The sequence below is a fragment of the Rhodococcus sp. 2H158 genome, assembly GCF_053764755.1.
Window position 1 is genome coordinate 57672 of the sequence record NZ_JBSNCE010000006.1, and the last position, 111105, is coordinate 168776.

At 68.9% G+C, this 111105-nt stretch carries 109 protein-coding genes and 4 pseudogenes (2 of these 113 running past the window's edge); 42 read left to right on the forward strand and 71 right to left on the reverse strand.

Annotation, left to right across the window (positions count from 1 at the left end; translation table 11 throughout):
- Nucleotides 1–129, reverse strand: partial view of a lysophospholipid acyltransferase family protein gene (locus ACWPOB_RS07255; protein ID WP_455400365.1) — the 5' portion only. The gene continues 633 nt to the left of window position 1, outside the view; only the first 129 of its 762 coding nucleotides appear in the window; it begins with the start codon at nt 127–129; the stop codon falls past the left edge of the window.
- A 173-nt stretch (nt 130–302) separates the two neighbouring features.
- On the opposite strand from ACWPOB_RS07255, the gene ACWPOB_RS07260 reads away from it, so the two are divergent.
- Nucleotides 303–1853, forward strand: a complete 1551-nt coding sequence (locus tag ACWPOB_RS07260) for an MBL fold metallo-hydrolase (RefSeq protein WP_100058307.1) — start codon at nt 303–305, stop codon at nt 1851–1853.
- A 38-nt stretch (nt 1854–1891) separates the two neighbouring features.
- On the opposite strand, the gene ACWPOB_RS07265 is transcribed toward ACWPOB_RS07260, so the two are convergent.
- The gene (locus tag ACWPOB_RS07265) at nt 1892–2902 is read right to left on the reverse strand and encodes a hypothetical protein (protein WP_455400366.1); all 1011 of its coding nucleotides are present in this window, start codon (nt 2900–2902) and stop codon (nt 1892–1894) included.
- An 11-nt stretch (nt 2903–2913) separates the two neighbouring features.
- Nucleotides 2914–4092, reverse strand: a complete 1179-nt coding sequence (locus ACWPOB_RS07270; RefSeq protein ID WP_455400367.1) for an MFS transporter — start codon at nt 4090–4092, stop codon at nt 2914–2916.
- A gap of 168 nt (nt 4093–4260) precedes the next feature.
- Here ACWPOB_RS07270 and ACWPOB_RS07275 point away from each other — a divergent pair, with 168 nt between their 5' ends.
- Together ACWPOB_RS07275 and ACWPOB_RS07280 are read left to right on the forward strand one after the other, a co-directional pair.
- Entirely contained in the window at nt 4261–4680 is a 420-nt protein-coding gene (locus ACWPOB_RS07275; protein WP_202917463.1) for a PaaI family thioesterase, read from the forward strand.
- Nucleotides 4681–4711: 31 nt separating this feature from the next.
- Nucleotides 4712–5104, forward strand: coding sequence for a hypothetical protein (locus tag ACWPOB_RS07280; RefSeq protein WP_072633955.1), 393 nt, complete (start codon nt 4712–4714; stop codon nt 5102–5104).
- 99 nt (nt 5105–5203) lie between these two features.
- On the opposite strand, the gene serS is transcribed toward ACWPOB_RS07280, so the two are convergent.
- Nucleotides 5204–6466, reverse strand: coding sequence for a serine--tRNA ligase (serS, locus tag ACWPOB_RS07285; protein WP_455400368.1), 1263 nt, complete (start codon nt 6464–6466; stop codon nt 5204–5206).
- A gap of 42 nt (nt 6467–6508) precedes the next feature.
- Nucleotides 6509–6898: an ankyrin repeat domain-containing protein gene (locus tag ACWPOB_RS07290; protein ID WP_455400369.1), complete on the reverse strand. Its 390-nt coding sequence runs from the start codon at nt 6896–6898 to the stop codon at nt 6509–6511.
- Nucleotides 6899–6946: 48 nt separating this feature from the next.
- Between ACWPOB_RS07290 and ACWPOB_RS07295 the strand changes: the two genes are divergently transcribed.
- Complete coding sequence (locus ACWPOB_RS07295) at nt 6947–8023, forward strand: septum formation family protein (protein WP_455400370.1); 1077 nt, start codon at nt 6947–6949, stop codon at nt 8021–8023.
- A 13-nt stretch (nt 8024–8036) separates the two neighbouring features.
- A complete protein-coding gene (locus ACWPOB_RS07300) occupies nt 8037–8375 on the forward strand; it encodes a metallopeptidase family protein (RefSeq protein ID WP_006944538.1) in 339 nt (112 codons plus the stop codon).
- Nucleotides 8376–8640: 265 nt separating this feature from the next.
- Here the strand turns inward: ACWPOB_RS07300 and ACWPOB_RS07305 are convergent, their stop codons facing one another.
- The 4 genes from ACWPOB_RS07305 to ACWPOB_RS07320 all read right to left on the reverse strand — a co-directional run bounded on the left by ACWPOB_RS07305 (nt 8641) and on the right by ACWPOB_RS07320 (nt 15035).
- Complete coding sequence (locus ACWPOB_RS07305; protein WP_006944540.1) at nt 8641–9978, reverse strand: MFS transporter; 1338 nt, start codon at nt 9976–9978, stop codon at nt 8641–8643.
- A gap of 26 nt (nt 9979–10004) precedes the next feature.
- The gene (locus tag ACWPOB_RS07310) at nt 10005–12326 is read right to left on the reverse strand and encodes a cytochrome P450 (RefSeq protein ID WP_455400371.1); all 2322 of its coding nucleotides are present in this window, start codon (nt 12324–12326) and stop codon (nt 10005–10007) included.
- 248 nt (nt 12327–12574) lie between these two features.
- Complete coding sequence (gene rox, locus ACWPOB_RS07315; protein WP_455400372.1) at nt 12575–14002, reverse strand: rifampin monooxygenase; 1428 nt, start codon at nt 14000–14002, stop codon at nt 12575–12577.
- A 361-nt stretch (nt 14003–14363) separates the two neighbouring features.
- Entirely contained in the window at nt 14364–15035 is a 672-nt protein-coding gene (locus ACWPOB_RS07320) for an IclR family transcriptional regulator (RefSeq protein WP_455400373.1), read from the reverse strand.
- Between the two features lie 139 nt (nt 15036–15174).
- Between ACWPOB_RS07320 and ACWPOB_RS07325 the strand changes: the two genes are divergently transcribed.
- Both ACWPOB_RS07325 and ACWPOB_RS07330 read left to right on the forward strand, forming a co-directional pair.
- Entirely contained in the window at nt 15175–15954 is a 780-nt protein-coding gene (locus ACWPOB_RS07325; RefSeq protein ID WP_100055099.1) for an acetoin reductase, read from the forward strand.
- Nucleotides 15955–15985: 31 nt separating this feature from the next.
- Nucleotides 15986–16111, forward strand: a complete 126-nt coding sequence (locus tag ACWPOB_RS07330) for a hypothetical protein (RefSeq protein WP_455400374.1) — start codon at nt 15986–15988, stop codon at nt 16109–16111.
- A gap of 171 nt (nt 16112–16282) precedes the next feature.
- On the opposite strand, the gene ACWPOB_RS07335 is transcribed toward ACWPOB_RS07330, so the two are convergent.
- From ACWPOB_RS07335 to ACWPOB_RS07360, 6 genes are read right to left on the reverse strand one after another with little or no spacing between them, the layout of a single operon-like run.
- Nucleotides 16283–16792, reverse strand: coding sequence for an SRPBCC family protein (locus ACWPOB_RS07335; RefSeq protein WP_100055100.1), 510 nt, complete (start codon nt 16790–16792; stop codon nt 16283–16285).
- Entirely contained in the window at nt 16789–17739 is a 951-nt protein-coding gene (locus ACWPOB_RS07340) for an alpha/beta hydrolase fold domain-containing protein (RefSeq protein ID WP_455400375.1), read from the reverse strand. The genes ACWPOB_RS07335 and ACWPOB_RS07340 overlap by 4 nt, the downstream gene beginning before the upstream one ends.
- Nucleotides 17736–18590, reverse strand: a complete 855-nt coding sequence (locus ACWPOB_RS07345; RefSeq protein ID WP_100055102.1) for a short-chain dehydrogenase/reductase — start codon at nt 18588–18590, stop codon at nt 17736–17738. Before ACWPOB_RS07345 ends, ACWPOB_RS07340 begins: the two co-directional genes overlap by 4 nt.
- Nucleotides 18587–20101, reverse strand: coding sequence for a flavin-containing monooxygenase (locus ACWPOB_RS07350; protein ID WP_455400376.1), 1515 nt, complete (start codon nt 20099–20101; stop codon nt 18587–18589). Before ACWPOB_RS07350 ends, ACWPOB_RS07345 begins: the two co-directional genes overlap by 4 nt.
- A 12-nt stretch (nt 20102–20113) precedes the next feature.
- Nucleotides 20114–21178, reverse strand: a complete 1065-nt coding sequence (locus ACWPOB_RS07355) for a PDR/VanB family oxidoreductase (RefSeq protein WP_455400377.1) — start codon at nt 21176–21178, stop codon at nt 20114–20116.
- On the reverse strand, nt 21175–22065 hold the full coding sequence (locus ACWPOB_RS07360) for a metal-dependent hydrolase (protein ID WP_455400378.1): 891 nt from the start codon (nt 22063–22065) through the stop codon (nt 21175–21177). The genes ACWPOB_RS07355 and ACWPOB_RS07360 overlap by 4 nt, the downstream gene beginning before the upstream one ends.
- Nucleotides 22066–22172: 107 nt before the next feature.
- Between ACWPOB_RS07360 and ACWPOB_RS07365 the strand changes: the two genes are divergently transcribed.
- Nucleotides 22173–22808: a TetR/AcrR family transcriptional regulator gene (locus ACWPOB_RS07365; protein WP_455400379.1), complete on the forward strand. Its 636-nt coding sequence runs from the start codon at nt 22173–22175 to the stop codon at nt 22806–22808.
- On the opposite strand, the gene ACWPOB_RS07370 is transcribed toward ACWPOB_RS07365, so the two are convergent.
- The 3 genes from ACWPOB_RS07370 to ACWPOB_RS07380 form a co-directional block, all read right to left on the reverse strand.
- Nucleotides 22796–24289, reverse strand: a complete 1494-nt coding sequence (locus ACWPOB_RS07370; RefSeq protein WP_455400380.1) for an aldehyde dehydrogenase family protein — start codon at nt 24287–24289, stop codon at nt 22796–22798. The genes ACWPOB_RS07365 and ACWPOB_RS07370 overlap by 13 nt on opposite strands.
- Nucleotides 24286–25818, reverse strand: a complete 1533-nt coding sequence (locus ACWPOB_RS07375; protein WP_455400381.1) for an acyl-CoA synthetase — start codon at nt 25816–25818, stop codon at nt 24286–24288. Before ACWPOB_RS07375 ends, ACWPOB_RS07370 begins: the two co-directional genes overlap by 4 nt.
- A gap of 179 nt (nt 25819–25997) precedes the next feature.
- Nucleotides 25998–27188, reverse strand: a complete 1191-nt coding sequence (locus ACWPOB_RS07380; RefSeq protein ID WP_455400382.1) for an acyl-CoA dehydrogenase family protein — start codon at nt 27186–27188, stop codon at nt 25998–26000.
- A 163-nt stretch (nt 27189–27351) separates the two neighbouring features.
- Between ACWPOB_RS07380 and ACWPOB_RS07385 the strand changes: the two genes are divergently transcribed.
- From ACWPOB_RS07385 to ACWPOB_RS07395, 3 genes are all read left to right on the forward strand, one after another.
- Nucleotides 27352–28044: a TetR/AcrR family transcriptional regulator gene (locus ACWPOB_RS07385; protein ID WP_455400383.1), complete on the forward strand. Its 693-nt coding sequence runs from the start codon at nt 27352–27354 to the stop codon at nt 28042–28044.
- 629 nt (nt 28045–28673) lie between these two features.
- Nucleotides 28674–30020 (forward strand): MFS transporter, encoded by a 1347-nt coding sequence (locus ACWPOB_RS07390; protein ID WP_455400384.1) that lies wholly within the window; start codon nt 28674–28676, stop codon nt 30018–30020.
- 82 nt (nt 30021–30102) lie between these two features.
- A complete protein-coding gene (locus ACWPOB_RS07395) occupies nt 30103–31644 on the forward strand; it encodes an acyl-CoA synthetase (RefSeq protein ID WP_455400385.1) in 1542 nt (513 codons plus the stop codon).
- A 369-nt stretch (nt 31645–32013) separates the two neighbouring features.
- On the opposite strand, the gene ACWPOB_RS07400 is transcribed toward ACWPOB_RS07395, so the two are convergent.
- Complete coding sequence (locus ACWPOB_RS07400) at nt 32014–32391, reverse strand: MerR family transcriptional regulator (protein ID WP_100055140.1); 378 nt, start codon at nt 32389–32391, stop codon at nt 32014–32016.
- A gap of 204 nt (nt 32392–32595) precedes the next feature.
- Between ACWPOB_RS07400 and ACWPOB_RS07405 the strand changes: the two genes are divergently transcribed.
- A complete protein-coding gene (locus tag ACWPOB_RS07405) occupies nt 32596–34137 on the forward strand; it encodes a SulP family inorganic anion transporter (protein ID WP_455400386.1) in 1542 nt (513 codons plus the stop codon).
- A gap of 223 nt (nt 34138–34360) precedes the next feature.
- Here the strand turns inward: ACWPOB_RS07405 and ACWPOB_RS07410 are convergent, their stop codons facing one another.
- The 3 genes from ACWPOB_RS07410 to ACWPOB_RS07420 all read right to left on the reverse strand — a co-directional run bounded on the left by ACWPOB_RS07410 (nt 34361) and on the right by ACWPOB_RS07420 (nt 37486).
- Entirely contained in the window at nt 34361–35590 is a 1230-nt protein-coding gene (locus ACWPOB_RS07410) for an acyl-CoA dehydrogenase family protein (RefSeq protein WP_455400387.1), read from the reverse strand.
- Between the two features lie 29 nt (nt 35591–35619).
- Nucleotides 35620–36681 carry a phosphotransferase family protein gene (locus ACWPOB_RS07415; protein WP_455400388.1) on the reverse strand — a complete coding sequence of 354 codons (1062 nt, stop codon included), beginning with the start codon at nt 36679–36681 and terminating at the stop codon, nt 35620–35622.
- Nucleotides 36682–36856: 175 nt separating this feature from the next.
- Nucleotides 36857–37486 carry a TetR/AcrR family transcriptional regulator gene (locus ACWPOB_RS07420; RefSeq protein ID WP_455400389.1) on the reverse strand — a complete coding sequence of 210 codons (630 nt, stop codon included), beginning with the start codon at nt 37484–37486 and terminating at the stop codon, nt 36857–36859.
- A 202-nt stretch (nt 37487–37688) separates the two neighbouring features.
- On the opposite strand from ACWPOB_RS07420, the gene mihF reads away from it, so the two are divergent.
- Both mihF and ACWPOB_RS07430 read left to right on the forward strand, forming a co-directional pair.
- A complete protein-coding gene (gene mihF, locus ACWPOB_RS07425) occupies nt 37689–38006 on the forward strand; it encodes an integration host factor, actinobacterial type (protein ID WP_006944561.1) in 318 nt (105 codons plus the stop codon).
- Between the two features lie 120 nt (nt 38007–38126).
- Complete coding sequence (locus tag ACWPOB_RS07430) at nt 38127–39044, forward strand: cation diffusion facilitator family transporter (protein ID WP_455400390.1); 918 nt, start codon at nt 38127–38129, stop codon at nt 39042–39044.
- Nucleotides 39045–39161: 117 nt separating this feature from the next.
- On the opposite strand, the gene ACWPOB_RS07435 is transcribed toward ACWPOB_RS07430, so the two are convergent.
- From ACWPOB_RS07435 to ACWPOB_RS07460, 6 genes are all read right to left on the reverse strand, one after another.
- Nucleotides 39162–39731, reverse strand: a complete 570-nt coding sequence (locus tag ACWPOB_RS07435; protein WP_455400391.1) for an RES domain-containing protein — start codon at nt 39729–39731, stop codon at nt 39162–39164.
- A complete protein-coding gene (locus ACWPOB_RS07440; RefSeq protein ID WP_455400392.1) occupies nt 39721–40149 on the reverse strand; it encodes an antitoxin Xre/MbcA/ParS toxin-binding domain-containing protein in 429 nt (142 codons plus the stop codon). The genes ACWPOB_RS07435 and ACWPOB_RS07440 overlap by 11 nt, the downstream gene beginning before the upstream one ends.
- A 79-nt stretch (nt 40150–40228) precedes the next feature.
- Nucleotides 40229–40711: an iron chaperone gene (locus ACWPOB_RS07445; protein ID WP_100055111.1), complete on the reverse strand. Its 483-nt coding sequence runs from the start codon at nt 40709–40711 to the stop codon at nt 40229–40231.
- A gap of 34 nt (nt 40712–40745) precedes the next feature.
- A complete protein-coding gene (locus ACWPOB_RS07450) occupies nt 40746–41414 on the reverse strand; it encodes a glyoxalase (protein WP_455400393.1) in 669 nt (222 codons plus the stop codon).
- A 5-nt stretch (nt 41415–41419) separates the two neighbouring features.
- Complete coding sequence (locus ACWPOB_RS07455; protein ID WP_455400394.1) at nt 41420–41941, reverse strand: helix-turn-helix transcriptional regulator; 522 nt, start codon at nt 41939–41941, stop codon at nt 41420–41422.
- 208 nt (nt 41942–42149) lie between these two features.
- The gene (locus tag ACWPOB_RS07460; RefSeq protein WP_100055113.1) at nt 42150–42560 is read right to left on the reverse strand and encodes a VOC family protein; all 411 of its coding nucleotides are present in this window, start codon (nt 42558–42560) and stop codon (nt 42150–42152) included.
- 157 nt (nt 42561–42717) lie between these two features.
- Here ACWPOB_RS07460 and ACWPOB_RS07465 point away from each other — a divergent pair, with 157 nt between their 5' ends.
- Both ACWPOB_RS07465 and ACWPOB_RS07470 read left to right on the forward strand, forming a co-directional pair.
- A complete protein-coding gene (locus tag ACWPOB_RS07465) occupies nt 42718–43167 on the forward strand; it encodes a helix-turn-helix transcriptional regulator (protein ID WP_455400395.1) in 450 nt (149 codons plus the stop codon).
- Nucleotides 43168–43229: 62 nt separating this feature from the next.
- Nucleotides 43230–45617 (forward strand): ATP-binding cassette domain-containing protein, encoded by a 2388-nt coding sequence (locus ACWPOB_RS07470; protein ID WP_455400491.1) that lies wholly within the window; start codon nt 43230–43232, stop codon nt 45615–45617.
- 36 nt (nt 45618–45653) lie between these two features.
- Here the strand turns inward: ACWPOB_RS07470 and ACWPOB_RS07475 are convergent.
- The 9 genes and pseudogenes from ACWPOB_RS07475 to ACWPOB_RS07515 form a co-directional block, all read right to left on the reverse strand.
- Nucleotides 45654–45938 (reverse strand): annotated as a pseudogene (locus ACWPOB_RS07475) (thioesterase family protein); the annotation flags it as partial.
- Between the two features lie 12 nt (nt 45939–45950).
- Nucleotides 45951–47033, reverse strand: coding sequence for a flavin-containing monooxygenase (locus tag ACWPOB_RS07480; RefSeq protein WP_455400396.1), 1083 nt, complete (start codon nt 47031–47033; stop codon nt 45951–45953).
- Between the two features lie 145 nt (nt 47034–47178).
- Nucleotides 47179–48003, reverse strand: coding sequence for an SDR family NAD(P)-dependent oxidoreductase (locus ACWPOB_RS07485; RefSeq protein WP_455400397.1), 825 nt, complete (start codon nt 48001–48003; stop codon nt 47179–47181).
- A gap of 47 nt (nt 48004–48050) precedes the next feature.
- Nucleotides 48051–49607: a long-chain-fatty-acid--CoA ligase gene (locus ACWPOB_RS07490; protein WP_455400398.1), complete on the reverse strand. Its 1557-nt coding sequence runs from the start codon at nt 49605–49607 to the stop codon at nt 48051–48053.
- A 115-nt stretch (nt 49608–49722) separates the two neighbouring features.
- Nucleotides 49723–50316: an RBBP9/YdeN family alpha/beta hydrolase gene (locus ACWPOB_RS07495; RefSeq protein ID WP_455400399.1), complete on the reverse strand. Its 594-nt coding sequence runs from the start codon at nt 50314–50316 to the stop codon at nt 49723–49725.
- Between the two features lie 26 nt (nt 50317–50342).
- Nucleotides 50343–51668 (reverse strand): MFS transporter, encoded by a 1326-nt coding sequence (locus tag ACWPOB_RS07500; protein WP_455400400.1) that lies wholly within the window; start codon nt 51666–51668, stop codon nt 50343–50345.
- Nucleotides 51669–51792: 124 nt separating this feature from the next.
- On the reverse strand, nt 51793–52842 hold the full coding sequence (locus ACWPOB_RS07505) for a 3-keto-5-aminohexanoate cleavage protein (protein ID WP_455400401.1): 1050 nt from the start codon (nt 52840–52842) through the stop codon (nt 51793–51795).
- Between the two features lie 40 nt (nt 52843–52882).
- The gene (locus ACWPOB_RS07510; RefSeq protein ID WP_455400492.1) at nt 52883–53230 is read right to left on the reverse strand and encodes a carboxymuconolactone decarboxylase family protein; all 348 of its coding nucleotides are present in this window, start codon (nt 53228–53230) and stop codon (nt 52883–52885) included.
- Nucleotides 53231–53586: 356 nt separating this feature from the next.
- Nucleotides 53587–54639, reverse strand: a complete 1053-nt coding sequence (locus tag ACWPOB_RS07515; protein WP_455400493.1) for an AraC family transcriptional regulator — start codon at nt 54637–54639, stop codon at nt 53587–53589.
- Between the two features lie 295 nt (nt 54640–54934).
- Here ACWPOB_RS07515 and ACWPOB_RS07520 point away from each other — a divergent pair, with 295 nt between their 5' ends.
- The 4 genes and pseudogenes from ACWPOB_RS07520 to ACWPOB_RS07535 all read left to right on the forward strand — a co-directional run.
- Nucleotides 54935–55909, forward strand: a complete 975-nt coding sequence (locus tag ACWPOB_RS07520; RefSeq protein ID WP_165037597.1) for an NADPH:quinone reductase — start codon at nt 54935–54937, stop codon at nt 55907–55909.
- Nucleotides 55910–55995: 86 nt separating this feature from the next.
- Nucleotides 55996–56907 carry a TauD/TfdA dioxygenase family protein gene (locus ACWPOB_RS07525; RefSeq protein WP_455400402.1) on the forward strand — a complete coding sequence of 304 codons (912 nt, stop codon included), beginning with the start codon at nt 55996–55998 and terminating at the stop codon, nt 56905–56907.
- Between the two features lie 225 nt (nt 56908–57132).
- Nucleotides 57133–57726 (forward strand): rhodanese-like domain-containing protein, encoded by a 594-nt coding sequence (locus tag ACWPOB_RS07530; RefSeq protein WP_455400403.1) that lies wholly within the window; start codon nt 57133–57135, stop codon nt 57724–57726.
- Nucleotides 57727–57778: 52 nt separating this feature from the next.
- Nucleotides 57779–58198 (forward strand): annotated as a pseudogene (locus ACWPOB_RS07535) (IS3-like element ISPfr13 family transposase); the annotation flags it as partial.
- Between the two features lie 161 nt (nt 58199–58359).
- On the opposite strand, the gene ACWPOB_RS07540 reads toward ACWPOB_RS07535, so the two are convergent.
- Entirely contained in the window at nt 58360–59739 is a 1380-nt protein-coding gene (locus ACWPOB_RS07540) for an MBL fold metallo-hydrolase (protein ID WP_455400404.1), read from the reverse strand.
- A 128-nt stretch (nt 59740–59867) separates the two neighbouring features.
- On the opposite strand from ACWPOB_RS07540, the gene ACWPOB_RS07545 reads away from it, so the two are divergent.
- Entirely contained in the window at nt 59868–60170 is a 303-nt protein-coding gene (locus tag ACWPOB_RS07545; RefSeq protein ID WP_455400405.1) for a metal-sensitive transcriptional regulator, read from the forward strand.
- 42 nt (nt 60171–60212) lie between these two features.
- Here the strand turns inward: ACWPOB_RS07545 and ACWPOB_RS07550 are convergent, their stop codons facing one another.
- Both ACWPOB_RS07550 and ACWPOB_RS07555 read right to left on the reverse strand, forming a co-directional pair.
- A complete protein-coding gene (locus ACWPOB_RS07550) occupies nt 60213–60845 on the reverse strand; it encodes a class I SAM-dependent methyltransferase (protein WP_455400406.1) in 633 nt (210 codons plus the stop codon).
- Between the two features lie 39 nt (nt 60846–60884).
- Nucleotides 60885–61229 (reverse strand): glutaredoxin domain-containing protein, encoded by a 345-nt coding sequence (locus tag ACWPOB_RS07555; protein ID WP_100055119.1) that lies wholly within the window; start codon nt 61227–61229, stop codon nt 60885–60887.
- Between the two features lie 252 nt (nt 61230–61481).
- Between ACWPOB_RS07555 and ACWPOB_RS07560 the strand changes: the two genes are divergently transcribed.
- The 3 genes from ACWPOB_RS07560 to ACWPOB_RS07570 all read left to right on the forward strand — a co-directional run bounded on the left by ACWPOB_RS07560 (nt 61482) and on the right by ACWPOB_RS07570 (nt 65013).
- A complete protein-coding gene (locus tag ACWPOB_RS07560; RefSeq protein ID WP_455400494.1) occupies nt 61482–62315 on the forward strand; it encodes a slipin family protein in 834 nt (277 codons plus the stop codon).
- Nucleotides 62316–62515: 200 nt separating this feature from the next.
- Nucleotides 62516–63337 (forward strand): class II glutamine amidotransferase, encoded by an 822-nt coding sequence (locus ACWPOB_RS07565; protein WP_100055120.1) that lies wholly within the window; start codon nt 62516–62518, stop codon nt 63335–63337.
- Nucleotides 63338–63354: 17 nt separating this feature from the next.
- Nucleotides 63355–65013 carry an MFS transporter gene (locus tag ACWPOB_RS07570; protein ID WP_100055121.1) on the forward strand — a complete coding sequence of 553 codons (1659 nt, stop codon included), beginning with the start codon at nt 63355–63357 and terminating at the stop codon, nt 65011–65013.
- Here the strand turns inward: ACWPOB_RS07570 and ACWPOB_RS07575 are convergent.
- The 10 genes from ACWPOB_RS07575 to ACWPOB_RS07620 all read right to left on the reverse strand — a co-directional run bounded on the left by ACWPOB_RS07575 (nt 64977) and on the right by ACWPOB_RS07620 (nt 76731).
- Nucleotides 64977–66323 carry a diacylglycerol/lipid kinase family protein gene (locus ACWPOB_RS07575; RefSeq protein ID WP_455400495.1) on the reverse strand — a complete coding sequence of 449 codons (1347 nt, stop codon included), beginning with the start codon at nt 66321–66323 and terminating at the stop codon, nt 64977–64979. The genes ACWPOB_RS07570 and ACWPOB_RS07575 overlap by 37 nt on opposite strands.
- 5 nt (nt 66324–66328) lie before the next feature.
- The gene (locus ACWPOB_RS07580) at nt 66329–67888 is read right to left on the reverse strand and encodes a hypothetical protein (protein WP_455400407.1); all 1560 of its coding nucleotides are present in this window, start codon (nt 67886–67888) and stop codon (nt 66329–66331) included.
- 140 nt (nt 67889–68028) lie between these two features.
- Complete coding sequence (locus tag ACWPOB_RS07585) at nt 68029–68496, reverse strand: DUF7144 family membrane protein (protein ID WP_100055124.1); 468 nt, start codon at nt 68494–68496, stop codon at nt 68029–68031.
- Nucleotides 68497–68568: 72 nt separating this feature from the next.
- Nucleotides 68569–68796, reverse strand: coding sequence for a hypothetical protein (locus tag ACWPOB_RS07590; RefSeq protein ID WP_455400408.1), 228 nt, complete (start codon nt 68794–68796; stop codon nt 68569–68571).
- 124 nt (nt 68797–68920) lie between these two features.
- Nucleotides 68921–69538, reverse strand: coding sequence for an Rv1733c family protein (locus ACWPOB_RS07595; RefSeq protein ID WP_455400409.1), 618 nt, complete (start codon nt 69536–69538; stop codon nt 68921–68923).
- An 87-nt stretch (nt 69539–69625) separates the two neighbouring features.
- Nucleotides 69626–71017, reverse strand: coding sequence for a glucose-6-phosphate dehydrogenase (locus ACWPOB_RS07600; protein WP_455400410.1), 1392 nt, complete (start codon nt 71015–71017; stop codon nt 69626–69628).
- Between the two features lie 36 nt (nt 71018–71053).
- Nucleotides 71054–71944, reverse strand: coding sequence for an SMP-30/gluconolactonase/LRE family protein (locus ACWPOB_RS07605; protein ID WP_455400411.1), 891 nt, complete (start codon nt 71942–71944; stop codon nt 71054–71056).
- Between the two features lie 38 nt (nt 71945–71982).
- Nucleotides 71983–73716, reverse strand: coding sequence for an FAD-dependent oxidoreductase (locus ACWPOB_RS07610; RefSeq protein WP_455400412.1), 1734 nt, complete (start codon nt 73714–73716; stop codon nt 71983–71985).
- A complete protein-coding gene (locus ACWPOB_RS07615) occupies nt 73713–75551 on the reverse strand; it encodes a glycoside hydrolase family 15 protein (RefSeq protein ID WP_455400413.1) in 1839 nt (612 codons plus the stop codon). Before ACWPOB_RS07615 ends, ACWPOB_RS07610 begins: the two co-directional genes overlap by 4 nt.
- A gap of 358 nt (nt 75552–75909) precedes the next feature.
- Complete coding sequence (locus tag ACWPOB_RS07620; RefSeq protein ID WP_455400496.1) at nt 75910–76731, reverse strand: class II glutamine amidotransferase; 822 nt, start codon at nt 76729–76731, stop codon at nt 75910–75912.
- Between the two features lie 262 nt (nt 76732–76993).
- Between ACWPOB_RS07620 and ACWPOB_RS07625 the strand changes: the two genes are divergently transcribed.
- Complete coding sequence (locus ACWPOB_RS07625) at nt 76994–77407, forward strand: SHOCT domain-containing protein (RefSeq protein ID WP_455400414.1); 414 nt, start codon at nt 76994–76996, stop codon at nt 77405–77407.
- Between the two features lie 64 nt (nt 77408–77471).
- Nucleotides 77472–78422 carry a formylglycine-generating enzyme family protein gene (locus ACWPOB_RS07630; protein WP_455400415.1) on the forward strand — a complete coding sequence of 317 codons (951 nt, stop codon included), beginning with the start codon at nt 77472–77474 and terminating at the stop codon, nt 78420–78422.
- Nucleotides 78423–78432: 10 nt separating this feature from the next.
- Here the strand turns inward: ACWPOB_RS07630 and ACWPOB_RS07635 are convergent, their stop codons facing one another.
- The gene (locus tag ACWPOB_RS07635; protein ID WP_455400416.1) at nt 78433–80787 is read right to left on the reverse strand and encodes an arylsulfatase; all 2355 of its coding nucleotides are present in this window, start codon (nt 80785–80787) and stop codon (nt 78433–78435) included.
- A gap of 202 nt (nt 80788–80989) precedes the next feature.
- Between ACWPOB_RS07635 and ACWPOB_RS07640 the strand changes: the two genes are divergently transcribed.
- From ACWPOB_RS07640 to ACWPOB_RS07655, 4 genes are all read left to right on the forward strand, one after another.
- On the forward strand, nt 80990–81469 hold the full coding sequence (locus ACWPOB_RS07640; protein ID WP_455400417.1) for a hypothetical protein: 480 nt from the start codon (nt 80990–80992) through the stop codon (nt 81467–81469).
- The gene (locus ACWPOB_RS07645; RefSeq protein ID WP_455400418.1) at nt 81466–82785 is read left to right on the forward strand and encodes a cation:proton antiporter; all 1320 of its coding nucleotides are present in this window, start codon (nt 81466–81468) and stop codon (nt 82783–82785) included. The genes ACWPOB_RS07640 and ACWPOB_RS07645 overlap by 4 nt, the downstream gene beginning before the upstream one ends.
- Nucleotides 82786–82948: 163 nt before the next feature.
- The gene (locus tag ACWPOB_RS07650) at nt 82949–83416 is read left to right on the forward strand and encodes a DUF6325 family protein (protein WP_100055131.1); all 468 of its coding nucleotides are present in this window, start codon (nt 82949–82951) and stop codon (nt 83414–83416) included.
- Between the two features lie 350 nt (nt 83417–83766).
- Nucleotides 83767–84039: a hypothetical protein gene (locus ACWPOB_RS07655; protein ID WP_100055132.1), complete on the forward strand. Its 273-nt coding sequence runs from the start codon at nt 83767–83769 to the stop codon at nt 84037–84039.
- Between the two features lie 75 nt (nt 84040–84114).
- Here ACWPOB_RS07655 and ACWPOB_RS07660 read toward each other — a convergent pair whose 3' ends face one another.
- The 3 genes from ACWPOB_RS07660 to ACWPOB_RS07670 are packed head-to-tail and all read right to left on the reverse strand — an operon-like array spanning nt 84115 to nt 86521.
- Nucleotides 84115–85533 (reverse strand): DUF2252 domain-containing protein, encoded by a 1419-nt coding sequence (locus ACWPOB_RS07660; RefSeq protein WP_455400419.1) that lies wholly within the window; start codon nt 85531–85533, stop codon nt 84115–84117.
- 13 nt (nt 85534–85546) lie between these two features.
- Nucleotides 85547–86086, reverse strand: coding sequence for a potassium channel family protein (locus ACWPOB_RS07665; RefSeq protein ID WP_100055134.1), 540 nt, complete (start codon nt 86084–86086; stop codon nt 85547–85549).
- A gap of 30 nt (nt 86087–86116) precedes the next feature.
- On the reverse strand, nt 86117–86521 hold the full coding sequence (locus tag ACWPOB_RS07670; protein ID WP_100055135.1) for a DUF7144 family membrane protein: 405 nt from the start codon (nt 86519–86521) through the stop codon (nt 86117–86119).
- Between the two features lie 288 nt (nt 86522–86809).
- Between ACWPOB_RS07670 and ACWPOB_RS07675 the strand changes: the two genes are divergently transcribed.
- Together ACWPOB_RS07675 and ACWPOB_RS07680 are read left to right on the forward strand one after the other, a co-directional pair.
- Nucleotides 86810–87259 (forward strand): DUF6325 family protein, encoded by a 450-nt coding sequence (locus tag ACWPOB_RS07675; protein WP_455400420.1) that lies wholly within the window; start codon nt 86810–86812, stop codon nt 87257–87259.
- A 60-nt stretch (nt 87260–87319) separates the two neighbouring features.
- Nucleotides 87320–87607 (forward strand): SHOCT domain-containing protein, encoded by a 288-nt coding sequence (locus ACWPOB_RS07680; RefSeq protein WP_100055136.1) that lies wholly within the window; start codon nt 87320–87322, stop codon nt 87605–87607.
- 15 nt (nt 87608–87622) lie between these two features.
- On the opposite strand, the gene ACWPOB_RS07685 is transcribed toward ACWPOB_RS07680, so the two are convergent.
- Nucleotides 87623–88384 (reverse strand): crotonase/enoyl-CoA hydratase family protein, encoded by a 762-nt coding sequence (locus tag ACWPOB_RS07685; RefSeq protein WP_100055137.1) that lies wholly within the window; start codon nt 88382–88384, stop codon nt 87623–87625.
- Nucleotides 88385–88940: 556 nt separating this feature from the next.
- Between ACWPOB_RS07685 and ACWPOB_RS07690 the strand changes: the two genes are divergently transcribed.
- The 4 genes from ACWPOB_RS07690 (at nt 88941) to ACWPOB_RS07705 (ending at nt 91689) form a co-directional block, all read left to right on the forward strand.
- A complete protein-coding gene (locus ACWPOB_RS07690) occupies nt 88941–89189 on the forward strand; it encodes a WhiB family transcriptional regulator (protein WP_006940478.1) in 249 nt (82 codons plus the stop codon).
- Between the two features lie 115 nt (nt 89190–89304).
- Nucleotides 89305–90219, forward strand: coding sequence for a crotonase/enoyl-CoA hydratase family protein (locus ACWPOB_RS07695; protein WP_455400421.1), 915 nt, complete (start codon nt 89305–89307; stop codon nt 90217–90219).
- Between the two features lie 68 nt (nt 90220–90287).
- On the forward strand, nt 90288–90686 hold the full coding sequence (locus ACWPOB_RS07700) for a nuclear transport factor 2 family protein (RefSeq protein WP_455400422.1): 399 nt from the start codon (nt 90288–90290) through the stop codon (nt 90684–90686).
- 25 nt (nt 90687–90711) lie between these two features.
- On the forward strand, nt 90712–91689 hold the full coding sequence (locus ACWPOB_RS07705) for an NAD(P)H-dependent flavin oxidoreductase (RefSeq protein WP_455400423.1): 978 nt from the start codon (nt 90712–90714) through the stop codon (nt 91687–91689).
- A 45-nt stretch (nt 91690–91734) separates the two neighbouring features.
- Here ACWPOB_RS07705 and ACWPOB_RS07710 read toward each other — a convergent pair.
- The 11 genes and pseudogenes from ACWPOB_RS07710 to ACWPOB_RS07760 all read right to left on the reverse strand — a co-directional run.
- Nucleotides 91735–92883, reverse strand: a pseudogene (locus tag ACWPOB_RS07710) (MFS transporter); the annotation flags it as partial.
- Between the two features lie 6 nt (nt 92884–92889).
- Nucleotides 92890–93963, reverse strand: coding sequence for a SagB/ThcOx family dehydrogenase (locus ACWPOB_RS07715; RefSeq protein ID WP_455400424.1), 1074 nt, complete (start codon nt 93961–93963; stop codon nt 92890–92892).
- Nucleotides 93960–95021: an ATP-grasp domain-containing protein gene (locus ACWPOB_RS07720; RefSeq protein ID WP_455400425.1), complete on the reverse strand. Its 1062-nt coding sequence runs from the start codon at nt 95019–95021 to the stop codon at nt 93960–93962. Before ACWPOB_RS07720 ends, ACWPOB_RS07715 begins: the two co-directional genes overlap by 4 nt.
- Nucleotides 95022–95099: 78 nt before the next feature.
- Entirely contained in the window at nt 95100–95264 is a 165-nt protein-coding gene (locus tag ACWPOB_RS07725; protein ID WP_006944596.1) for a hypothetical protein, read from the reverse strand.
- Between the two features lie 133 nt (nt 95265–95397).
- Complete coding sequence (locus ACWPOB_RS07730) at nt 95398–95685, reverse strand: putative quinol monooxygenase (protein ID WP_029546949.1); 288 nt, start codon at nt 95683–95685, stop codon at nt 95398–95400.
- A 46-nt stretch (nt 95686–95731) separates the two neighbouring features.
- On the reverse strand, nt 95732–96490 hold the full coding sequence (locus ACWPOB_RS07735) for an SDR family NAD(P)-dependent oxidoreductase (protein WP_455400426.1): 759 nt from the start codon (nt 96488–96490) through the stop codon (nt 95732–95734).
- Between the two features lie 28 nt (nt 96491–96518).
- On the reverse strand, nt 96519–97676 hold the full coding sequence (locus ACWPOB_RS07740) for an acyl-CoA dehydrogenase family protein (protein WP_455400427.1): 1158 nt from the start codon (nt 97674–97676) through the stop codon (nt 96519–96521).
- A gap of 52 nt (nt 97677–97728) precedes the next feature.
- Entirely contained in the window at nt 97729–98391 is a 663-nt protein-coding gene (locus ACWPOB_RS07745; protein ID WP_455400428.1) for a TetR/AcrR family transcriptional regulator, read from the reverse strand.
- Nucleotides 98392–98431: 40 nt separating this feature from the next.
- Nucleotides 98432–99193: a 3-hydroxyacyl-CoA dehydrogenase gene (locus tag ACWPOB_RS07750; protein WP_455400429.1), complete on the reverse strand. Its 762-nt coding sequence runs from the start codon at nt 99191–99193 to the stop codon at nt 98432–98434.
- Between the two features lie 27 nt (nt 99194–99220).
- On the reverse strand, nt 99221–100414 hold the full coding sequence (locus tag ACWPOB_RS07755) for a thiolase family protein (RefSeq protein WP_455400430.1): 1194 nt from the start codon (nt 100412–100414) through the stop codon (nt 99221–99223).
- Between the two features lie 78 nt (nt 100415–100492).
- Entirely contained in the window at nt 100493–101293 is an 801-nt protein-coding gene (locus tag ACWPOB_RS07760) for a crotonase/enoyl-CoA hydratase family protein (RefSeq protein WP_100057528.1), read from the reverse strand.
- Between the two features lie 208 nt (nt 101294–101501).
- Between ACWPOB_RS07760 and ACWPOB_RS07765 the strand changes: the two genes are divergently transcribed.
- Together ACWPOB_RS07765 and ACWPOB_RS07770 are read left to right on the forward strand one after the other, a co-directional pair.
- Entirely contained in the window at nt 101502–102470 is a 969-nt protein-coding gene (locus ACWPOB_RS07765) for an NADPH:quinone oxidoreductase family protein (RefSeq protein ID WP_455400431.1), read from the forward strand.
- A 67-nt stretch (nt 102471–102537) separates the two neighbouring features.
- Entirely contained in the window at nt 102538–103320 is a 783-nt protein-coding gene (locus ACWPOB_RS07770) for an enoyl-CoA hydratase (RefSeq protein WP_455400432.1), read from the forward strand.
- Between the two features lie 9 nt (nt 103321–103329).
- Here ACWPOB_RS07770 and ACWPOB_RS07775 read toward each other — a convergent pair whose 3' ends face one another.
- The 4 genes from ACWPOB_RS07775 to ACWPOB_RS07790 all read right to left on the reverse strand — a co-directional run bounded on the left by ACWPOB_RS07775 (nt 103330) and on the right by ACWPOB_RS07790 (nt 106424).
- Nucleotides 103330–103977: a TetR/AcrR family transcriptional regulator gene (locus tag ACWPOB_RS07775; RefSeq protein WP_072633913.1), complete on the reverse strand. Its 648-nt coding sequence runs from the start codon at nt 103975–103977 to the stop codon at nt 103330–103332.
- Between the two features lie 97 nt (nt 103978–104074).
- Nucleotides 104075–104737: a histidine phosphatase family protein gene (locus ACWPOB_RS07780; protein WP_006944632.1), complete on the reverse strand. Its 663-nt coding sequence runs from the start codon at nt 104735–104737 to the stop codon at nt 104075–104077.
- Nucleotides 104734–105648 (reverse strand): prephenate dehydratase, encoded by a 915-nt coding sequence (pheA, locus tag ACWPOB_RS07785; RefSeq protein WP_455400433.1) that lies wholly within the window; start codon nt 105646–105648, stop codon nt 104734–104736. The genes ACWPOB_RS07780 and pheA overlap by 4 nt, the downstream gene beginning before the upstream one ends.
- Before the next feature lie 71 nt (nt 105649–105719).
- Nucleotides 105720–106424, reverse strand: coding sequence for a hypothetical protein (locus ACWPOB_RS07790; RefSeq protein WP_455400434.1), 705 nt, complete (start codon nt 106422–106424; stop codon nt 105720–105722).
- Between the two features lie 82 nt (nt 106425–106506).
- Between ACWPOB_RS07790 and ACWPOB_RS07795 the strand changes: the two genes are divergently transcribed.
- Both ACWPOB_RS07795 and ACWPOB_RS07800 read left to right on the forward strand, forming a co-directional pair.
- Nucleotides 106507–107313, forward strand: a complete 807-nt coding sequence (locus ACWPOB_RS07795) for a DUF2470 domain-containing protein (protein ID WP_455400435.1) — start codon at nt 106507–106509, stop codon at nt 107311–107313.
- 72 nt (nt 107314–107385) lie between these two features.
- Nucleotides 107386–109458 (forward strand): annotated as a pseudogene (locus ACWPOB_RS07800) (protein kinase domain-containing protein); the annotation flags it as partial.
- Between the two features lie 204 nt (nt 109459–109662).
- On the opposite strand, the gene ACWPOB_RS07805 reads toward ACWPOB_RS07800, so the two are convergent.
- Complete coding sequence (locus ACWPOB_RS07805) at nt 109663–109932, reverse strand: hypothetical protein (protein ID WP_006944638.1); 270 nt, start codon at nt 109930–109932, stop codon at nt 109663–109665.
- Nucleotides 109933–110515: 583 nt separating this feature from the next.
- Here ACWPOB_RS07805 and ACWPOB_RS07810 point away from each other — a divergent pair.
- Together ACWPOB_RS07810 and ACWPOB_RS07815 are read left to right on the forward strand one after the other, a co-directional pair.
- Entirely contained in the window at nt 110516–110623 is a 108-nt protein-coding gene (locus ACWPOB_RS07810) for a helix-turn-helix transcriptional regulator (protein WP_455400436.1), read from the forward strand.
- 38 nt (nt 110624–110661) lie between these two features.
- On the forward strand, nt 110662–111105 hold the 5' portion of the coding sequence (locus tag ACWPOB_RS07815) for a CPBP family intramembrane glutamic endopeptidase (RefSeq protein WP_455400497.1). Its footprint extends 354 nt past the window's final position; 444 of the gene's 798 nt are visible here — the first part of the coding sequence; the start codon lies at nt 110662–110664; its stop codon lies beyond the right edge, outside the window.

Consider the following 111105-nt stretch of genomic DNA (forward strand, 5'->3'; position numbering starts at 1 on the left):
GTGGTTCATGGCGATCACCGCGCCACCGACGGCGGGGATGTTCTCGGCGCCGGTGACGGTGAACTTCAGTCCCTGCGCGGCGAAGACGGTCCGGGCGAGGCCGATAACGGTCCGGTAGAAGGGTTCCACAGTCGGTCAGAGTAGCCGGATCGGCGGCTGCGGGCTCCGCCCGATGTCCGCCGCCCGCCCGATTCGGGATCAAAGGCCCGTATCCGGCCCGGGTTCACCGCCTGGATGCGGCGCCGCGCCGGCGTCCCCCTACGCTGGGTGGTACGTCGGTCAGCACGTCAGGAGGCAACGAAGTGCAGATCACCAGCGTCGGACACGCCGGGTTCCACATTCAGACCGCAGCGGGGTCGATCCTGTGCGATCCGTGGGTCAACCCCGCGTACTTCGCGTCGTGGTTCCCCTTCCCGGACAACACGCAGTTGGACTGGGACAAGCTCGGCGACGTCGACTACCTGTACGTCTCGCACCTGCACAAGGACCACTTCGACCCGGAGAACCTGAGCAAGCACGTCAACAAGGACGCGACGGTGCTGCTGCCCGACTTCCCGGTCCCGGACCTGCGCCGCGACCTCGAGCAGCTCGGGTTCACGAAGTTCCTCGAGACGAGCGATTCCGTCAAGCACACCGTCAGCGGCCCCAAGGGCGACCTCGACGTCATGATCATCGCCCTGCGCGCGCCCGCGGACGGGCCGATCGGCGACTCCGGTCTCGTCGTCTCGGACGGCGAGACCACGGTGTTCAACATGAACGACGCCCGTCCGGTCGAGATGGACTCGATGCTCGAGGCGTTCGGTCGGATCGACGTCCACCTGCTGCAGTACTCGGGCGCGATCTGGTACCCGATGGTCTACGACATCCCCAAGCGGACCAAGGCGAACTTCGGCAAGCAGAAGCGCCAGCGCGGCATGGACCGCTGCCGAAGCTACATCGACCAGGTCGGCGCGACGTGGGTGGTCCCGTCGGCCGGGCCGCCGGTGTTCCTCGATCCGGCGCTGCGCCACCTCAACGACGACCACGGCGACGAGGGCAACATCTTCCCCGACCAGATGGTCTTCCTCGAGCAGATGCGCCTCCACGGCAACGACGGCGGCGTGCTGATGATCCCGGGCTCGGTGCTCGAGGTGCACGGCAGCACGTCGATGACGCTGACCCACCCGATCCCGGACGCCGACGTCGAGCGGATCTTCACCGACAAGGCCGCGTACATCGAGGAGATGGCGCAGCGCCTGGCCCCAGTGCTCGAGGCCGAGAAGGCGACGTGGGCCCCCGCCGAGGGCGAGCCGCTGCTCGGCCCGCTCAAGGCGAAGTTCGAGCCGATCATGGCGCAGTCCGATCTGATCTGCGACGGCATCGGCTACCCCGTCGGCCTCGTGATGGGCGAGGAGACGGTCGTGCTGGACTTCCCCAAGCGGGTCGTCCGCGAACCCATCGAGGGAGAAGGCAAGTACCGCTACGGTTTCCGCATCCCGCCGGAGCTGGTGCGCACGGTCCTGCGCGACGACGAGCCGGACTGGGTGAACACCATCTTCCTGTCCACCCGCTTCGAGGCGTGGCGTGTGGGCGGCTACAACGAGTTCCTCTACACGTTCTTCAAGTGCCTCACCGACGAGCGGATCGCCTACGCGGACGGCTGGTTCGCCGAGGCCCACGACGATTCCGCGTCGATCGAGCTGGGCGGGTTCGAGATCCAGCGCCGCTGCCCGCACCTGAAGGCCGACCTGTCGAAGTTCGGTGTCGTCGAGGGCACCAGCCTCACCTGCAACCTGCACGGCTGGCAGTGGGACCTCGTGACCGGCCGCTGCAAGACCTCCCGCGGTCACGAGCTGCGCTCCCGCAAGCTCTGACCCCTCGTCGCGTGGGTGTGGCCGAATGTCACATGGGTTCAGTTCGATCGAACGCGTGTGACATTCGGCCACAGCACGTTCGGCCACAGCACGTTCGGCCACAGCACGTTCGGCAACAGTGCCGGCACGGCGAGCACCAGCGCCCCCAGCGCGACGAGCGCATACGGCCACCACTGCCGCTCCGCGGTCGTCTCCGCCGCCGTCGCCGCGACGTCGCCCGACGAGGCCGGGGCCGGCGACTTCGGCAGGGCCGCCGTCGCTTCCCGCACGTTGTCCGAGACTCCCTCGATCACCCCGGTGACCGGGCCGACGCCGTCCACGAGCTGCCCGGTGCCGTCGACGAGTTGCCGGCCGCCGTCGTCGAGGAGCATCAGCCCGTCGCGTAGCTGCCGCGAGCCGTCGGCGGCCTGCACCATGCCGGCGACGAACTGCGCGTCCGGGTCGCTCAATTCGTAGGCGAGCTGCCGCGCGCCGCCGCGCAACTGCTCGAGCTGCGCGAGTGTCTCCGGGCCGAGCCCCTCGGTGTCCAGCCGGCCGACGAGCCCGTCGAGCCGGGCGGCGGCCTCCTGGGACACCGGGTCGGGCGACTGCCGCAGGGTGCCGGCGACGACGGTCAGCTGCTCGGTGACGCCCGCCTGCATCTCCCCGAAGCCGGTGAGCCGGTCGACGACCCGGTCGACGCCACCGCTGACCTGGGTCGCACCGTCGCCGAGCAGGTCCACCCCGCCCTGGAGCTGACCGAGCCCGTCGGCGAGCTGCTGCCCACCCGCGCTGGCCTGCGCGAGCCCGTCGGCGAGCTGGTGGGCGCCGTCGTCGAGCTGGTGGCTGCCGTCGGTGAGCTGCCCGATCCCGCCGCCGAGAAGCGCGAGCGGCAGCCCGGCCTGCTGCAGGTTGTTGCGGGTGTCGGAGAGCGGGTCGCCGGTCGCGGCGGGCGGTGCGACGGCCGTCGTCGCGACGGTGGGCGCGTCGGCGTAGGCGAATGCGGAGCCGGTGCCGATCAGGCCGAGACCGGCGGCGACGAACAGGGCGGGGACGAGACGGGCACGCATGGCGGAGGACGTTAGTCCGGCGAATTAAGAGGCGACTGAGACGGCGGCAGCCACCGCACCGCCGCGACGGCCAGGCCGAGCAGCGGCACCGCCCACGCGGCGAGCACCGCCGCCAGCGGCAGCCAGACCGTTCCGAGCGCGAAGCCGGCGTAGACCGCCACCGACGCGACCTCGCCGACGAGGCCCGACACCGACGTCACGGTCGCGCGGGCGGTCCCGCTCATCGCGTCCTGCATCCGCGCCTCGGCGACGATCATCGCGTTGTGCAGGGCGCCGTAGCCGATCCCGATCGCCACGAATCCCGCCACTCCGCCGAGCGCGGCACCCGCCGCCAGCAGCACACCCCCGGCGGCGATCACCGCCCCCATGGCGCGACCGGTCGTCGCGGCGGTGCGTCCGGCCGTCGCGGCGCCGAGCACCTGTCCCGCAACGGTGATCGCCACCAGCACCGGCGCCGCGGACGTGCTCGCGCCGCCCTCGCGCGCCAGCAACGCGAAGTACTCCTCGAACGCGAGGCACGCCGACAGCAGCGCCGCGAGCAGCACCGCGCGGCGCACCACGGCGCTGCGTCGTGCCTCGCTCGTCCCGGCGTGCAGCACCGCCAGATAGCGAGTCACGAAAGCGCCTGGAACGGCGCCTGTCTCGTCCGCCGAGGCGTGACGAGGGGCGGCCGGCAGGGTGAGGACGAGCAACCCGTTGCCGACGGTGATCGCCACCGACAACCACCCCACCGTCGCGTAGCCGCCCACCGCGAACAGCGGCGCGGCCGACAGCGTCGCGACGAGGACGCACAGCGTCTCGCCGGCGTTCGCGTAGCCCAGTACCGCCGGATACCGGTGCGCCGCCCCGCGTGCGGACAGTTCGTCGTACACCAGGGCCTCGAACGTCCCGGACTTCAGCGACTCGCTGATCCCCCACGCCACGAAGCCCGCCGCGAACCCCCAGTAGCCCGGGAACAGCAGCCACAGGGCGAAGCCCGCGGTGAACAGGACGGCGCTGAGCAGCAACAGACCCCGGCGGGACACCGTGTCGGCCCACGCGCCCGACGGCACCTCCGCGACGAACGCCACGACGGACCACAGCACGAAGAGCGACGAGATCTCGCCCGCACCGAGGCCGTGGTCCTCGAACAGCAGGGCGTACAGACCGTAGAGCGGCACGAGTTCGCGGGTGGCCGCGTACGCCACCACACGAACGGTCAGGGAAGAGGCGGATCCGGATCAACATCGGTGTCGCATGGCTCCAGGGTGGCACGCGCGGACGGGATTGTCACCGCGCGATACGGTCGGCTGGTGACCGAACGCCAGCGCACCTACACGTGGGACGACCCCGCCCCGACGTCCGCCGCGAACCGCGACATGCAGGGCCTCGACTTCCTGCGCGGCCTGATCGACGGCTCCATCCCGCACCATCCGACGTCGCGCACCCTCGGCTTCCGGGTGACCGACGCACGCGAGGGCTGGGTGGAGGTGAGCATGGAACCGCAGGAGTTCCACGCCAACGCGGTGGGCAGCGTGCACGGCGGCGTGATCGCGACGATGTTCGACACCGCGATGGGGTTCAGCGTGTCGAGCACGCTCGAGGCCGGTGTCGGGTACACGACCCTGGACCTGCAGGTGCGGTATCTGCGGCCGGTCCAGGCCGGCAACGGCGTCGTCCGCGTGCACGGCATCTGCGAGTACAGCGGCCGTCGCACCGCCACCGCCCGCGGCGAGGCCCGCGACGAGAACGACCGGTTGCTCGCGACCGCGTCGACCACCTGCCTGATTCTGCGCTGACAACCGTCGCCGGACCCGCACACTGAAATGCATGAGCGTGGAACGCATCGCACTGGACCGCTTCTTCACCCTGTACGGAGAGGCGCTCGCCGGGTTCGACGCCGAGGCCTCGGCCGCGCTGTGGGGTGAACCGGGCACGATCCTGACGGATTCGTTCGCCGGATCGCTGGCGAGCCGGAAGGAGATCACCGAGGCGCTCACGCAGAGCAACGAGACCTACCGGAAGCACGGCCTCGCCGGTGTGGGGCACGAGTTGCTCGACCTCTCCCCGGTCACCGACAAGATCGTGCGGGCCCGGGTGCGCTGGTCGTTCCGCGACGCGAACGACGCCGTGATGGGCACCAGCGACTACGAGTATCTGCTGCGCGACGACCCCGACGGCCTGCACGCGTACGTGGCCGTCGGCTGCGACCCGGGCAGCTGACGGCGTCGGCCCTCCCGGGCGGGGTGACCGAATGTCACATGCGTTCGATCCGAGCGAACCCATGTGACATTCGGCCGCCATCCCACGCGGCGGAACGTCTCAGGCCGGCGGTTCGAGCACCTCACGCCCGACGAACGGCACGAGCGCCGACGGAACGCGCACGGACCCGTCGGCCTGCTGGTGGTTCTCGAGGATCGCGACGAGCCAGCGGGTGGTGGCGAGCGTGCCGTTGAGGGTGGCAGCGATCTGCGGCTTGCCGTTCTCGTCGCGGTAGCGCACGCCGAGGCGACGAGCCTGGAAGGTGGTGCAGTTCGACGTGGAGGTCAGTTCCCGGTAGCGCTCCTGCGTGGGCACCCACGCCTCGCAGTCGAACTTGCGGGCCGCCGACGAGCCGAGGTCACCGCCCGCGACGTCGATGACCCGGTACGGCACCTCGATCGCGGCGAGCATGTCGCGCTCCCACGCGAGCAACCGCTGGTGTTCGGCGGTGGCGTCCTCGGGCTTGCAGTAGACGAACATCTCCACCTTGTCGAACTGGTGGACCCGGATGATGCCGCGGGTGTCCTTGCCGTAGCTGCCGGCCTCGCGGCGGAAGCACGACGACCAGCCCGCGTACCGCTTCGGACCGCCCGACAGGTCGAGGATCTCGCCGGAGTGGTAGCCGGCGAGCGGCACCTCCGACGTGCCGACGAGGTACAGGTCGTCGTCGGCGAGGTGGTAGATCTCGTCGGCGTGGGCGCCGAGAAAGCCGGTGCCCTGCATGATCTCCGGCCGCACGAGCACCGGGGGGATCATCATCTGGAAGCCGTTGGCGACGGCCCGCTGGGCGGCGAGCTGCAGCATGCCGAGCTGCAGCAGCGCGCCGTAGCCGGTGAGGAAGTAGAACCGGGCGCCGGAGACCTTCGCGCCGCGCTCCATGTCGATCAGTCCGAGCGATTCGCCGAGGGTCAGATGGTCCTTCGGCTCGAAGTCGAAGGTGGGCAGCTCGCCGACGGTCTCGAGGGTGACGAAGTCGTCCTCCCCGCCGGCGGGGGCACCCTCCTGCACGATGTTGGAGATCGCCAGGTGCGCGCGCCCGAGCGCCTCCTCGGCGGCCTGCTGCTCGGCCTCGAGCTTCTTGACCTTCGCGGCGAGTTCCTTCGCACCGTCGAGCAGCGCGGGCCGTTCCTCCGGGGACGCCTGCCCGACCTTCTTGCCCAGCGCCTTCTGCTCGGCGCGGATGTTGTCGCCGGCCAGCACCGCGGCACGACGGGCCGCGTCGGCCTCGAGCAGCGCGTCGACGAGGCCGGGGTCCTCGCCTCGGATGCGCTGCGAGGCACGGACGGCGTCGGGGTTCTCGCGGAGGAACTTGAGGTCGATCACGAGGTCACAGCCTACTCGGCGCCGTCTGCGGCCGATTCCGACCTACTGTGCCCACAGTTGCAGGCAGTCCTCGCGTTGGAACATCCTCGCCGAGTCCACGGCGTTCGGATGCCCGGCGTACGGGTCGGCTCCGGCGTCGGTGAGCACCCGCACGACGTCGATCGCCCCTTTGAACACGGCGCCGGCGATCGGCGACTGCCCGCGGTCGTTGAGCCGGTCGACGTCGGCGCCCCGTTCGATCAGGGTCCGCACCGCGTCGGCGTGACCGTGGTAGGACGCCAGCATCAGCAGGGTGTCGCCCTTCTCGTTGCACAGGTTCACAGGCACCCCGGCGTCGACATAGGCGGCGAGCGTCTCGACGTGCCCGGCGCGGGCGGCATCGAACAGGCGCTGCGCGATCTCCTGCACTCCGGGATCGATGGGCTCCGTCATGCGCACCGAAGTTACCCGGGGCGGCGCGCACAGGCATGATGGACGGTGATGGCCGAGGAGAGTGAGCAGCAGTCCGATCGGACGACACCGTCCGCCTCGCGGGTCCGGGGTGCCCCGTCCGCGAAGCTGACCCGTCGCGCCTTGATGCTGGTTGCGGCGGGCGCGGTACTCGCGGCGCTCGTCACCGCGGTGGTGGCGGGATTCGGCGGGTCCGACGACGAGCCCGGCGGTTCGACGAGTGCCGTGGTGACCACCGGCGCCGTGGCCGGCGAGGCATTCGGCACAGCCGTCGCAGGCGACTGCCTGACCTGGACGGAGATCGATGCGAGCGACCTGGCGAAGGTGGACTGCGCCGAGTCGCATCTGTTCGAGGTGGTCAAGGACATCGACCTGAGCGTGTACCCGGGCGCCGAGTGGGGTCCCGGGTCGCGCTTCCCGTCGGTGCTGCGGTTCACCGAACTGCGCGACGAGCTGTGCGCGCCGGCCGCGATGGACTACCTCGACGGCCGGTTCGACCCGCACGGCAAGTTCAGCGTGGGCCTGATCAACCCCGGTGAGGCGGGCTGGGCGGCCGGTGAGCGGACGCTGCGCTGCGGCCTGCAGTTCTCCTCCACCACTGGCAACCTGCTGCCGATCAAGGGCAAGGTCGCCGACCAGGACCAGTCCAAGGTCTGGGACGTGGGCACGTGCATCGGCATCAACAACGGGGTGCCGGCGGACCCGGTGGACTGCGCCCAGCCGCACGCCTTCGAGGTGATCTCCGTGGTGGACCTGTCCGGGCAGTTCCCCGGTGGTCTGCCGAGTGTCGAGGACCAGGACAAATACCTCGAGGGGACGTGCACCGAGAACGCCAACACCTACCTGGGCAGCCCCGACGCGCTGCGCAACAAGACCCTCACGCTGTTCTGGGACAACCTGGACTTCGACAGTTGGCTGGCGGGCAGCCGCAAGGTCAACTGTTCGGTGGGCAAGCAGGTCGAGGGCGGCGGATTCGCGCCGGTCACCGGCACGGCCGCGGGCGACATCCTCATCGACGGCCAGCCGCCGGTGCCGCCGCCCGCCGCGCCCGAGGGCCGCTCGCTGCCGACCCCGTTGCCGGGGGCGGCGCCCGTTCCGGGCGCCTGAGGTGGCCGCACGGATGGGCGACGAGCGGTTCGACGAGCTCGTCGGAGAGGCTCTGGATCTGATCCCACCGGAACTCGCGCGGGCCATCGACAACGTGGTGGTGCTGGTAGAGCCCAGAAACGAGGAGGAGCCCGATCTGCTCGGGCTCTACCACGGGATCGCGCTCACCGAGCGCGACAGCCACTATGCGGGTGCGCTACCGGACACCGTGACCATCTATCGCGACGCCATCCTCGACATCTGCGACTCCGACGACGACGTGGTGCACGAGGTCGCGGTGACGGTCATTCACGAGATCGCTCACTACTTCGGAATCGAGGATGCTCGGCTGCACGAGCTGGGCTGGGGCTAGTGGCCCCGTATCGGGGTCCGGTCGCGCCGTACTTCGGCTTGCGCTGCAGAAAGTGCGGACTGATCGTCGAAATGATCAGCAGGGCGAGCGTACCGATGATCACCTCTGCGACGACGATGTAGACGAAAGCAATACCGACGATCTTCGCGATCTCTTCCATGTCGATCACCTCCGGTCCGACCGTACCGCGGGACGGCCGTCCGGACGGGGTAACCGGGACGGCCGTTGCCGGGCGGCGTCACGGCCGCCCGGCAACGGTGTCCGGTCACTCGATGCGGTCGAGATCGATGCCCTTGGTCTCGCGGCTGCTCAGCACCGCGACAACGGTGATCATCATGGTCACCACCAGGTACGCGATGACGGTCCCGACGCCGAACCGGTCGATGAGCCAGACGGCGATGAAGGGCGCGGGCGCGCCGGCGATGATGGACGACCCCTGGAACACGAGCGACGAGCCGGCGTACCGGTAGCGGGTCGGGAACAGTTCGGTGATCCAGGCCGCCTCCGGGCCGGCGAGAGCACCGTGGAAGAAGGCACCGACGCAGACACCCACCCACAGCAGCGGCACGCTCTGCATCTGCACGAGCCAGAAGAAGACGGGCGCCCACACCACGAGCACCACGGCAGGCACCAGCATCGCGATGCGGCGGCCGACCCGGTCGGACCACCGGCCGCCACCGATCATGCCGACGAACTGGAACACCGACGCGAAGGTCACGGCCAGTATCACCTCGCCCCGCGCGAAGCCGTGGTAGGTGGTGGCGTACGCGATGACGAAGACGGTGTAGACGTAGAAGGCGATGTTCTCGCCGAGGCGCATGCCGATACCGAGCAGCACCGGGCGCGGACGGGACAGCGCTTCGACGATGCTCGACCGGGACTCGGTGCGGCCGGCCGCGGAAGCCTGCGCCGCCCGGAACACCGGGGACTCCTCGACGCCGTGCCGGATCCAGAAGCCGATGATCAGGAGCGGAATCGCGAACAGGAACGCGATCCGCCAGCCCCATGCGTCGAACGAGTCGGCCGGGAGCAGGAACACCAGGGCCGAGACGACCACGGCGGCAAGCACGGTGCCCGACGGTGCGCCCGCCTGCGGCCAGGACGCCCAGAAGCCGCGGCGCTTCGGCTCGCCGTATTCGCTCACCAGCAGCACGGCCGCGCCGAATTCACCGCCGAGCGCGAAGCCCTGGATCATGCGCAGCGCGACGAGCAGGACGGTGGCCCAGATGCCGATCTGCTCGTAGGTCGGCAGCAGCCCGATCGACGCGGTGGCGGTGCCCAGCATCACGAAGGTGATCACGAGCATCGGCTTGCGGCCGAACCGGTCGCCGAGATGGCCGAAGACGATGCCGCCGAGCGGCCGGGCGATGAAGCCGAGGCCCTGGGTGGCAAGGGCGAGAAGCAACTTGGTGATGCCGTCGGATCCGGGGAAGAACAGCGGGCCGAGGACGGTGGCGGCGAGAATGCCGTAGATCGCGAAGTCGTACCACTCGAGCACGGCACCGGCCATGCTTCCGGTGAGGACCCGTTTGAAGCTGCTGCGTGGCACGTCCGGCGCGGTAGGCGCGGTGCGCACGGCGATCGGGTCGAGCGTAGATCCCATGACGGATCCTTTCGAAGGTCGGTGATTCAGAGTCGCAGGGCCAGCCGGTCGCCACAGGCACGCGAGCAGCAGGTCATCATCTGCCGGTTCGCCGCCCGCTCGGCCTTGGTCAGCACCGTGTCGCGGTGGTCGACCTCGCCGTCGAGGACGGCGACCTCGCACGAGCCGCAGAGGCCTTCCTCGCAGTCGCTGGGTACGTCGATGTTGTTGGCGCGCAACGCGTCGAGGACGGTCTGGGTGGGTTCGACCCGCACGGTCAGCCCCGAGTCGCGCAGTTCGAGGTCGAAGGCGTGCTCGACGTCCGGATCGAGCGCCGCGAGGGACGAGGTGAAGTGCTCGACGTGCAGTGCCCCGTCGGGCCAGTGCCGGCTCGCGTCCTCGAGTCCGGCGAGCAGCCGACCGGGCCCGCACGCGTAGATCTGGGCGCCGGAGGCGGGCTCGGCGAGCAGGGTGGCGAGGTCGATCCGGGTGCCTTCCTCCGACACGTGCAGGGCGGCCCGGGCACCGTGCCCGGCGACACGATCGAGATAGGCCATGCCGGAACGGTTTCGACCGCAGTAGTGCAGTTCGTAGCTCCACCCCCGGGCGCGGGCGTGGTCGGCCATGGCCAGGACGGGGGTGATGCCGATGCCGCCGGCGACGAACACGTAGTGCTCGGCGGCGGGGTCGAGCGCGAAATGGTTCCGAGGACCGCGCATCCGGAGCGGGCTTCCCACCTCGAGCTGTTCGTGGACGTAGCGCGAACCGCCGCGGCTCTCGGGATCCAGGTGTACGGCGATCTCGTAGGTCGGCGCGTCGGGCGCGCCGCACAGGGAGTACTGGCGCGACAGCGCGCCGAGGTCGAGGTCGATGTGGGCGCCGGGAGTCCACGTGGGCAGCGTCTTTCCGCCGGCGTCGCGCAGGACGAGGCGCAGCACGTCGTCGGCGATCCGGTCCAGGCGCTCGACGGTGACGGTGCGAGACACCGCCCGGGTGGCGGGTTCTCCGATGGTGACCGGCTGATGCCGGTGCAGCACAGCAGGATCGGTGCGCTCGGGATTCACCTGCGGATCCCACTGCACCCACACGTGGTCGGGTCCGCGGAAGGACGTGTTCGGCAGGTAGGTGAACTCCTGGTCGGGTACGAGTTCCATGTGGGGAAGCCGCGTGGTGAGCTCCTCGAGGAAGATCTGCATCTCCATGCGGGCCAGGTTCTTGCCCATGCACTGGTGACTGCCGTACCCGAAGGTGAGATGGTCGCTCGAGTTCGGGCGCCGGATGTCGAACTCGTCGGGGCGCTCGAAGTGGCGCTCGTCGTGGTTGGCGGACGCGTTGACGACGAGCAGCTTGGCGCCGGCGGGGATGTCGACGTCGCCGATGCGGGTGTCGGCGGTGGCCACCCGTCGCCACGCCGCCACGGACCCGGAGTGGCGCAGGCACTCCTCGACGGCGTTGGGGATCAGCGACGGATCCGCGCAGATCTCCTCCCACACCGCGCGGTTCTCGAGCAACAGCTTGAACGCGTTCGCGGACGCGTTGGCCGTGGTCTCGTGCGCGGCGACGATGCCGGCCATCATCATCGAGTGCAGGTAGGAGTCGGTGACGACGTCCGGCATCTCCCGCTGCTTGCGGATCCCGTAGGGCATCCAGCCGTGTCCCGACGGGTCCTGCCGCATCTTCTCGAGCACCGTGCCCGCGTACTGCCAGAACCTGCCGACCGCCTCGGCGACGGCCACCTGCTCCTCGGGCGCGGGGCGGCCCCAGGTGTTCACGGTGTGCGCGATCGAGTACTTGCGCATCGTCGCCATGTCCTCCTCCGGCACGCCGAGGAAGTGCAGGGCGACGGTGAGCGGAACCTCCCACAGCATCTCGTCCACCAGGTCGGCCTTGCCGGATTCGACGAAACGGTCGACGTATTCGCGCGTGAGCCGTCGCACCATCGCCTCGTGGTGCGCCAGTTCCTTCGGGGTGAACGGGTCCATGAGCGCGCGACGGCGCGGCATGTGGGCGGGCTCGTCCTCGTTCACGAGGGTCCGGGCCATGGCGTAGTCGTACCGGGCGAGGGTGGCGGTGGCCTCCGCCGAGACGGGAGTGATCTTCTCCAGCGCGACCGCCGGCGAGAACAGGATGTTGTCGCGGAACACCGCCTTCACATCCTCGTACCGGGTGACGACCCAGTAGCCGAGTTCGGGGCTGTAGAACACCGGCTCCTCGTCGCGGGACCAGCGCAGCGACTCGGCCGGATCGGTCTGGTACGCGGAACCGAACGGATCGAACGCCGCGGCGTTCGCCGACACCGGGCAGCCGCCGGCCAGGGCCGCGTGATCGACGGGACAAGCCGACGCCGAAGTCGGAACTGATGCACTCATGCTGACACCGAAAACCTCTCCAACAGCACTGTTACCTTTATCGAACAGTTTCGTCCTATAAACGGACAAGCAGCAGAGTAAGCGGCGTCACAGAAGAGGTCAAGCCGGATCCGCGGTCACAGCAGCCGGGCCCACGTCCGCCGGACTCTCCCGGCGCCCACGCGGCCGCCGCCACCCCGAGCATCAGGACCGGATGTCACGAGCCGGTACCCGAGGCAGGTCCTGCCCCTTCGAGCACCTCCGCGCGCTCAGCCGGCGGCAGCGCCGAACCACTGGGTCAGCCGGCCGAGCAGATCCTGTTGATCGTCACCGGCCCACGCCACGTGGCCGTCGGGCCGCAGCAGCACCGCGGGCACATCCAGTTCCTCGCTGACATCGACGACGTGGTCGACCCGGTCTGCCCAACCCACCACGGAAAGCCGCCCGGTCTGGTCGAGGAGCAGTCCGCGGCCGCCGTGCATCAGCTCGTAGAGGCGACCCTGCTTCAGCCCCACGTCCCGCATCCGCCGGCCGAGCAGGTCGTGCCCCTCACCGAAGTCGTAGCGGACCCCGACCGCGGTGATCATCTCGGTGACGTACCGGTTCACCTCCTCGAAGTCCATCAGCTTCGAGAACAGCTCCCGCAGCGCGATCACACCCGGATCGGTTCCCATCAGCGTGATCTGCGCGCGGGTGTTCTCCAGCACGCGGGCGCCCACCGGGTGCCGTTCGGCGTGGTAGCTGTCCAGCAGTCCCTCCGGTGCCCAGCCGCCCACTTCGGCGGCCAGTTTCCAGCCGAGGTTGAACGCGTCCTGGATACCGAGGTTGAGTCCTTGCCCGCCGGTCGGCGGGTGGATGTGCGCCGCGTCGCCGGCCAGCAACACCCGGCCGACCCGGTAGCGCTCGGCCTGCCGGGTGGCGTCGCCGAACCGCGACAGCCAGCGCGGCGAGTGCGCGCCGAAGTCGGTGCCGGCGATCGCCCGCAGCTGCTGCGTGAACTCGTCGAGGGTCGGTGCGGCCGCCCGGCCCTCGGCCACCCCGTCGGCGGGCACGATGACGCGGTACGCCCCGTCCCCGAGGGGTACGGCGCCGAACCGCAGATGGGTCTTGTGGACTTCCGCGACAACGGCGGCCACCGTCGCCGGGTCCTCGGTCAGCTCCATCTCACCGAGCAGCGTCTCGACCTTGCTGGGCTCGCCGGGGAAGCCGACGCCGAGCAGCTTGCGCACCGTGCTGCGGCCGCCGTCGCAGCCGACGAGGTAACGCGAGCGCAGCCGGGTGCCGTCGGCCAGCTCGGCGCTCACCCCGTGGTCGTCCTGGCTCAGCCCGACCAGTTCGCAGCCGCGCCGGATCTCGGCGCCGAGTTCGAGGGCGTGCTCGTTGAGCAGTCGTTCGGTGACCGGCTGCGGAGTGGCGAGGCCGTACGGGTGCGCCGTGTCCACCCGGTCCGGCCACGGCTTCATGATGCCGCCGAAGAGACCGCCGACCCGGAACTTCTCACTGACCGCGAGGAACCGGTCCAGCAGGCCGCGTTGGTCCATCATCTCGACGCTGCGCGCGTGCAGGCCCTGCCCGCGGGACTGCGCGGTCGGCTCCGTCGCCTTCTCGAGCACGAGCGTGTGCACGCCGTGCAGCCGCAACTCGGCGGCCAGCATCAAACCGGTCGGTCCGCCACCGGTAACGATCACATCGATCATGAAAATCCCCCGTTCGACAACGTTGTATTTCGGCCGGCTGCCCCACGCAGTCCGGCGGGCCCGCACACCCGCACCCGGGCGCCGGGTGCCCGCAACCACCCGCGTCCTACCGGCGGTTGGACGCCCACCTCGCGAATCTCCCGTTTCCGCAGGTTCCGGCTTCGGCTGGCGATTCTGCAGCACGACCGGGGTCTTGCGGCAAGGCCCCCCGCGCGCTATATGTTGAAAGTGGCAAGGAGCCGATGGCCTTCTTGCCTTTGCCTTCTCGGCGCCGACCACAGTTCCGTTGATCTCCGGGCCGACTGATCTCCGGGCCAACTGATCTCCGGGCCGACGGCCGGGCGAACGGGCGATGGGAGTGTCAGTCGGTGAGCAGAGCGCTCAGCCGTGCTGCCGCGTCACCGACCGCGAGGGCCGCGGCATCGACGTCGAGACCGGCGATGGCCACCACCCCGACGCTGCACTCGAGGCCGGCCCCCCGCGGCGCGCGCACCCCGGCGGCGACGCCCACGGCGCCGCGCTCGAGCTGTCCGCGCGTGACGCTGTAGCCGAGCGCCCGGGCCTGCTTCACCGCTTCGGGGTCCCGCGCGTCCTCGGGTCGCAGTGCGAGGATCGCGATCCCCGCCGCACCGCGGTCGAGCGGGTGCCGGTTGCCCACCCGGTATCCCACGTGCAGGAGCGCCCCTTCCGGCTCCGCGACGAGGATGACGATGCACTCGTCCCCCTGCGCGGCGGACACGAAAGCCGTCGCCTGCGTGCGCTCGGCCAGGTCGTGCAGCACCGGACCGGCCGCATGCTGAAACTGGGGCACGAACCGCGACGCAAGGACGGCAGCACCGGCGCCGAGCCGGATCCGGCCGTCGTCGGCCCGGACCACCAGCGCGTGCGATTCGAGCGTTGCGACGATCCGGTAGGAGATCGCCCGCGCGATCCCGAGTTCCTTGGCGAGGTCCGCGACCGTGATACCGGCGGGCGAACGGGAGATGATGTCGAGCGCGCGCAGACCACGATCGAGGGTCTGCAGCGTGCTCATGGGTTCCTCCGTCCGTCGTGCCGGATCCGACCCTACCGGCGCGGGCGCCACCCCCGATGCAGCGCATTGCAACGCTTGAGCACCCCCCGCCGCCCTGGTTGCCTTCGAGTGACACAGGTCACTATGGACGGGAGCCGGTATGAGCATCGAAGGCAAGGTCGCGCTGGTCACCGGCGCCGGGCAGGGCATCGGACGGGCGATCGCGCTGCGGCTGGCGGCGGACGGTGCGGACATCGCACTGCTCGACGTCGACGGCGGCAAGCTCGCCGCGGTCGAGGACGAGGTGCGGGCCGCCGGCTCGAAGGCGATCTCCGTCGTTGCGGACGTGACCGACCGCGAGCAGATCCGAGCCGCCGTCGACCGGACGGAGACCGAACTGGGCGGGTTCGACATCATCGTCAACAACGCCGGCATCGCACAGGTGAACCCCATCGCGGACGTGACACCGGAGGAGGTGTCCCGGATCATGGCGGTCAACGTCGAAGGCGTCCTCTGGGGCATCCAGATCGCCGCCGCCAAGTTCCGCGAGCGCGGGCACGGCGGCAAGATCGTCAACGCGTCCTCGATCGCCGGCCACGAGGGCTTCGCGATGCTCGGGGTGTACTCCGCAACCAAGTTCGCCGTACGGGCGCTCACCCAGGCCGCGGCCAAGGAGTACGCGTCCGACGGAATCACCGTCAATGCCTACTGTCCCGGCGTCGTCGGCACCGACATGTGGGTCACCATCGACGAACGCTTCGCGGCACTGACCGGGGCTCCGAAGGGAGCGACGTTCGAGAAGTTCGTCGGCGGCATCGCGCTCGGCCGCGCGCAGACGCCGGAGGACGTCGCGGCCTACGTCTCCTACCTGGCAGGCCCGGACTCCGACTACATGACCGGCCAGTCCGGGTTGATCGACGGCGGCCTGGTCTACCGGTGAGCCGAATCCGCTGCACTGGAAGGAGATTTCCTTGTTGACCGGAGCGGTACGGGCACTGGCGGTTCCCCTGCTCGTGTTCCTCGACCACGTGATGGCGCCGAAGTACTCCCCCGAGCTGTTCGCCCTCTCCGAGCAACTCGCGGACCGCACCGACTGAGGGGAGGTGTCGATCCCGTCGGGTTCCGGCAGGTTCGGGACCGGCAGCGGCTGGTGGACCGGCACTTTCGCCGACAGGAACCGGCCGGGGAGCCCAGGCACCGATGACGTCGTCGAGTTCGTCGCGGCGCCGCCACCGCCCGCCGTCGGGTCACCGAGGTCCTTCTGCTGATCAGGGGGTACGCCCCGCGTGGTGTTCGGTCAGGCTCCGGCGGATCAATCCCTTCGTGAGGTGCGCGAGCGCGAGAGTCAGGCCGGAGCCGGTCGGCTTGTGCACCAGTGCCGGCAGCACGGGGTTCATCGCGGCTCTCCACGTGAATCGCGTGCCGGTGCCGTCTTCTTCGAGGAGGTAGTCCTCGGCGAACGCACGGCACAGTGGCCGGTTGATCTCGGTGGCGCTGAACGTCATTCTGCGTTCGTGGTCCCACCGGTAGAAGCGTTCCTTGATGGTCGTCGAGCCGAGGAGGGTCACATTGCGGATGGTGCCGACTCCCCGTGGCGTCGTGTGATCCCACTGCACGGCCGTTACTACAGGGCTCCATGCCTGCACCGCGTCGTCGGCCACCAGTGACCGCCAAAGCTGTGACGGGGACCCGGGAACCGTAATGGCGTACGTGGCACGCACCGGTGCCGTGTCGAAAAACGTGTCGTCCGTAGCGGCGAGCGTGTGCCAACTGGTCATGCTGCTTCCTCTTCCAGGATTTCTGTTCGAAGGTGCCCTTGCAGGAAGGCCGCGGCGTCGACGAGCGCTGCGCGCGCTTCGGGAAGGCGCCGGCACATCGAGACGAATGAGTGCACCTGTCCCGGCACAGTGATCGCGGCAGCGGTGGCCCCGGCTTCGAGCAAGGCCTGGTGGAGACGTGCGCTGTCCGAGCCGAAGCACTCGGTCGAGCCGACATAGCTGACGAGAGGCGGCATCTGCGCCAGAACGGAGGCGGGCGCCTGCAGGACGTTGACGTGCGGTGACGACAGGTCGTGAGTATCGAGATTGCTTCGCGCACAGCACTGAGCGAATGCCGGCGGTAGGAACGGATCGCGGTGGAGCGCGTCGGCGCGGAGAGCGTCCGTGCAGGAGGGATCCAGCAGCGGAGAGAACAACACCGCCGCTGCGGGAAGGGGTTGATCACACTCGATCAACGTCGTCAGCATGCTCATCGCGAGATGCGCCCCTGCCGAGACGCCGACAAGCGCTGTTCGTGCAGGAGGATAGCCTCGTGCAATCAACGAGCGGTACGCCGCGAGCGCATCGGTTCGAGCCGCGGGGAATCGGTGCTCGGGTGCTCTGCGGTAGTCGGGAACCAGCACGCGGTGCCTTGTCGCGGCAGCCAGATCAGAGGTGACCGCCCGCTCGAGTCGAGCTGATCCCGCGACGTAGCCGCCCCCGTGCAGGTACAGGATTGCCGCGTCGTCTCGGGCGTGATCGGGAACGATCATCTCGCCGGGAACGGTGTCGCGGAAAACCCGCGTGCCGGGTGCCGCGCGTAGTCCGCCGATCGCGGAGCCGGCGGCGACGACGCCACGAAGCAGCATTCGCCCGGGACCGGAGGGCGCGAGGTGCTCGAAGACCGGGCGCAGAAGGGTATCCGTGCCCGACGCGAGCACGCGACTGCGGCGGGTGACGGTGGTCATGCGTCGGCCACCACGCGCCGTTCGAGGTCCTCGATCAGCGCATGCACTGTGCGGTCCCGCACGAGCCAGCGGTCGATCAGAGGGTTCACCATTCCGCGCAGGACCGAGTACACGCCCCATAGTCGCGGGGTGACGATGCGTGGCGCTCGGTGCTCGATTGCGCGCACGGTGACGGCAGCGGCATGTTCGGCGCTGACTCGCCGATTCATCGGCCACGGCAGCAACTCGCCGACTCGGGCCCCGAGCGGATCCCGGTCGAGGGTATTGCGGGCCAGTTCGGTGTCGACGAACCCGTAGTACGCCACCGACGCGGTGGCGCCGGTGCGTGCCAGCTCCAGGCGCAGTGCCCGCCCCAGTTGTTCGGCGGCAGCCTTGCTGGCCATGTATGCGGCACCACCGAGCCCTGGGCTGAACGCTGCCGCGGATGCGACGACGACGACGTGTCCGCGCCGGGCGACGATGCTGTCCAGGGTGGGCCGGACGGTGTTGAGCGCGCCGGTGAGGTTGACTGCCATCACACGGTCGAACTCGGCCAGGTCGACGGTCCGCACCGTGGCCGGAGGTGGGGTGATACCGGCGTTGGCGATCACCACGTCGATCTGCCCGAATTCTTCCGAGGCGCGGGCAACGACGGCTGCCATCGCGTCACGATCGGTTACATCGGCGACTGCGACGAAGGTGCCGGTGGAGTCGAGCGTCGTGGCCGCGGCCACCAGTGTGGCCTCGTCGCGGTCGACGAGCACGACCCGGGCGTCGCGGTTGCGTAGTTCTCGGGCCAGGGCCAGCCCGATGCCTTGTGCTGCGCCGGTGACGAGGACGACCTTGCCCTTCAGGTTCAGTACAGGCGTCATGCCGGTACCTCCACCGAACGACGGCTGCGGGGCGCCGGAGTGGGTGTGCGGGCGGGCCCGATTCGGTAGTCGGTGAGCGCGAACCGCGCCATTCGACGCCGGAACGAGGCGTTGTATCCGGGCCAGAATGTGAAGTTGCGCCCCGATGGGCTCAGGTAGTAGCTGCTGCATCCACCGGAGTTCCACACCGATCCGGCCAAGCGGCGATCGGTGTACTCGACGAAGTCCTGCTGGACGTCGGCACGAACCTCGATGCTGCCGATACCGTGGGCCTCCATCGCTTCGACGGCGCCGATCAGGTACGCGATCTGCGCTTCGATCGTGACGACCTGGGAGGTGTACACGACGGAGTTCGGTCCCAGCAGCATGAACATGTTGGGGAAGTTCTCGATCGTCGTCCCCAGGTAGGCGGCCATCTCACCACCTGCCCACTGCTGCGCCAGCGTCCGTCCGTCCCGCCCTCGCAGGCGGGCGAAACCACTGTTGTCGGCAAGTTTGAACCCGGTACCGAAAACGATGGTGTCGACCTCGTGCCGAACGCCGTCGGTCGTCACCACGGCGTCGCGTTCGACGCGTTCGATACCCGTGGTGACAACGTCGACGTTGTCGGCCGCCAGCGCCGGATAGTAGGCGTTGGAGAAGGTGGGGCGCTTACACCCGAACGCGTATGTGGGGGTGAGTTTTCTACGAAGCTGCGGATCTCGGACCTGCCGGCGTAGATGCCATCGGCCGAGCGCGCCGGCACCGCGGAGCAGTTCTGGGCGATAGACCAGCCCGGGCACCAGGGCTTCCTGGACGAGGTCCAGCGCTCTGCGCGCTGCGCGCTGGGTGAACGGCAGTCGTTCGAAGACCCGCTGGATGCCTGCGCCGACCGGTCGATCGGGGTGCGGGAGGATCCAGGTGGGGGTCCGCTGGAACACCGTCATGCGGGCGGCGTGTGGTTGAAGCCGCGGAATGAACTGCACGGCCGAGGCTCCCGTGCCCACCACCGCCACACGGCGACCGGTGACGTCGTGGTCGTGGTTCCAGTCGGCCGAGTGATAGGTGGTGCCCTCGAACGAGTCGAGGCCGGGCAGGTCCGGCACCGACGGTTCGCTGAACGGCCCCATGGCGGCCACGAGGATGTCGGCGCTGAACCGTCCCTGAGAGGTATCCAGTCGCCATCGCTGTGCCGGCTCGTCCCATGCGGCCTCGAGCACGTCGGTTCCCAGATGCAGGTGCGGGCGGATGTTGTGTCTGTCGGCGCAGTCCTCGAGGTACTGCTTGATCTCTTCCTGCAGTGGGTAGAGGCGAGTCCAGTTGGGGTTGGGGGCGAACGAGAACGAGTAGAGGATCGACGGGATGTCGCATTGGGCGCCGGGATAGGTATTGGCCTGCCAGGTTCCGCCGAGGGTATCGGCGCGTTCGAATATCGCGAAGTTGTCGATTCCGGCGGCCTTGAGCCGGATGGCGGATCCCAGGCCGCCGAATCCGGCGCCGATGATGGCGATGCGCAGATGTGTATCGGTCATGGTGGGCTCGTTTCAGAGGTCGATTTCGAGGGTGGAACCTGCTGCCCGGGAGACGCAGGGGAGCATCGAATCCGCGCGTTCCTCCTCGAGGAGGCGCGTGTCCCGGTGATCGACGTCTCCGGCCAGGACACGCACTTTGCAGGTGCCGCAGAACCCTTGCCGACATGAGTAGGTCGCCGACGGTACCGCGCGCCTGATTGCCGAGAGCACCGTTTCGTCTGCCGCCACATCGACCGCTGTCCCGGTCCGGACCAGACGCAGTTCGAAGGGATCGCCTCCGACGACGGGTGGAGGGGTGAATCGTTCGGTGTGCAGCGAACATGTGGGCTGTGCGATCGGTGTCCGGTCGTGGGCGTCCTTGATCAGAGGAGCCGGACCGCACAGGTAGATCGCGCCGTGGGGAAGAGCGTGGCCGAGGATTTCGGTGATCGGGGTGACGCCGAATTCGTCGTCGGGACGGATATCGACGCCCGTTCCGGGGAGGGCTGACAATTCGTCGAGGAACGGCATGGTGGCGCGTGTTCTGCCGAGATAGATCAGCTTCCACGGCAGGTCGGTCGCGGCGACGCGGCGGACCATCGGCAGGATCGGGGTGATTCCGATGCCGGCGGCGACGAAGAGGTAGGACGGTGCCGGAGCGAAGGGAAAGGCGTTACGGGGACCGCGCACCCGCAGCACGGTGCCTTCGTCGACGGTGTCGTGCATTTGGGCGGATCCGACGCCGCCCGGGACGCGTCGGACGGCAATTCGGTAGCGGGCTCGATCGGCGGGGTTTCCGCACAAGGAGTACTGGCGTTGCATCCCGGAGGGCAGGAACGCATCGATGTGCGCGCCGGGAAGCCACGCGGGCAGTGGCCGGCCGTCGAGCGCTGCCAGGGTCAAGCCGACCACGTCGTCCGCTTCGGCCGTGCGCTTCTCGACACGTAGCACCCTGTCGAAGTCACGGTGACGAACCGGGGCGGGCCGCGACAACAGCGGAGCGAGTCGGCTCTCGCTGAACAGTTTCGAGTACCCCCGGGCCGCGCGCATCACGGCACCGAGGACGGGAGACGGGGCCGGAGCCATCTCGGTGGTCATGCTGCCGCCTCTCGGGCTGCGGGGGACTGGGCGAGGTAGCGGACGGCCTTGCCGATCTCACCCATCCGAGAGGGATGGAACTTCGGGTTCAAGTACGGGGGGATCTGCTTCGCGAGGAAGGTCAGGCTCGGGATCATCGAGGCCCGGGCCGCGCGTCGGTAGGCGACCGGCCAGGGTCGCCGCCGGGTCTCGGTGGGATCGTTGCGGTACAGGTAGGCGGTGGTACTGAACCACAGGCAGGCCAGGCCTGCGAACGCGATGAAGGCGGTGCGAACGCGGCGTCCGTAGCTGCCGTCCACGTACTGGAAGGCGTCGTAGGCGACGTTGCGATGCTCCATCTCCTCGGCGCCGTGCCATCGCAGGAGATCGAGCATCGTCGGGTCGACACCTCGCCGGTCGAACGGGGCATTGTCGAGGAGCCACTCGCCGACGACAGCGGTGAAGTGCTCGGCGGCGGCGTAGATGCCGAGACGTTCACGAAGCCAGAACCGTCCCGCGCGACCTCGTATCCCGTGGTCGCCGAAGATCTGGTCCACGATGTACTCGATTCGACGCAGTACCGGATCGATCTCGATGCCGTTCTCCGCCAGGTACCTGCGGAATCCCTCGTGGGAGCTTGCGTGGGTGGCTTCCTGCCCGACGAATCCGACGACCTCTTCGTGTAGGCGCGGGTCGTCGATGAGGGGGAGAGCTCGGGCGAAGACATCCGCCATCGCCCGTTCGCCCTCGGGCAGAACAAGGTGCATCACGTTCCAGAACTGTGTGGCGTACGAGTCACCGGGAATGTACTGAAGTGGCACCCCCGTCCAGTCGAACCGGACGTTGCGGGCAGTGATCGCCAGCGCTTCCTCGGTGTAGGGCGTCGGAGCGCAGTGATGTGACGGCATGCCGTGTCTCCTCGGTCGATACGTGTTACTTGTCGATACGGTGAAGATACGTCAGAACATTTCATGTATCAATGTTTCACTCGAACGACGCGGGATAGCCTAGGAAGATGCCTGTCGAACAGCCCCGCACGGCCGGGCCGGCCACCGAGATCGCCGCGACCAACCCACCGGAGATCGAGTCGATCCTCGACGCGGCCGAGGCCCAGTTCAGTGAGGTCGGGGTCCGGTTGACGACCGTCAACGACATCGCGCGCCGTGCCGGCGTCGGGCGGGTGACCATCTATCGCCGGATCGGCGGCCGCGACGAGGTGGCGCAGGCAGTGACGGCGCGCAGCGCCGCGCGCCTGATCGAGGAGGTCGTAGCCGCAGCGCGAGCCGCGCGAACGATCGACGATCTCGTCGGAAATGTGTTCGCGACCACCGTCGGACGCATGCGCGAACACCCGGTGTGGAACCGGTTGCTCGCCCTGGAGGCGGCCGGCTCGCTTCCACGACTGACGACCGACGGTGGTGCCATCCTGGCGACCGCCACCCACGCCGCGGTCGCAATTCTCGAGGAAGCAGTGGAGTCCGGCCTGCTGCCACCCGTCGAGGATCTCGTCGGACGCGCCGAGGTGCTGGTGCGGGTGGCGCATTCGGTCATACTGACTCCACAGGCACTGGTCCCTCTCGCGTCCCACGACGACCTGGTTTCCTTCGCGCGCTCCCGCCTGCTGCCGATCGTGCTGCCTCAGCGCCCGTGACGCAGGCCGAGAACCCGACGCAGCACCGGAAGAACATGCGCCTTGCGGCGCAGCGTGATCAACTCGAACCCGGGCAGCGGAAAACGCTGACGGACGAGACTGCGGGTACGAACGAACTCACGCATCCCATCGACTCCGTGGACGCGTCCGAAGCCGCTGTCGCCGATCCCGCCCATCGGGACCGCACCCATCCCCGCGAAGGCGACGACGGAGTTGATCGAGACCTGGCCGGCACGTAGCTGCCCGGCGATCTCGGCGCCGTGCGTGCGCGAGAACACCGACGCCCCGAGTGCGAAATCACTGGCATTGGCCAACTCCACAGCTTCGGCGACGTCGGCTACCGTCCGCACGGTCACCACCGGCCCGAAGGTTTCCTCGCGTACCGCGGCGCAGTCCTCGCTCGCATCGAGGATCACGACCGGTTCGATGTACCGGTCGCCGACCGATTCCGGTCCACCCATCAGTAGTTGACCACCGGCCTCGACGGCAGCGTCGATGTGCCGCCGCACGACCTCGATCTGGGCGGGCATCGTCATCGGACCGTACGTGGCTTCCGCACCGTTGCCGGGACGCACGTGCGCGAGCTGCCCGCGTAGTTCGGTGAGGAACTGCTCTCCGACCTCACGAACGACGTAGACGCGTTCGACGCCGACGCAGGTTTGTCCCGCGTTCGTGAAGGCACCCCAGGCGACGGCGCGGGCAGCCGCTTTCACATCGGCATCCTCCGCGACGACGACGGGGTCCTTGCCGCCGCACTCGAGCAACACCGGGGTCAGCGTGCGTGCGCATTGGGCCATGATCTTCTTGCCGGTACGCGTCGAACCGGTGAACCCGATCTTGTTCACGCCCGCGTTGCAGAGCAGCGCGCCGGTTTCCCCGAACCCGGTGGTCAGTTCCAGCACACCCAACGGCGCATGCGGATTGGCGTGGTAGAACGCCTCGACGTACCAGGCGGCCACGGCCGGCGTGTATTCACTCGGTTTCAACACGACAGTGTTCCCGGCGGCAAGTGCGAACGCCACGGAGCTGTTCGGCGCGTAGAGGGGGTAGTTCCACGGCGAGATGATGCCGACTACCCCGACTGGCAAGTACTCGACGGCCGTCGCATAGTTCGCGAAGAGCAACCCGGGACTGGATTTCGGCGGCCGAAGCGCACGGGCGGCATTCTCTTCCGCCCAGCGCATGTGCTCGACGGCCAGGACGACCTCGATGAAGGCGTCGTCGCGGGGTTTGCCGTTCTCACGATGGATCAACTCGATGATCTCGTCGGCGTTCTGCCAGATCCGTGTCCGCCACCGCCGCAGATGGGCGGCTCGGCCGCGCAGTCCCTGTCGCTGCCACCAACGCGAAGCGGAGCGCGCGCGGTCGACGCGCAGCTGCACATCGTCTTCGCCGTGAACGCGGAACCGTTCGATTTCCGCATCGGTGGCCGGATCGAGAGATCGGAATTCGTTGCCGGGCAGCGTGATGTCGTTCTTCATTGCGCCCGACCGGAAAGATTCTCTCGGAGTTCGCGCTTGAGGATCTTTCCTGCGCCGGACATGGGAATCGAGTCGACGAAGTCGATGCTGCGGGGTGTCTTGTATCCGGCGATGTGCTGCTTGCAGAACACCTGCAGCTCGTCGACGGTGACCTGTGCGCCCGCCGTCGGCACCACCACGGCATGAACCGTTTCGCCCCAGATTTCGTGAGGCAGACCGACAACCGCGGACTGCGCGACCGCCGGATGCTTACTCAGCACACTCTCGACCTCGGCGGAATACACGTTCTCGCCGCCGGTGACGATCATGTCCTTGATGCGGTCGACGACGAAGACGAATCCGTCTTCGTCGAGGTAGCCGCCGTCGCCGGTGTGATACCAGCCGTCCCGCAACACCGCTGCTGTCTCGTCGGGCTTGTTCCAGTACCCCTGCATGACGTGCCCACCGCGCACGCAGATCTCGCCGACCGTACCGGTGGGGACGGTGTTTCCCTCGACGTCGACGACCTCGAGTTCCGAGTGGGGCGCAGCCTGTCCCCCCGATCGCAGCCTGGCGCCTGTGTGATCATCCGGCAACAGGAGCGAGGCGACCGGAGCAACCTCGGTCATGCCGTATGCCTGAGTCATCCGCACACCGGGGAACATTCGCAGGATGCGGGTCGCCAGCCCTTCGCCGATGGGCGAACCGCCGTAGAGAATCCGCTGCATCGACGACAGGTCGTGCTCGCTGATCGCGGGGTGATCGACGAGTAGCTGGAGCATCGTCGGGACGAGCAGAACATCGGTGGGACGATGCCGCTCGATCGCCCCGAGGACCGCGACCGGGTCGAAGAACGGGACGATGATGTGGGGACCACCGAGCATGACCTGCCCTGCCCACGCCGCCAGGTCGGCCAGGTGGAACATCGGGGCGGCGTGGAGTAACCGTGCGTCGCCGGACAGCAATTCGCCGGTGGCGACCGTTCCCAGTGCCGAGGTGACCATGTTTGTGTGGCTGAGCATCACGCCCTTGGGGAAGCCCGTTGTTCCGCCGGTGTAGAAGATGCCGGCCAACTCGTCCCCGGACCGTCTCGCATCCTCCACCGGCGTGGTGGACGAGATCAGTTCCTCGTACGAGACGGTGCCCTCCGGGGCAGCGTTCTCGCCGCAGTACACGATTGTGCTCAGTCCGGGACATGCAGCGCGAAGCGCCGGGATCGCAGCGGCGAACGCGTCGTCGACGAGGAGGACTCGGGTTTCCGAGTCGTTCAGCGAATAGGCGATCTCCGCGGGGCTCCAGCGGATGTTGACCGGATTGAGCACCGCGTCGGCCCACGGGACCGCGAGGAGGTACTCGGCGTACCGGTCGCTGTTGAGCGAGAGCATCGCGACGCGATCGCCGGAGGAGACGCCGAGGCTGTGCAAGCCACCGGCGAGACGGGCGATCCGATCGATGTGCTCGCGGAAGGTGCGCGTTCGATCGCCGTAGATGGTGGCGGGCGAGTCCGGGGTGCGCTGAAGGACGCGGTGCAAGCCTTGTGTCAGATACATCGAGGCTCCAAGGGGTCTGGGTGAAAAGCGTCGGTGAGGTGAAAACGTGTCGGGCGGCCTTGCCACTACTCGAAGACGCCGCCGGAGGCCGCTTTGTCGATCAGGCTCTGCGGCCCGCTGAACCGGCTCCCGTATGGGGCCTCGCTTCGGTGCTCACAGCAAGTCCTTCCCGCAGCGTCTTACAGCGATCGAGCGATGATGTCCTTCATGACCTCGTTGGCGCCGGCGTAGATCTTCTGGACACGGCTGTCGGTGAACATTCGTGCGATCGGGAATTCGGTCGTGTATCCGTAGCCACCGAACATCTGCAGGCATCGATCGACGATCGCGCACTGTTGGTCGCTGGTCCAGTACTTGGCCATGGCGGCGGTGGGCACATCGAGCTCACCGCGCAAGTACCGGGCGATGCAGTCGTCGACGAACGTCCTCGCTATGCGAGTGATCGTTGCGCACTCTGCGAGCTCGAACTTCGTGTGCTGCATGGCCATGAGCGGCTTGCCGAAGGCGTGACGTTCCTTGGTGTACGCGGTGGTCACCTCGACCGCGTGCTCCATCATCGCGACGCTGGCCACGGCGCAGATCAGGCGTTCGTTGGGGAGTTGCTCCATCAACTGGACGAAACCGCGACCTTCGGCCGGGCCGAGGAGGTTCGCTGCCGGGATGCGCAACTCCTCGAAGAACAGTTCGGCGGTGTCCTGCCCTTGCTGTCCGATCTTGTGCAGCACACGCCCTCGCTCGAAGCCGGGCGTATCGTCGGAGACCTCGGCGACCAGCAGGGAGATTCCGGAAGCTCGGGCGCCGGCGTCGGTCTTGGCGGCGATGATCAACAGATCGCAGTTTCGGCCATTGGAGATGAAAGTCTTTGCGCCGGAGACAAGATAGTCGCTTCCCGAGCTGATTGCCCGCGTGCTGATCGCCTGCAGATCGGATCCGGTTCCGGGTTCGGTCATCGCAATGGCGCCGATCCACTCCCCGGATGCCAGTTTCGGCAACCAGCGTTGCTTCTGCTCTTCGGTGCCGTACGCGAGGATGTAGTGCGGAACGATTCCGGTGTGGACACCGAGCTGTAGCGCACTGTCGCCGGCCCGGACCTGTTCCTCGAACAGGATCGCTTCGTGCGCAAACGTTCCCCCGCCGCCGCCGTACCGGTCAGGCACGGACATGCACAGAAGTCCGAGTTCGCCGGCCTTGCGGTAGACGGATCGATCGGGGAAGCCCTGCTCGATGAACTTGGACTCGAGTGGTGCCACCTCCTTGGCGAAGAAGTCGCGAGCAAGTTCTCGAACGGCTGCGAGATCGCTCGAATCAGGTGCTGTCGTGAGTGCTGATGACACGGCGCCTCCGGTGTCGCGCAGATCGGGTCGGTTCATGTCCCGCGGATGCCCCAAAGTAACCAGCTTGTTGGCAGACTGTCAATAACGCTCCGGGCCGATAGCGCACGCGAGTACGCTCCGAGCGCTGGGCGCGGAGGGGCCGGCTGTCTCGGCGGATACCGTGGAATGAGCGCGACGTGTGAAATGGGAAGGTAGGGCCATGAGCTCGGACGTCGAACCTCGACGGCAGCGCCTCGAACCCGACGCGCGCCGTCGCCAGATCCTCGAGTGCGCAATCCGGTTGTTCGGCGAACGACCATTCGCTTCCGTCTCGACCACGGAGCTGGCGAAGGAGGCCGGGGTTGCGCGAGGGCTCATCAACCACTACTTCGGGAGCAAGCGGGACCTCTACCTCGAAGTGATCAAAGCGATGGTCACGGTTCCCCCACCCGACCGCGTCGCCGTTCCCCACGGCACACTCACCGAGCGAGCGGACGCATTCATCGAGTGGTTCCTCGACGTCGTCGAACGCCACGGCAAGACCTGGCTCGTCGCGGTTGCCGGCGGAGGCATGGCAAGCGATCCGGACGTCGGGAAGATTCTGAGCGATGCGGACGATCTCGCAGCGGATCGCCTGCTCGAAGCCCTCGGACCGACGATCACCGATGCGGAGGCTCGGACGCTCCACCCCATGATCCGTGCATACGGGGGCCTGATCAAATCAACGAGCCGGGAATGGGTCGAACGCCGAACGCTCACCCGACGGCAGGTGCACACGCTGCTCACCGACACCCTCATCGCCATTCTCGAGTCGACCGTCAGGTCATCACCTCGTGCCGGGGCAGCGAACGGCACCGGCCGCAACACAGCACGGCCGGACGCCCGCGATGCGCGATCTCACCAGAGCCCCTGAAGAGGCTTCTCAAGCACGGACCGGTGAAGGGGACGGCTGGGGCCCGCTCCTCTCTCCGTTTCTCGAGAATCCCGACGTCCCGTTCCGCCACGCGCAGACCGACCCGGCGCACCCACCCCGGCTCGCCGTCGGCCGCGACGACGGACCTCGACGCCCCTCCGCTGCGCCGTGCGGATCTCCTCCCGATCGCCGGCCGGGACCTGCTGCTCGTAAACGTGGCGGTGGCGGCGGTCGCCATCGGTGTGGCGGGGCGATTGATCATCCGAGCGGGCCGAGTAAACAGTCGGTTGGCTGAGCTCTCGGACGACGAAGAAGGGATTCCCGGCCCCGCCGCCCGCCCCGTTCCCCCGCCGCACCCCCGGACGACAAGCGGTTTCCGCCCGCGCGGACGGGGGGTTCGGGCAGGCGGCGCGCGATCCCTCAGCGCTGTGTCTTTACATCTTCCCAGTTCGGACCGGCGAGGAACGCACGCGTGGCGGCGCCGATCCACCCAGCCCTCGGCCGAGGGTCCCCCGCCGGGACCCGCACCCCGCCCCGGCGTGCGTTTGACTTTGTGTGGCGTGTCACATAACTTATCGCCTGCTAACCGAACGATCGATTGGCTACATACGTTCGCAGGAAGGGCAGCCATGGCCACCCCCTCGGTTCCACAGGCGCAGGAGACGGCGCCCAGCTCTCCGCCACTCGCCGCCCCGCCGCACTCTCGCCGGGCGGCTCGCAAGGCCGCGTTCGCTGCCGCGGTGTCGACATCCCTCGAGTGGTACGACTTCTTCATCTATGCCACCGCCGCGGCGCTCGTGTTCAACAAGACGTTCTTCGCCACCGGCAGCGAGGTCGTGGCCGCGCTCAATTCGTTCGCCACCGTCGCGGTCGGCTTCGTCGCCCGCCCCATCGGCGGGATCGTCTCGGGCCACTTCGGCGACAAGTACGGGCGCAAGCCGGTGCTCGTGACCGCCATCCTGCTCATGGGTGTCGCGACCACCCTGATCGGCTTCGTGCCGAACACGTCGATCACCTGGCTCGCCCCCGCGATGCTCGTCCTGCTGCGTATCTGCCAGGGCCTGGCGGTCGGGGCGCAGTGGGGTGGCGCGGTCCTGCTGGCCACCGAGTACGCCCCGGCCCATCGCCGCGGCTTCTACGGAAGCTTCGCCCAGCTCGGCATCCCGATCGGCGTGGTGATGGGCAACGCGGTCTTCCTGGCGGTGGCGTGGGCGGTCTCGCCCGAGGCGTTCACCTCGTGGGGCTGGCGCGTGCCGTTCTGGATCAGCCTGTTCATGCTGTTCGTCGCCTTCGCAATCCACCGCTACCTCGAGGAGACCCCCGAGTTCCAGCAGGTCGAAGCCAAGCTCGCGGCCGCGCCGGCCCAGCGGCGTTCCCCGGTCCTCGAAGTCCTCCGGCACAACAGCGGCACCGTGCTCATGGCCGGCGGCACCTATCTCGTCGGCATCGTGATGTTCTACATCACCATCACCGGCTCGGTACAGGTGGCCACGACGAACCTCGGCATCGCCCGTTCGGACGTGCTGGCGATCATCCTGATCGCCGCGGGTGTACTCGTGCCGATGGTGCCGCTGACCGCCTACCTGTCGGACCGCTACGGCCGCAAGCTGATCTACGGTATCGGCATCGTCGGTATGGGCCTGTGGGCCGTGCCGATGTGGCTGCTCATCGGGGCGTCCTCGGCGGAGGACATCCGGCCGCTGGCCGTCGCGCTGATCGTCTCCTGCGTGGTGATGTCGTTCCAGACCGGGCCGCAGGCCGCCCTGTTCGCCGAACTCTTCCCCCCGGAGATCCGTTACTCCGGAGCGTCCCTGGGATACCAGGCGGCAGCGATCCTCGGCGGCATGGCTCCCATGGCGATGGTCGCGCTGATCAACGGCGAGGTCGCCAACCTCTGGCGCGTGGGGCTGCTCATCGCGGCGCTCTCGGTCCTCGCCCTCGCCTGCCTGGTGGCCCTCGCCCGTCGTCGCGCCTGATCTCCCGGCGCCACTGATCTCCCGGCGCCACTGACCTCCCGGCGCCACTGACCTCTCCGCCCGAACGAACACTGGAGACCCCATGTATCCCGGTGCCTACCTCGACACCACGCCGCACAAACCCGCCGTGATCATGGCCGACACCGGCCACACGGTCACCTTCGCCGAGCTCGAAGCCAACTCGATCCGCATCGCCCGCCACCTCCGCACGCTGGGACTGCGACGCGGAGACCACGTCGCGGTGCTCGCCACCAACACTCCCCGGGTGTTCGACATCTACTGGGCGGCAATGCGGTCGGGCCTCTACGTCACGATGGTGAACTGGCATCTCACGCCCGGCGAGGCCGCCTACATCGTCGACGACTGCGGCGCGAAGGCCGTGATCGTCGACGCCGCGCTGGAGGAGATCGCCGGCGTGCTTCCCGCCCTGCTGCCGAACACCGAGCACCGGCTCGGCTTCGGCGGCACGCTCCCCGGCTACGCCGACCTGGACGCGGCCGCGGCCGCCGAGTCGGATGCGGCGCCCGCCGATCAGCCCCGGGGGGCGGACATGCTCTACTCGTCCGGAACCACGGGCCGCCCCAAGGGCATCAAGCCCGCGCTGCCCGACCGTCAGGTCCACGAACCCGGTGACACGATGACCGCCATGAACGCCTCGGTGTGGGGCGTGAATCCGGAGACGGTGTACCTGTCCCCCGCACCGCTGTACCACGCGGCACCGTTGCGCACCTGTGCCGCGGTGCAGGCCCTCGGCGGCACGGTCGTCGTGATGGACCGCTTCGACGCCGAGAAGGCCCTCGAATACATCGAGCGGTACCGGGTCACCTACAGCCAGTGGGTGCCCACCATGTTCGTGCGCATGCTCAAACTTCCGGAGAACGTGCACTCCCGCTACGACGTGTCCAGCCTGCAGGTCGCCGTGCACGCCGCGGCCCCCTGCCCGGTCGAGGTCAAGCGGCAGATGATTGCGTGGTGGGGCCCGATCCTGTCGGAGTACTACTCCTCCACCGAACTCAACGGCCTCACCCTCGTCGACACGGAGGAATGGCTGCGCAAACCCGGCACGGTGGGCCGGGCCGCGCTCGGCGTCGTCCACATCTGCGGCGAGAACGGCGAAGAGCTGCCGGCGGGGCAGATCGGCACGATCTATTTCGAACGCGACGTGCTGCCGTTCGAGTACCACAACGCGCCGGAGAAGACCCGCGACGCCCAGCACCCGCACCACCCGGCGTGGACGACGACCGGCGACGTCGGCTACCTGGACGAGGACGGGTATCTGTTCCTCACCGACCGTGATTCGTTCATGATCATCTCCGGCGGGGTCAACATCTACCCGCAGGAGATCGAGAACGCGCTCGTCGAGCACCCCAAGGTCCTCGACGCCGGCGTGATCGGGGTGCCCGATGCCGAGATGGGCGAGATCGTCACCGCGGTGATCCAACCGGCCCCCGGCTTCGACGGCGACGACGCGCTCGCCGCCGAACTGGCCGGCCACCTCCGCGGTCGCCTCGCCAAGTACAAGCTCCCGCGCCGGATCGTGTTCAGTGACGACATGCCCCGGACACCGACCGGCAAGCTGGTCAAGCGCAAGCTGAAGGAGCGCTTCGTCGACACACCGGTGTGACGCCGGGCCGGGAAACCCGGTCGACGACGAAAACGATTCGGCCTGCCGCTCGTTGCGAACGCGGCAGGCCGAATCGTCGTCGGTTCGCGGGTGCGCCCTCGCCGGTTCGGCAGCCCGCAGCCGTCCCGGCCGCAGCGACGGTTCCAGTTCGCTCCACTGCCGCCCGCAGTAGCCGCTACAGCAGACCGTGTCGGCGGCCGCCCACTGCACGACATCCCGGTGACCGCTCAGTTCGATGCGGCCGCGTCGGGGCCGCTGTCCGCGGGCGGTCACGTCGCCATCGAAATCGATGCCGGCGACGCGGTCGCCGGAGGGCGCGGGATCCGGTGTCCGGCCTCGGCGCAGTCACCGCCGACGTCGACGGCAGGGTCAGGCGCCGGTGGCGTGCTCGCCCAGGATGGTGGTGAGTTCTTCCGCGTACGCGAGCTGAGTGCGCAGACGAGCGCAACTGTCCTCGGCCCGCCGATGGAACTCCGCCAGCACGCCGCGTGCGTCGGCGGCCCCCTGCCCGGAGGTGGCGGCGGCGGCGATCCGATCGAGAGCGGCGAGCAACGCGCGCATCTCCTCGAGGGTGAACCCGAGCGGTTTCATCCGCCGGATCACCAGCAGGCGCTGCACGTCGTCCTCGGTGTAGAGGCGGAACCCGCCGGCGCTGCGGGCGGACGGGGTGACCAGGCCGACCTCGTCGTAGTGACGGATGGTCTTGATCGACAGCTCGGTGCGCGCAGCCACCTGCCCGATCTGCATATGCCCCGAATCGATGGTCACAGCCGCACCCTTTCCTCCCGGTCGCGCCTCCACCGTAGCGAGCGGCCCGACCTTCGATTCGAACTCTACCCTCACCGGAGGGTAGAGTTCTGCGGGTTCCGCGGACGCGACGATGCCGTCCCGCCCGCGCGAGGGCGCGTCGCCCCCGGTTTCCCATCCCACCGCTGGAAAGAAGACACGACTGTGACAACTCCTGCCGGCAACGCGCCGGCCGTCCACGAGGCGGACGACGATCCCGCCCTCTCGGTGCGCGCCGCCCTGCGCTCCCCGAAACGCCTGAAGACCGAGATCCTGGCCGGCCTGGTCGTGGCCCTGGCACTGATCCCGGAGGCGATTTCGTTCTCGATCATCGCCGGGGTGGACCCGCGGGTCGGGCTGTTCGCCTCGTTCACCATGGCCGTGACCATCTCGATCGTCGGCGGCCGGCCGGCGATGATCTCCGCCGCCACCGCCGCGATCGCGTTGGTCGTCGCGCCGGTGGCCCGCGAGCACGGCTTCGACTATCTCGTCGCCACCGTCCTCCTGGGCGGCCTGTTCCAGGTGGTGCTGTCGGTCCTCGGGGTGGCCAAGCTGATGCGGTTCATCCCGCGCAGCGTCATGGTGGGATTCGTCAACGCCCTGGCCGTCCTGATCTTCACCGCCCAGCTGCCGCACCTGATCGACGTCCCGTGGCTGGTCTATCCCCTGGTCGCCGTCGGACTCGGGGTGATGTTCCTGCTGCCGAAGCTCACTTCCGTGGTGCCGGCGCCGCTGGTGGCGATCGCGGTGCTCACCGCCGCGGTGCTCGTCTTCGGCTGGGACGTGCCGAACGTGGGCGACGAGGGTGAGCTGCCGCAGTCCCTGCCGGCGCTGTTCTTCCCCGACGTGCCGTGGAATCTCGACACGTTGTCGATCATCGCCCCGTACGCGCTGGCGATGGCCCTGGTCGGTCTGCTCGAATCCCTGATGACCGCCAAACTGGTCGACGACATCACCGACACCCACTCGAACAAGACCCGCGAGGGCTGGGGCCAGGGGGTTGCCAACCTCGTCACCGGATTCTTCGGCGGCATGGGCGGCTGCGCGATGATCGGCCAGACCATGATCAACGTCAAGGTCTCCGGGGCCCGCACCCGCATCTCCACCTTCCTGGCCGGGGTGTTCCTGCTGATCCTCGTCGTCGCCCTCGGTGACGTCGTCGCGCTGATCCCCATGGCCGCCCTCGTGGCGGTGATGATCATGGTGTCGGTCGCCACCCTCGACTGGCACAGCATCGCCCCCCGCACCCTGAAGCTGATGCCGCGCAGCGAAACCCTCGTGATGCTGGTGACGGTCGCCGCGACCGTGATCACCCACAACCTCGCGATCGGGGTGATCCTCGGCGTGGTCACCGCGATGGTGCTCTTCGCCCGCCGGGTCGCCCACCTGACCAGCATCGAGAAGGTCTCCGAAGCCGACACCGACCACGACGGCAAGGTCGACACCCGCGTCTACAAGGTGCACGGCGAGCTGTTCTTCGCCTCCTCCAACGACCTGATCTACCAGTTCGACTACGTGGGCGACCCGCGCAACGTCGTCATCGACCTGACCGGCGCCGACATCTGGGACGCCTCTACCGTGGCCACCCTCGACGCGATCCGGCACAAGTACGCCAACAAAGGTAAGAGCGTCGAGATCGTCGGCCTCGACGGCGCCAGCCTCGAACGCCTCGACCGGCTCTCCGGGCGACTCGGCGAAGGTCACTAGCTGCCGGTGTGCTCGCCTCGTCCATGCGGGCGCCTCTGCGTTCCGGGGTGTTTTCGGCGTGGCGGTGCACCGTCGAGCAAGGCCGCCGTTCTCGTCGCGAATCCGGATGTCGACGGCGTGCAGGAGCGGCTCCGCCACGACGAGAACACTCTGGCGTGGATGCTCGCCGTCTCCCCTGCCGCCCCCACTCACCCTGCCGTCGTCGCCGCGGCGGGGTGTGGTCCTATCCGCGGACCTCGCGCAGCACCGGAGTCGCGGCGAACTCGGCGCGAGCGAGGGACCGGCGGTGCACCTGATCGGGGCCGTCGGCGATCTGCAGGAACCGCGCCTGCGAGTACAGCATTGCGAGCGGTGTGTCCTGGGACAGGCCCGCACCGCCGAAGATCTGGATGGCGTCGTCGACGATCTTCTTCACCGTCAGCGGCACCATGACCTTGGCGGCGGCGATGTCGTGCCGGGCGGCCTTGGCGCCCTCGACGTCCATCCGCCACGCGGCGCGCAGCACCATCAGGCGGGCCGCATCCACCTGGATGCGTGCGTCGGCGACGGTGGCCTGCACGACCCCTTCGTCGGCCAGCGGCCTGCCGAATGCGACGCGGGTGCGCGCCCGCTCCGTCATCAGCGCGACGGCGCGTTCGGCCATGCCGATCAGGCGCATGCAGTGGTGGATCCGGCCCGGGCCCAGGCGGGCCTGCGCGACGGCGAAACCCTTGCCGCGCGGGCCGAGCAGGTTCGCCTTGGGCACCCGCACCCGGTCGAAGACGATCTCGCCGTGCCCGCCCTCGTGTCGGTCGTCGAACCCGAGCACGGACGTGGAGCGGACGATGTCCAGGCCCGGCGTGTCCATCGGGACCAGCACGATCGAGTGCCGGGATCCGGCCGGAGCGCCGGGGTCGGTGACGCCCATGACCATCGCGACGCGGCAGTCCTCCCGCAGCGCGGCAGTGGACCACCATTTGCGGCCGGTGAGCACCCACTCGTCGCCGTCGTCGGCGATCTCGAGGCGGACGTTGCTCGCGTCCGAGCTGGCGACGTCGGGTTCGGTCATCGAGAAGCAGGACCGGATCTCGCCTTCCAGCAGGGGGCCGAGCCACTGCTGCTTCTGCGCGTCGGTGCCGTAGCGGGCGAGCAGCTCCATGTTCCCGGTGTCCGGCGCGGCGCAGTTGAGCGCCTCCGGGGCGAGATGCGGACTCCATCCGGTCAATTCGGCCAGCGGGGCGTATTCGAGATTGGTCAGGCCGGCCCCGCCCGCCTCGGGGAGGAAGAGGTTCCACAGCCCCTGCCGCTTGGCGGAAGCCTTGAGATCGGCCATGATCGGCGGGGCACCCCAGTAGTCGGGCTTGCTCGCGAGCTGCTGCGCGGCGATCGGCTCGGCCGGCAGGATGCGTTCCTGCAGGAAGCCGGTGAGCCGGTCCTGCAGTTCTCGGACCTTGGGGCTGTATTCGAAATCCATTGTTGCTCCGATTCTGAGGGAGTGATTGCCTAGCGGCGCAGTTCGGGGAGGGCCGAGGTGGCGGCGAGATCGAGAGCGCGCCGAAGCAGGGGCCCCACCATGTCGGCGATGCCGTCGAAGCCCTCCCCCACCGTCTCGCCCCGGTCGTGGCGGGCACCGATGCCCTCGAGGATGACGGCGATCTTGAAGTCGGCGAAGACGGTGTACCAGTCGATGTCGGCGAGATCGATCCCGCGCGCGGCGGCGTAGCGCTCGAGCAGCTCTGTGCGGGTGGGGAATCCGTCGAGGGTGGCGAGGCCGCGGGTGATGGGGTTGTATGCCGCACCGGGAACGTCCCAGAAGCTCAGCATGATTCCCACGTCGGCGAGGGTGTCGCCGAGGGTGGCCATCTCCCAGTCGAGCACGGCGGCGATGCGTCCGCGATCCTGCGGCGCGGCGAGGACGTTGTCGAGCTTGACGTCGCCGTGGACGATCCCGGGGTGGCGGGTCTGCGGCAGCGCGCGACGGAGCTTGTCGAGCAGCACCGCCACCTCGGGCCGGTCGACGCGGCGGGAGGCCTCCCACTGCTTCGCCCACCGGCCGAGCTGGCGCTCGAGGTAGCCGTCCGGGCGGCCGAAGCTGCCGAGCCCGACGGCGTGGGGGTCGATATCGTGCAGCGCGGCCAGGGTGTCGGCGAGCGAGAACCCGAGGCGGCGACGCTCGTCGGCGGTGAGGGCCGAGGCCTGTTCGACGGTGCCGACGGCCACGCCGTCGACGAGTTCCATCAGATAGAACTTCGCGCCGAGGATGCTCTCGTCCTCGCACAGGTGCACCGCGCGGGGCACGGGAACGGACGTGCCGCCGAGGGCGTTGATGACGGTGAACTCGCGCCGCATGTCGTGCGCGCTGGGCAGCACGTGTCCGTACGGCGGTCGGCGCAGCACCCACACGTGCTCGTCGTCGGCGAGTCGGTAGGTGGGGTTGGAGCGCCCACCGCCGATGAGGGAGGCGGTGAGTGCGCCGGTGACCTCACCGCCGAGTACGCGCTGCAGGTGGGCGGTCAGCGCGTCGAGATCGAGGTCGGCGACGGCGCCCGCAGGCGATGCAGTCATCGCGGATTCCTTCCTGCGTCGGCCTGTCGGCCAAACGATCGTTCGGATGACCTACAGAGTCGCCGAACGAGCGTTCGGTGTCAACACGGCCACCGATGGGCACGGGCTCATCTGCGATAAAGCCGATGCGGGAGGAAGATGCTGCTGCCCCGAAGATGCCGCAGCCGATCAATCGTTAGGAACCGGAGAGGCCGCCGCGACGGGGACGGTGCTGCACCATCGCCAGGGCCAGATCCGCGTAGCGGTCCGCGAGCTCCTCCGGCCGCAGCGGCCCGTCGGACCGCCACCAGGCGCACACCGACTGGCCCATGTTGATGATCCCGCGCACCGCATCGCGCGGAAACTCCACCTCGAAGGCCCCCTCCTCGACGCCGCGCTCGACGACGTCGCGGAACAGACCCTCCTGTTCGTCACGCAGCGCGACGACGAGCCGGCGACCGGCCTCGTTCAGGCTGCGCAGCTCCGTCGCACCGACCAGCGCATCGAGCTGCCGGGTGGTGTGGAACATGACCCACGCGCGCACCAGCGCCTGCAGCTGCGCGTCCGGCGAACCACCCGCCCGCAGCAACGCCCCGCGGGTCATGGCGATCGCATCGTGCAGCGCCCGGGTCATGATGTCCTGCAGAATCTCCTGCTTGGACTTGAAATGGTGGTAGATCGAGGCGACGGTGATGTCGGCGTCCCGGGCGATGTCGCGCATCGAGGTGCCGTGGTACCCGCGCTCGTTCATGTTCCGCAGCGCCGAGTCGAGGATCGCCTGCCGGCCGTTGCCGGTCCCGACCGTAGCCGCCTTCGCCGCGCACATCGTCAACTCCGTCCCGCCGGTCGTGAACCGGTGACAGCGTAGTCGCAGGGCACGGGCCGGGATCGGCCGGATCCGCACCGCGAACCCCGCGGATCTGCCGTCTCCGCGTGCCGGAACGACGAATTGTCGGTCCGACCTGGCAGCATCAGCCGCGGCAGCCTCGCCCGGGGCCGCTCACCATCGGACAACACAGGGGGCCGTCATGCCAGCACCCGTTCTCACCGACGAACAGCGCACCGCCGCACTCGCCAAGGCCGCCGAAGTGCGCAAGGCCCGCAGCGAGCTGCTCGCCGCCGTCAAGGCCGGAGAGCTCGACGTCTCGGCCGTGCTCGACAAGGCGGAGACCGACGAGGTCGTGAAGAAGACGAAGGTCTCGGCCCTGATCAAGGCGCTGCCCGGAGTCGGCGCGGTCAAGGCCGCCAAGCTCCTCGAGCAGCTGTCGATCCCGGACACCCGCCGCATCGGTGGCCTCGGCGCCAACCAGCGTCAGGCGCTGCTCGACGCCACGACGGCCGCCTGACGCACCGTTCGACCCGACGCAGGTGTTCCCGCGCCCCGAAGTGGGAACACCTGCCGGGGCGCGTTCTGCGCCGACCGCGCGCTCCGCGACCGAGGAGACCGACGGACGGGGAGGAGCCGGATGGGGACGATGTCGACGCCCGAATCGCGGCAGCGGCAGGATCGGCTGCTGTTCCGTTTCATGCTGCTCTCGCTGGCCGCCGCCGTGGTCACCATCGTCCTCAAGGCGAGCGCCGCGTGGGCCACCGGCTCGGTCGGGTTTCTCTCCGACGCCCTCGAATCCGGGGTCAACCTCGTCGCTGCGGTGGTGGCGCTGGTCGCGCTGCGGGTGGCGGCCCGGCCCCCGGACGCCAGCCACCACTTCGGTCACGGCAAGGCCGAGTACGTCTCCGCCCTGGTCGAGGGTGCGATGATCTTCGTCGCGGCCACCGCCATCATCTGGACCGCGATCGAACGCCTGATCAGTCCGATTCCGCTCGTCCAGCCCGGGCTCGGACTGGCCCTGACGACCGTCGCCTCCCTGATCAACCTCGCCGTCGGGATCACCCTGCAGCGCGTGGGGCGCACGCACCGTTCGATCACGCTCGTCGCGGACGGCAAGCACCTGTTGACCGACGTGTGGACCTCCGCCGGAGTGATCGTCGGCATCGCGCTGGTCACCGTCACCGGCTGGGAACCTCTGGACCCGATCGTGGCCCTCGCCGTGGGCGTCAACATCCTGTGGACCGGATACCGGCTGCTTCGCGGCTCGGTCAGCGGCCTGCTCAGCGCCGCCCTTCCCCAGCACGAACAGGACCAGGTCAACGCCGTGCTGGACCGGTTCCGCGCCGAGTGCCCGGTCGACTTCGCGCCGCTGCGCACCGTCGAATCGGGCCGGCAACGCCAGGTGTTCGTCGTCGTGACCGTTCCGGGCGACTGGACCGTGCGGACCGCCCACGACATGGCCGACCGCATCGAGGCGGACATCGATGCGGTGCTGCCGCACACCGAGACCTTCATCCACGTGGAACCGGCCGCCGCCGGACCAGGCAACGCCTGACCCCGGTCACCTCGTCACGGTCGTCGGCTCGGCAGGCTCGGCTCTATCGGGTTCAACGCACCCGCCCGGACCGGAACCATCGTGTCTCCGTCCATCACGAGCGCACCGTAGGTCGGCTCAGACGATGACGCGGTGCAGGGCCTTCGCCGCGTCCACCATCCCGGGATGATGAAGATCCAACTGCTCGACACGCACGAGATCCGGGCGCAGCCAAGACGCCAGGACGGTCCAGATCGGACGGTGATACGACCACCACGACACGGCCTGCCACGCCCGATCACGGGTGTGTGGGTCAGACTCGGACCAGATCCGATGACCCCACCCCTGCGTGACCGACAGATTCCGGGTCACGACCTGGGTCGGCCGCAACCCCAGGCGGACCAGCTGCGTCGGATCATCAAGATCAAGCACCCGCAGATCATCCGGCAGCTCGAACACTCCCAGCGCGCGCCGCGCGCCGGGCAGTTGCGGGAACTCGAGCATCGACGCATCCCACCGGGCGAGGTTGCCGAACGTCTCCCCACAGGCGGCTTCGGCGAGCCGGGAGACGTACCAGACGTGATAGTCCGGATGGTCGATGCGGCCGCCGCGCTGCGGGCGGTGCTCGTACAACGGATGCCCGGGTTCACCGGGGGTCGCGGTGGGCCGGTAGGGGAAGACGCGGTAGACCAGCAACTCAGGCGGCACCGCCCCACGTCTCGGCGTCCAGGGCTTCGAGCACCGGCGCCGGGCCCGACAGCTGCAGCACGTCGATCGGGCGGGCACCGTCGAGGTACACGTTCGCACTTTCGAGCCAGGTACGGGCAGCCGCCTCCCCCCACACCAGACGCGCCCGCGCCAGCACGTGCTCGAGATCGATCAACAACGGCGCCGCCCCCGGACCCGGCCGCTCCTCCCCCTTGGCCCAGCGGGAGGTCTGCGAACGATTCACCCCCACAATCGCCGCCAACCCCGCACCACCGAACTCCGCCGTCAGATACCGCACCCGCTCGGCCGACAACGGATCGTCCGCCGCCACGCGCGCCGAGCCTGCCCTACGCATCACCCGACCCGACGGAACCGGCCCAGGAACCCGGCCGAGGGGGTTCTTCTTCGTACTCGCCATACCCCTACCCTACCCAACATCAGAGTTGGGCAGAAGGCACGGCGGGCACCACCGGCCGTAGACGCCGGCACTGACGGCCTCAGCCCACGGCCTTCTTCACGAGCGCGCTGATGCGCTGTTCTTGGGCTGCGGTCAGCTCCGTCAGGGCGTAGGCGATCGGCCACATGGCGCCGTCGTCGAGCGCCGCCTCGTCGCTGAAGCCGAGCGTGGCATACCTCGACCCGAACTTCTGCGCGCTCTGGAAGTGGCAGAGGACCTTGCCGTTTCTGGCGTACGCGGGCATCCCGTACCAGAGCTTCGGCGCAAGGTCCGGAGCGGCGGTCTTGATGATGTCGTGGATCCGCTCGGCGAGGACCCGGTCCGCATCCGGCATCTCGGCGATCTTCGCGAGCACGTCCCGCTCCGCTGCCGCCTCCTTCTCCGCCCGCGAACCGCGCCGCGCCGCCGCCTTCTTCTGCTCCTGCGCGTGCTCCTTCATCGCGGCCCGCTCCTCGGCGGTGAATCCGTGGTACTGCTCGGCGCTCGCGCCGGAGTTCTCGGTGGACGACTTCGATTGCTGCATGGCAGGTTTCCTCTCGCGACAGGGATGAGGCAGGTCAGGACTGTGCAGGCACCGCGGGCGGCGCGGGGGTGAGCGACTCGGCAGCCTCCCAGGCGAATCCGTCCGGGTCGATGAAGGGGCCGGCCGTGCTGCCGAGGACGATGCGGTGCGAGCCGGTGCCGTCGGCGGGGACGCCGAGGTCCTTGGCCAGGCCGCGACGCTTGTACAGCGCCAGCTTGACGGGGCTGGACTCGCCGGCAGTGAACTGGGCGTAATTGCCGCCGAAGCTCTTGGCCACGGTCAGGCCCCGGCCGACGTAGAACTGCTTGCTGGCCGTCACGTCCTCCACACCGAGCAGCAGGACGATCTCGTCGATCTCACAGGTGGCCGGGCCGGTGTCCTTCTTCGCCGAGGTCGCGACCTTCCAGATCGTCCCGTCCGGGGCCTGGACGACGCCGCCGTAGCCCCAGAGCGACTTCGCGGCGGGCCTGAGCACCGTGGCGCCGGCGTCCACGGCGGCGCCGAGGAAGCTGTCGACGGTGGCCGGCCGGGACACCGTGAGCGCCAGGGTGAAGCCACGGAATCCGGTGGAGTGTGCCTCGGATGCCCGCAGGCGTAGGAACGTGTCCACGCCGAAGGCGGTGTAGAAGCGGTGGGCGGTCTCGGGGTCGGCCACCTCGAGGGTGACAGATGCGATGGACGTGTCGGAAGCGGTGGTTGTCATGACCATCACGCTAGGGACTGCTTGCCGGCCAGGGCTTCTCGATTCCTGACCGGTCGTGTCACCTGCTTCGCCACACACGCCGGCATCCCGCCCGTCATGACCGCAGAGCCCGCATCGCCGGCCGTACCCGCAGCATCGTCATGGTCGGCCCCCACATCCGCCGCCCGGCGCCGGAAGACGCCGGGCGGCATGCCGACCAGTTCGGTGAAGCGGGTGGTGAACGTGCCCAGCGACGCGCAGCCCACCGCGAAACACACCTCGGTGACGCTGAGATCGCCGCGACGCAACAGCGCCATCGCGCGTTCGATGCGCCGCGTCATCAGGTACGCGTACGGCGACTCGCCGTACGCGGCCCGGAACTGGCGGCTGAGGTGCCCCGCCGACATGTGCACGCCACGGGCAAGCGCCTCGACGTCCAACGGCTGCGCGTACTCCCGGTCGATCCGGTCACGGACGCGGCGCAGCCGCGCGAGATCGGTCAGGCGCTGCGCCTCGGCGCGTGCACGACGCCATTCGGGCTGACACATGAGAGCACTCCCCTTTCTCATCTTCCATTGACGTCTGCGAGCACCTGGGGTGTCTGCTTCGGCAGGCACCCCAGGTGCTCGGGGGTGACGACCGGCCCGCCGGAGTCGACCAGTCGGTCGAGCAATTGGTGGACAGCAGCGGAACGGAGTCCGGGCCCATGACGGGTCCACGAGGGTGTGGGCACTGCCGCATCGACGCCCGCACGGCTCAGCGAAGCTCCTGGATGCGCACCAGGTTTCCCGCGGGGTCGCGGAAGGCGCAGTCGCGGATGCCGTACGGCTGCTCGGTCGGCTCCTGGACGACCTCGGTGTCACCGGCCTGCACCTTTTCGAACGTGGCGTCGAGATCCCGGGTGGCCAGCAGGATCCAGCCATAGGTGCCCTTCGCCATCATCTCGGCGATGGTGCGGCGCTCGTCGTCGGTGATGCCCGGGTCGACGGCCGGCGGCGCCAGGAGGAGGGACGTGTCGGGCTGACCGGCGGGGCCCACCGTGATCCAGCGCATCTTGCCCTGCCCGACGTCGTTGCGGACCTCGAAGCCGAGGACGTCGCGGTAGAAGGCGAGGGAGGCGTCCGGGTCGTCGTGCGGCAGGAAGCTCGTGTGAATGGTGATATCCATGTCGAGCAGGTTAGGAGCGGCTCCGTGTCCCGCGCTTCTCGATTCCTGATCGATCCGCCGAGCGCGAGTCCGTTCCCCTCGTCGACGAACTCGCCGTCCACGCGCGGCACGTCGGCAGCGCTGGGCAACTCCGCGGCGACGTGGCACGATCGCGTGGGTGACCGGCAGACCCGCTGAAGCGCAGCACCTGCGTGATCTCGCGCGGCTGCGCCGCGTCCGTGACCGGATCGATCGGGAGTACGCGCAGCCGTTGGACGTCGAGGCGCTTGCCCGTGGCGTGCACATGTCGGCGGGGCACCTCAGCCGCCAGTTCCGGGCCGCGTACGGCGAGTCGCCGTACGCGTACCTGATGACGCGGCGCATCGAACGCGCGATGGCGCTGTTGCGTCGCGGCGATCTCAGCGTCACCGAGGTGTGTTTCGCGGTGGGCTGCTCGTCGCTGGGCACGTTCAGCACTCGCTTCACCGAATTGGTCGGTGTGCCGCCCAGCGTCTATCGGCGTCAGGCGGCGGGCGCGGTGGCGGGGGTGCCGTCGTGCGTCGCGAAGACGGTGACCAGACCGATCAGGAATCGAGAAGCGGGAGTCACCGAGCCGCACCTAGCCTGACCGCCATGGACGTCACCATTGACTCGAGCTTCCCCCTCCCGGCAGATGGAGACACCATGAGCATGGCCACGAGGACGGACACGCGGTCGCCTGCGCCGCACGTTGCCGACAGCCACGACCTGATCCGCGTGCACGGTGCGCGCGTGAACAACCTCATGGACGTCAGCGTCGAGATCCCGAAGCGCCGGCTGACGGTGTTCACCGGCGTCTCCGGCTCGGGCAAGAGCTCTCTGGTGTTCGGCACGATCGCCGCGGAGTCGCAGCGGATGATCAACGAGACCTACAGCGCCTTCGTGCAGGGGTTCATGCCGACGCTGGCGCGGCCCGAGGTCGACGTACTCGAAGGATTGACGACCGCGATCATCGTCGACCAGGAGCGGATGGGCTCGAACCCCCGCTCCACCGTCGGCACCGCCACCGACGCACACGCGATGCTGCGCATCCTCTTCAGCCGGCTGGGGCAGCCGCACATCGGCTCGCCCAACGCGTACTCGTTCAACGTCCCCTCGGTGAAGGCCAGCGGGGCGATCACGGTCGAGCGCGGCGCCGGCAAGACGAAGACCGAGAGGGCGACCTTCCACCGGCTCGGCGGCATGTGCCCGCGCTGCGAAGGGATGGGCGCGGTCACCGACTTCGACCTGTCCGCGTTGTACGACGACAGTCTGTCGCTCAACGAGGGCGCGCTCACGATCCCCGGCTACAGCATGGACGGCTGGTACGGCCGGATCTACCGGGGCTGCGGCTTCTTCGACCCGGACAAACCGATCCGCAAGTACACCAAGAAGGAACTGCACGATCTTCTCCACAAGGAGCCGACCAAGATCAAGGTCGAAGGGATCAACCTGACGTACGAGGGACTGATCCCGAAGATCCAGAAGTCGATGCTGTCCAAGGACGTCGACGCACTGCAGCCGCATATCCGGGCGTTCGTGGAACGGGCCGTGACCTTCTCCACCTGCCCCGAGTGCGACGGCACCCGGCTCGGCAAGGAGGCCCGGTCGTCGAAGATCAAGGGGAAGAACATCGCCGACGTCTGCTCGATGCAGATCAGCGACCTGGCCGTCTGGGTCCGGAGCCTCGACGAGCCGTCGGTGGCCCCGCTGCTCACCGGGCTGCAACGCCTCCTCGACTCGTTCGCCGAGATCGGGTTGGGGTACCTCTCACTCGACCGGCCGGCGGGCACCCTTTCCGGGGGAGAGGCCCAGCGCACCAAGATGATCCGCCACCTCGGCTCCTCGCTCACCGACGTCACCTACGTCTTCGACGAACCCACCATCGGCCTGCACCCGCACGACATCGCGCGTATGAACGACCTGCTGCTGCAACTACGCGACAAGGGCAACACGGTGCTCGTCGTCGAGCACAAGCCGGAGGTGATCGCGATCGCCGACCACGTCGTCGACCTGGGACCGCGCGCCGGCACCGAGGGCGGCGAGGTGGTATTCGAGGGCACCGTCGAGGAGCTGCGTGCCAGTGGCACGCTCACCGGGCGGCACCTGGACGACCGCGCGTCGGTGAAGCCCTCGGTGCGGACACCGTCGGGTGTGCTGGAAGTGCGCGGCGCCGGCACCCACAACCTGCAGGACGTCGACGTGGACATTCCGCTCGGCGTGCTGGTCGTCCTCACCGGGGTGGCGGGCTCGGGCAAGAGCTCGCTGATCGACGGTTCGGTGTCCGGGCGCGACGGGGTGGTGTCGGTCGACCAGGGGGCGATCAAGGGCTCGCGGCGGAGCAACCCGGCGACGTACACCGGCCTGCTCGACCCGATCCGGAAAGCCTTCGCGAAGGCCAACGGCGTGAAGCCGGCGTTGTTCAGCGCCAACTCCGAGGGCGCGTGCCCCGCCTGCAACGGCGCCGGAGTCATCTACACCGACCTGGGCGTCATGGCCACCGTCGAATCCACCTGCGAGGAGTGCGAGGGGAAGCGGTTCCAGGCCGAGGTGCTGGAGTACACGCTCGGCGGCCGCAACATCGCCGAAGTACTCGCGATGCCGGTGGCCGAGGCCGAGGAGTTCTTCGACGCCGGCGAGGCGCGGATCCCGGCGGCCCACAAGATTCTGCAGCGGCTCGCCGACGTCGGGCTCGGCTACGTCACCCTCGGCCAGCCGCTCACCACGCTGTCGGGCGGTGAGCGGCAGCGACTCAAGCTGGCCACCCGGATGGCCGAGAAGGGCGGCGTCTACGTCCTCGACGAGCCGACAACCGGCCTCCACCTCGCCGACGTCGAGCAGCTGCTCGGCCTGCTCGACAGGCTCGTCGACTCCGGCAAGTCGGTCATCGTCATCGAGCACCACCAGGCGGTCATGGCGCACGCCGACTGGATCATCGACCTCGGTCCCGGCGCCGGCCACGACGGTGGCCGGATCGTCTTCGAGGGCACGCCCGCCGACCTCGTCGCCGCGCGTTCCACCCTCACCGGCGAGCACCTCGCGGTCTACGTCGGCGCCTGACCGTGTCCGTCGCGGACACCCCCGCCGGCACGACGGTCAGTTGGGGCGGACGGTGAGGACCTGGGACACGGTGCCGACGGGACCGCGGGTGTCGTGGAGGACGCTGCTGGTCAGTCCGAGGCCGTCGGGACCGAACGAGACGGTGGTGTCGAAGCCGAGCCAGTCACCGCGGGGTTCGGTGAACAGGTGGGCGGTGAGGTCGACGTTGGGGAAGGCGACGTCTTTCGGGGACACGCGCACGGTCATGCCGTTGGCGATGTCGAACAGTCCCGCGGCACCGGCCAGCGCGCTGACCTTCTCGTCGAGCACGAGGGGCAGCGGGCCACAAGTGGTTCATTGTTTCGTCGACCCAAGCCCGGTGGTCGTGGATTTCCGGATACGGGCAAGTCGAGCGGCGACGAATTCTGCATCGCGGCCGACTCCGCGCAGGGATGCCGAAGACGGGGTGCGCTGCCAGTCGATCCCGAGGTAGGCAAGCCCGGGATGGGTGGTGGAGATGCCGCCCCGATGTCGGGCACGACCGGTGGAATCGAGGGCCCCGAGTCCGACGAGATAGGGCAGATGCTGGGCGTATCCGGTGGCCAGCAGCACCGAGTCCGCGGTGGAGGCGGTGCCGTCCGGCCAGTTCACGGTGGCGCCGTCGATACTGGTGAACATGCTTCTGGGGAGAGGGTTTCCGATGGTGAGGGCACGACGGTAGCGACCCGTGTCGAGGACTCGCTGCGTGGGAGCCGTGCGCAGATACGGACCGATCGGGGCGCCGTCGAACCCGGTGACTGCGGCCCAGAAGTGGAGGGGGCGGCCCAGCGGCTCCTGGGGCAGGTACTTCGGCGGATTGCGGCTTGCGAGGGTCACTTCGGCATGTTCGGCCAGTTCGACGGCGATCTGCACGGCGGAGTTTCCCGCGCCGACGACGATCACGTGCTGACCGGCGAACGCAGTGGGCTCACGATACTCACTGGCGTGCAGCACGGTGCCGGTGAAGGTGTCCAGTCCGGGCAGGCGGGGAACGTACGGTGAGTCGAAGGAACCCGTGGCGGCGACGAGCCGTGGGGCTGTGAAGGTATCCCCGCCGGCCGTATGGGCAGTGAAGCCTGCTCCGTCGTACTCGACGGTGTCGACGCGTTGGCGGGTGAGGATGTCGGCGTCGACGGTGTCGGCGTAGCGACGCAGGTAGTCGATCACCTCGTCTCGGCGGGGGTAGCGGTCTTCACCGCCCGGAAACGCCATCCCCGGTAGAGAGCTGTAGCGGCCCGGGGAGAACAGGACGAGGCTGTCGTAGTAGCGCGGCCAGGAACCCCCGGGTTCGTCTCCGGCCTCGAGGATCGCCGTGTCCAATCCTTGTCGGGACAGGGCACGGGCGGCGGCGAGGCCGGATTGCCCTCCACCGATGACAAGGGCATCGTAATCAGTCATGAAGTCTTTCCGTTGAACATGGCCAAATGGCGAGAGTCGTTGAGCGTAGGAATCGACATCAGTTGTTCGCTTCGCGGCGAGTATTCCGCCCGGGCAGGAGTGATCGACGCAGCCCAGATTCCGGAACCACTGCACAACTGCTGTGTCAGATGACGATTCCGCCGTTCGCGTTGAGTACTTGTCCGACAAGATAGTGCGTATCTCCAGCCAGATATACAGCGAGGGAGGCGTATTCCTCGGGCTTGCCGATCCGGCCCAGCGGAATCATCTGGTAGATGCTGGCCTTCTGCTCGTCACTGAGAACGCCCAGAACCTCCTCGAGGGCCGGCGTGAGGACGGCGCCACAGGCGATGGCGTTGACATAGATGTTCGACCCGGCGACATCGAAGCCCACGGTCTTGGTGAGACTCGCGACGGCAGCTTTGCTCGCGGAGTATCCGGGGCTGTGGGTGCTGGCCGCCGAGACGCCCGCGATGGAGGTGATGTTGATGATTTTGCCGTACTTCTGGGGCTCCATGAACTTCAGTGCTTCACGAGTGCAATAGAAGACCCCGTGAACGTTGACATCCCACCACTTGAGCCAGTCCTCGTCCTCGAGGCTGCTGGTGATGCCGAGCGACGAGCGCGGCACGGGGGTGGTCACGTACGCGTAGTGCTTGTTCCGCCGTTCTGTTTCTGCGGCGTTGATCGGTACGCGCGCCGCGTTGTTGACGAGGATGTGCACGGTACCGAACTCCTCGACTGCCCGGTCGAACAGTTGGGTGACCTCTCGGCTCGAGGAGACGTCACAGCGCACGGGAAGGCACCGCGTGCCCAGGGCCTCGATTTCCTCGGCCACCTCAAGCAGCAGGTCTTCCTGGATGTCGCACACGACGGTGTCTGCGCCTTCCTTCGCCATCGCCACGGCGGTGGCCTTGCCCAGGCCTTGAGCTGCTCCTGTGATGACCGCGACCTTGCCTCGAAGCTGCATCGCGACGTCCTTTCTTCCGGAATGGGAAAAATCGGTGGTGACGAGAACTAGACGAGTTCGCGCTTGAGAATCTTGCCCGTCGCTGTCATGGGCAAGGTCGCGACGAACTCGATCTCGCGGGGGTACTTGTAATCCGCCACCTGGTCCTTGACCCAGGCGATCAGCTTGTCCTCGGCGAGGCTCGCGCCCGGTTCGAGGATGACGAACGCCTTGATTTCCTCGCCGTAGCTCTCGTGCGGGACACCGACCACCGCGGCGAGGGAAACGGCCTCGTGGGTCACCAGGACTTCCTCGATCTCCCGTGGGTAGACGTTGAATCCCCCGCGGATGATCATGTCCTTGGCGCGGTCGACGATGTAGAAGTAGCCGTCTTCGTCCTGTCGGGCGAGGTCGCCCGTGCGGAACCAGCCGTTGTGCATGACCTGACCGGTGGCCTCGGGCCGGTTGTGGTAGCCCTTCATGATGTTGTGGCCGCGGATCGCGACCTCCCCGACGACGTCGGTACCGGTGATCGTGTTCCAGTGCGGATCGACGAGCCTGGCTTCGACACCCCAGATCGGGACGCCGATCGATCCCGGACGCGGAGGGCGAGCAGGGTCACCGAAGATGGCCAGCGGTGAGGTCTCGGACAGTCCGTAGCCCTCCAGAATGTCGATTCCGAAGCGCTCCCGGAAGCGGGTGAGGATATCCACCGGCAGCGCCGCACCGCCGGAGATCGCCAGCCGCATGCTCCGTGCGATCCGGTCGACGTCGACGCCGTCGCCGAGGGCGCCGAGCAGGCCCCAGTACATCGTCGGTACGCCGGCGAAGACGGTGATCTCTTCTCGCGCCATCAGTTCCAGCGCGGCCGTAGCATCGAAGCGGGGCTGGAGCACCAGGGTTGCACCGACCGCAAAGCCGGCGTTGAGATTGGCGGTCTGACCGAACGAGTGGAACAGCGGCAGCGTGATCAGATGTGTGTCGTGCGGGTCTGGATTACTTCCGAAGAGTTGGTTGGCGGTCAGCGCGTTGAGCGTCATGTTGGCGTGGGTCAGCTCGGCACCTTTGGGTTTGCCGGTTGTTCCACTGGTGTAGAGGATCACCGCGGTGTCGGCCGGTTCGCGGACCACCGTTTCGAACTCGGCAGGTTGCCCCTGGAGAGCCTGAGCCAGGTTTTCGATGCCTGGAAGTCCCGTCGCGGCGGTGGCCGCAGAGTCGGCGGTGATGAGGAACATCTCTCGGCACTGCGGTGCCCGACCGAACCCGGTGCGCCCGCGCCTTCCCAGGGGGAGTTCGTCGCTTCCTTCGAAGCAGAAGTACGCCACCGCATCGGAATCTACTAGGTGGTAGGCGATTTCGTCTTCCTTGAGAAGAATGTTGAGCGGGACGACGACGGCGCCGGCCTTGAGGATCCCGTAGTAGATGATCGGAAACTGGGGCAGGTTCGGGCAGGAGAGTGCGACCTTGTCGCCGGGTTCGACGCCACGGGAGATCAGAAGGTTGGCCACCTGGTTCGCGTAGCGATTGGTCTGCGCGTAGGTCAGCCGTACGTCCCCGAGCACGAGGGCGTCGCGGTCGGGGTACCGGCGAGCGGAGTCGTCGAGAAGTGCGGATAGGTTGAGCACGCTGGCTGTCTCTCTGTTCGTGGTTCGGTCGGTCGGGGGCCGGCGAAGGTCCGGCCGGAACGTTCGTCGGAGGTGGTGGGCGGGACGACAGTGTCGGGATCCGCCAGGTTCGGCCTCATCGACGAACGGCGGCGCCCGTCGGGACCGTGGCGATCAGGTCCTGAAGAAGGTCTTCGGCTTGTGGCCAGTACCCGTAACCCGAGGCCGGGGTGAGGTGGCCGACGTCGCCGAGGTCGACCAGGCGGCTGCCCCACATCTCTGCCATGCCGGCGACTCGCCGGTGGCAGGCAAGCGGATCATCGGCGCTTGCAGCGACGATGCTGCGGAACGGAAGGCGCCGACGTGGGATCGGGTTCCACCCGTATCGGCTGAGTTCGTCCACCGAGGGGTACCCGTCGGGAAGGGGCAGTTCGAAGTCCGGTGGGGTGACCAGGAGCGCTCCGTGGACCGGCCGTGTGGCTTCCCGCGCCCAGTGCACGGTGGTGAGGACACCGGCGCTGTGGGCGACGACCACGACGGGTCCGGGGATGTCGGACAGGGTTTTTTCGAGGGCGGCCACCCACCCTGCCCGATCGAGCGGGGTCCCGGTGGGGCGTTCGACGGTGCAGACCTGGGGAAGCTGCTGAGCGAGCTGGTGCTGCCAATGGTCTGTGGCGAGCGGAGCGAGACCGGGGACGATGACCACGGTCGGACAATTGGTGATGTTCACGGTCGACTCCAGGCGAATCGGAGAGGTCACACGGTCGGACGGGCGTCCAGTGCGGCGAGTTTGCGTGTTCCCGCTGGGTAGAGGCGCTTGCCCACGACCAGCGCGACGATGGCGGCAAAGTACATGAGCGGCGAGAGCTGCAGGGCCGAGTACAGGCCGATCCGGTCGGCCAGGGCCCCGACAACCATCGGACCCAGCGCCAACCCCAGCAAGTTGTAGAACAGGATAGCTGTGCCGAGAGCCGTGGCGCGGAGACTGGCGTGGGTCAGATCGGCTACGAGTGCGGTTACCGGTCCGAAGGCCCCGTTGGAGAAGAATGCTCCTGCCGCGAGCATCACCAGCTGCGGCACTCCTGGTTCGGCGGCGAAACCGGTGAGCAGCAGGACCGCCGACAGGAGACAGAAGATCGCCGAAACGAGCCATTTGCGTATCGGGACGATCCGACTGATCCGATCGGTGATCAGGCCACACAGCGGCATTCCGACGCTGATGCACAAGATGAACAGTGCTGCCATCGCCCCGGCCCGGTCCGGGACCATGTCATAGTAGCGATTGAAAAAGCTCGGCAGCCATGCCATCAACACCGCGGGGGTGAAAACCAACAGCCCTCCACCGATATAGGCGCAGAGCACCGCCGGGTTGGTGATCAGGCTCGACAAGGGGGCGCGATAGCCTTGCGCTGCTGTCTGTTGCGCCTCGGCTGGGTCCGAGTATCGGTATTCCGCCAGCCGACGTTCGGTGACCACGGCACGGAACAGCGCCACCAGGATCAATCCGAGGATCGCCAGGGACGCAAACGACCAGCGCCAACCGACGTGGACGGCGATGACCCCACCGAGCATGACACCTACCACCGAGCCGATCGGCGAGCCTGCCAAGAACGCGCCACTGACAGCAGAACGTCTTCCGGGAGCGAAGATCGTGAGCAACAGAGCGAGGCCCACGCTGCTGTAGGCGGCCTCTCCGACGCCGATGAGGAACCGCGCACCGAGCATCTGGCCGTAACTGGTGGCCACGGCGCACATGAGGGTGGCCGCACTCCATATCGTCGCCATCAAGATCACGCTCTTGAGGCGGCCCCATCGATCCGCCAGTAGGGACAGGGGGATGGCACACAGGCCGACCATCAGTGCGACCACGCTGTTGAGCGCGGCGAGCTCCGAATCAGAGAGTGCCCATTCCTCTTTGAGGAAGGGAAAGACGGCGCTGAGAACCTGACGGGACATGTAGTCCGACAACAGCAAACCAAAGATGAGAACGAAGACGACCCAGGGGTAGATTCGCGACTTACGGCTCGACGTGGTCGGGGCGGCGGCCGGGTCATCGGTGGTCGTGGTGATGTGTGTGCCCATGGGCTCTCCTATGGCCGATTGGGACCGGGAGCGGGGACCCGTGGCCCCGCGGGTACCGGGGGCGCGGAACCGTGTCGGCTGCGCGCCCCCGGGGTTCAGGCGCGGATCACCTGTCGGTGATCATTCAGGCGTGGTGCAGGAAGCCGAGCTGGCCGGGCTTGCGGTTCGGCGCGTAGCCGAGCTTGGCCAGGGCGGTGTCGGTGTCGGCGTAGGTCTCGTCGAGCTTGTAGATCTCGCGCGCGTCCTTGCAGGTGGCCACCTCGCGGCCGAGCTCACCGGCGATACGCACCATCTGCTCGATCTGTTCGACCGAGGTCCGGCGCTCGCCCTTGCGACCCCACAGGTTGTCCTCGATGCCCACCCGCACGTGCTGGCCGAGCGCGATCGCGATCGTGCACATCGGGATGACGTGACGCATGATCGACTCGATGGTCAGCACCGCGCCGTCGGGGGTGCGGCGGATGAACTCGATCAGATCGGCCGGGTGCACGCCGGCTGCGCCGCCGCCGATCGCGACGTAGTTCAGCACCAGCGGACCGGTGTAGTGACCCCGCCGGATCAGCCGCTCCACGGTCTCGAGCTGTGCCAGGTTTCCGAGCATGAAGTGCGGCTGGATACCGGCGTCGGTGAGGCGGCGCAGGTGCTCGAGGTAGAAGTCGGGGCCGGCCTCGACGGTCATGTCGCGGTAGGCCTTGTAGATCGCCGGGTCCTGGAACGAGGTTCCGGCGATGTCGTCGTCGGTCATCAACTCGACCAGGTTCATCTGGTTGGTGTTGATGGCGATGGTCACCTGATCCGGGGCCGGGTCCAGGGTGGCCAGCATGTGACGGGTGTCGTGGGGCAGCCACTTCGCCGCCTCGCCGTCCTTGGGCGGGGCGAACGAGATCGACCCGCCGACCTGCAGGATCATCTCCGGCACCGCCTCGCGCAGCCGGGCGAGCATCTCGTTGAACATCTCGAGCCGCTTCGAGCCGCGGCCGTCTTCTTCGCGCACGTGCACGTGCAGCACCTGCGCGCCGGCGTTGTAGCAGTCGACCGCCTTCTGGATCTGCTCGTCCATCGTCACCGGGATGTCGTCCGAGTCCCCGGGCAGGAACTCCGGACCGTACGGGGCGACCTGGATGACGAGCTTTTCCTGGTTCTCGGGCAGCAGCGAATCGTCGAGGTAGTGCATGATCGTCCTTATCGTTGTGAGGTGTTACGTGGGTGGCGTGTCACTGTCCGCCGGCGCGCCCCTCGTAGGCGGCGAGTTCCTCGGCGAGGATCGGAACGCCGAGATTGCAGGCGTGGATCCCTACCGCACTGGCGTACTGCAGCACGGCGAGGATCTCCTCCCGGGTCACTCCCAGTTCGAGGGCGGCGCGGATGTGCCGACGGACCCCCGGCGCATACATGTGGGTGCAGGCGGCGTCGATGGCGATGCTCAACAGTTCCACCACCTGGGGAGAGAGCACACCTCGTCGCACCGGCGCCGTGGCGAAGGCCATGAAGTGCTCGGTCCCTTCCGGATCCCAGTCGAACAGCTGGTCCCACATGGGATTCCAGCCGCCACGTTCACGCATCGAATCGACCACGGGCGTAGGGGAAGTCGGGATGTCGGTAGTCAAGAGGCACTCCAGGAGGGACGGTGGCGCGGTAGGCCAGCATATGAAGGTGGCACGCGTCACATTATCCGAGCGCTGTAGGTACTTCTTGACCGATAGTGGCACTTCGATTGACATGATGTGGCATGTACCGGGAAACACGCCTATGCGTGTTCTCCGTAGCCGGATTCCCGAGACGAGACGCGGCCCGGGGCGCGGACTTTTCAGTTCGTCTCCGGCCGTCGACTCCGTTTGCGTCCGAGAGCGCACAGTGGCAGCCGGTCCGTGCGCCGCCCGGGAAAGCCGGTCACCACGGCCGAGACGGTGGATCGAGATCAGGCGTCGGGACGAATTGCCCGCCAGGCCTTCGGACTGGTGCCGAACTCCCTGCGGAACCACCGCGAGAACGCCGACAGTTCGGAGAATCCCAGCAACTGCGCGACTTCCGTCAAGGAACGGCTCTGGCGTCCGACGTACTGACGGGCCAGCTTGATACGGACGGAGTTGAGAATCGACGAGAAGGTCTCGTTCGATTTCGCGAGGTGCCGGTGAACGGTCTTGCGGTCGATGCCCAGGGTGTGCGCGACCTGCTGGAGCGAGCAGCGTCCGGTGGGGAGCAGCGCCTCGATCAGATTCCGGATGCGATCGAGTTCGTCGGCGCTCCGGGCAGGAGCGATCGCTTCGATGTATTGCTGCGCAAACGGTCGGAACAGAGGATCGGACAGGGTATTTGGCGCGTCGAGTTCCGCGGAGTACAGCACGAGCCCGTTGAAGTCAGCGCCGAATCGGATCGCGTAACCGAGGACGCGATGATGGATGGTCAGGTCGGTCGGGGGCATGTGGGTGAAGCAGACGGTGACCGGCTTCCAGTGGACGCCCACGAGCGTGCGGACGATACGAACAACCGTGCCGACGGTCTGCTCGATGAGCTGCCGACCTTCGGTATCCGCACTCAGGTCGAGATCGACCTTGACCGTGGCGAGCCCGTCGAGCTCGAACACTCGGATGTGCAGTGCCTCGCTGTGCAGGTGCTCGTAGCGGCTGATCATGCTCAGCGCGCTGCGGACGTCGGGTTCCTCGCGGGCGGCGAGGCTGATCGGACCCAGATTGGACAGGCGCCGATTCTCCGCCAGACGAAGCCCGAACGCCTCGACGGACGCGGCGGCGGCGGAAAGGTGCAACAGCTCGGCGACCGTGTCGACCGCGATCCACTGGTTGTGCACCACCAGGTCGGCAGGGTGTAGTCCCACCCTCCTCAACAGCGGAAGATGGTCGACTCCCAGGGACCGGGCAAGGTCCAGGTAACCGTTCAGGACCGCGTTACGCACGAGCAGAGTCATCAGTCCTCCTACGATGCGCCACAGATGATCAATGATTCTGCCACCCACGGTCAAGACGTGAGCTGGGTCGCCCTCCTAACCTTTGCCGTAACCCCCAACGAGGTCAGATGCTCGCCCCGAAGGGGAGCACATGAACACCGGACCCGAAAAAGGAACTTCCACACGGTGCCGGCTCGCCGTGTGCTGGGGATCCCCGAGGGAACTCACGTCGGTTGCCGGCCGGCAGAACTGCGTCGATGCCGAAACATCGAGGACGCCGGGGCCCGGTGGAAACGGCCCCGTGAATCGCACACCAGAACCATGATCCGGCCGAGCGTCGGGTCCAGTCGAAACGGAGACTCCCGTGGCGCACGCGATCCGCTTTTATCAACCCGGCGGTCCCGAGGTACTGCGATGGGAGAAGGTCGACGTCGGGACACCAGGACCCGGGGAAGTCCGGATCCGGCACACGGCGGTCGGAGTCAACTTCGCCGACACCTACTTCCGCACCGGCTACTACCCGGCCGTACTTCCCGCCGGACTCGGGATCGAGGCGGCCGGCGTCGTGGAGGCCGTCGGCGACGGCGTATCGCACGTTGCCGTCGGTGATCGCGTCACCTATGCACACAGTCCCTTGGGTGCCTACAGCACAGAGCGGGTGATGCCGGCGACCTCCCTGATCGGACTGCCCGACGCGATCTCCTCCGAGACAGCGGCCGCAATGACCACCCGCGGCCTCACCGCGGCCTATCTTCTGCGCCGCATTCATCCGCTCGCGCCTGGCGAGACCGTTCTTCTGCACGCCGCAGCCGGCGGGGTCGGCCTGATCTTCCTGCAATGGGCGAAACTGCTCGGACTGCGTGTGATCGGCACCGTCTCCAATGATCACAAAGCCGAAGTGGCTCGCGCCTACGGCTGCGATCACGTCATCTTCCACCGAAAGGAGGATGTAGCCGCGCGGGTGCGGGAGTTGACCGACGGTGTCGGTGTACCGGTCGTGTTCGACAGCATCGGCAAGGACACGTTCGCCGCCTCCCTCGACTCGCTCGAACGGCGGGGCCTGCTGGTGTGTTTCGGTACCGCATCCGGCCCGATTCCACCGATCGATGCCCTGCAACTCGCGACCAAGGGGTCGCATTTCGTCACCCGACCCGCGCTGGCGGACTATCTCGCCGACCCGACAGAGCGTGCCGAGCTTGCGAACGAGTTGTTCGACCATGTCGAGACCGGCCGCATCAAGATCGACATCAATCAGCGCTACGCCCTACCCGACGCAGCGCAGGCCCACCGGGACCTCGAAGCGGGCCGCAGCATCGGTTCCTCGGTTCTCTGCGTCTGACTCTCCCACCGTTCCGCGGACTTCGCGGCCCGAACCGAACGGGTCGGAACAGCCACACCATTGCAACCCACACCAAGGAGAAAGCCATGACCGACACTCTTCCGAGCGCAAAGCACACAGCCGCCGCGGCAGCCGGCGACGTTCCGCGGGCTACGATCGAAGCCAAGCCGCTCACCTGCCACATCGGCGCTGAACTGTTCGACGTCAACCTCGCCGACATCGCACGCGACGACGCTCTGTTCGCCGAGGTGAAAAGACTCCTGCTCGAGTACAAGGTCCTGTTCCTGCGTGACCAGAACATCACCCGCGCCGACCATCTCGCCTTCGCCAGACGGTTCGGTGAGCTCGAAGGGTACAACCCGAATACGGGCAACGAATCCGGCTTGGCACTGCTCTACAAGGACCTCGACAGCAAGCCGGAGCATATCGAGAACATCTTCCACAGCGACACGACCTGGCGGGAGTTCCCCTCGATGGGATCTGTGTTGCGCTGCGTCGAGACTCCCGAAGTGGGGGGCGACACGATCTGGGTGAACATGGCCGAGGCGTACCGGGGGTTGCCCGAGAGCGTCAAGGAACAGATCGACGGCTTGCGGGCCCGTCACAGCTTCGAAGCTGTTTTCGGTGCCTCCAAGCCGATGGAACAGCGCCTCGAGCTGAAGGAGCAATACCCCGACGCGGAGCATCCTGTGGTGCGCACCCATCCGGAGACCGGGGAAAAGATCCTCTACGTCAACGCGGTCACCACGAACTTCGTCAACTTCCACACGCCACAGAACGTGCGCTACGGCGCGGACTACGCCCCCGCCGCCGGCAACCTGCTCAACTACCTGATCAGCCGTGCGGCAATCCCCGAGTACCAGGTTCGCTGGCGCTGGACGAAGAACAGCGTCGCGATCTGGGACAACCGCTGCACCCAGCACTACGCGGTCCAGGACTACTGGCCGGCGGTTCGGAAGATGGAACGCGCGACGATCGTCGGCGACAAGCCGTTCTGAGGGCAGGCTCGATCAGCAATTCGTCGTCTGCACCGGCCCGGGCCGAGGCCCCCGCACATGATGAGCGGGGGTCTCGGCCCTGTCCGAAATCACTTCCCCAATCATGACCGCGCGTGACCGCGGATTCCGACCGGGACCTGGCGGCGAACGACGGGCTTCTCGCCCGCACCGGCTGTGGGTCGTTCGCCCCGCTGGTACCGCCGAGGAGAACCAGGAGATACGTCAATGCCCGAACGTCAGCAAGCAGTCAGTCGCTCTTCGCTCCCTCGCGCAGGACAGAAGACCTCCGCAATACCAGAGAAGCAACAGACGCGCCTCGGTCTGTACGTGACAGCCCCTCAGGCCTACGAGCTGCAAATGACCCAGCCGCGCCACACCAGCATCATCGATGTCCGAACACCGGAAGAATATCTGTTCGTGGGCCACGTCGAGACGGCGAGAAACCTCCCTTTGGTCTTCCTGACCTACCAATGGGACACACAGAGGAACGAGCCCCTTACAGAACCCAATCCCAACTTCGTGCCCCGCGTGATGAGCTTGTACTCCCGCACCGACACCCTCCTGTTGATGTGCCGTTCCGGGGAACGCAGCGCACGCGCGGTCGACGCCCTGGCAGATGCCGGTTTCGAGAACGTCCACAACGTCCTCGACGGGATGGAGGGCGGACTCGTGGATGACCCGCACAGCGCCTATCACGGCAAACGTATGAAAAACGGATGGAAGAACGCCGGACTTCCCTGGACCTACGACCTGGACGCCCATCTGACATGGAGCACCGACCGGCCGGGAGAATTGCAGGGTGAAGCGCCCAGGGTTTGATGTCACATCCTGGTTTGATGCCGCATCCTTGTGAATCGGAAGGATGAGCACCATGCCGAAGAAGATCGACGCCGCACTGCGTGCCCGTGCGGTGCGCCCGGTGACAGAGCACCGAGACCAGTACCCCTCGGTGACCGCTGCGTGTGCGGCGGCGGCCAAGCAGGTGGGTGTGGGAACGGAGTCGGTGCGTTGACGGGTCGCGCGGGCCGACGTCGACGCCGGCACCCGACCCGGGTTCACCAGCGCGGAGAACGCCGAGCTCGAGCGTTTGGAGGCAGAGAACAAGAGGCTGCGTGAGGATGTCGCAATCCTAAGCGCTGCAACAACTTTGTTCCTGGGAAAACTCGACCCCCGCAACCGGAGATGATGGGCTTCATCGACACGATGAGGGCCGAGGGACACGCGACCCGCGTCGATCTGCCGAGTCCTGCATTCGCAGGGTGCCCGGATCACCGCACGAACCTACCGGAGCTGAGAGCAGGCATGCCGCCCTGTCGCCGACCGGACCGTCACCGGGCATGGTCCCAGCCGGTCACGACCTTCTCCGGACCGGACGGGTGCGGCGCAGAGCGACGGCAGCCCGCCCCCTGGTCTGCCAGGGGCGGGCTGCCGTGGGTTTCGGAAGATCCGGGATCAGGCGGGGACGTGGGCCTCGGCCCAGGCGTTGTAGCCGCCGAGCAGGTCCGAGACGTTGTCGAAGCCCTGCGCCCGCAGCAGCGACGCGGCCACACTCGAGCGCCACCCGCCGGCGCAGTGCACCACGATCGGCTTGCCGGTCGGCACCTGCCCGAGCCGGGTCCGCAGCTGCGCCAACGGGATCGGCACCGCCCCCGGAATCACCCCGAACTCGCGTTCACCGGGATTGCGGATGTCGACCAGCGTCACCGCCTCGGCGGCCAGCAACTCGTCGAGCTGCGCGACGGTGGTACGCACCGCCGGCTGCACCAGATCCGCCAGCTCCGCCGGGAACACCCCGTCGTGGTCGACGGTGAGGTAACCGGCCGCGTTGTCCGACCCGATCCGGGCCAGCCGCACCGCCGCGTCCTGCTCCTCCCCCGGGTAGGTGATCAACACGATCTGCTCCCCCACCTCGGCGACCATCCCGCCGGTCTCGGCGAACCGGCCGTCGAACCCGACGTTGACCGACCCGCGCAGATGCCCGGCCGCGAAGTCGTCCACGCTGCGCGCATCGAGCACCCGGGTCCCGGCGGCCAGCTCGGCCCGCACCCGCGCCGGGCTCAGCTCCGGGATGCTGCGCCCCTGGTCGAGCAGCGGATGGATGCTCTTGTTCAACCCGGCATCGACCGAGAAGTAGGCCGGGGCGGCCGGCTGCCCCTCGGTGACCAACGCCACGAACGCCTCCTCGCTCATCGGCTGCACCGACGGGTTGCTCACCCGCTGCTCCCCGATCGTGGAGGTCAGCTCGGCCGACAGGTTCTTCCCGCACGAGGAGCCGGCGCCGTGCGCGGGCAGCACCGTGACCGCATCGGGCAGGGTCAGCAGCTTCTCGTGCACCGTGTGGTACATCGCCCGCGCCAGATCCTCGGTCGACGAATCACCCAGGTTGACCAGGTCCGGGCGGCCCACATCGCCGATGAACAACGAGTCCCCGGTCAGCACCGCGGCCGGGGTCGCCCCCGGATGCTCGCGCACCAGCACCGAGATCGACTCCCAGGTGTGCCCCGGGGTGGCCAGGATCTCGAGGTCCACCTCGCCGAGCGAGAGGTGCTCGCCGTCGCGCAGCCGGCGGATCGGGTAGTCCGCCTCGGCGGCCTCCCCGAACCCGATCCACGCCCCGGTCGCCTCGAGCAGCTCGAGATGCCCGGAGACGAAGTCCGCATGGAAATGGGTGTTGATCACACCCTCGATGCGCAGCCCGTGCCTGCGCGCGTCGTCGAGGTACTCGGTGACATCGCGGCGCGGATCGACCACCACCGCCCGGCCGGTGCTCTCGTCACCGATCAGGTACGACGCGTGCGACAGGCACTCGATGTAGTACTGCTCGAGAATCATCGTGGTTCCTCCGTTTGAGTCGATTTCGTCCTCGATATGGACAACCCTGCCACATACCCCCTAGGGTATGTCAAGTACCCCATGGGGTATCCCTTCGAACCTCGTCCCCTACCGCAGGAAGCACCACGATGAACACTCCCGTCGACCCCGTCTCCAGGACCGCCGTCACCCCCGAAGCCGATACGCAGGTGCTGCACCGGCTGCGCCGCGCGCAGGGGCAGCTCGCCGGCGTCATCGCCATGCTCGAATCCGGCCGCGAGTGCCGGGACGTGGTGACCCAGCTCGCCGCCGTCTCCCGGGCGCTCGACCGTGCCGGGTTCAAGATCGTTGCCGCGCAGCTTCGTCGGTGCATGCTCGACGAGGGGGACGACACGTGCCCGGACCGGCTCACCGAGGAACAGCTCGAGCGCCTCTTCCTCGCCCTGGCCTGAGGGAGACCGCCCGACGACGACGTTCGCGACGTGGTGGCGCGATCAGCGCCGCCGGGCCCTGACCACCGTGTCGTGCACGGTGACGGCGCGTCCGTCCGGGTCGGTGACCGACCGCGCGACGGCGGCCTCGGTGACGACGTTCCAGCCGTCGGGATCGAGCAGCGCCACGACGTCCGCTCCCGTGAAGAACAGCTCGGGCCGCGGCGGGCGCGGCACGGTGGTCTGCAGGTCGGAGGGGTGATGGCCGACGACGAGGAGGGTACCGCCGGGAGCGACCGCCTCCGCGAGCCCACGAAAGAGGACGTCGCGTTCCGGTTGCGGCAGGTGCATGTACTGCGCGGAGACCAGGTCGTACCGCCCCCGGCCCGGATCCCACGCGGTGAGGTTCTCGTGCAGCCACGTGATGCGCCCGGCGATCTCGGCGCCGGCCCGATCCGCGTGCTCGGCGGCGCGTTGCAGGGCGACGCCGGACACGTCCACGCCGTCGACCCGCCAGCCGCGCCGCGCGAGCCAGATGGCGTCCGCGCCCTCGCCGCAGCCGACGTCGAGGGCGAGGGCGGGCCCGAGTTCGGCCGCCTCCCCCACGAGGTGACGGTTCGGCTCACCGCTCCAGAGCGCGGGACGGGAACGGTAGCGCTCGTCCCAGAGTTCTTCGTCGAGTTGGTTTTCCGGCACTGCGACTCCTTCGGTCGTCGGTACGGGTGGTCGGGCGCGTCAGTCTCGGAGCGGGAAGCCGATTCGGGACAACAGCTTCCGGGGACGAGACACCGGTAACGGGAGCAGTTCGCCGGCCCGCTCGGGGAGTTCCCGCTCGATCGCGGCCTCGATCTCGCGCACCCCGGGATTGACCAGGGCGACCCGTCCCACGAAGACGGTCGGCACGGTCTCGTCGCCGCCGGTGACCGCACGGACCCGCCCCGCGGCCGCGCGGTCCTGCCAGATGTCGATCTCGCGGGTGTCGATGCCGCGTCGGCGCAGGGCCCGGCGCAGCCGCGAACAGAACGGGCACCCGGGTCGCCACAGCACTTCGATCCCGTCGACGAAGTCCGCCGATGTCATCTCCTCGCTCCTCTCACTGCACGTCCCGACCAATATACCCGAGGGGGTATGTTTTCTCCGGTGTTGCGCCCGGTCTCGTACGGACCCGGCGCGGACGGTCTCGAACTCGCCGATCCGCCCCGGCGGTGACTTTCGACCCTTCCCGGCCGCGGTCCACGAGCGCACGGTGAAGGCAACCGCGACCTGCTGCGGGATGGGAGGAACGTCGTGACCGCCTGGATCATCCTCGCCGCCGTGCTCCTCGTCGTGGTGATGTTCGTGTTGTCACAATCGGTGCACGTCGTCACCCAATACGAGAAGGGCGTGCTCTTCCGGTTCGGCCGGCTGATCGGAGTGAAGGAACCCGGCCTGCATCTGATCATCCCCATCGTCGACCGCCTCACGAAGGTGTCGTTGCGGATCGTCACGATGCCGATCCAGTCCCAGGGGATCATCACGCGCGACAACGTCAGCGTGGACATCTCCGCAGTCGCCTATTTCCGTGTCATCGACGCCGTGAAGTCGGTCGTCGCGATCGAAAACGTCGCCGCTGCGATCGATCAGATCGCCCAGACCACGCTGCGCAGGGTGGTCGGCCGGCACACCCTCGACGAGGCGTTGTCGGAGACCGACGTCATCAACGTCCACATTCGAGAATTCCTCGACGTCTCCACCCTCGAATGGGGCGTGGAGGTGACCCTGGTGGAGTTGAAGGACATCCAGCTTCCCGACAGCATGAAACGTGCCATGGCCCGTCAGGCCGAGGCCGAGCGGGAGAAGCGCGCCAAGATCATCGCGGCGGAAGGTGAGTCGATGGCGGCCGCCGCACTCGGAGACGCCTCCGACACGATGATGGCCCACCCCCTGGCCCTGCAACTGCGCAACCTGCAGACCCTGGTGGAGCTGGGGGTCGAGAAGAACACCACCGTGGTGTTCCCGGCCCCCATGATGAGTGCCATCGGCGAACTGAAGACGTTCCTCGAACACGAAGCCACCGCGGCAGCGGCCGCCCAGCGCACACCGGTGGCGCCCACCTCCGGCCTCGTCGGCAACGGCACGTCGGCATCCGTCGCGGCGGCACCCACTGCGTCGGCGCGAGGAGTGTAAAGCCGGGACGGGACTCGACCGCGGATCGGTGATCGTCCCCGGTGGCAGCCGCGGCATTGCGGTCGACGACGGTGCCGCCACGGGCAGGGTTCTCGATCTCGGGCGGACCGGCATGCCGCGGTGACCGCGGGTGAACCCGCTGCCTTCTTTCCGGCCCGGGGGCGACACCCGGGTGCTTCAATGGTCGGGTGTGCAGATGGATGGCCTACTCGGGCGAGCCGATCCTCGTGGAGGATCTGCTGTTCAAACCCGAGCATTCACTCATCGACCAGAGCCTGCACTCCCATCTCGGAGCCACCACCACCAACGGTGACGGATTCGGAATCGGCTGGTACGGAATAGGTTCCGATCCAGCGATGTTCAAGAGCATCGATCCGGCGTGGAACAACCACAACCTGCGGGAGATCGCCGGGCAGATCCGCACCCCGCTGCTGTTCGCGCACGTGCGGTCCTCGACCGGCACGCAGGTGCAGCGCAGCAACTGCCACCCGTTCCGGCACGAGGAATGGCTGTGGATGCACAACGGCGAGATCCTCGGCTTCCGGGAAATCAAGCGGGAACTGATGATGGCCGTGGATCCGTCGCTGTACCCGGACATCGCGGGTACCACGGACTCCGAGGTGCTGTTCTTCCTCGCTCTCACGTTCGGTCTCCAGGACGATCCGTTCACCGCGGTCGGCCGTGCGGTCGGGATGGTGGAGAAGGTCGCCCGCAGCCACGGCATCGACGATCCCGTGCAGATGACCGTGGCCACCACGGCCGGCGACACCATCTGGGTGTTCCGCTACTCCAGCGAGGGCCGGACCCGGTCGCTGTTCTACTCCACCGAGGTCGCCAAGCTCCGCGAGCTGCACCCCGAGGTGGAGATGTTCCATCGTCTGGGCATCGACGCCCGGTTCGTCGTGTCCGAACCGCTCCGCGATCTGCCGGGCGCATGGAACGAGATGCCCGAGTCCTCCGCCGCCGTGGTCGGCCCCGCGGGCAACGACATCCGGCCGTTCCGGCCGCTCGAGCCGGTGTAACCCGAGAGGTCGATGCCATGAGTCTCGACAGTTCGCCGAAGGGGCCGGCGGTGGCCTCGGGTTCCGCACTGGTGCTCGCGGTACTGGCTGCGGGGCAGTTCCTGATGACGCTCGACAGCTCCGTGATGAACGTGTCGATGGCGACCGTGGCCGCGGACGTGGGCACCACCATCACCGGCATCCAGACCGCCATCACCCTCTACACCCTGGTGATGGCCAGCTTGATGATCACCGGCGGCAAGATCGGCACCATCCTCGGGCGGCGCCGCGCGTTCGGGCTCGGCCTGATCATCTACGGCGCCGGCTCGTTCGTCACCGGGATCGCGCCGAATCTCACCGTCCTCCTCATCGGCTGGTCCCTGCTCGAGGGCATCGGCGCCGCCTTGATCATGCCCGCGATCGTTTCCCTGGTGGCGGCGAACTTCCCCGCCGAACGCCGCCCCGCCGCCTACGGATTGGTAGCCGCGGCGGGTGCCGCGGCAGTCGCGGTGGGGCCGTTGCTCGGTGGGGCGGTGACCACGTTCGCGTCCTGGCGCTACGTCTTCTTCGGCGAGGTCGTCATCGTCGTCCTGATCCTGCTCGCGCTGCGTCGCGTGGAAGACATTCCACCGCAGCGGATCCGGCTCGACCTCGTCGGCTCGCTCCTGTCGGTCGCCGGCCTGGGAATGTTCGTCTACGGCGTGCTGCGCTCGAGCGAATGGGGCTGGATCCAAACCAAACCCGGCGGACCGGCGATCCTGGGACTGTCCCCCGTCATCTGGTTGCTGCTGGGTGGACTCCTCGTGCTCTACCTGTTCCTTCGCCGGGAGACGTATCTGGCGAAGACGGGCGGCGAACCGCTGGTCGACCCCGCGCTGCTGAGGAACAGCCAGCTCACCGGCGGGCTGAGCATGTTCTTCGCCCAATTCCTCATTCAGGCCGGGGTGTTCTTCTCCGTCCCCCTGTTCCTGTCGGTGGTCCTCGAACTCAGTGCGCTCGAGACGGGTGTGCGGATCCTTCCGCTGTCGATCGCTCTGGTCCTGGCGGCCGTCGGCATCCCCAAGCTGCGACCCCAGGCGAATCCCCGGCGCATCGTCCGGATCGGCCTCGGGATCATGGTCGTCGGCATCCTCATCCTCGTGGGTGGAATGGATCCCGGCGCAAATGCGGCGGTCGTTTCGATCCCGATGCTGCTGATGGGTCTCGGACTGGGTGCGCTGGCCTCCCAGCTCGGTGCGGTCACGGTGTCCGCGGTGCCGGACTCGCAGAGCGCCGAGGTCGGCGGTCTGCAGAACACGGCGACCAATCTCGGCGCGTCACTGGGGACCGCCCTGATCGGCTCCATCCTGATCGCCACCCTGACCACCTCCGCGATCGCCGGCATCGAGAACAACCCGGCCGTGCCGGAATCGGTGCAACAGCAGGCCACCACGGACATGGCTGCCGGGGTGCCGTTCCTGTCCGACACCCAGTTGGAGGGTGCGCTGGACGAGGCCGGGGTGGACGAGGCCACCGCGGATGCGATCGTCGAGGTCAACTCGGACGCGCGGCTCGAGGCCCTGCAGGTGGCCTTCGCCGTCACGGCGCTGATCACCGTCGCCGCACTCTTCGGCACCGGATCGCTGCCGCGCCGACCGGTGGGCGCACGGCCCGGCGAGGGTCAGCGCAGGCCCGACGAGACCGACGACGAGCGCTGAGGCCGCCAGGCCAGGTCCCGGAGCCGCACCCAGTCCCAGGTGGGTGCCGAGACGAGGGTTCCCGGACGGTGCCGGGGCACCCGCACCCGCAGCGCCTGCGGCTCGACGGTGCATCGCACAGGCGTGGGCAACATCAACGCTTCCCCGTCCACGCCGACCGGTATCTCCGGTACCTCCGCGTCGACGACCACCTCGGTGGCCGCGCGCTGAACCAGCCCCCGGCTGTGGGCACGGCGCAGCAGGCCGACTGCCTGCCCGGCGCCCGCCACCGAGATCGCCACCACTCCGAGCACCCCGCGATCCAGACGTGGCCGGCGTCCCAACCCCGCGAGGTCGTCGGTCGCGTACGGGCCGTTGCTCACCAGGACTGCCTGCGCGCCCTCCACCGTCGTGTCACCGTCGATGCGGGCACGCAGCCGGGTGACGCTGTCCCGGGCGAGCAGGTCGGGCATCATCCGTAGCGCCGTCCCGGTCTTGTCGTCCCGGTATTCCGGGCTCTGCACCACGTCGGCGTAGACGCCGAACGAGGCGTTGTTGACGAACACCCGTCCCCCGATCCTGCCGAGATCGACGCGGAGTTCCACACCGTCACGCAGCGCATCCAGCCCTGCGGCCGGGTCCTCCCGATCCAGTCCCAGGTCCAGGGCGAAGTGGTTCCGCGTGCCGGCGCTGATCACCAGGAACGGCAGACCGTGCTCGGCCGCGATCGCCGCCACCAGGGCCTGTGTCCCGTCTCCTCCGGCGACACCGAGCAGGTCGGCGCCACGCTCCACCGCCTGCCGGGCCAGGACCTCGACGTCGACGGGGACCGGTCCGGCGAGCAGTGCCACCTCGGCACCGAGCTCCTCGGCCTTGCGTTGCAGATCGAACTTCACGACCTTGCCGCCGCCGGACCGGGGATTCATCACGAGAAACGGCCGGCGGACCGGCGCGGCGGGATACTCGGGCATCCCGTGCACTGCGTCGGGTCGCAGCGCCGCCCTCGCACACACCAGGGCGAGCAGCACCAGCGCAACCGACACCAGCACGACCCAGAGCTGGTGCTCCCGCACGAACACGAGCAGGACGAGCGGTGCGAGCACGGCCAGGCCCAGAGACAGCACCCGCAGCAGTCCCCGGGTCGCGAGGAACCAGTACGCAGCCGCGACCATCACCACCGCCACTGCCACGCTCACCGCCAGGAGTGCGACGGCTCCGCGCAGGCCCGCGACGATCACCGGAACGGCGGCCGCACCGATGACGGCGACGAACGCCGCCCGAGCCCACCACGTGCGCGAGGGCGGCACCTCGTCGCCGGGGACGGTATCCATCGGACTCACGCCCCGGTCTTCGAGCCCGGGAGTTTCTCCGTCGGTTGTTCGTCCGTCGGCTGTTCGTCCGTCGGGGGCACCGACGTCGCGTCCTTCGTCGGGGGCACCGACGTCGCGTCCTTCGTCGGCGGTGCCGACATCGCGTCCTTCGTCGGCGGTGCCGACATCGCGTCCTCCGCCGGTTGCTCCCAGGCTCGGGCCGGCCGGATCAGCACCTCGAGCGCGAGCAGGGCCAGCAGAGCACCGAGAACGACCCACACGACCACGAGACCGGTCGGATACCGCCAGAACATCAACATCAGCGCGGCAATGCCGATGATGGCGAGCCGCAACGCGGTCCGAGCCCGGTACGCGCCGGCTTCCACCTGGTTCGGTGGCCGCGTCTTGCGGGCCCGCTGCACCGCGTCCATGCCTCGTCCGAACCCACGGCGGACGGCGGCCGCGGAGGCCGATCCCCCGGTCAGATACGCCCCGACCGCGATCACGAGGCCCAGAACCGCCACCGCCCGCAGCGCGTTCCGCAAGGGCACCAGCACGGTGTCGACGATCGCCGTGGCGGCGTCCGGGGACAGTGCGTCCGGAGGAATATTGTCGAGATAGAGCGCTCGACCGACGATGAGCGCGATCGCGAGGATCAGCATCCCCACGAGCAGTGCCGCGCCGACGAACGCGAGGGCACGACGGCGACGGCCGGGTGGGGCCACGGCCACCGCGGCCACGGCGGCGGCGATCGTGAGCCACGGCAGCACGTCCGAGGCCGTGTCGAGTGCGTTGACCGCCCGTTGCGCCTTGACCAGCTCCGGCGACTGGAACAGCACGAACTGCTTGTCGATGTCCGGGATCTTCTCGGCGAAGGTGAATCCTCTGTCCAGCAGACGAGCCTGAACGTTGTCGATGACGGTGCCGAGGGAGATGCTGACCGTGCCGCTCTCGTCCACCGTCACCGACGACGGACCGACATTGCCGGTGACCACCGCCACCAACGCGGTATGCGCGGCGCGGTTGGCCTGGATCCACAGATCCTCGAACTGGCCGGTCTGCACCAGCGACAGCACCGTCTCGTACACGAAGTTGCGCGCCTGACCGGCGATCACCGGCGCCAATCCCTCGACCGCCCGGTCCACCCGGGGCGCATCCGCGGTCGCCGGAACCGCATCGGTCAGGGCCGTCAGCGCGTCGGCGGTCAGCCCTTCGACGTCCACGCGCGCGAAGATCTCGTCGGTGACCGTGCCCGCGATCTCGGTCTGGATCGCGGGATCCGAACCCAGCGGTGCCACGGTGGCGACGTACCGGTCCGTGTCGAGGACTTCACTGCGTACGAATCGCGCCGTCACCGACGTGATCGCCAGCAGAGCGACCAGCACGGTCAAGATCGCCACCGCCGTCCAGCGCAGCGCGTGCCGCGGCGGACGCGGCGCGGGAGGCGGCGGCGCCGGAGCCTCGGGCGCGACGGCCGTCTGCGCGCGCAGCGCGGCCACCTCTGTCCGTAATCGCTCCAGTTCGGCGCGCTCGGTGGTGTCGAGCGGAGCGGTCCCCGTGCCGCTGCGCGTCAGGTCGCTGTCCATCGTCTTCTCTTTCCACTCGGTCACAGAGGCACGGCGCACAGACGAAGCGTGCCCTGGAGGCACGAGACGACCCGCCCCTTCACATCGCGCCGATCGGCGGCCGGTCCGACCGAACACGCCGGACCGGCCTCCGGTCGAACCTAGTAGTCCAGCCGTGGATTCCAGGTCGATACCGCCCAGATGACCACCACGTCGAGAGCGATGACCAGAATCGACCACCACGGGTAGTACGGCAACCACATGAAGTTGAGCAGGATCGACAGGGCCGCGATGACGATCGCCGCGACTCGCGCCCAGGTGGCTCCGGTAATGAGAGCGATGCCCACCAGGATCATGACGGCACCCGCGACGATGTGGATCCAACCCCAGGCGGTGAAATCGAACTTGAAGGTGTATTCCTGTCCCACCACGAACAGTTCGTCCTCCGCCACCGCGGCGATGCCCTGCAGCAGTTGCAGAATGCCCACGGTAATGAGAATGACGGCGGCACCGATCGAAGTGCCCGCCGCGATCCCCTGCTTGACGTTGACGCTCCCCTCGCCGGCACTGCTCCGGCCCACGCTGTTGTGGCTGACACTGCCCTGACCGACACGCATATCCTCGGACACGACCCGTCCCCTTTCCTGAGATGTGGCTCGGTGAAACTGTGGCGAAATAACTTGTTGTACGCCCCCATTCCCTCATCCGCCGGGTGAACTGCGGATCCGAGACGCAGATCGGGTCTGCGCCCAGGACTCGGGCTTCAGGTCGTCGACCTGCACGCCGGGACCATAGAACTCGTGAACCAGGCCGAGGACACGGGCGAGCACCTCCGCGTCCGTGAGATCGTCACGGAGCACCACATGCAGTTGAGCCGGACTGTCGCCGGATTCCGTCGACACCAACAAACGGCAAACCCAGTCGCTCATCTCGGCTTCCCCGCGTAGAGTCTTGTCCGGCAACCGGATCGAGGAATCCGCTCCGCGCTGCGGAGTGTCCGGATGTGCGCTGCAGGCCGGTCCGCAGACCCCATGCCCGCAAACCCCAGGGCGGTCAACCCAACGTCCATCCCGGGCTCCTTCCGCCGTCGTTCCATTCGCGATCCAGCGCCGACATCCTCCGCCGCACGCCGACACGATGAACTCCGTAGAGGAGCAGCAGGGCGATGCCGGAGCCGACCCCCCACACCGTGAGCGCGGCACTGACACCGGCCACGACACCGTCCGAGCCCGTCCTGGGCGCGGTGACGGGATCACCGGTGGAGTCGATCCAGATGTCGATCGTCTCGCCCGGCTTCGCGTCGAAGGGCGTCTCCACCTTCCCCGTGCGCGTTTCGCCGGTGCCGGTCGTCCACCGCGCGGTCGCTCGGTCCGGGTCCCCCGGGCCCCGGGTCGCAGTGTCCGTCATCGAACCGGCGTCCGTCGGAGCCGGTCCCTCGAGGAGGAGCGCTGTCACTTGGTGGCGTTCCAGACGTTCCTCCAGCGCCAACTGGCCGACCCGGGCGTAGGTCGCCGTCCCGTACGCGGCGGCGAGCGGCACCATGACGAGCACGAACATCGCGACGACCAGAACGAGTGCGGATTCGAATCGCTCGGATCGTCGCATCAGCGGGTTGCCGCTCCACGGGGCGCGGCGCCACAACCGGAGGACCAGGGGCTGCTCTGCGTTCATCTCGAAACTCCTGCAGTTACGTGACTACAGTGTTCCGCCGACGACAGCCTGTGGCGTAGGGCACAAGGTCATCGCTCGTTCGGGAGATCAGGAACGAGGGTGGCCCGGCCGATCGTCTCGGGCCGACGGGCCCGGGGGCTCGGTTCCCGCTGCGTACTCCTGCATGGGCACGTCGTCGGCCGCCCACGCCTTCATCACCGGATCGACGATCCGCCAGGCTTCCTCGGCCTCGTCGCCCCGAATGAACAACGTCGGGTTGTTGTGCAGCATCCCGAGGAGCAGATTGGCGTACGGAGTCCGTCCCGACGCCGGCTCCATCAACTCGAGCTCCTGGTGTGCGGCCCGATCGTCCGGACCGTTGAGGTTTGTGGACAGCCGCACGTACGGTTCGGTGAGGCCGAGCCTGAGCACATTCGGCTCGACACCCGGCCACAGGTCGAGCAGGTATTCAGGCATTGCCCGGTAGTGAATCGCGATCTCGGCGGTGTCTGCGGCAAGAGCCTTGCCCGACCGCAGGGTGAACGGCACTCCGGCCCATCGAGGATTGTTCACCCCCAGGGTCAAGGATGCATACGTCTCGGTGTTGCGGGTGGGATCGACTCCTGGTTCGTCCACATAGGAGGGAACCTGCCGGGTCCCGATGGTGCCGGCTGTGTACCGGGCACGGACCGAATCCCTGCACAGCGTCTCCGCGGACGGCGTGGCCACTGCCCGCAGCGCCTCGACCCGTACTCCGCGGAAGGAGTGGGGGTCGATCCGAGCAGGCTGTTCCATGAGCACCAGCGCCATGACCTCCATCAGATGGTTCTGCACCATGTCCTTCATGGCGCCGGCACCGTCGTAGTATCCCGCCCGGCCTTCGAGGGTCAGGCTCTCGAGCCAGCTGATGTCCACCCGCTCCACGTGCACGGCGTTCCAGGTGGGCTCGAAGACCCGGTTGAGGAACCGGAGCACCAGGATCCGGCGGACGAGTTCGTTGGACAGGAAGTGATCGACGCGGAAGATCGTCGGCTCGGGAAGCTGGACCCGCAGGAGATCGTTGAGTTCGCGGGCCGACTCCAAGTCGGTGCCGAAGGGCTTCTCGACGGCCACCGCATCGGATCGGCGCAGTTTCGCCGCGGCGAGCGCCGTCAGCACCCCACGGAGCAGGCTCGGCGGAAGCGCCAGATAGACGAGGGTGTCCGGCCCGTCGTCACCCAGCACACGGCACACGTCCTCTGCCCGGGTCACGTCGGCCGGCTCGTACCCGAGCATCCGCACGACGGCGTCCTTCGCCGCCGGCTTCGCGGTCGAGTGTGCATCGAGGCCCTCGGCGATGTGTTCGCGGAACTGCTCGGTCGACCAGTCCGTGTTCGCCGAACCCACAATGGTGAGCTGCGGCGGTAGAAGTTCGGCCTCGGCGAGCTGTGCGACCGCCGGCATCACCAGGCGACTGGTCAGATCGCCGGAGGCTCCGAACAGAACGATGCGTTCGATCATCGTGTCACCCTTTCTCGGGTCGGGGTGGAGAGCGGGCTACGGCGACGGCCGGGCGCCCGAATATCGTGGGGAGGGGGGCCCCGTCACGCCTGGACGGCAGCGGAGGATCGCTCCGGCCTCGGGTTGCGCCGCGCGCTCGGCTTCGGGGAGATCGAACCAGGAGGTCGTGATGTAGAGATCTCCTCCGTCGGCACCCCCGAAGGCGACCGAGGTGGGATTGGACGTAGGAAGTTCCACCACACCGTCGAGCGTGCCGTCGGTGCGATAGCGGTGGACGGCCCCGGCTCGTCCCAGCGCGATCCACAGCATGCCGTCGTCGTCGACGCTCATGCCGTCCGGCCAGAACCCTGTGTCGCCGAACTCGACGAAGCGGCGACGGTCGGTGAGGACACCGGTGACGGAGTCCAGATCGAACACGTCCACGATGCCGAGGGCCGTGTCGGCCAGATAGAGACGTTCCCGGGAGTCGTCGAAGGCCGGGCCGTTGGAGATCGTGAGGCCGTCGACGACGCGCGTCACCGTGTCACCGTCCACCCGGTACAACGACGCGTTCCGTGGACGTTTGTCGAAAGCCATCGTGCCGACCCAGGCTCGGCCCCGGCCGTCGATCTTGACGTCGTTCGCCCGGTTCTCGGGTCTGTCCTGCTCGATGGGAACACGCAGTTGCAGCGAGCCTGTCCGACGGTCGAGGAGTGCCAGGCCCTCGGGACTCGCGACGAGCGGTTCCCCCGACGCATCGAGCACTACGCCGCCCGGCTGGCCGGGCGTGCTCCACGCGCTGTCACCACCCGACGACGGGTCCAGACAGTGCACCCGCTCTCCGGTGATGTCGACCCACCACAGCCGGCCGCTCGCTGCATCCCAGGTCGGGCCCTCGGCGTGCTGGGCCCGGATGCTCGACGCCACCTCGACCGACGTGTCACCCATGCCGCTGCCCTGCGATTCGCTCCCGGCCGACCAGGTCGTCAGACATGTTCGAGTGCACCGGCGCGCCGGGCCATTTCACCCTCGGCATGTGCCACAACCGGCATGCCGCCCTTCCCTACCTCGAGCGGCGTCCGGTGGTAGCCGTGGTAGGTCATCATCCCGCCCGCGAGAAAGGCCACGTCGTCCCAGCCGTTCTGCTTGAGCACGCAGTAGGCGATGTAGCTACGGAATCCCGATCGGCAGTAGGTGTAGACGGGCTTGTCCCGGGGCACCTCCTCGAGTCGCCGGCGCAGTTCCGTGTAGGGCACGAGGATCGCGCCGGGGATGTGCCACGCGTCGTACTCGGCCTGCGTGCGGGTGTCGAGGATGGTCACCCGGTCGGCGCAGTCCGGGTAGTCCTCCGGATACCAGAGGTCGATGTCGCCGCGCAGCAGGTTCGCACCCAGGAAGCCGACCATGTTGACCGGGTCCTTCGCGGAACCGTACGGCGGGGCGTAGGCGAGCTCGAGATGCTCGAGGTCGTACACCGTCATCCCCGCCCGAAGCGCCACTGCGAGGACGTCGATGCGCTTGTCGACACCGTCCCAGCCGAGCACCTGCGCGCCGAGCAGTTTGCCGTCGGCAGGGGCGAACAGCACCTTGAGAAACAGCGGCGCGGTCCCGGGATAGTACGCCGCATGGCCGTTGTGGTGGTCGTAGACCTTGCGGTAGTCGATGCCGGCGGCGCGCAGTTCCGTCTCGGTCAACCCGGTTCCACCGGCGGTCATGTCGAAGACCTTGACCACGGCAGTGCCCTGGGTGCCCCGGTATCCGCTGTCGCGGCCTGCGATGGTGTCGGCGGCGATCCGGCCCTGCCGGTTGGCCGGGCTGGCCAACATCGACAGCACCGGCTCACCGGTCAGGAAATTCGGGGTCTCCACGGCGTCACCCGCGGCGAGGATGTCGGCGGCCGAGGTGCGCATGCGTGCGTCTACGACGATGCCTCCGCGAGGTCCGATCTCGATGCCGGCCTCGCGGGCCAGATCCACGTTCGCGCGTACTCCGGCGGCCATGACGACGGCGTCGGCCTCGACGGTGGTGCCGTCGGACAGGTCGAGTGCCAGCTTGCCGCTCGGAGCCTCGCGGACCGCCTTTGCGGACGTTCCCAGACGCAGGTCCACATCGTGGGTGCGGACGTGGTAGTCCAGGATTCGTGTCATCTCGGGGTCGAGCCAGGGCATCAGCCGCTCGCTGCGTTCGACCACGACGGTCCGCAGACCACGCGATCTGAAGGCCTCGGTGAGCTCGAGGCCGATGTAGCTGCCGCCGACGACGACGGCGCTCGAGGCACCCTCGCCGAGCCGCGCGATGATGCGGTCCATGTCCGGAATATTGCGCAGCACGTCCACCCGTGGGTCATCGGCACCGGGGATGGGCGGACGGAGCGGGACCGCCCCGGGACACAACACCAGCTTGTCGTACGCCTCCCGGTACGTCCGGTCCTGCACGTGGTCCCGGACCTCGACTTCCTTCGCGTCGCGATCGATCCGGACAACCTCCTGCCCGATCCGCACGTCCAGCGCTAGGCTCGCCGCCAGGCTTTCGGGCGTCTGCAGCAGCAGGCTGTTCCGATCCGGAATCTCGCCGCCGATGTGGTACGGAAGTCCGCAGTTCGCGAACGAGACGTACTGGTCGCGCTCGAGAACGACGATCTCGGCCGACTCGTCCAACCGTCGCAGGCGCGCCGCCGTCGAAGCTCCGGCCGCGACGCCTCCCACAATCACAGTCTTCATCTCGTTCCCTTCGATTCCCGCTCGGTCCCGGTGGACGCACCGGTTCGCTGGTTGTCTGTGACTCCTTGCGTGCCGGCTTCGGCCGCCGCGATCGCGAACGCCGCGCCGACAAGCGTCAGGTGACTGAAGGCCTGGGGAAAGTTGCCGACCTGCCGCTTCCGGCCGACGTCGTATTCCTCGGCCAACAGGCCCAGCTCGTTGGACAGGGCGATGAGCCGCTCGAACAACGCGCGCGCCTCGCCGATGCGCCCGTTTGCCGCCAGCGCGTTGACGAGCCAGAAGGAGCACGCCAGGAACTGGCCCTCGTCGCCGGGCAGGCCGTCGTCGGTCTGAGCCGTCGAGTAGCGCGAGACGAAACCGTCGCGGCCGAGTTCGCGCGTGACGGCGTCGATGGTCCCGGTGACCCGTTCGTCCGTGCCCGGCAGGAAGCCGACGATCGGGATGAGGAGCACACTGGCGTCGAGTTCGCCGGATCCGTAGTACTGGGTGAAGGTCCCGCGTTCCGCGTCGAATCCACGCTCGCAGATCTCCCGGTGGATCTCGTCGCGCACCGCTCGCCAACGTTCCAGTGGCGCTTCGAGATCGAATCGTTCGACCAGCCGCACGGCGCGGTCGAACACCACCCACGCCATGACTTTGGACTGGGTGAAGTGCCGGCGTGGCCCGCGAGTTTCCCAGATCCCGTCATCGGGTTCGCGCCAGATCGACTCTACGTGCTCGATCAGAGTGCGCCAGCGCGGCCACAGCCGGCGTTCGACCCTGCCGAGGATCTCGGCACCCAGGAACAGCACACCGACGACCTCGCCGTAGACGTCGAGCTGGAACTGTTCGGATGCGGCATTGCCGACCCGGACCGGCGCCGAGCCTTCGTATCCGGGAAAGTCCCCGAGTTCGAACTCGGTCAGACGCCGCTCGCCACTGATCCCGTACATGATCTGGATCTTCGTCGGATCGCCGGTACCGACGAGGGTGAGGAAGTCGCGAAATGCGAGTGCCTCGTCCGTGTACCCGGCGGCGAGCAGCGCTTCGAGGGCCAGCACGGAGTCACGCAGCCAGCAATAGCGGTAGTCCCAGTTGCGCACTCCGCCGACGTCCTCGGGCAGGGACGTGGTCGGCGCGGCGACCACCCCGCCGGTGGTTTCGGAGGTCATGGCCTTGAGGGCGATCAGCGAGGTCAGCACCTGATCCCGGTACGGGCCCGAGTACGTGCAGCGCCCGCTCCATTCCTGCCACCACGCCTGGGTGCGAGCCAGCGCCGAATCGGCGTCCTCGACCGGCGGAGCATCTTCGAACGACAGGTGCCAGCACAGCGTGAACCGTTCCCGCTGACCTTCGGTGACGAGGAAGTCGGCACGAACTGCTGCGTCGCTGATCTGCAGGGGCACCGGCGTACTGAGGCGGAACGTGTCCGGACCTGCGGTGGCGCGGATTCCGTCCGGAGCCGGCTCCACCCACGGTGCGACAGAACCGTAGTCGGGCCGAATCAGCAGTTCCATCTGCATCTGCACCCGGCCGCGCAGCCCTTCGACGATCCGCATCAGCTGGGGAGGACCGTCACCGCGCCGGGGCATGAAGTCGATCACGCGCACCGCACCCTCGGCGGTCTCGAATTCGGTTTCGAGCACCAGTGTTCCGGGACGGTAGCGGCGAGCACCTGCGTGCGCGGTGCCGGCCGGGGCGAGGCTCCACCGGCCGTGCCGCTCGTCGCCGAGCAGGGCGGCGAAGCAAGACGCGGAGTCGAAGCGGGGCAGGCACAACCACTCGATCGCACCGTTGCGACCGACGAGCGCCGCGGTCTGTAGATCTCCGATGAGGCCGTAGTCCTCGATGCGCATTGCGGATCTCCTGTCTGCCGCGTCCCGAGCGGTTCGCACGACGCGGATCTTCTGCTCGGTTCCTCGTGCGCGTGCCTGTCGCGGTTGCACGACCGAGGGCCACCTCTCGACCGCTCCAGCCATGAAGCGCCGGGGTCTTCGGCCTACTCACATCACATAGGCGGAAGTGAAGGAAGGACGACCTGGAGCCCTCGGTTCCGATACGGTCTCCATCGAGTGAACAACCCGGACACGGGTCGAAGTAGGGCACAAGGTCATCTGGGGCTCCGGGGCCTGTGGCGATCGGGTCCGTTCGTTGCCCCGGGTGTATCGCGGTCACTTCGGGCACGCCGAAGCACTCGGTGCTGCAGCGCGGGACCTACACCGGTTCGAGCGGCCGGAACGGCCGGATCTCGTCCTCGCCGGGCCGGACCAGGCCCGCGGAGGACTCCGGTATCTCGTTCCATGCGCCCGGTAGATCGCGTAGCGGTTCGGACACGATGAAGCGGGTCTCGGCGCCGAGCTGGTGCAGCATCTCGACCTCGGGATGCAGCTCGAGGAGCTTGGCGAGCTTGGTGGAGTAGAACAGCGATCGGCTCTTACCTTCGCTGGAATAGCGGAACACCCACATCGATTCGCCGTCCGTGGTCGCCACTGTCATCTGTACGGGATACTCGATCGCGTGGGTGCGCGCGACCTTCTCCACGTATCCGACAGCCCGGGCGACGGCAGTGAACGGGTCCTCGGTGAGACCGAATGTCAGCGCGAGATAGAACAGCATCTCGGAGTCGGTCGAGCCCTCGATGTCGGGGTACAGCGCCGGATCCACGGCCAGCACCAGCTCGCGTTTGATCTCCCGGAACCCGTTGACGACGCCGTTGTGCATCCACAACCACCGCCCGTGCCGGAAGGGGTGGCAGTTGCTGCGCTGGACGCCCGTCCCGGTCGAGGCACGCACGTGTGCGAACAGCAGCGGCGTCTCCACCTGCGCGGCGAGCTCGCGAAGATTCCGGTCGTTCCAGGCCGGATCGACGCTCTTGAACACCGCCGGCTCCGGCCCTCGCCCGTACCACCCGATGCCGAAACCGTCCCCGTTGGTGGTGGTGGCGCCGAGGCGCGAATGCAGGCTCTGGTCGATCAGCGAGTGCACCGGGCGGAACAGCAGATCCTCGGCCAGGACCGGATCGCCGGAGTACGCCATCCATCTGCACATCTCACCATTGGAACACCGTCGAGACGTCGAACGCGTTGCGGAACGGCCACAGTTCGGTCTTCGTTCGTATCGGACCCGTGGTCGCCCCGGCACAGTGAGGACATCCTCGCGTCGAGGACGACCGGGCGGCGGCTTTCAGGGTCTTTGTCCCCTGGGGTGAGGCCGGTCGTGATGTCATTCTCGATGTGAGGCGCCCGATATCGCGGGGGTTCGGTCCCATCGCCGGGTCCGCTCACAGGAGGTTCACATCATGGATTCGTTCTGGGATTACGTGTGGTACACGATCATCGTGTTCGCCTTCGTGGCGTATCTGATGGTGCTGTTCCAGATCTTGGTCGACCTGTTCCGCGATCACACCGTTTCCGGCTTCGCCAAGACCCTCTGGGTGATCGGGCTGGTCGTCCTGCCGTACCTGACCGCGTTCGTCTATCTGATCGCCCGGGGCCGCGGCATGGCGGAGCGGTCGATGCGAGCCCAGCAGGAGACCAAGCAGGCCACCGACGAGTACATCCGGCAGGTGGCCGGCAAGTCGCCGGCCGAGCAGATCGCCGATGCAAAGGCGCTGTACGACTCCGGCGCGATCACCCAAGCGGAGTTCGAGCAACTCAAGGCCACGGCTCTGGGACAGGCATCCGCGGGACAGACCGGAATGCAGGTCCGATAGGGGAATATCCCCGCGGCATCCCCAGGACCCGCTCGCGGCGGGCCGGATCCGAGATACTCGGAATATGCAGCCATCAGCATCGGCAGGCCGAGCGCCGAAGAACATGAGCTGGATTCCGGGTGGAACCTTCTGGATGGGGTCGGAGGAGTTCTATCCCGAGGAACGTCCGGTCCACCGGGTGAGTGTGGACGGGTTCTGGATGGACACTCACCCGGTGACCGTCGCCGAGTTCCGGCGTTTCGTGAAGGACACCGGTCACGTCACCACCGCCGAGGTCGCGCCCGAGCCGGCCGATTATCCCGATGCCGACCCGGCGCTGCTGGTACCCGGGTCGCTGGTGTTCACCCCGCCGGCCGGGCGGGTACCACTCGACGACTATCGCCGGTGGTGGTCGTGGGTGCCGGGTGCGGATTGGCGGCACCCCGAGGGCCCCGGAAGTTCGGCCGGCGGCCGCGAGCACCACCCGGTGACGCACGTGTCCCACTACGACTCACTCGCCTACGCTCGGTGGGCGGGCAAGGAGCTGCCGACCGAGTCCGAGTGGGAGTTCGCGGCCCGCGGCGGCCTGGATCGGGCTCGGTTCGTGTGGGGCGACGAGTACACCCCGAAGGGCCGGCACCTTGCCAACACCTGGCAGGGCGAGTTCCCGTGGCAGAACCTCGCCGAAGACGGGTACGCCGGCACGTCTCCGGTGGGCAGCTTCCGGCCCAACGGTTACGGCCTGGTGGATGTGGCAGGCAACGTGTGGGAATGGACGACGGACTACTTCACCGCGCGTCACGGGGCGGACGGACGCGACACCGCCCCCGCCACGGCGTGCTGCACTCCCGCCAACCCGCGCACGCTCGCGCCGGAGACCGGTGCCGAGGCCCACCCCCGGCGGGTCATCAAGGGCGGATCGCACCTCTGCGCCCCCAATTACTGCTTGCGCTACCGGCCTGCAGCCAGGCAGGGCGAAAGCGCGGAAACCTCCACCTGCCACATCGGGTTCCGCTGCATCGTGCGCGGCCGCTGAGCAGCGCCGGTCAATCGATCGAGAACCAGGCCCGCACCTGCGCCTCGTGGTCGACATAGCGTTCGCCGGAAACGTCGACGACGACCTTGTCGATCGTGCCCCCGGTGAACGGGAACGGGGACACGTAGTCCGGGGTGACCGGAGAGGCGCTGTCACGCCCGACGCAGATACCGTCACCGACGAGGCAGAACACCCCCGGCTGGGTGACGATCTCACCGGTGGCCACCTGCTGATCGTCGACGTAGAGGGTCAGGGTGCCGGCGAAGCCCGGCATCGCCGGATCGGTGTTCTTCCCGGAGACGGCGAATTCGGCGGTGCACACGTGGGCACCGGGAGTGATGTCCCGGTCGGCGACCACGGTCTGCAGGTGCGTGCCGACCCAGTTGAAGGCATAGCGCAGACGGCAGTCCTTGACGTAAAGGCTGTGGCCGCCGGCCAGGCCGCCGTGGGCGTAGAGGACTCCCTCGGCATCGGCCGAGTCCACGTGGACTCCGGCGACGATCGTGTAGGACCGTCCGGTGATGGCGACACCGGCCGCCTCGGGGACGTCCGCGCAGTCCGGGTAGTAGACGTAGCGGTCTCGCGCCTTTCCCGGGCGGGGGCGTTCGGCGAGCACCTGTTCGAGGGCGCTGCGGTCGTCCAGCGGTAGCCCGTGGTAGCGGCCGGCGTAGTAGAACCACAGGCTCTTCAGGGTTTCCAGCCGCTCGGGTTCGGCGTCGGCGAGGTTGTGCAGTTGCGCCCGGTCCTCCGCGAGGTGGTACAGCTCCCACACATCCTTGTCGAAGTGGCCCCACCCGGACAGCGGCGGATGCACGGAACAGACGAGCCACCCTTCGTGATACAGCGAGCGCTGCCCCAGCATCGTGTAGAACTGCACGGCCTTGCCCGGTGCCGCGGGATCGGTCAGCGAGGCCGCGAAGCTCTCTCCCTCGAGCGGACTCTGGGTGAACCCCTTCAGGACCTCCGGCGGGGTGATGCCGAGCAACTCGTAGATCGTCGGGACGACATCGACAGCGTGGACGTACTGCGGGCGGGGCTCGGCCGAGGCGTCGATCCGCGCCGGCCACGAGAGCACGCACATGTCGGCGACGCCACCCTCGTAGCCGGCCCAACGCTTCCAGTACGGAAACGGGGTGTCGAAGGCCCACGCCCAGCCGGTGTTGTAGTGGTTGTACGACAGCGGTGTGCCGAGCTCGTCGAGGTGCGGCAGGGTGCCCTCGGTGGTGTCGGGGATCCCGTTGAAGAACCGCCATTCGTTGAACGATCCGTTCGGCCCACCCTCACCGCTGGCGCCGTTGTCGGAGACCACGACGATGAGGGTGTTGTCGAGCTCGCCGGTCGCTTCGAGCAGGTCGATCACCCGGCCGAGCTGGTCGTCCGTATAGGAGATGTAGCCGGCGAAGACCTCTGCCATCCGCACGAACAGGCGTTGCTCGTCGGCGGTGAGCGAGTCCCAGGGCCGGACGGTGTCGAGCAGCGGCCACGGCTGTCCGTCGGGTCCGGTGGTGGCCGGCTCCCCGTGCGGATTGATCGGGGAGAGCTCGGTGTCCTCGGGCAGCAACCCGAGGTCCTTCTGCCGCTGCAGTATCTCGGCGCGGATGGCCTCGTAGCCCTGGTCGAACTTTCCCCTGTACCGGTCGGCCCATTCGGTGAACACGTGATGCGGGGCGTGCCCGGCCTGTGGTGCCAGGTACATGAAGAACGGTTTGTCCGGGTCGACGGCCTTGGCGTCACGGATGAACTCTATTGCCTTGTCCGCCAAGTCTTTCGACAGGTGATAGCCGTCCTCCGGAGTGCCGGGGGCGTCGATCGGATGGTTGTCGTACACCAGGTCGGGGTACCAGCTGCTCGACTCGCCGCCGAGGAAGCCGTAGAAGCGCTCGAATCCGCGGCCCAGCGGCCACCGGGACTTGACCGCCGCCATGTTCATTTCCTCGCCCGGCGTCAGATGCCACTTGCCGACGCAGTAGGTGTTCCACCCTTGTTCGGCCAGCACCTCGGAGACGAACCCGTTCTCGAACGGTATGTGGGTGGAGATGCCCGGGAACCCGGAGCTGAACTCGGCGATGGTCGCCATGCCGTTGGTCGTCGCGTTACGCCCGGTCAGCAGCGACGCCCGGGTGGGGGAACACAGCGCGGTGGTGTGGAAGTTCGAGTACTTCACACCCCGGTCGGCGATGCGGCGCATGGTGGGGGTCTCGATCGGGCCACCGAAGATGTCCATGCTGCCGTACCCGACGTCGTCCCACGCGATGATCAGGACGTTCGGGGCGCCCTCGGGCGCCTGTGCGGGCAGATACGGTGCCCAGTCCGGGACGGAGTCGCGAATGTCGACGGCGATCTTTCCGTGGTGGGCCCTTGCCATGGCGACGCTCCCGATCTCGAGCAGACCTGCCGGTCTCCGGCATCTCGAGCGTACCGACCAGCCCATCCGGCCAATGCCGGATCGCTCGAATTCGCCGATACTCTGCCCGGCACGTTCCGGATTCGCCAGAATGGAAACAGCGCTGGTCCTCCGGGCGAGTGGTCCGAGGCGACGACAGCGGCGATTCGAGAAGGGCCCGACCATGATTTGGCTCATTCTGGCATTTCTCGGAATCCCCTTGTGGCTGTGTGCGGCTGCACTCGTCGTTCTGCTGCGCGGACGCAGCCGGATCACGCACCTTCCCGAAGGGTTCTCCTGCAAGTCCCGGGCAGTCTCGGGTGAACTCCCGGGACTGAAGCCGAACTTCGCCCGGATCACCGGCGTCGGTCAGTGGATCCACACGGTGTTGGTGCTGCACGGCGGGAACCCGTTCCTCAGTCGCACGAGATTGCTCGGGATCCAGGCCGTGGAGAGTGGACCGTCCGACATCGCCCCCGGAACGGTCAAGGGGATCGACGACCCGGTCGCGGTCCGTTTCCGGCACGACTCCGGCGCGACCCTGGAGGTGGTGGGCGCCCGCCGAGATCTTGCGACGCTGCTCGGGCCGTTCGTGCAGCAACAGTTGCCGACCGACACATCCACGAACCACATGTCACCGCCCTCCGGCACCACACCGCCATGACCTGGGCGCTACCTGCAATCGCCGGAATCCTGCTCGTCTTCGCCGCGATTTCCGGACGTGTCGCGGGCACACCGATCACAGCCCCGATCGTCTTCACCGCCGGCGGTCTGCTCGTCGGCGGGGAGGCCGCCGGACTGATCGACGTAGAGACGGCGAGTGAGACGGTGAAACTGCTCGCCGAAGTAACGCTTGCCCTCGTGCTGTTCTCCGACGCCTCCCGCGTCGACCTCTCCGCCCTGCGGACCGAAATCTCGCTTCCCGCCAGGTTGCTCGGTCTCGGTCTGCCCTTGACCATCGCGGCCGGGTTCGTCGCCGCGCTGGTCGTCCTCGGTGATCTGGCCTGGCCGGAGGCGCTCCTGCTCGCGGTGATTCTCGCACCGACCGACGCGGCCCTCGGTCAGGCGGTGGTGACCCTACCGATCCTGCCGTCACGGGTACGACAGGGCCTGAATGTCGAAAGCGGACTCAACGACGGCATCTGCGTGCCGCTGTTCCTGATCGTGCTGGCCGTCGCACGTGCGGAATCCGGCGCGATCGGTGACGGCGCCGCGGCCCGATTGGTCGCCGAGCAGATCGGATTCGGCATCGTCGCCGGCGTCGGCGCCGGCGCGATCGCCGCCACCATCCTGGTCGTGGTCGGCCGCCGCTACCCGCTCGACCACCTGTGGACACAGATCGTCCCGGTGGCCGCCGCGGCACTCGCCTACACCGTCGCGGTACCCCTGGGCGGCTCGGGCTTCATCGCGGCGTTCGTCGGCGGGCTGACCTTCGGCGCAATCGGGCGGCGGAGTGAGGGCGAGGTCTCCCACCTGATCGACGAGACCGGCGACCTTTTCAACGCCGTGACCTTCATCGTCTTCGGCGCCGTACTGCTCGGACCGGCTCTCGGCCGACTGTCGTGGACGGTGGCCGTCTACGCCGTGCTCAGCCTGACCGTCATCCGGATGGTGCCCGTCGCGCTCGCCCTGATCGGTTTCCACGCCCGCAGACCGACCGTCGCCTTCGTCGGCTGGTTCGGCCCGCGCGGGCTCGCGACGATCGTCTTCACCATCCTGATCCTCGAGGAGCCCGGCGAACTCCCGCACGAGGATCTCCTGCTCACGACCGCCATCGTGACGATCGCGTTGTCGGTGCTTGCCCACGGGGTCACTGCCGCTCCCCTCGCGGCCCGCTACGCGCACTGGTTCGAACAGCATCCCCGTCGGCTGTCCCTGCCCCTGAAGGGCGGAGGGACAGCCGGGCATGCAGATGCGGCGCACCCTCACGGACCCGGCGGCCTGGGCGATTCGACCGCCGACTCTTCCGGCAACGACTAGGCTCGGGACGCGGAGGGCACACGCTGTCGTCGTGCGATCACCAGCTCGCCCCTCCCCACCCGAGAGGCCGTGGCGATGTCCCCGAACCGGGCGATCCCCTGCGGGATTGTCGACCGGACCCCGGGATGCCGAGTCGATCGATCAGCAAGGGGTAAGCAGCGAAATGACCGAAGACACAAGCAGGTCGACCGAGAACATCGACGAACTCGGGCCGGTCGACTGGATCGTGGTGGAGTTCCCCGGAAGCAGGTTCAAGGGCGAGATCGCACCCGCGCTCGACGAGCTCGTCGAACGGGGGATCGTGCGGGTCCTGGATCTGTTGCTGTTGAAGAAGGATTCCGACGGATCTCTGGAAGCGTTCGAGCTCTCCGACCTGGACGAAGCCGAGATCGGCGCGCTCCGCTCCTACGAAGCCGAGCTGGCGATGTTGCTCAGCGAGGAGGACGTCGAAGCGGTCGCCGCGGCCGTCGAGCCCGGCAGCACCGCGGCCCTGCTGGTGTGGGAGAACCTGTGGGCCGCGCCGTTCGCATCGGCCGTACGCCGCGCGGGCGGGCAGCTGGTGGCCAGCGGCCGCATTCCCGTGCAGGCCCTGCTGGCCGCAATCGAGGCCGACGAACAAGAAGGAGACTGACATGCCCCTCGCAGCCAGGCGAATGCGCCGCGCCGCGGTGATCGGACCCGCACCCGTGGCTCGTACGGCCACCACCGTCGCGACGGCGGCGGTCGTCGCTCACGGTGTCCGCCGGCGTTCCGACCGCCGGGAGGATCGACGAGAGGACCGCAGAGACCGGCGCTGACCGTGCCGACGAAACACGAACCGGCTCCCCGACGGCGTGCGCACCGTCGGGGAGCCGCCCGGACCGCAGAGGGCCGATCGCGCCATTCCGGTCCACACCGATCCAGCGGTGACATGACGGCGGCATCCGCAGGTTCGGGAGGCCGGAGGGAACGCCGTCCGTAGACGACAGTGAAGAGGCTCTCATGATTGCCACGACGTCAGCTGCAACAGCGCCCCGGCCCGCCCTCGAACGGCTGCGCGAAGCCGAACACCTCGTCCTGGACCTGCCGCTCATGGGCCGCATCAGCATTCCGCCACCCGAGCAGCTCGCCTACCTCGCGGGTATCGGCACCTTGGTTGCCCTCGAACTCCTCGAATGGCCGGTTGCAGTTGCTCTCACCGCGGGTCACCTTCTGGCCGAGGCGCATCACCACCGCCTCCTCCAGGGAATCGGCGAGGCGTTGGAAGAGGCATGACCTCCCGTTCGGTGAGGTGGTCCGACCGGCGTCCGGAAGGCAACGTCGGGACCGGGCCGGCGGCGCTCCCTCGGATCAGATACCTCGCCGAGCGGTGATCCGTCCCTCGGAGATCGCACCGAGGAGCGCGGCGTGGTCGCGTGTGTTCTGTTCGGCGTAGGCGATCGCGAATGCCGTGATGGCGTCGTCGAATTCGGTGCCGGAACCGAGATATTCGGCGATCGCGATGCGGTCGCCGGATCGGGCGTGCCCGTACGCCAGTACCCGCCCGCACAGCCGCCCGTACAGCGTCATTCCGGTGGGAGTCATCGCCTCGACGACGGCCGAGCCCTTGCCGTCCCGCAACTGCCGCAGGTAGAAGTCTCGCCGGACCCCGTCCGGTCCGGGGCCCTGCTGCCAGCCGAGGAAGATGTCGCTGGCCGCCTGCATCAAACGTTGGCCGTTGACCACACGTTCACCCTCGTTGGCAAACGTGGGGCCGTCCACGTAGTACGAGAGCACGGACCGTTGGGCCTCCTTGGCCTGCAGGAAGAGCGGGTCGTCGTCACCCGTGCCGCGCAACAGGAAAATCCAGGCCCGGGTGCCGACGCTGCCGACGCCGACCACCTTGCGCGCCGCCTGCACGAACTCGAACTGCTCGAGCAGTACCCGACGGTCCCATTGGAGCGTCGACCGATAGTCACGCAGGCGCTGATGCAGTTCCTGGTACAGCTGTTCGAGGTCCGCGGCGGCGAAGACCTCCTCGATGGGGACGATGAGCGGCGGGGTGCTGATGATCCGGCGACGGCCGTCGACCACCTCGGTCAGCTTGGACAGCGCTTGGACGCTGTCCCGGTGGCGCGACTTCTCGAGCGTCTTGCGCAGGCGCTTCTTCATGGACGAGTCGAGTTCGTCGCGCAGTTCCGTGAGTTCCGTGCTGGGCTCGATGTGCGAATACCACACCGCCAGATTTCCCCGCTCCGCCTGCCGGGCGATCGTTTCGCGATACTCCGCTGCGCAGGCGCGGGCGATCCGAGTCTGCTGCTTGCCCGTGAATCCGTTGTCCTGCGCGGCGATCACGAGGCTGGCGACGAGTCGTTTGACGTCCCATTCGAACGGGCCGGGGTAGGTCTCGTCGAAGTCGTTGATATCGAAGGTCAGTTTGCGTTCCGGGGTGGCGAAGATGCCGAAATTGCTCATGTGCGCGTCCCCGCACAGCTGGGTGAGGACGGTCGTGGTCGGCCCGCGGGACAGATCGTCGGCCATCACCAGAGCCGCGCCCCGATAGAAGGAGAACGGCGTTTCTGCCATGCGGCCGTAGCGCACCGGAACCAGCTCCGGCACCCGGGACGTCGCCTGCTGCTCCAACAGGTCGAGCGGATCGGGGCGACGGCTCGTATCGAACTCGGCGAGCGCGGAGAGCGGGGTCCGGCTGCGTGCTGCCCGCCCACGTTCCGCCCGCTCCTCCCTGGTGGGATGTTCGACCACTCGCTCGCTTCTCGGGGTCTCGGTCATCCGGGTCTCCCTCTCATGTCTTCTTCTGCTGTTGACGCCACTTCACGGCGGCGGTCAGGAACCGGAGGCCGAGCGCGAGGAGGACGAGGTTGCCGACCATCTGCGCGGTGACGACCGCCCGCGCGGCCTGGGTAGTGGCGACGATGTCTCCGAAACCCACTGTCGCGAAAACGGTCACGCAGAAATACAGGGCATCGATCCGCGAGAGCGGTACGTCGAACGATTCCGGAACGTTGTACGACAGGACGTGATACGCGGTCGCGTACCCGACCAGGTAGACGGCGACCGTCAGCAACAGCGCCTCGATCGCCTGCACGGCAGGGTACGGCGACCGCAGCACCTGCCGGATCTGCCAGGCGCACACGGCGCACACCACCAGGAATCCACCGGCGAGCACTGCCACGGCGGAGACATCGTCGAAATCCTCGAGTGGCAGCACGAAGTACGCGATCAACAACACCACCGTGGTGAGCGCCGGCCGCAGCACAGCGAGCCACAACAGCCGGCGGCCCCCCACCGCCGGCAGGCCGGGCCCGGTCTCACCGTCGGTCATCGGCGACGCCCCGGCCCGGCGGTGCCGCGGTCAGTAGTAGTCCCGGCGCGGGTTCCATGTGGACACCGCCCAGATGACGACCACATCGAGCGCAATGATGAGCACCGACCACCACGGGTAGTACGGCAGCCACATGAAGTTGGCGAGAATCGACAGCGACGCAAGCACGATGGCTGCCACTCTCGCCCAGGTCGCGCCGGTGAACAGGGCGAAACCGACCAGCGCGGCCACCACACCGAGCACGATGTGGATCCACCCCCAGGTGGTGAGGTCGAACTTGTAGGTGTACTCGATTCCGACGACGAACACCTCGTCCTCCGCCACGGCGGCGATCCCCTGGAAGACCTGGAGGATGCCGATCGTGACGAGAATGATCGCGGCGCCCATGGAGGTTCCGGCCGCCACATCCTGTTTGACACTCGTGTCCTGGGACATGCCAATCGCCTACCCTTCGATTCGGCCCGACGTACGGTATTGTGCGCGCACCACCGGCCGCCTCGCATCGAGTTGATGATCTTTGCCGAATCCCGACCGCCTGACGACCGACATTCCAGGAATTCGAGAGGGCTTTGGTCACCACAATGACCAAAGGGAGAGCCTTCGGCGGCCGAGCGGAGAAGAATGGGGGCTGCCGAGGCCGGTCGTGCGTACCAGCCACCGAGGCGACGGGGGTGAGCACGGCCCGACAGCCCCGTTCCGGGCACAGCGGAAAGAGGTAGTCCCATGAACGATGCCGACATCGACGAATTGGGTCCCATCGACTATTTCGTCATCGAGTTCCCGGCAGACCGTCAGCCCGACGGCTCGGCTCTGCCGCTACTGCGTGACCTCGTCGCGCGCGGGATCATCCGCGTGCTGGACCTCGCCTTCGTCCGCAAGGACACCGACGGCTCCCTGAGCGGGATCGACATCGCCGACGTCGGACTCGAGGGCGACATCGACGTGACCCTCTTCGCCGAGGCGGCCACCGGCCTGCTCGACGACACCGACCTCGGCGAGGCCGGCGCGGCCCTCGAACCGGGATGTTCGGCGGCGATCCTCGTCTACGAGAACACCTGGGCCGCACCTTTTGCGGCCGCCCTGCGTCGCAACGGAGCCCAGCTCGTCGCCTCCGGGCGCATCCCGGTTCAGAGCATCCTCGCGTCGCTCGAGGCACTCGACGCCCAGACCTGAACCACCGCAGCAGGATCCGAATCCGAAGATCCCGAACACTCACCTGAGGAGAACACCGTCATGCCCGGACTGCTTCGCGGCGTCGCCCGCACCGCCGTGGTGGCCGGAACCGCCACCGCCGTTTCCAACCGGGTCTCCCGGCGCCAGGGCCGGCGCTGGGCGGCGGAGGAACAGCCCCAGGACGCGCCGCCGCCTGCCCCGGAGCCGGCCGCCGCTGCCCCCGCAGAAGGCAGCGCCGGCGGCATGGACCGGATCACCGCCCTGAAGGAACTCGCCGAACTGAAGGCGCAGGGTGCGCTGACCGAGGCCGAATTCGAGGCCGAGAAGGCCCGGATCCTCGCGTCGTAGCGGTTCCCGGAGCTCTCACTCCGCGCGCCACACCGGCGCGCGCTTCTCGGCGAACGCGCGGGCCCCCTCCTGCGCGTCCGCGGAGGCGAACACCGGCTCGACGAGCGCACGCTGCGACGCGAACGCCGCCGCGTCGGTGTACTGCACGGCCGACGCCATGATCTGCTTGGAAGCACGGACGGCGAGCGGCCCGTTGCCGCTGATGCGGGCCGCGAGCGCCCGCGCGCCGTCGAGGGCCGCGCCCGGCTCGGTGAGGGTGTTGACCAGACCGTGCGCGTGCGCCACCTCGGCGGTGAGGGGGTCGCCGGTGAGCACGATCTCCATGGCGAGCTGGTAGGGCAGCACCTTGGGCAGGCGCAGCAGACCGCCGGCCGCGGCGACGAGCCCGCGCTTGACCTCGGGCAGGCCGAACTTGGCACCCCGGGCGGCGACGACGAGGTCCGCCGAGAGGGCGAGCTCGCACCCGCCGGCGAGTGCCCAGCCCTCGACCGCGGCGATCAGCGGCTTGGTCGGCGGACGCTCCGTGAGCCCGGCGAATCCCCGCCCGGGCAGCGACGGCCGCTCGCCCCGCGTGAACGCCTTGAGGTCCATGCCGGCACAGAAGGTGCCGCCGGCGCCGGTGATGATCCCGACGACCAGGTCCGGTCGCGCCTCGAACTCGTCGACGGCGGCGGCGAGCGCCTTGGCGACCTCGAGATCGACGGCGTTGCGCGCCTCGGGCCGGTTGATGGTCATGACGGCGATGCCGTCGCCGAACTCGGTCAGTACAGCGCTCACGTGGCGTCTCCTCGTTGCGGGTTCTCGGGGTTCCGGCCGGGCACGGGACGCCGGCGGAACGTCCCGTCGAGTCGATCACCGGACCGGTCCCCGAGACAAAGTCCGAACGGGGTATCGACCCATAGCCGAAACCTATGTAGGGAAGCCGGGGGTGTGAGGTACCCGTCACTGTTCGTGCACGGACGGGAAGAACCCGGCCGCGGGGCGTGTTGGACCCGACCGATCGACGACGGCCACGACACGGAAGGAGGCATGCGATGTGCACATCGCCCCCGGCTGCGCCGGTGAGGCAGCCGATGCGGCATCTCGTCGCGGGCATCCTTCCGCCGACCGGGCCCCGACATGCGGGGCCGCCGGCGACACCACCCGGCAGCTGCTGACCGCCGGGCGGACACCCCTCGCCCGGTGATCGCCGTTCCGACTTCGTTTCCTGCACCGAGAACTTATCTGACACAAGCGTATTCGAGACACCGCACTGGGCGGCAGCGACTCCGCCGCGAGTCCTGCGCTGCCCCGGCCAGACCCACATCCCCACCCTCGGAAGGAGGACCTGCCCGTGACCACGATGCTCACCGACCTGCTCGCTCCGTCGGACGCCACGCCGGACTGGGACCTGGCCGCGTGCCGCGGCGACGCGACACCGGACGCCTGGTTCCCGGACCCGTCGGAGTCGTTCGACTACGCCCGCAACGTGTGCGCCCGCTGTCCCCTCGCCACCGCCTGTGCCACCTACGCCACCGAGACCCGGCAGTCCGGCATCTGGGGCGGCCGGGAGTTCCGCCGCGGCCGCGTGACCCGCGGATAAACCCCGCACGCCGTGCCCTGCGCCCCCGTCGCCGACTCCCGTCACGACGGGGCGCCGCGCTGTGCACGCCCCTGGTGCCTACCGATCGTTCAGTAAACATGTCATGCTGACCGGCGTGGAACACATCGCACTCGCCGTGGCCGACGGCATCGCCACCATCACCCTCGACCGCCCCGATCGGCTCAACGCCTTCACCACCACGATGGAGCGCGAGCTGATCGCGGCCTACGACCGCTGCGGCGCCGACGATTCCGTACGCGCCGTCGTACTCACCGGCGCCGGGCGCGCATTCTGCGCCGGCGCCGACCTCTCCGGCGGTGCCGACACGTTCGCGCAGCGACTCGACGAGCCGAGCGACGCCGCCGACGTCCGGCGCGATGACACGGCCGCCGACGTCCGGCGCGATGACACGGCCGCCGACGTCCGGCGCGACGGTGGCGGCCGCGTCGTGCTGCGCATGTTCGAGTGCCGCAAGCCGATCATCGCGGCGATCAACGGCCCGGCCGTCGGCGTCGGCATCACCATGACGCTCGCGGCGGATTTCCGCCTCGCCGCCGACGACGCCCGCATCGGCTTCGTGTTCAACCGTCGCGGCCTCGTCCCCGAATCGTGCTCCACCTGGTTCCTGCCCCGCCTGGTTCCGCTGCAGACCGCTCTGGACTGGGTGTATTCGGGACGGATCTTCGACGCGGCCGAGGCCCACACGGCCGGGCTCGTCTATGCGCTGTATCCCGGGGCCGAACTGCTCGAGCGGGCGTATGCGCTGGCCCGCAGCCTCACCGAGCACTCGGCCCCGGTGTCGGTGGCGCTCTCGCGGCAGATGATGTGGCGCACGCTGGGCGCCGAGCACCCCATGGTCGCGCACCGCATCGAGACGCGCGGCATCAACCTCCGCGGCGTCGGGCGCGACGCCCGCGAGGGCATCTCGGCATTCCTCGAGAAGCGTCCCGCAGCGTTCCCGGACAGCGTGTCCGCCGACCTGCCGGACCTGTTCCGCGACGATCTGCCCGTACCGCCGTTCCGCGCATGAACGGTCACGATTGACTGTTTAGTGGCGCGGCCCTTACGCTCGGGGCGACGAACACAGAGAGGGAGCCCATGACCACTCGTACCCGGCCCACCGTCGTCGAACGCTGGCATCACATCGTCGAGCACGAGGACATGGCCGCCCTCGAGGACTTGATCGCCGACGACGCCGTGTTCTCCTCCCCCGCGGTGTTCACACCGCAGGAAGGCAAGGCCAAGACCGTCGCCTACCTGCGGGCGGCGCTCACCGTGTTCTCCGGTACGGGGTTCCGCTACGTCGACGAGTGGTACAACGACGACTCGGCGGTTCTCGAGTTCACCGCCGATCTCGACGGCATCCACGTCAACGGCATCGACCTGATCCGCTGGGACGACCGCGGCCGGATCATCTCGTTCAAGGTCATGGCCCGCCCGCTGAAGGGCCTGCAGGCCCTCATCCCGCTCATGGCCGCCCGGCTCGGGCAGTCGTAACACCGACCTTTCCAAGGAGATTCGCATGGCCCTGCCTCCGATCCTGCAAGACCGGCTGCGCCTGCCCGTGGTGGCGTCGCCGATGTTCATCGTCTCCGGCCCGGACCTGGTGATCGCCCAGTGCACCTCCGGCGTCGTCGGCTCGTTCCCCTCGCTCAACGCCCGCCCCCAGGCGATGCTGCGCGAGTGGCTCACCCGCATCACCGAGGCCCTCGCCAAGCACGACGCCAACCACCCCGAGGCGCCGTCCGCGCCCTACGCGGTCAACCTCATCGTGCACCGCTCCAACGACCGCCTCGAAGAAGACCTCGCCACGATCGTCGAATTCGAGGTCCCGGTCGTCATCACCTCCCTCGGTGCCCGCACCGACGTCAACGACGCCATCCACTCCTACGGCGGCATCGTCCTGCACGACGTCATCAACAACACCTTCGCCCGCAAGGCCGTCGAGAAGGGCGCCGACGGGCTCATCGCCGTCGCCGCCGGCGCCGGCGGGCACGCCGGTGGCCAGTCGCCGTTCGCGCTGGTCCAGGAGATCCGCGAATGGTTCGACGGCCCGCTGCTGCTGTCGGGCTCGATCGCGCACGGGCGCTCGATCCTCGCGGCCCAGGCCGCCGGCGCCGACCTCGCCTACGTCGGTTCGGCGTTCATCGCCACCGCCGAGGCCAACGCCGACGCCCGCTACAAGCAGATGATCGTTGACTCCACCGCCGCGGACATCGTCTACTCCAACCTGTTCACCGGCGTGCACGGCAACTACCTGCGCGGCAGCATCGAAGCCGCCGGGCTCGACCCGAACAACCTCGCCGTGTCGGACCCGTCGGCCATGGACTTCGGCACCGGCGAGAGTTCCGGAACCGGCGCGAAGGCGAAGGCCTGGCGCGACATCTGGGGCTCCGGGCAGGGCATCGGCGCGGTCGACGCCGTCGTCCCCGCCGCCGAGCTCGTCGACCGGCTCGCCACCGAATACCGCGCGGCGCGGGAGCGGCTCGCCGGCCTGTAGGCGCACCGTCCGGCTGACCGCGGTCGCCACAACCACCCCGCCGAGGAGCGCGGCGAGCATCCACGCGGTGCTCGCCGCGCCGACGGCCGTCGTCAGCACGCCCACCGTCAGCGGCGCGAACATCGCCGGCAACGAGGTGACCAGGCCGGTCGCCGCGCCGACCCGGCCCCGCACCTCGTCGGGCACCAGTTCGGCACAGCGTGCGGTCACCACCACCGACCACGACGGGGTCACCGCCAGCAGGGCGGCATAACCTGCGGCGGCGACGACCGGCGACCCCGTGGCCGCCGCGAGGACCGCCAGGACACCGAGGCCCGCCGAGAGCACGAGCAGGCGGTGCGCCGGGACCCGGCGCCGGAGCCGCGGCACCGCCAGCGCCCCGAGCATGCCCCCGCCGTACGCGACGGCGAGCGCGATCCCGACCGTCGAGGACGGCGCGCCGCTGCCGGCCAGGAGCACGACCACCACCAGACCACAGCCGTTGACCACGAACTCGGCGACGGCCGTCAGCGCCGCGGTGGTGCGAACGAACGGGTGGGATGCGAACCACCGCAACCCGTCCCGGATGGCGACCCACGGCCGTTCCGCGACGGAACCGGGGACGCGCGGCGCCTGCAGCGGGGTGCGCACCCGGGCCGCGGCCGCTCCCGCCACCACGAACGACACGGCATGGCCCGCGAAGGGCAGCGCGGCGCCGAGACCGTAGAGCGTCGCCGCGAGCGGCGGGCCGGCCACCCCGGTCGCGTACCCCCGAGCCTCGAAAAGCCCGTACGCCGTGCCGATCTGCTCGCGTTCGACCACCTGCGGCACAGCCGCGTCCTCGGCAAGTCCGCGCACCGCCCACCCCGCCCCGAGCACCGACACCGCGACGAGGACGGGCACCGGGTGGAACAGACCGCGCCACGCGCAGCCCGCCAGCACCGCGGCGGCGACCGCCGAGCAGGCATCGACGGTGATCATGACGCGACGGCGATCGAAGCGGTCGACGATCCAGCCGGCGGGGACCGTCGCGGCCGTGAAGGCCCCCATCGTCACGGTCGAGACCAGCCCGACCGTCGCGGCCGAACCGCTGACCGCGAGCACCCACAACATGATCGCGACGCCGTAGCCGCGGCTGCCGAGCTGCGCGACCGCCTGTCCGACGCACAGCCGCGCGAAGTCGGGGTTACGGAGCGCACCTTCGCCGGCGGACAACGGGCGTCACCCGAGTCCGGCGGCCGGGCGGCCGAGCGCGGTGACCGCCAGGGCCGGCTCGGCGGTGGGATCGCAGCCGAGCAGGTCCTCGAGCTCGCGGTCGCGCATCGCCGTCGCCGTCACCGCGCCCAGGCCCAGCGCGGTGGCGGTGAGCAGGACGGTCTGACTGACGTGGCCGAGTTCGATGAGGATGTCGCGGTAGGCGCGGGAACGTTCGTACCGCCATCGGGTCCGGGCCGGCACGGCCGTGTAGATCAGCAGCGCCGCGCAGTCCGAGAGCCACGGCTGCTCGCCGAGCGCCGCGCCCAGCACGGAGCCGGGCACGCTGTCGCCGATCCGTTCCAGCCCACCGCGCAGCGGCGCGTAGTGGAAGAACCCCGGCTCGAGCCCGTCGACGCGGTTCGCGTAGAGGTACAGCTCGATGGGGGTGCGGGCGCCGGCGGACGGGCTGGTCTTCAACAGCACCTGCCCCACCTGCGGATGGTCGATCACCGTAACGGGCCCCGTCGCGACGCGGGCGACGGTGCCCACCGCGTCGAGGGACACGGGGTCGGCGGTGAACTGCCGGACCGAGCGGCGCTCGAACAGGGCGTCGACGAGTCCCGGGCGCCGCCACGCGGACGAGTCCGGCCGGTCGCCGGGCACGGGAATCATCGGATGCTGCGGGTAGGACTTGGCCGGCGCAGGGGCGGGCTGCTCGCCGGCCTTGGCCGCCGACCGCAGCTCGTCGTCGAGCACGTCGGCGAACCGGACGTCCGAATCGGTGCGGGCCGCGAAGTGCAGGTAGCGGGCCGAGGGGCCCCACGTGCCCCACTCGGCGAGCATCTGCTGTTGTTCGACGTGCTCGGCCGATCCCTCGGCGACGAGGACCTGCGCCTCGAGCAGCCGGCGAGCGATTCCGAGCGGCAGCTCCCCCAGTTCGGCGATGCTGTCGAGTTCGCGCCACGACGCGAACCAGCGCAGCACCCGCTCGCTGTCGGGGGTGAGCGCGAACTGCCGATGGTGCAGGTAGTCGTCCCACACCAGCGTGCCGTCACGCCAGAACAGCACCGCATACTCGGCAACGGCGACGCGGGTCATCGGTTCTCTCCTCGGTGGGCGGGGGCGGTTGCGGCGGCCACCAGGGCGCGCACCGCGTTCGTGGTGTCGGTGTCACCGGCGCCGTGTTCGGTCCAACGCCAGTCGAATTCGGGGTTGACCTCGAGAAACACCGGGCCGCCGGGCGCGTCGAGCAGGTCGAAGGCGGCGAGGTCGAGCCGGAACCGGTCGAGGAGCGTCCGCAGGGATTCGGCCACCTCGACGGGAATGTCGCAGCGCCGCACGGTGATCGACTCAGGCCGGGTCCACAGCGACTCGGGGGTGGGCCGGGTGACCGCGTAGCCGATCAGCGTTCCGCCCACGGCGTGGATCCGCAGCTCCCGGTCGGCGGCCACATACTCCTGCACGAGCACCGGTGCGCCCGTGTGGTGTTCGCCGTCGAGTGACGCGCGGGTGACGCGCTGCGGGTAGACGCCCCGCAGGCGGCCGGGCTGCGGTTCGACGCAGTGCCGGCCGAGGCTCTTGACCAGCAGGTCGCCGTTCCCCGGCAGGGCCCGGGCGGCGACGTCGAGCCGCGTGGTCACGAGGGTGGCGGGCACACGCAGCCCGGCCGCGCGGGCGGCGGCGAGCTGGGTCAGGCGGTCGGGGGTTCCGGGCCGGGCCCCGGAGTTGAGCGTGTGCAGGCCCGGATGCGCCGCAAGGGCGGCGACGAGGGCCTGCCACTGGTCGCGCACGTGCTGCACTGCGGCGGGGGTGGTCTGCGCGGTGCGCAGTGCGTCGACGTCGAAGTAGCGCAGCCAGCACACCTGGGGCCGGAACGTCCGGCCGTCGCGGGTGAGCAGGCCGGCGACCGGATCCCACTGCACGTCCGTGTCGGCACACCGGTCGCTGTCGAGGCGCACCAGCGCGATGCCGCGGGCGGCGAGCCACAGCGACAGCTCGTCGATCTCGCGGTCGGCGGCCCGGGTGAGGACGAGGACACACGGCGCCGGATCCGTCGCCGCGGGATGCCCGACGCGGGCCTGGAAGTCCCGGGATTCGGCGGAGGCGGTGGTGAGGTGGGGGTGCGAGCGCAGCAGCAGCGGCAGCGCAGCGGTCATGAGGGGTTCCTTCGGTGGCGGTCGTCGGGACGGTACGGCCGGGGCACCGTAGTGCCCCGGCCGTTGCACGCCCGCCGATCAGCCGCCGTGGCAGCCCTTGCAACCGGGCCGCGTCATGGCTTCGACGTAGTCGCTCGCGTAGGCCGCGAAGGTGGCGTCCTCGATCGCTGCGACGCTGCGCAGCGCGGCTTCGTCACCGGCGTCGAGGGTGAGCAGGGTCCGGGCCATCTCTTCGATGTTCATGGCGTCCGCCTTTCCGGGAGGTTCCGCCGTTCCCGGGGCCGGGTGGGCGGGCGTCGATCCGACGTATCGATCGTCGGCGACGGCGCCGCCCCCGGCCAGGCACCCCAGGGCGGGATCTGCCCACCCCTGCCGGTCAGACCTCGTTGTAGTAGGTCAGCTTCGGCGCACCCGCGAGCAGCGGACCGAGATCGGTGATCGCACCGGGCCCGGCCCGGAACTCGCGGTACGCGGCGTCGTGCTGCTCCGACTCCCACTTCTCCACGACCACCCAGCGGGCCTCGTTCGAACGGTCGGCGAGCACCTCGAGGCCGAGGCAGCCGTCGAACGCGCGGGTTTCCTTCAGAACACGATCCATCAGCGCGCGGGCCTCCCCGAGCACGTCGGGCTTGAACTCGAGCTCCAGGAATGCGGTCAGTGCCATAGCTTCTCCTCGTGGACGAACTTGCTGGACAACACTTCCGGCGACGTCAGAAGATCGAGTAGCCGCCGTCGATCAGGGTGGACGATCCGGTCTGGAACGCGGACGCGTCGCTCGCGAGGTAGACGGCGATGCCGGCGAAATCCTCGGGAGTTCCCCACCGGCCCAACGGTACCCGGGAGATGACGTGCGTGGTGAACGATTCGGAGCCCTGAAGCGGTCCGGTCATGTCGGTGGCGATCCAGCCGGGCAGCACGCTGTTGACGCGGATGCGGTGCCGGGCGAGTTCCACCGCGCACCCGTTGGCCAGGGCCAGGACCCCTGCCTTGGTGGCGGCGTAGGCCTGATTGCGCCCGGCGCCCTGAATCGCACCCAGGCTGGAGGTGACGATCATCGATCCGCCGGTGCCCTGGTCGACGAGCACCCTGGCCGTCTCGCGCAGGGTGAAGTACGCCCCGTCGAGGTTGGCGGCCGTCACCTTCCGGTAGTCCTCGGTACTCGACTCGACGAACTTGACGAGGGGCACGCCGATTCCGGCGTTGACCACGACGACGTCGAGGCCGCCGAGCTCCGCGACCGTCGCGGCGACACCGTCGCGCACGGCCTCCTCGTCGGACACGTCCACCGATCGGGTCACCACGCGGGCCCCGGTCGTCGCGAGATCGGTCGCCGCCTTCTCCAGGCGTTCGGCGCCGCGGCCCCACAGCGCCACGTCGGCACCTGCGGAGGAGAGCCCGCGCGCCATGCCCAGCCCGATTCCGGCCGAGCCGCCGGTGACCAGTGCCCGCTTGCCGGACAGATCGAACATGGTGTCGCTCCTTCGGATACGGGGTCGATCAGGCGTATTCGGCGGCGATGTCGCGGCCGATGATCTCCTTCATGATCTCGGTGGTGCCACCGTAGATGGTCTGGATGCGGGTGTCGACGTAGGCGCGGCCGATGGGGTACTCCATCATGTAGCCGTAGCCGCCGTGCAGCTGCACGCACCGGTCGACGACGCGTTTCTGCAGCTCGCTGGCCCACCATTTGGCCTTGGCGGCGTCGACCGCGGTCAGCTCGCCCGCGTTGAACGCCAGGACGCACCGGTCGATGTGCGAGCCGGTGACCTCGATCTCGGTGAGCATCTCGGCGAGGGCGAAGCGGGTGTTCTGCAGGTCGCCGATCGGCTTGCCGAACGCCCTGCGTTCGAACACGTAGTCCTTGGTCCACTCGTACGCCGCCCGCGCGGCCGCGATCGCGGCGACAGCGATGGAGAGGCGCTCGAGGGGCAGGTGTTCCATCAGGTGGAAGAATCCCTGACCTTCGGTGCCGAGCAGGTTGTCCGCCGGCACCCGCACGCCGTCGAAGGAGAGTTCGGCGGTGTCCTGCCCGGCCAGGCCCACCTTGTGCAGCTTGCGGCCGCGCGTGAAGCCGGGCATGTCGCGTTCGACGACGAGCAGGGAGAATCCGCGGGCCCCGGCGTGCGGGTCGGTGCGGGCGACGACGATGACCAGATCGGAGTGGATGCCGTTGGTGATGAACGTCTTCTGCCCGGTCAGGATCCAGTCGTCGCCGTCGCGCACGGCGGTGGTCTTGACGGCTTGCAGGTCGGAGCCGGTGCCGGGTTCGGTCATCGCGATCGCGCCGATCAGCTCCCCGGCGGCCATGCCGGGCAGCCAGCGCCGCTTCTGGTCCTCGGTGCCGAGGTCGGCGACGTAGGGGATGGCGATGTCGTCCTGCAGGCTCATGCCGGAGCCGAAGGAGGTGGTGCCGGTGCGGGCGATCTCCTCGGCGACGACGCAGCGGAACCGGTAGTCGGTGACCCCGGAGCCGCCGTATTCCTCGGGGACGCCGAGGCCGACGATGCCGGACTTGCCGGCGGCGAGCCAGGCGGAGCGGTCGATGAGCCGCTCGGTCTCCCACCGTTCGTAGTGCGGTTCGACCTCGCGGGCAAGGAATTCGCGCACCGTGTCCCGGTACGCCTCGTGGTCGGCTTCGAAAAGGTTGCGGTGCATCGGTTCTCTCCCAGGAGGGCGAAGGACGGTCGGGGCGGCGGGCGATCGGCGCTCAGTTCCTCCGCACCGGCGACGATCCGCTGGGCTGGTCCGGCGCGGCCCGGTATCCCACAATGCGCAGGGCGATGACGGTGTAGCGGGCGGTGACCTGGTCGGGGGTGAGCGGGCCGCCGAGCCGGAACCAGCGGGCGATGGACTGGCACATGCCGAGCAGGGCACGCACGGATTCGGCGATGTCGTCGACGGTGAAGACGCCGCGCTCGACCCCGTCGTCGACGAGGTCGAGGGCCATGAGCTCGAGGCGCTTCCGGGTCGCGGCGTAGTTGCGGCGGTTCTGCGGGGACACGTGCCGCAGTTCGGAGTCGAGCGCGGACTGCGGGGCGCGGTGCGTCGAGTTCAGCACGATCGCCTCGACGAAGTTGGTGAAGCGCCGGACGGGGTCGTCACCACCCTCACCGACGGCGGCGAGGGCGCGTTCGATCAGGTCCCGGACGGCGGTGTCGAGCAGGGTGACGAGAACGGCTTCCTTGTTCTCGTGGTGGTAGTACAGCGCAGGCACCGTCACCCCGACCCGGCGGGCCAGGTCGCGGACGGTGGTTCCGTGGAAACCGTTCTCGCCGAAGGCTTCCAGCGCGTGATCGAGGATGGGGCCGAGCTGCAGGGGCTCGAATTCCCGCCAGTTCGCGAACCTGGGGAATGCGGGCTCCACAGTCATCGGCCCCGTCCTCTCACGCATCGATCAGCTCACGCGGCGCTCAGCGCGGGGCCATGCGGATGGCACCGTCGAGGCGGATGACCTCGCCGTTGAGCATCGGGTTGGAGACGATGTGCGCGGCCAGTGCGCCGTACTCGGACGGGTCGCCGAGGCGGGCCGGGTGGGGCACCTGCTGACCGAGCGAGGCCTGCGCCTCCTCCGGCAGGGAGCCGAGGAGCGGGGTCTTGAACAGGCCGGGGGCGATGGTGACGACGCGGATCAGCAGCGACGCGAGATCGCGGGCGATCGGCAGGGTCATGCCGACCACGCCGCCCTTGGACGCGGAGTAGGCGGCCTGGCCGATCTGGCCGTCGAACGCGGCGACGGAGGCGGTGTTGATGATGACGCCGCGCTCGCCGTCGATCGGCTCGGTCTTGGCGATGCGCTCGGCGGCCAGGCGGATCACGTTGAACGTACCGACGAGATTCACGTTGATGATCTTGGTGAAGTCGGCGAGCGGGAACGCGCCCTTCTTGCTCACGGTCTTGATGGCGTTGCCGATGCCGGCGCAGTTGACCGCGACGCGCAGCGGGCCGAGCGATTCGGCGAGGTCGAGGGCCTCGACGACGGCGGCCTCGTCGGTGACGTCGGCGGCGGCGAAGCGGACGCGGTCGCCGAGCTCCTTGGCGACGGTCTCACCGTTGGAGGAGGGCAGGTCGATGATGACGACCTGCGCGCCGTCGGCGAGCAGGGTCTTGACGGTGGCCAGACCGAGGCCGGAGGCACCGCCGGTGACGACGGCAACGCTGTCGTTGACGATCATGTGGTTCCTTTCGGATGTGGTTGCGGGTCAGAGACGTTCGATGATGGTGGCATTGGCCATGCCGGCGCCCTCGCACATGGTCTGCAGGCCGTACCGGCCGCCGGTGGCCTCGAGGTGGTGGACCAGGGTGGTCAGCAGCCGGGTGCCGGACGAGCCGAGGGCATGCCCGAGGGCGATCGCGCCGCCGCGCGGGTTGAGCCGGGCCGGATCCGCCCCGAACTCGTGCGCCCACATCAGCGGCACCGGGGCGAACGCCTCGTTGACCTCGTAGGCGTCGATGTCGTCGATGCCCAGACCCGACTTGGCCAGGATCTTCTTCGTCGCGGGGATGGGGGCGGTGAGCATGAACATCGGATCGTCGCCGACGACGGCGAAGGAATGGAACCGCGCCCGCGGGGTCAGGCCGAGCTTGGCCGCGGTCTCCTCGCTCATGATCAGCGCCGCCGACGCCCCGTCGGTCAGCGGCGACGAGTTGCCCGGGGTGATGTGCCAGCCGGCCTCCGGGAAGCGCGCGGCGTACGCCTCGGTGTAGAACGACGGCTTCAGCCCGGCCAGGGCCTCGGCGGTGGTGGCGGCGCGCACGGTCTCGTCGACGGTGTGCCGGACCTGCTCACCGGCGGCATTGGTGACCGTGATCGGGACGATCTCCTTGTCGAAGAAGCCGGCGGCGATCGCCTCGGCGGCCCGCTGGTGCGACTGCGCCGAGAACGTGTCGAGGGCCTCGCGGTCGAACTTCCACTTCGCGGCGATCAGCTCGGCGGAGATGCCCTGGTTGACCAGTCCCTCGGGGTAGCGGGCGGCGATGCCCGGGCCGGAGGCGTCCTGCCCCATCGACGAGGTCCCCATCGGCACGCGGCTCATCGACTCCACGCCGCACGCGATGACGATGTCGTACGCACCGGCGATGACGCCCTGGGCGGCGAAGTGGGCGGCCTGCTGGCTCGAGCCGCACTGCCGGTCGATGGTGGTGGCGGGCACCGACTCGGGGAAGCCGGCCGACAGCAGGGCGGTGCGGGAGATGTTCAGGGACTGCTCGCCCGCCTGGTTGACGCAGCCGCCGATGACGTCGTCGACGAGGGCGGGGTCGAGGTCGTTGCGCGAGGTGATCTCACGCAGCACGTGGGCGAGCAGCTCGACGGGATGGGTGCCGGACAGGGCGCCGCCGGGCTTGCCCTTGCCGACCGCGGTGCGGACCACGTCGACGATGACAGCGTTGGTCATGAGGAGTTCCTTTCGAGGGTTGGAGCGGCCCGGGTGCCCCGGAGGGGATCGACGAGACCCCGGGCCGAGATCAGGGGGTCAGCGACCCTTCCAGACCGGCTGCCGTTTCTGTGCGAACGCGGTCGGGCCTTCCTTGGCGTCGTCGCTGGTGAACACCACCTTCACCGCGGCGGCGTTGGCCTCCCACACACCCGGCTCCCAGTCGGCGCCGTGCGCGGTCCGGTGGATCATCGACTTCGATTCGCGCACCGAGAGCGGAGCGTTCGCGGCGATGGTCTCGGCCAGCCCGAGCGCCACCTCGAGCGCCGTGCCGTGCGGTGCGACCCGGTTGACCAGGCCCAGTTCCTTGCCCTGCGCGGCGGAGATCGGCTCACCGGTCAGCGCCAGTTCCAGCGCGACCTTGCGGGGGATCTGCTGTTGGAGCCGGATCACCCCGCCCGCAGCGGCGAAGAGACCTCGCTTGACCTCGGGCAGGCCCAGCTGGGCCTCCTCGTCGACGACGGCGAGGTCGGACGCGAGCACCAGCTCGGTGCCGCCGCCGAGGGCGAACCCGTTGACCGCGGCGATGGTCGGCTTGCTGATCCAGTGCTGGGCATAGCCGGCGAAACCCCATTCGGGGTGCCCCTCGGCGGAGATGCTCTCGCCCGTGGCGAGGGCCTTGAGGTCGGCGCCCGCGCAGAACGCGCGGCCCGCACCGGTGAGCACCACGACGCGCACGTCGTCGTCCGCCTCCGCCTGCTCGAGCAGCGTGCCGACCGCCGTCGCCAGCGCTGCGTTCACGGCGTTGAGCGCCCGGGGGCGGTTGAGCGTGATGACGGCGATGCCGCCACGCCGCTCGTACTGTGCGGCAGGTTCGGTAACGGTGGACTCGTCGGCCATGTGCGCCCCTATCGGATACAGTCGGCGTTACTTATCGATCGCTAAAGGACTACCACGGATCGATCGATCGGTCAATGGTCTGGTCTAACTAGCGTCCGATCAGCGGGTTCTGGTATGGATGAGGCCGTACGCGTGAGCCACGACACGCAGCCCCCGAAGACACGCAGCCCCCGAAACAGGCTCGGCCACCAGGACGGCAGGAGAACTCATGCAGGCGGTACAACTGACCGAAGCAACCGGGCCCGACGGCGTACGGCTCGTGGACCTTCCCGAGCCCGACGCGGATGGCCTCGTCGTCGTCGATCTGCACGCGGCCGGAGTCTCGTTCCCCGACCTGCTGCAGACCACAGCGAGCTACCAGGTCGTGCGCCCCCTGCCGTCCGTGCTCGGCGTCGAAGGCGCCGGCGTCGTGCGCACCGCCCCGGCCGGCAGCGGCCTGACCCCGGGGCAGCGCGTCGCCGTCCTCGCCACCGACGGCGCGTGGCAGCAGACCGTCGCGGTGGATCCGAAATCCGTCTTTCCGCTTCCCGATTCGGTATCCCTGACGGCCGGAGCCGGATTCCTCATGAACTACCTGACCGTCCACTTCGCGCTCGACGAACGCGCCCGCTACCGCGCCGGCGAGACGGTGCTCGTGCACGGCGCCGCAGGCGGGGTCGGCGTCGCCGCCCTGCAGGTCGCGGCCGCACTCGGACTCGAGACCATCGCGGTGGTGAGCACCGAGGAGAAGGCCGCGGTCGCGAAGGCCAACCGCGCCACCCACACCGTCGCCGTGGAGGGCTTCAAGGACCGGGTCCTCGAGCTCACCGGCGGACGCGGCGTCGACATCGTTCTCGATCCCGTCGGCGGCGACCGGTTCACCGACAGCCTGCGCAGCCTGGCACCGAACGGACGGGTCGTGGTCCTCGGCTTCACCGGCGGCGAGATCCCCACCGTCAAGGTGAATCGTCTTCTGCTCAAGAACATCTCGGTTCTCGGCGCCGGATGGGGCGAATACGTGCGTACCTTCCCCGGCTACACCGCCCAGCAATGGGCGCAGCTCGAGCCGCTGCTGCGCTCCGGGGCACTGCAGGTCCCCGAACCCACCGTCCACCCGATGACGCACGCCGCCGAGGCGCTGCGGTCGCTCGCACATCGCTCCGCCACCGGCAAGGTCGCCCTGGCGCTGCGCCCCTGACGTCCCGAGAGACCCTGACGTCCCGAGAGACCCTGACCGTCCCGAGAACCCGACCCCCGGAGGACCCATGACCATCGATCCCGTCGGCGTCGACGTCACCGTCGACGACGGCATCCTGCGCGTCACCCTCAACCGGCCCGCACGGATGAACGCCGTCACCACCGCCACCCTCGAGACCCTCGCCGGTGCCTTCGAGAAGCACGCCGGCGACGACGCCGTGCGCGTCGCGGTCCTCACCGGCACCGGTCGCGCCTTCTGCACCGGCGCCGACCTCGCCGGCAAGGATCTGTCCGCACCGCCGTCGGCCGGGACCATCGACGCCGCCAACCGCACCGTCGCCGCGATCCGCGCCTTCCCGCGTCCGGTCATCGGCGCCGTCAACGGCCCCGCCGCCGGCGTCGGCGTGTCCCTCGCCCTGGGCTGCGACCTCACCGTCGCGACCGAGTCCGCCTACCTGCTGCTCGCCTTCACCCGCATCGGCCTCATGCCCGACGGCGGCGCGACCGCACTCGTCGCCGCGTCGATCGGCCGTGCCCGTGCCCTGAAGATGGCACTGCTCGCCGAACGGCTGCCCGTCACCGAGGCATTCGCGGCCGGGCTGATCGCCGAGGTGCACCCCGACGACGACTTCGCCGCCGCCGTCGACGCGCTCGCCACCCGGCTCGCCGCCGGACCGGTCGAGGCCTTCCACTCCACCAAGGACGCGATCAACGACGCGACCCTCGGCGAGCTCGACAGCGCGTTCACCCGCGAGCGCGCCGGGCAGCTCGAGCTGTTGGCGTCCGCGGACTTCCACGAGGGCGTGAGCGCCTTCCAGGAGAAGCGGACGGCGGTGTTCGGCCGGAGCTGAGCCCGCCCGTCAGGGCTTCGAGGGAGGGGTGGCGCCGACCGTCTTGAGGGCGATCGCGACGTACTTGCGCGCCACCTCCTCCGGGCTCAGGGAGCCCTCGCGGTGGTACCACCGCGGGATGGACTGGCACATGCCGAGCAGCGCACGGGTCGTCTCGGCCGGGTCCTCGACGTCGAACGCCCCGCGCCGGGTCCCGTCCTCGACGATCTCGAAGACGAGCTTCTCGATCTCCTTGCGCACCGCGCGGTAGCGCTGCCGGTTCTCGGGGCTGAGGTAGCGCACCTCGCCCTCGAGGGCGGCGAGGCGGGGACGGTTCGTCATGCGCAGCACGATCGCCTCGATGGCGTTGGAGAGCCGCTGCACCGGATCGTCGCCGCCGTCGGCGTCGGCGGCGTAGGCCCGGGTCATCACGTCGCTGGTCGAGAGCTCGAGCAGCGCGATGAGCAGGCCTTCCTTGTTCTCGTGGTGGTAGTACAGCGCGGGAACGGTGACGCCGACCCGGCGGGCGATCTCCCGTACCGAGGTGCCGTGGAACCCGGTCTCGTAGAAGGCGTCGAGCGCCGCGGAGAGAATGGGGGTCAGCTCCATCGGCTCGAGGCGGCGCCAGTCCGGCGCAGCGACACCGTCCGCGACGGTGTCGTCGGTGGAAGTTCCCATTGCCGTACCCAACCTATCGATCGCTACATTCGGACGGCTCGAGGATACCTGTGCATCGGCAGCAGCCGGGACGCCTGCGCGGACGACGAGGTGGGGACTAGCCCATCGGGTCGTCGGCGCCGGCGCGTCCGGTGTCGTGGAACGGCGCCTGGAAGGTGCCCCAGCGCACGCACTCCCAGCCGCCGCCGGGCAGCGGGACCAGTTCGACGCTCTGGGTGTTGGCGAGGTGGTTGCTGGTCGCGAAGCTGCCCGGCACCCGGCCGAGGTGCGCGGCGACGAGGCGGATGGCGGCGCCGTGGCTGACCACCACGACGTCCCCCGAGCCGTCGTCGAGGTAGTCGGTGCGCAGCGACTCGACCACCGGCAGGTACCGGTCCAGGACGTCGAGGCCGGATTCGCCGCCGGGCACCCGGTCGCGCAGGTCGCCGGTGTGCCAGGACTCGTACACCTTCATGAACAGCGCGTGGGATTCCTCGTCGCTGCGGTCCTCGAGCTCACCGACCTGCACCTCGTGCAGGCCTTCGCGGACGACGGTGGTCACACGGGCGGCTAGCTCGACGTGCTCGGCGGTCTGCCGGGCGCGCAGGGCCTGCGAGGCGAACAGGGCTGTCGGCGGCTGCTGCGCGAAGCCCTGTCCGAGGGTGCGGGCCTGCGCGACGCCGAGGTCGGTCAGTTCGGCGCCCGGCAGCTTGGTGTCCAGGCGACGTGCGACATTCGCCACCGTCTGTCCGTGCCGGACCAGGATCAATCGGCCGCTCAACGCTCTTCCTCCCCGCGCCGCAGCCGTTGCAGCCACTGCGCATCCTCTTCGTCCGATACCGGGGCCACACCGTGCTGGGACACCGCCGCCCAGGAGCCGAGGAACCGCACCTGCGCGAAGCGGTGCAGCGCCTTGAGCGCCTCGGCGACGAGCGCGTCGTCGATGTGGCCGACACAGTCCAAGTGGAAAAAGTAGGTCCCGTATTCCTGGCGGGTAGGGCGGGACTCGATGCGGGTGAGGTCGATGCCGCGGGTGGCGAACTCGGTCATGGCCCGCACGAGGGAGCCCGGTTCGTTCGGCAGCTGCAGGATCACGGAGGTGCGGTCGACGCCGGTGCGCGCCGGTGTGGGGGCGGGCCGGGTGGCGAGCACGAACCGGGTGCGGGCGCCGGCGTGGTCGGCGACGCCGTCGGCGAGGACCGGCAGGCCGAGCCGCTGCCCGGCCAGGGCGGTGGACACGCCGGCGTCGGCCTTGCCGGCGGCGACGTCCTCGGCGGCGCCGGCATTGGACGAGGCGGCCACCACGTCGGCCTTCGGCATGTGGTCGGCGATCCACTGGCGCACCTGCGCGGCGGCCACCGGATAGGCGTGCACGGTGCGGACCTCGTCGAGCGTGATGCCCGGCCGGGCCACGACGGTGAAGGCGACGTCCAGCTCGGTTTCGGCCACGATCTGCAGGCGCGGGCCGACCGCGAGGGCGTCCATCGTGGGGGGCACCGAGCCCTCCACCGAGCTCTCGATGGGCACCACCGCGCCGTCGACCGCGCCGTCGCGCACGAGTTGCAGCGCCGCGGGCGGGCTGGCGGCCGACACCCGCTCGACCGGGCCGTCGAAGGTGCCGGCGTCCTCGAACCGGGCGAGGGCCATCTCCGTGAAGGTTCCGGTGGGGCCGAAGTAGGCGATGCGGGGCACGCCTAGAAGGGTACGCATCGAACGTGTCCGGGCCCTGTCATCGCGGCAACGGGGTCATCGCGGCAACGGGGTCATCGCGCCGACAGGCCGAGGGCTGCGAGGTCGCGCGCGACGCCGGCCGGGTCGTCGACCTCGACGGCGAGCAGGATCTCGCGCACGGCCGCGGCCGCCTCGGGGATCAGGGCGGTCAGGCGGCCGGGGTCGGGCGCGACGAGGGCGGCGCGCACGTCGTCGCCGCGCAGGGCCGCGACGGTGGCGGCGAGCAGGGCGAGCACCTCCTCGGCGTCGCGGGCTCGGGCGACGTAGCCGGTGCCGGCGTGGGCGAGGACGGACAGGAAGTCGGCGATCTCCCCCACGTCGCGTCCGGTGGGCAGGCCGGGGCTGTGCCCGGCGTCGACGAGTGTGCGGGCCGTCACGGGCAGGTCACCGGCGTCGACGTAGACGGTCAGAGGGGCGGGCACGGCGACGGCGAGCGCGTCGTCGAGGTCCGCCGCGGTGCAGTCGAGCTGGTAGCGGACCGGGACCGGACGCAAGCCGGCCAGGCGCTCCGCGTCGGGCGCGACGTCGAGTTCACCGACGATCCGCACCGCGCCGGTGGTCTCCCCGAGAACCTCGGTCAGCGTGGACACCGGCACCACGGGGTCGCCGAGCGCGTCGAGCGCGGGGGCGGCGAGCGCGTCGGCGAGGGTCGGATGCCGGCGGGTGAGCAGGGCGGTGAGCAGGCCGCGGGGCTCCTCGCGGGACGGCGGCATTCCAAGGGTGAGCGGGATCGGCACGTCTCCAGGCTAGTCGCCGGGGTGTTGCGACCCCGGTCACCATGACTTAGGTTTGCCTCACCTGCCATCCGAGGAGGATTCGATGCCGGCCACCACCGCCCGTTCCGCGCCCACGACCGCCGAAGCGGTCCGCACCGCCGTCGTCCGCACCGGCTCCGCCGCACTCGCCACCGGCTCCGCCGCACTCGCCACCGGCTCCGCCGTACTCGCCACCGACGGAGCCGCGCCCGTCACCGCGGTGCTGCACCACCTGCACAGCGACGGCGACCTGCTCGTCGTCGTCCCCGACGACTGTGCCGCCGTCGCGCTGACCTGGCAGCGCGGCGCCGCGGGCCTGCACTCCGTGCTGGAACTGACCGACCACTCGCCGCTGCGGCTGCGCAACCCCGTCCGCTCGCTCATCTGGCTCAGCGGCACCGCCCACGCCGTCGCCGAACCCCGCCGGCTCGCCGCCGACATCGCCGCGACCCTGCCCCACCCCGCGCTGCTCGACGTCGGGCACCGCGCCGAACTGCTGCGCCTGCGGCTCACGTCCGTCGTGGCCGCCGACACCACCGGCGCCGAGTCCGTGGAGGTCGCCGACGTCCTCGCGGCCGCGCCGGACCCCTTCGCGGCCGTCGAGTCCGCATGGTTGCAGCACCTCGAGCAGGACCACGGCGACCTCGTCCACCGCATCGCCCGGCACATCCCCGTCAACGACCGGCGCGGCCGCATCCGGCCTCTCGGCCTGGACCGCTACGGCCTGCGCCTGCGACTCGAGTCCGGCCGCGGCGACCACGACGTCCGGATTCCGTTTCCCGAACCCGCCGACGACGTCGAGTCCCTGAGCCGCGCCCTGCGCCGCCTCGTGGGCTGCCCGTTCGCCAACGGGCTGCGCGCCAGGCACTGATCGCCCCGCGCTTCGGCGGTATCCTCGAGTCAGCACTCTCCCGAGCGCGACGCACGCCGAAAGCCGGGAACCATGGCCGATTTCGATCCGGAAGCCACCCGCCCCGCGGGGCAGGGGATCGCGGCGGAACTCGCCGCGGCGGGGTTCGACGACGCCCTCGTCGTCGGCCGGGGCGGCTTCGGCGTCGTCTATCGGTGCCGGCAACGCTCCCTCGGGCGCACCGTCGCGATCAAGGTGCTCTCCTCCGACCTCGACGCCGAGAACCGCGAACGGTTTCTGCGCGAGGGGTTCGCGATGGGCGGGCTGTCCGGCCACCCGAACATCGTCAACATCCTCCAGGTGGGCGTCACCTCCACCGGCCGGCCGTACATCGTGATGCCCTATCACCCCAACGACTCGCTGGCGGTGCGGGTGCGCCGGGACGGGCCGATGCCGTGGTGGGACGTCGTCCGCGTCGGGGTCAAGCTCGCCGGCGCCCTCGAGACCGCCCACCGCGCCGGCACCCTGCACCGCGACGTCAAACCCGCCAACATTCTCGTCACCGAGTACGGCGAGCCGCAGCTCACCGACTTCGGCATCGCCCGCATCGCCGGCGGCTTCGAAACCGCCACCGGCGCGTTCACCGGATCGCTCGCCTTCACTGCACCCGAGGTGCTCGAGGGCAAGCCGCCCACCCCGGCCTCGGACATCTACGGTCTCGGCGCGGCCATGTTCGCCCTCATGACCGGTCGCGCCGCGTTCGAGCGACGCACGGGCGAGGAGATCATCGCGCAGTTCCTGCGCATCACCAGCCAGCCCATCCCGGACCTGCGCCCCCACGGCATCCCCGACGACGTGTGCGCCGCCATCGAGCACGCCATGTCCGTCGACCCGGCCCGCCGGCCCGCGACCGCGGCCGACTTCGGCCGCGAGCTGCAGCAGACCCAGGCCCGGCACGGCCGCCACGTCGACGACATGGCCCTGCCCGGCGAGCTGCGGTTCCACGACCAGCCGACGGGCCGGCACCCCCTCGCGAAACCCGTCACCGCCACACCCGTCACGGCCACCGCGGCACCCGTCAAACCCGCACCGCCGCGACCGAACGGTCCCCCACCGCCACCGCCACCGCCGCCCGGCCCACCCCGCCCGAGCGAACCCCCAGCGCGACGAACCATGCGGCTGCCGATGCTGCTCGCCGTGCTCGCCGTCGTGCTGCTCGCCGTCGCGGCCACGGCGGTCTACGTGGCGACACGGCAGGCCGGCGACGCCGGGACCGCCGCGGCCGGCGAGACCACCGAGGTCGCCCCGACCGCCGCGTGGCGACCGCTGCGCGACGCGCCCACCGCCCGCCAGCAGACCGCCGCCACCGTCGCCGACGGCACCGTGTGGGTGTTCGGCGGACTCGACAACAACGGGTCCACCGCCCGGGTGGAGGGCTACGACCCGGCCATCGACACCTGGAAGGTCGGACCCGATCTCCCCATCCCGCTCAACCACGCGATGGCCGTCGAGTACGCGGACGAGCTGGTGGTGCTCGGTGGCTGGGTGCCCGAGGGCGCCGACCTCACCGCCCGGCCGTCGGATCGGGTGTTCGCGCTGCGCGACGGGCAATGGACCGAACTACCGGCTATGCCGCAGGCGCGTGCCGCCGCTGCCGCCGTCACCATCGGGGACAGGATCTACGTGTTCGGCGGCCAGGCCGACGACACCCTCCTCGCCACGACCGACGTCTTCGACGGCAGCAGCTGGAGCACGGTCGCCGACCTCCCGACCCCGCGCGAGCACCTCGCCGCCACCACCGACGGCACCTACGCCTACGCCGTCGGCGGCCGGGACCTGGCCGCCGACAAGAACGTCGCCACCGTCGAGCGCTACGACCCCGCCACCGACACCTGGACGCAGCTTCCCGACATGCCCACCCCCCGCGGCGGGCTCGGCGTCACCCACCTCGACGGCCGCATCGTCGCCGTCGGCGGCGAGGAACCCACCCGCGTCCTCGCCGACGTCGAGGCGTTCGACCTGACCACCGGCACCTGGTCCGAGCTGCCACCGATGGGCGTCGCCCGGCACGGTCTCGTCGTCGCGACCGTGGGCACCACCGTCTACGCCGTCGACGGCGCGCAGCGGCCCACCCACGCGCAGTCCACCGCGTTGGCGGAGGCACTGGACTTCTGGTGAGAAGAGGCCGCTTCGCGGCCGGTGTGTCCTTTGGGCTGCCCCAGCCACCCGAAGGACACACCGCCGACCGGAGGTCCTCGTGGTCGGCCCACCGGCGACACGCCAGGCATGGACGGGAATGTCATCTCCGACGAACGACCGACGAGGACCCGTTCGAAGCTTGCACACCGCTCCGCGCCCGCACTCCGAGGGTCAGGGCTTCGGCGTGGCGGAACGTGCCCGCCACCAGCCCACCGCACCGGTGACCAGCAGCGCCCCCACGAGCGAGCCGATGATCCCGCTCGGCCGTAGCGACAGTCCGTCGCCGGCCAGAAGACTGACGAGCAGCCCGCCTACGAAGGACCCGGCGAGCCCGGCAGCGAAGGCGAGGGTCCAATCGATCCGCCCCGCCGACCTGCCCAGCAGCAACTGGGCCGCGGCGCCGACGACCATGCCGAACACGAGGATTCCGATGAGCAACATGGCGACAGCATAGACGCTGAGCTCGAATGCGAATGATTATCGGGGCGAACGTCTTTCGGGAATCTCGCCGCTGTGGTGTTCACCGCGGCCGACCGGAGGGACCCCGGACAGCGCACGTCGAGTGTGGCCCACCCGTTCGCCTCCACTGTCGCTGCGCTGGGAGACGTCCGTGAACTCACCCGTGCGCGGGAACTGCTCGACGGTGTGCCCGCGAGCGACGAGCACGGGGTCCCCTGGCCGGTCTACACGCGTATGGCGCGCGCCTTGCTCGTGGAGAGGTCGGTCAGGTCCGCCCGTGCGCTCGACCTGGCCGATCCGCTGCGGCACACCACGAACGTTCCCGTCGTCACGGCACTGACGGCGAAGTGGTATCGCCGTGCTCGTCACCCGAAACGCGCTGTCGAGGTGTCGGGCGACCTCTCCGGCGTGCAGCCTCTCGCGTTCGTCCAGGCGAGCCGCCTTGTCACCGCACGCCTCGTCCGGGCCGACGAGACGCTCGCGGCTGCTCGGGTACCGGCCGCCCGGCTGTCCGCCCGGGAGCGGGAGATCCTCGCCTACCTCCGCACCCCGATGACATCGGAGGATGGCCGCGCTGTTCGTGTCCGTGAACACCGTGCGAACCCCTCAGCGCTCGATCTACCGCAAACTGGGCATCAACTCCCGTCGTGACGCGATCAAGATCAGGATGTGAGAGGCCGGCCGCGACGCGGCACAATCGCGACCGTGACGATCCGCACCTGGCTGACCCCACCCCCACGCCAACCGGCCGAGCCCCTCGACCCGACGGCCCGTCGTGCGCTGTGGATCGAGATCACCATCGTCCTGCTCGTCACGTTCGGGCTGAGCGGGCTCTCGTCGATGCTCTCGCTGCTCGAGTCGGCGCTCGCACCGGCGCCGCTGTCCGACCAGACCGTCGCGCTGAACGTCCCCCGCTCGTCGCAGCAGTTCATCGACCTGGCCCGGCAGGTGCTCGGCATCGTCCGGTTGCTGGCATGGGCTGCGCTCGGGGTGTACCTGCTGTGGCGCAGCGGCATCGGCCCGAAGGCGATCGGCTTCGCCCGGGACCAGGTGCGGCGCGGCCTGCTCCCCGGCGTGGGGCTGGCGGCCCTCATCGGGATTCCCGGCCTCGGCCTGTACCTGGTGGCGCGCGCGGCGGGCCTCAACCTCACCGTC

Excerpts from the sequence above, each read along its gene's own strand:
- ACWPOB_RS07450 (WP_455400393.1), bottom strand. The coding sequence starts at position 41,414 with ATGACAACCACCGCTTCCGACACGTCCATCGCATCTGTCACCCTCGAG.
- ACWPOB_RS07740 (WP_455400427.1), bottom strand. The coding sequence starts at position 97,676 with ATGCACCGCAACCTTTTCGAAGCCGACCACGAGGCGTACCGGGACACG.
- ACWPOB_RS07775 (WP_072633913.1), bottom strand. The coding sequence starts at position 103,977 with ATGGGAACTTCCACCGACGACACCGTCGCGGACGGTGTCGCTGCGCCG.
- ACWPOB_RS07595 (WP_455400409.1), bottom strand. The coding sequence starts at position 69,538 with ATGAACGCAGAGCAGCCCCTGGTCCTCCGGTTGTGGCGCCGCGCCCCG.
- ACWPOB_RS07540 (WP_455400404.1), bottom strand. The coding sequence starts at position 59,739 with ATGATTCTCGAGCAGTACTACATCGAGTGCCTGTCGCACGCGTCGTAC.
- ACWPOB_RS07295 (WP_455400370.1), top strand. The coding sequence starts at position 6,947 with ATGGCCGAGGAGAGTGAGCAGCAGTCCGATCGGACGACACCGTCCGCC.
- ACWPOB_RS07290 (WP_455400369.1), bottom strand. The coding sequence starts at position 6,898 with ATGACGGAGCCCATCGATCCCGGAGTGCAGGAGATCGCGCAGCGCCTG.
- ACWPOB_RS07560 (WP_455400494.1), top strand. The coding sequence starts at position 61,482 with ATGTTCGTGTTGTCACAATCGGTGCACGTCGTCACCCAATACGAGAAG.
- ACWPOB_RS07350 (WP_455400376.1), bottom strand. The coding sequence starts at position 20,101 with ATGACCGATACACATCTGCGCATCGCCATCATCGGCGCCGGATTCGGC.
- ACWPOB_RS07380 (WP_455400382.1), bottom strand. The coding sequence starts at position 27,188 with ATGAACCGACCCGATCTGCGCGACACCGGAGGCGCCGTGTCATCAGCA.
- ACWPOB_RS07670 (WP_100055135.1), bottom strand. The coding sequence starts at position 86,521 with ATGTCCCAGGACACGAGTGTCAAACAGGATGTGGCGGCCGGAACCTCC.
- ACWPOB_RS07400 (WP_100055140.1), bottom strand. The coding sequence starts at position 32,391 with ATGCAGATCGGGCAGGTGGCTGCGCGCACCGAGCTGTCGATCAAGACC.
- ACWPOB_RS07420 (WP_455400389.1), bottom strand. The coding sequence starts at position 37,486 with ATGTGCGCGGCGAAGGCGGCTACGGTCGGGACCGGCAACGGCCGGCAG.
- ACWPOB_RS07650 (WP_100055131.1), top strand. The coding sequence starts at position 82,949 with ATGACCGAAGACACAAGCAGGTCGACCGAGAACATCGACGAACTCGGG.
- ACWPOB_RS07320 (WP_455400373.1), bottom strand. The coding sequence starts at position 15,035 with ATGAGCACGCTGCAGACCCTCGATCGTGGTCTGCGCGCGCTCGACATC.
- ACWPOB_RS07385 (WP_455400383.1), top strand. The coding sequence starts at position 27,352 with ATGAGCTCGGACGTCGAACCTCGACGGCAGCGCCTCGAACCCGACGCG.
- ACWPOB_RS07805 (WP_006944638.1), bottom strand. The coding sequence starts at position 109,932 with ATGTTGCTCATCGGAATCCTCGTGTTCGGCATGGTCGTCGGCGCCGCG.
- ACWPOB_RS07480 (WP_455400396.1), bottom strand. The coding sequence starts at position 47,033 with ATGACTGATTACGATGCCCTTGTCATCGGTGGAGGGCAATCCGGCCTC.
- ACWPOB_RS07575 (WP_455400495.1), bottom strand. The coding sequence starts at position 66,323 with ATGGATACCGTCCCCGGCGACGAGGTGCCGCCCTCGCGCACGTGGTGG.
- ACWPOB_RS07580 (WP_455400407.1), bottom strand. The coding sequence starts at position 67,888 with ATGGACAGCGACCTGACGCGCAGCGGCACGGGGACCGCTCCGCTCGAC.
- ACWPOB_RS07600 (WP_455400410.1), bottom strand. The coding sequence starts at position 71,017 with ATGATCGAACGCATCGTTCTGTTCGGAGCCTCCGGCGATCTGACCAGT.
- ACWPOB_RS07700 (WP_455400422.1), top strand. The coding sequence starts at position 90,288 with ATGACCACTCGTACCCGGCCCACCGTCGTCGAACGCTGGCATCACATC.
- ACWPOB_RS07680 (WP_100055136.1), top strand. The coding sequence starts at position 87,320 with ATGCCCGGACTGCTTCGCGGCGTCGCCCGCACCGCCGTGGTGGCCGGA.
- ACWPOB_RS07340 (WP_455400375.1), bottom strand. The coding sequence starts at position 17,739 with ATGACCACCGTCACCCGCCGCAGTCGCGTGCTCGCGTCGGGCACGGAT.
- ACWPOB_RS07765 (WP_455400431.1), top strand. The coding sequence starts at position 101,502 with ATGCAGGCGGTACAACTGACCGAAGCAACCGGGCCCGACGGCGTACGG.
- ACWPOB_RS07430 (WP_455400390.1), top strand. The coding sequence starts at position 38,127 with ATGGGGACGATGTCGACGCCCGAATCGCGGCAGCGGCAGGATCGGCTG.
- ACWPOB_RS07635 (WP_455400416.1), bottom strand. The coding sequence starts at position 80,787 with ATGGCAAGGGCCCACCACGGAAAGATCGCCGTCGACATTCGCGACTCC.
- ACWPOB_RS07265 (WP_455400366.1), bottom strand. The coding sequence starts at position 2,902 with ATGCGTGCCCGTCTCGTCCCCGCCCTGTTCGTCGCCGCCGGTCTCGGC.
- ACWPOB_RS07555 (WP_100055119.1), bottom strand. The coding sequence starts at position 61,229 with ATGACATCGGCGGACTTCGTCGACGGGATCGAAGTGCTGTGGCGACCC.
- ACWPOB_RS07345 (WP_100055102.1), bottom strand. The coding sequence starts at position 18,590 with ATGACGCCTGTACTGAACCTGAAGGGCAAGGTCGTCCTCGTCACCGGC.
- ACWPOB_RS07305 (WP_006944540.1), bottom strand. The coding sequence starts at position 9,978 with ATGGGATCTACGCTCGACCCGATCGCCGTGCGCACCGCGCCTACCGCG.
- rox (WP_455400372.1), bottom strand. The coding sequence starts at position 14,002 with ATGATCGATGTGATCGTTACCGGTGGCGGACCGACCGGTTTGATGCTG.
- ACWPOB_RS07610 (WP_455400412.1), bottom strand. The coding sequence starts at position 73,716 with ATGAAGACTGTGATTGTGGGAGGCGTCGCGGCCGGAGCTTCGACGGCG.
- ACWPOB_RS07795 (WP_455400435.1), top strand. The coding sequence starts at position 106,507 with ATGCCGGCCACCACCGCCCGTTCCGCGCCCACGACCGCCGAAGCGGTC.
- ACWPOB_RS07355 (WP_455400377.1), bottom strand. The coding sequence starts at position 21,178 with ATGACCACCGAGATGGCTCCGGCCCCGTCTCCCGTCCTCGGTGCCGTG.
- ACWPOB_RS07645 (WP_455400418.1), top strand. The coding sequence starts at position 81,466 with ATGACCTGGGCGCTACCTGCAATCGCCGGAATCCTGCTCGTCTTCGCC.
- ACWPOB_RS07770 (WP_455400432.1), top strand. The coding sequence starts at position 102,538 with ATGACCATCGATCCCGTCGGCGTCGACGTCACCGTCGACGACGGCATC.
- ACWPOB_RS07280 (WP_072633955.1), top strand. The coding sequence starts at position 4,712 with ATGAGCGTGGAACGCATCGCACTGGACCGCTTCTTCACCCTGTACGGA.
- mihF (WP_006944561.1), top strand. The coding sequence starts at position 37,689 with ATGCCAGCACCCGTTCTCACCGACGAACAGCGCACCGCCGCACTCGCC.
- ACWPOB_RS07590 (WP_455400408.1), bottom strand. The coding sequence starts at position 68,796 with ATGAGCGACTGGGTTTGCCGTTTGTTGGTGTCGACGGAATCCGGCGAC.
- ACWPOB_RS07705 (WP_455400423.1), top strand. The coding sequence starts at position 90,712 with ATGGCCCTGCCTCCGATCCTGCAAGACCGGCTGCGCCTGCCCGTGGTG.
- ACWPOB_RS07310 (WP_455400371.1), bottom strand. The coding sequence starts at position 12,326 with ATGAGTGCATCAGTTCCGACTTCGGCGTCGGCTTGTCCCGTCGATCAC.
- ACWPOB_RS07545 (WP_455400405.1), top strand. The coding sequence starts at position 59,868 with ATGAACACTCCCGTCGACCCCGTCTCCAGGACCGCCGTCACCCCCGAA.
- ACWPOB_RS07620 (WP_455400496.1), bottom strand. The coding sequence starts at position 76,731 with ATGGCGTACTCCGGCGATCCGGTCCTGGCCGAGGATCTGCTGTTCCGC.
- ACWPOB_RS07625 (WP_455400414.1), top strand. The coding sequence starts at position 76,994 with ATGGATTCGTTCTGGGATTACGTGTGGTACACGATCATCGTGTTCGCC.
- ACWPOB_RS07525 (WP_455400402.1), top strand. The coding sequence starts at position 55,996 with ATGACCGACACTCTTCCGAGCGCAAAGCACACAGCCGCCGCGGCAGCC.
- ACWPOB_RS07810 (WP_455400436.1), top strand. The coding sequence starts at position 110,516 with ATGGCCGCGCTGTTCGTGTCCGTGAACACCGTGCGAACCCCTCAGCGC.
- ACWPOB_RS07395 (WP_455400385.1), top strand. The coding sequence starts at position 30,103 with ATGTATCCCGGTGCCTACCTCGACACCACGCCGCACAAACCCGCCGTG.
- ACWPOB_RS07630 (WP_455400415.1), top strand. The coding sequence starts at position 77,472 with ATGCAGCCATCAGCATCGGCAGGCCGAGCGCCGAAGAACATGAGCTGG.
- ACWPOB_RS07365 (WP_455400379.1), top strand. The coding sequence starts at position 22,173 with ATGCCTGTCGAACAGCCCCGCACGGCCGGGCCGGCCACCGAGATCGCC.
- ACWPOB_RS07530 (WP_455400403.1), top strand. The coding sequence starts at position 57,133 with ATGCCCGAACGTCAGCAAGCAGTCAGTCGCTCTTCGCTCCCTCGCGCA.
- ACWPOB_RS07605 (WP_455400411.1), bottom strand. The coding sequence starts at position 71,944 with ATGGGTGACACGTCGGTCGAGGTGGCGTCGAGCATCCGGGCCCAGCAC.
- ACWPOB_RS07510 (WP_455400492.1), bottom strand. The coding sequence starts at position 53,230 with ATGCGTGAACGTGGCGGCTGGAATCCCATGTGGGACCAGCTGTTCGAC.
- ACWPOB_RS07760 (WP_100057528.1), bottom strand. The coding sequence starts at position 101,293 with ATGGCCGACGAGTCCACCGTTACCGAACCTGCCGCACAGTACGAGCGG.
- ACWPOB_RS07655 (WP_100055132.1), top strand. The coding sequence starts at position 83,767 with ATGATTGCCACGACGTCAGCTGCAACAGCGCCCCGGCCCGCCCTCGAA.
- ACWPOB_RS07485 (WP_455400397.1), bottom strand. The coding sequence starts at position 48,003 with ATGCAGCTTCGAGGCAAGGTCGCGGTCATCACAGGAGCAGCTCAAGGC.
- ACWPOB_RS07470 (WP_455400491.1), top strand. The coding sequence starts at position 43,230 with ATGGCCACGAGGACGGACACGCGGTCGCCTGCGCCGCACGTTGCCGAC.
- ACWPOB_RS07335 (WP_100055100.1), bottom strand. The coding sequence starts at position 16,792 with ATGACCAGTTGGCACACGCTCGCCGCTACGGACGACACGTTTTTCGAC.
- ACWPOB_RS07640 (WP_455400417.1), top strand. The coding sequence starts at position 80,990 with ATGATTTGGCTCATTCTGGCATTTCTCGGAATCCCCTTGTGGCTGTGT.
- ACWPOB_RS07455 (WP_455400394.1), bottom strand. The coding sequence starts at position 41,941 with ATGTGTCAGCCCGAATGGCGTCGTGCACGCGCCGAGGCGCAGCGCCTG.
- ACWPOB_RS07440 (WP_455400392.1), bottom strand. The coding sequence starts at position 40,149 with ATGGCGAGTACGAAGAAGAACCCCCTCGGCCGGGTTCCTGGGCCGGTT.
- ACWPOB_RS07500 (WP_455400400.1), bottom strand. The coding sequence starts at position 51,668 with ATGGGCACACACATCACCACGACCACCGATGACCCGGCCGCCGCCCCG.
- ACWPOB_RS07415 (WP_455400388.1), bottom strand. The coding sequence starts at position 36,681 with ATGACTGCATCGCCTGCGGGCGCCGTCGCCGACCTCGATCTCGACGCG.
- ACWPOB_RS07570 (WP_100055121.1), top strand. The coding sequence starts at position 63,355 with ATGAGTCTCGACAGTTCGCCGAAGGGGCCGGCGGTGGCCTCGGGTTCC.
- ACWPOB_RS07720 (WP_455400425.1), bottom strand. The coding sequence starts at position 95,021 with ATGACCGCTGCGCTGCCGCTGCTGCTGCGCTCGCACCCCCACCTCACC.
- ACWPOB_RS07370 (WP_455400380.1), bottom strand. The coding sequence starts at position 24,289 with ATGAAGAACGACATCACGCTGCCCGGCAACGAATTCCGATCTCTCGAT.
- ACWPOB_RS07445 (WP_100055111.1), bottom strand. The coding sequence starts at position 40,711 with ATGCAGCAATCGAAGTCGTCCACCGAGAACTCCGGCGCGAGCGCCGAG.
- ACWPOB_RS07300 (WP_006944538.1), top strand. The coding sequence starts at position 8,037 with ATGGGCGACGAGCGGTTCGACGAGCTCGTCGGAGAGGCTCTGGATCTG.
- ACWPOB_RS07665 (WP_100055134.1), bottom strand. The coding sequence starts at position 86,086 with ATGACCGACGGTGAGACCGGGCCCGGCCTGCCGGCGGTGGGGGGCCGC.
- ACWPOB_RS07725 (WP_006944596.1), bottom strand. The coding sequence starts at position 95,264 with ATGAACATCGAAGAGATGGCCCGGACCCTGCTCACCCTCGACGCCGGT.
- ACWPOB_RS07745 (WP_455400428.1), bottom strand. The coding sequence starts at position 98,391 with ATGACTGTGGAGCCCGCATTCCCCAGGTTCGCGAACTGGCGGGAATTC.
- ACWPOB_RS07505 (WP_455400401.1), bottom strand. The coding sequence starts at position 52,842 with ATGCACTACCTCGACGATTCGCTGCTGCCCGAGAACCAGGAAAAGCTC.
- ACWPOB_RS07460 (WP_100055113.1), bottom strand. The coding sequence starts at position 42,560 with ATGGATATCACCATTCACACGAGCTTCCTGCCGCACGACGACCCGGAC.
- ACWPOB_RS07660 (WP_455400419.1), bottom strand. The coding sequence starts at position 85,533 with ATGACCGAGACCCCGAGAAGCGAGCGAGTGGTCGAACATCCCACCAGG.
- ACWPOB_RS07675 (WP_455400420.1), top strand. The coding sequence starts at position 86,810 with ATGAACGATGCCGACATCGACGAATTGGGTCCCATCGACTATTTCGTC.
- ACWPOB_RS07360 (WP_455400378.1), bottom strand. The coding sequence starts at position 22,065 with ATGCCGTCACATCACTGCGCTCCGACGCCCTACACCGAGGAAGCGCTG.
- ACWPOB_RS07735 (WP_455400426.1), bottom strand. The coding sequence starts at position 96,490 with ATGTTCGATCTGTCCGGCAAGCGGGCACTGGTCACCGGCGGCTCGGCC.
- ACWPOB_RS07410 (WP_455400387.1), bottom strand. The coding sequence starts at position 35,590 with ATGGATTTCGAATACAGCCCCAAGGTCCGAGAACTGCAGGACCGGCTC.
- ACWPOB_RS07615 (WP_455400413.1), bottom strand. The coding sequence starts at position 75,551 with ATGCGCATCGAGGACTACGGCCTCATCGGAGATCTACAGACCGCGGCG.
- ACWPOB_RS07375 (WP_455400381.1), bottom strand. The coding sequence starts at position 25,818 with ATGTATCTGACACAAGGCTTGCACCGCGTCCTTCAGCGCACCCCGGAC.
- ACWPOB_RS07565 (WP_100055120.1), top strand. The coding sequence starts at position 62,516 with ATGGCCTACTCGGGCGAGCCGATCCTCGTGGAGGATCTGCTGTTCAAA.
- ACWPOB_RS07325 (WP_100055099.1), top strand. The coding sequence starts at position 15,175 with ATGAGCATCGAAGGCAAGGTCGCGCTGGTCACCGGCGCCGGGCAGGGC.
- ACWPOB_RS07275 (WP_202917463.1), top strand. The coding sequence starts at position 4,261 with ATGCAGGGCCTCGACTTCCTGCGCGGCCTGATCGACGGCTCCATCCCG.
- ACWPOB_RS07755 (WP_455400430.1), bottom strand. The coding sequence starts at position 100,414 with ATGACCAACGCTGTCATCGTCGACGTGGTCCGCACCGCGGTCGGCAAG.
- ACWPOB_RS07390 (WP_455400384.1), top strand. The coding sequence starts at position 28,674 with ATGGCCACCCCCTCGGTTCCACAGGCGCAGGAGACGGCGCCCAGCTCT.
- ACWPOB_RS07715 (WP_455400424.1), bottom strand. The coding sequence starts at position 93,963 with ATGACCCGCGTCGCCGTTGCCGAGTATGCGGTGCTGTTCTGGCGTGAC.
- ACWPOB_RS07730 (WP_029546949.1), bottom strand. The coding sequence starts at position 95,685 with ATGGCACTGACCGCATTCCTGGAGCTCGAGTTCAAGCCCGACGTGCTC.
- ACWPOB_RS07750 (WP_455400429.1), bottom strand. The coding sequence starts at position 99,193 with ATGATCGTCAACGACAGCGTTGCCGTCGTCACCGGCGGTGCCTCCGGC.